The organism is Escherichia sp. WS547 (assembly GCF_046486065.1).
Classification (GTDB): domain Bacteria; phylum Pseudomonadota; class Gammaproteobacteria; order Enterobacterales; family Enterobacteriaceae; genus Escherichia; species Escherichia coli.
The window spans coordinates 115,344-230,686 of sequence record NZ_JBJQMA010000003.1 but is presented as its reverse complement, the minus strand read 5'-3'; the positions used below and the strand labels follow the sequence as shown (position 1 = coordinate 230,686).

The 115,343-nt window shown below is 51.3% G+C and carries 113 protein-coding genes, 1 tRNA gene, 1 other RNA gene, 1 pseudogene and 1 riboswitch (2 of these 117 cut by a window edge); of the genes and pseudogenes, 75 read left to right on the top strand and 41 right to left on the bottom strand.

Annotation, left to right across the window (positions count from 1 at the left end; all coding sequences use genetic code 11):
- The 6 genes from tolC to dsbI all read left to right on the top strand — a co-directional run.
- A protein-coding gene (gene tolC, locus ACJHWK_RS04805; RefSeq protein ID WP_000735289.1) for an outer membrane channel protein TolC crosses the window boundary here: on the top strand, positions 1-1,094 show its 3' portion. Its footprint begins 388 nt before the window's first position; 1,094 of the gene's 1,482 nt are visible here — the last part of the coding sequence; its start codon lies beyond the left edge, outside the window; it ends in the stop codon at positions 1,092-1,094.
- A gap of 147 nt (positions 1,095-1,241) precedes the next feature.
- Positions 1,242-1,913, top strand: coding sequence for a DUF1190 family protein (locus ACJHWK_RS04800; protein WP_000831543.1), 672 nt, complete (start codon positions 1,242-1,244; stop codon positions 1,911-1,913).
- Between the two features lie 5 nt (positions 1,914-1,918).
- On the top strand, positions 1,919-3,079 hold the full coding sequence (locus tag ACJHWK_RS04795; protein WP_000442856.1) for a glutathionylspermidine synthase family protein: 1,161 nt from the start codon (positions 1,919-1,921) through the stop codon (positions 3,077-3,079).
- 484 nt (positions 3,080-3,563) lie between these two features.
- Positions 3,564-5,360, top strand: a complete 1,797-nt coding sequence (locus ACJHWK_RS04790; protein WP_021517307.1) for an aryl-sulfate sulfotransferase — start codon at positions 3,564-3,566, stop codon at positions 5,358-5,360.
- 17 nt (positions 5,361-5,377) lie between these two features.
- Positions 5,378-6,046 (top strand): thiol:disulfide interchange protein DsbA/DsbL, encoded by a 669-nt coding sequence (locus ACJHWK_RS04785; protein ID WP_000040016.1) that lies wholly within the window; start codon positions 5,378-5,380, stop codon positions 6,044-6,046.
- 14 nt (positions 6,047-6,060) lie between these two features.
- Positions 6,061-6,732, top strand: a complete 672-nt coding sequence (gene dsbI, locus ACJHWK_RS04780) for a protein-disulfide oxidoreductase DsbI (RefSeq protein WP_000511506.1) — start codon at positions 6,061-6,063, stop codon at positions 6,730-6,732.
- Between the two features lie 45 nt (positions 6,733-6,777).
- On the opposite strand, the gene ygiD is transcribed toward dsbI, so the two are convergent.
- Complete coding sequence (ygiD, locus tag ACJHWK_RS04775) at positions 6,778-7,566, bottom strand: 4,5-DOPA dioxygenase extradiol (protein ID WP_001374603.1); 789 nt, start codon at positions 7,564-7,566, stop codon at positions 6,778-6,780.
- A gap of 142 nt (positions 7,567-7,708) precedes the next feature.
- Between ygiD and zupT the strand changes: the two genes are divergently transcribed.
- On the top strand, positions 7,709-8,482 hold the full coding sequence (gene zupT, locus ACJHWK_RS04770; protein WP_001295627.1) for a zinc transporter ZupT: 774 nt from the start codon (positions 7,709-7,711) through the stop codon (positions 8,480-8,482).
- Between the two features lie 57 nt (positions 8,483-8,539).
- Here zupT and yqiD read toward each other — a convergent pair whose 3' ends face one another.
- Positions 8,540-8,710, bottom strand: a complete 171-nt coding sequence (gene yqiD, locus ACJHWK_RS04765) for a protein YqiD (RefSeq protein ID WP_000469266.1) — start codon at positions 8,708-8,710, stop codon at positions 8,540-8,542.
- A 261-nt stretch (positions 8,711-8,971) separates the two neighbouring features.
- Complete coding sequence (gene ribB, locus ACJHWK_RS04760) at positions 8,972-9,625, bottom strand: 3,4-dihydroxy-2-butanone-4-phosphate synthase (RefSeq protein ID WP_001076997.1); 654 nt, start codon at positions 9,623-9,625, stop codon at positions 8,972-8,974.
- 103 nt (positions 9,626-9,728) lie between these two features.
- A riboswitch (FMN riboswitch) is annotated at positions 9,729-9,877 on the bottom strand.
- 121 nt (positions 9,878-9,998) lie between these two features.
- On the opposite strand from ribB, the gene ubiK reads away from it, so the two are divergent.
- Positions 9,999-10,298, top strand: a complete 300-nt coding sequence (gene ubiK / locus ACJHWK_RS04755; protein WP_170886159.1) for a ubiquinone biosynthesis accessory factor UbiK — start codon at positions 9,999-10,001, stop codon at positions 10,296-10,298.
- A gap of 34 nt (positions 10,299-10,332) precedes the next feature.
- On the opposite strand, the gene glgS is transcribed toward ubiK, so the two are convergent.
- Positions 10,333-10,533, bottom strand: coding sequence for a cell surface composition regulator GlgS (gene glgS, locus ACJHWK_RS04750; protein ID WP_001296424.1), 201 nt, complete (start codon positions 10,531-10,533; stop codon positions 10,333-10,335).
- A gap of 269 nt (positions 10,534-10,802) precedes the next feature.
- Here glgS and ACJHWK_RS04745 point away from each other — a divergent pair, with 269 nt between their 5' ends.
- From ACJHWK_RS04745 to ibsE, 4 genes are all read left to right on the top strand, one after another.
- Positions 10,803-11,432, top strand: a complete 630-nt coding sequence (locus tag ACJHWK_RS04745; protein ID WP_000599923.1) for an OB-fold-containig protein — start codon at positions 10,803-10,805, stop codon at positions 11,430-11,432.
- A 26-nt stretch (positions 11,433-11,458) separates the two neighbouring features.
- Positions 11,459-13,120: a flotillin family protein gene (locus ACJHWK_RS04740; RefSeq protein WP_001521351.1), complete on the top strand. Its 1,662-nt coding sequence runs from the start codon at positions 11,459-11,461 to the stop codon at positions 13,118-13,120.
- Between the two features lie 239 nt (positions 13,121-13,359).
- Positions 13,360-13,419, top strand: coding sequence for a type I toxin-antitoxin system Ibs family toxin (locus ACJHWK_RS04735; RefSeq protein WP_100249717.1), 60 nt, complete (start codon positions 13,360-13,362; stop codon positions 13,417-13,419).
- A 316-nt stretch (positions 13,420-13,735) separates the two neighbouring features.
- The gene (ibsE, locus tag ACJHWK_RS04730; protein ID WP_001387082.1) at positions 13,736-13,795 is read left to right on the top strand and encodes a type I toxin-antitoxin system Ibs family toxin; all 60 of its coding nucleotides are present in this window, start codon (positions 13,736-13,738) and stop codon (positions 13,793-13,795) included.
- A gap of 119 nt (positions 13,796-13,914) precedes the next feature.
- Here ibsE and hldE read toward each other — a convergent pair whose 3' ends face one another.
- The 3 genes from hldE to ygiF are packed head-to-tail and all read right to left on the bottom strand — an operon-like array spanning position 13,915 to position 19,560.
- A complete protein-coding gene (gene hldE / locus ACJHWK_RS04725) occupies positions 13,915-15,348 on the bottom strand; it encodes a bifunctional D-glycero-beta-D-manno-heptose-7-phosphate kinase/D-glycero-beta-D-manno-heptose 1-phosphate adenylyltransferase HldE (protein WP_000869178.1) in 1,434 nt (477 codons plus the stop codon).
- Between the two features lie 47 nt (positions 15,349-15,395).
- Positions 15,396-18,236 (bottom strand): bifunctional [glutamate--ammonia ligase]-adenylyl-L-tyrosine phosphorylase/[glutamate--ammonia-ligase] adenylyltransferase, encoded by a 2,841-nt coding sequence (glnE, locus tag ACJHWK_RS04720; protein ID WP_097500495.1) that lies wholly within the window; start codon positions 18,234-18,236, stop codon positions 15,396-15,398.
- Between the two features lie 22 nt (positions 18,237-18,258).
- A complete protein-coding gene (gene ygiF / locus ACJHWK_RS04715; RefSeq protein ID WP_001521353.1) occupies positions 18,259-19,560 on the bottom strand; it encodes an inorganic triphosphatase in 1,302 nt (433 codons plus the stop codon).
- A gap of 241 nt (positions 19,561-19,801) precedes the next feature.
- On the opposite strand from ygiF, the gene ACJHWK_RS04710 reads away from it, so the two are divergent.
- On the top strand, positions 19,802-20,422 hold the full coding sequence (locus ACJHWK_RS04710) for a TIGR04211 family SH3 domain-containing protein (RefSeq protein ID WP_001125331.1): 621 nt from the start codon (positions 19,802-19,804) through the stop codon (positions 20,420-20,422).
- Positions 20,423-20,485: 63 nt separating this feature from the next.
- Positions 20,486-21,724 (top strand): fused tRNA nucleotidyltransferase/2',3'-cyclic phosphodiesterase/2' nucleotidase/phosphatase Cca, encoded by a 1,239-nt coding sequence (cca, locus tag ACJHWK_RS04705; RefSeq protein ID WP_410234799.1) that lies wholly within the window; start codon positions 20,486-20,488, stop codon positions 21,722-21,724.
- Between the two features lie 80 nt (positions 21,725-21,804).
- Here cca and bacA read toward each other — a convergent pair whose 3' ends face one another.
- On the bottom strand, positions 21,805-22,626 hold the full coding sequence (bacA, locus tag ACJHWK_RS04700; protein WP_001305111.1) for an undecaprenyl-diphosphate phosphatase: 822 nt from the start codon (positions 22,624-22,626) through the stop codon (positions 21,805-21,807).
- Positions 22,627-22,716: 90 nt separating this feature from the next.
- Positions 22,717-23,085, bottom strand: coding sequence for a bifunctional dihydroneopterin aldolase/7,8-dihydroneopterin epimerase (gene folB, locus ACJHWK_RS04695; RefSeq protein ID WP_001295541.1), 369 nt, complete (start codon positions 23,083-23,085; stop codon positions 22,717-22,719).
- Between the two features lie 104 nt (positions 23,086-23,189).
- Here folB and plsY point away from each other — a divergent pair, with 104 nt between their 5' ends.
- Positions 23,190-23,807 carry a glycerol-3-phosphate 1-O-acyltransferase PlsY gene (plsY, locus tag ACJHWK_RS04690; protein ID WP_001272796.1) on the top strand — a complete coding sequence of 206 codons (618 nt, stop codon included), beginning with the start codon at positions 23,190-23,192 and terminating at the stop codon, positions 23,805-23,807.
- 12 nt (positions 23,808-23,819) lie between these two features.
- Here the strand turns inward: plsY and ttdR are convergent, their stop codons facing one another.
- Entirely contained in the window at positions 23,820-24,752 is a 933-nt protein-coding gene (gene ttdR / locus ACJHWK_RS04685) for an L-tartrate utilization transcriptional activator TtdR (protein WP_001521355.1), read from the bottom strand.
- Positions 24,753-24,958: 206 nt separating this feature from the next.
- Here ttdR and ttdA point away from each other — a divergent pair, with 206 nt between their 5' ends.
- Genes ttdA through ttdT form a run of 3 tightly spaced genes read left to right on the top strand, consistent with a single transcriptional unit; the run spans position 24,959 to position 27,984 of the window.
- Positions 24,959-25,870 carry a L(+)-tartrate dehydratase subunit alpha gene (gene ttdA, locus ACJHWK_RS04680; RefSeq protein ID WP_000986806.1) on the top strand — a complete coding sequence of 304 codons (912 nt, stop codon included), beginning with the start codon at positions 24,959-24,961 and terminating at the stop codon, positions 25,868-25,870.
- Entirely contained in the window at positions 25,867-26,472 is a 606-nt protein-coding gene (ttdB, locus tag ACJHWK_RS04675; protein WP_000722957.1) for a L(+)-tartrate dehydratase subunit beta, read from the top strand. The genes ttdA and ttdB overlap by 4 nt, the downstream gene beginning before the upstream one ends.
- A gap of 48 nt (positions 26,473-26,520) precedes the next feature.
- Positions 26,521-27,984 (top strand): L-tartrate/succinate antiporter, encoded by a 1,464-nt coding sequence (ttdT, locus tag ACJHWK_RS04670; protein ID WP_001521359.1) that lies wholly within the window; start codon positions 26,521-26,523, stop codon positions 27,982-27,984.
- A 42-nt stretch (positions 27,985-28,026) separates the two neighbouring features.
- Here ttdT and tsaD read toward each other — a convergent pair whose 3' ends face one another.
- On the bottom strand, positions 28,027-29,040 hold the full coding sequence (gene tsaD, locus ACJHWK_RS04665) for a tRNA (adenosine(37)-N6)-threonylcarbamoyltransferase complex transferase subunit TsaD (RefSeq protein WP_001521360.1): 1,014 nt from the start codon (positions 29,038-29,040) through the stop codon (positions 28,027-28,029).
- Between the two features lie 237 nt (positions 29,041-29,277).
- On the opposite strand from tsaD, the gene rpsU reads away from it, so the two are divergent.
- From rpsU to rpoD, 3 genes are all read left to right on the top strand, one after another.
- Positions 29,278-29,493, top strand: coding sequence for a 30S ribosomal protein S21 (rpsU, locus tag ACJHWK_RS04660; protein WP_001144069.1), 216 nt, complete (start codon positions 29,278-29,280; stop codon positions 29,491-29,493).
- Between the two features lie 110 nt (positions 29,494-29,603).
- Complete coding sequence (gene dnaG / locus ACJHWK_RS04655) at positions 29,604-31,349, top strand: DNA primase (RefSeq protein WP_000918837.1); 1,746 nt, start codon at positions 29,604-29,606, stop codon at positions 31,347-31,349.
- 194 nt (positions 31,350-31,543) lie between these two features.
- Positions 31,544-33,385 carry an RNA polymerase sigma factor RpoD gene (gene rpoD / locus ACJHWK_RS04650; RefSeq protein WP_000437371.1) on the top strand — a complete coding sequence of 614 codons (1,842 nt, stop codon included), beginning with the start codon at positions 31,544-31,546 and terminating at the stop codon, positions 33,383-33,385.
- 78 nt (positions 33,386-33,463) lie between these two features.
- Here the strand turns inward: rpoD and mug are convergent, their stop codons facing one another.
- Entirely contained in the window at positions 33,464-33,970 is a 507-nt protein-coding gene (gene mug / locus ACJHWK_RS04645; protein ID WP_000228937.1) for a G/U mismatch-specific DNA glycosylase, read from the bottom strand.
- A gap of 124 nt (positions 33,971-34,094) precedes the next feature.
- Here mug and ACJHWK_RS04640 point away from each other — a divergent pair.
- Positions 34,095-34,170, top strand: a tRNA-Ile gene (locus ACJHWK_RS04640).
- A gap of 53 nt (positions 34,171-34,223) precedes the next feature.
- On the opposite strand, the gene nfeF is transcribed toward ACJHWK_RS04640, so the two are convergent.
- On the bottom strand, positions 34,224-34,988 hold the full coding sequence (gene nfeF / locus ACJHWK_RS04635) for an NADPH-dependent ferric chelate reductase NfeF (RefSeq protein ID WP_170886161.1): 765 nt from the start codon (positions 34,986-34,988) through the stop codon (positions 34,224-34,226).
- 276 nt (positions 34,989-35,264) lie between these two features.
- Here nfeF and nfeR point away from each other — a divergent pair, with 276 nt between their 5' ends.
- Positions 35,265-35,888: a DNA-binding transcriptional regulator NfeR gene (nfeR, locus tag ACJHWK_RS04630; protein ID WP_000018005.1), complete on the top strand. Its 624-nt coding sequence runs from the start codon at positions 35,265-35,267 to the stop codon at positions 35,886-35,888.
- Positions 35,889-35,994: 106 nt separating this feature from the next.
- On the opposite strand, the gene aer is transcribed toward nfeR, so the two are convergent.
- Positions 35,995-37,515 carry an aerotaxis sensor receptor Aer gene (gene aer, locus ACJHWK_RS04625; RefSeq protein ID WP_000094730.1) on the bottom strand — a complete coding sequence of 507 codons (1,521 nt, stop codon included), beginning with the start codon at positions 37,513-37,515 and terminating at the stop codon, positions 35,995-35,997.
- Between the two features lie 417 nt (positions 37,516-37,932).
- Here aer and ygjG point away from each other — a divergent pair, with 417 nt between their 5' ends.
- Positions 37,933-39,312: a putrescine aminotransferase gene (gene ygjG, locus ACJHWK_RS04620; RefSeq protein WP_001309772.1), complete on the top strand. Its 1,380-nt coding sequence runs from the start codon at positions 37,933-37,935 to the stop codon at positions 39,310-39,312.
- Positions 39,313-39,353: 41 nt separating this feature from the next.
- On the opposite strand, the gene ACJHWK_RS04615 is transcribed toward ygjG, so the two are convergent.
- Positions 39,354-39,686, bottom strand: coding sequence for a tRNA-binding protein (locus tag ACJHWK_RS04615; RefSeq protein ID WP_000450588.1), 333 nt, complete (start codon positions 39,684-39,686; stop codon positions 39,354-39,356).
- Between the two features lie 218 nt (positions 39,687-39,904).
- Between ACJHWK_RS04615 and ebgR the strand changes: the two genes are divergently transcribed.
- The 7 genes and pseudogenes from ebgR to fadH all read left to right on the top strand — a co-directional run bounded on the left by ebgR (position 39,905) and on the right by fadH (position 51,922).
- Complete coding sequence (gene ebgR / locus ACJHWK_RS04610; protein ID WP_410234798.1) at positions 39,905-40,888, top strand: transcriptional regulator EbgR; 984 nt, start codon at positions 39,905-39,907, stop codon at positions 40,886-40,888.
- Positions 40,889-41,071: 183 nt separating this feature from the next.
- Positions 41,072-44,164 carry a beta-galactosidase subunit alpha gene (gene ebgA, locus ACJHWK_RS04605; protein ID WP_021523277.1) on the top strand — a complete coding sequence of 1,031 codons (3,093 nt, stop codon included), beginning with the start codon at positions 41,072-41,074 and terminating at the stop codon, positions 44,162-44,164.
- Positions 44,161-44,610 carry a beta-galactosidase subunit beta gene (locus ACJHWK_RS04600; RefSeq protein ID WP_170886163.1) on the top strand — a complete coding sequence of 150 codons (450 nt, stop codon included), beginning with the start codon at positions 44,161-44,163 and terminating at the stop codon, positions 44,608-44,610. Before ebgA ends, ACJHWK_RS04600 begins: the two co-directional genes overlap by 4 nt.
- A 62-nt stretch (positions 44,611-44,672) precedes the next feature.
- Entirely contained in the window at positions 44,673-46,106 is a 1,434-nt protein-coding gene (locus tag ACJHWK_RS04595) for an amino acid permease (RefSeq protein WP_001285446.1), read from the top strand.
- Positions 46,107-46,239: 133 nt separating this feature from the next.
- Positions 46,240-47,310 (top strand): annotated as a pseudogene (ygjJ, locus tag ACJHWK_RS04590) (protein YgjJ).
- Positions 47,311-47,326: 16 nt separating this feature from the next.
- Complete coding sequence (ygjK, locus tag ACJHWK_RS04585) at positions 47,327-49,678, top strand: alpha-glucosidase (protein ID WP_170886165.1); 2,352 nt, start codon at positions 47,327-47,329, stop codon at positions 49,676-49,678.
- A gap of 225 nt (positions 49,679-49,903) precedes the next feature.
- Positions 49,904-51,922 (top strand): NADPH-dependent 2,4-dienoyl-CoA reductase, encoded by a 2,019-nt coding sequence (gene fadH / locus ACJHWK_RS04580; protein WP_001521368.1) that lies wholly within the window; start codon positions 49,904-49,906, stop codon positions 51,920-51,922.
- A gap of 117 nt (positions 51,923-52,039) precedes the next feature.
- On the opposite strand, the gene rlmG is transcribed toward fadH, so the two are convergent.
- The gene (gene rlmG, locus ACJHWK_RS04575) at positions 52,040-53,176 is read right to left on the bottom strand and encodes a 23S rRNA (guanine(1835)-N(2))-methyltransferase RlmG (protein WP_000018671.1); all 1,137 of its coding nucleotides are present in this window, start codon (positions 53,174-53,176) and stop codon (positions 52,040-52,042) included.
- Between the two features lie 84 nt (positions 53,177-53,260).
- Here rlmG and ACJHWK_RS04570 point away from each other — a divergent pair, with 84 nt between their 5' ends.
- The 5 genes from ACJHWK_RS04570 (at position 53,261) to sstT (ending at position 58,707) form a co-directional block, all read left to right on the top strand.
- A complete protein-coding gene (locus ACJHWK_RS04570) occupies positions 53,261-53,764 on the top strand; it encodes a M48 family metallopeptidase (protein WP_001389445.1) in 504 nt (167 codons plus the stop codon).
- 76 nt (positions 53,765-53,840) lie between these two features.
- Positions 53,841-54,533 (top strand): vancomycin high temperature exclusion protein, encoded by a 693-nt coding sequence (locus ACJHWK_RS04565; protein WP_001521370.1) that lies wholly within the window; start codon positions 53,841-53,843, stop codon positions 54,531-54,533.
- 78 nt (positions 54,534-54,611) lie between these two features.
- Positions 54,612-55,598, top strand: coding sequence for a Gfo/Idh/MocA family protein (locus tag ACJHWK_RS04560; protein WP_001521371.1), 987 nt, complete (start codon positions 54,612-54,614; stop codon positions 55,596-55,598).
- Positions 55,599-55,881: 283 nt separating this feature from the next.
- A complete protein-coding gene (gene alx / locus ACJHWK_RS04555) occupies positions 55,882-56,847 on the top strand; it encodes a TerC family membrane protein Alx (protein WP_001098805.1) in 966 nt (321 codons plus the stop codon).
- A 615-nt stretch (positions 56,848-57,462) separates the two neighbouring features.
- Entirely contained in the window at positions 57,463-58,707 is a 1,245-nt protein-coding gene (sstT, locus tag ACJHWK_RS04550) for a serine/threonine transporter SstT (RefSeq protein ID WP_000211655.1), read from the top strand.
- Positions 58,708-58,711: 4 nt separating this feature from the next.
- On the opposite strand, the gene ACJHWK_RS04545 is transcribed toward sstT, so the two are convergent.
- The 3 genes from ACJHWK_RS04545 to uxaC form a co-directional block, all read right to left on the bottom strand.
- Positions 58,712-59,263: a YgjV family protein gene (locus tag ACJHWK_RS04545; protein WP_000128138.1), complete on the bottom strand. Its 552-nt coding sequence runs from the start codon at positions 59,261-59,263 to the stop codon at positions 58,712-58,714.
- 82 nt (positions 59,264-59,345) lie between these two features.
- Positions 59,346-60,833 (bottom strand): altronate dehydratase, encoded by a 1,488-nt coding sequence (uxaA, locus tag ACJHWK_RS04540; RefSeq protein ID WP_001199376.1) that lies wholly within the window; start codon positions 60,831-60,833, stop codon positions 59,346-59,348.
- Between the two features lie 14 nt (positions 60,834-60,847).
- On the bottom strand, positions 60,848-62,260 hold the full coding sequence (gene uxaC / locus ACJHWK_RS04535; RefSeq protein ID WP_000187442.1) for a glucuronate isomerase: 1,413 nt from the start codon (positions 62,258-62,260) through the stop codon (positions 60,848-60,850).
- 482 nt (positions 62,261-62,742) lie between these two features.
- Here uxaC and exuT point away from each other — a divergent pair, with 482 nt between their 5' ends.
- From exuT to ACJHWK_RS04470, 13 genes are all read left to right on the top strand, one after another.
- Positions 62,743-64,041 (top strand): hexuronate transporter ExuT, encoded by a 1,299-nt coding sequence (gene exuT, locus ACJHWK_RS04530; RefSeq protein WP_001298326.1) that lies wholly within the window; start codon positions 62,743-62,745, stop codon positions 64,039-64,041.
- A 129-nt stretch (positions 64,042-64,170) separates the two neighbouring features.
- Positions 64,171-64,947: a transcriptional regulator ExuR gene (gene exuR, locus ACJHWK_RS04525; RefSeq protein ID WP_000406487.1), complete on the top strand. Its 777-nt coding sequence runs from the start codon at positions 64,171-64,173 to the stop codon at positions 64,945-64,947.
- A gap of 239 nt (positions 64,948-65,186) precedes the next feature.
- Entirely contained in the window at positions 65,187-65,270 is an 84-nt protein-coding gene (gene yqiM / locus ACJHWK_RS04520; protein ID WP_212735802.1) for a hypothetical protein, read from the top strand.
- A 21-nt stretch (positions 65,271-65,291) separates the two neighbouring features.
- Positions 65,292-65,954, top strand: coding sequence for a DedA family general envelope maintenance protein YqjA (yqjA, locus tag ACJHWK_RS04515; RefSeq protein WP_000422149.1), 663 nt, complete (start codon positions 65,292-65,294; stop codon positions 65,952-65,954).
- A 3-nt stretch (positions 65,955-65,957) separates the two neighbouring features.
- The gene (mzrA, locus tag ACJHWK_RS04510; protein ID WP_001166760.1) at positions 65,958-66,341 is read left to right on the top strand and encodes an EnvZ/OmpR regulon moderator MzrA; all 384 of its coding nucleotides are present in this window, start codon (positions 65,958-65,960) and stop codon (positions 66,339-66,341) included.
- A gap of 146 nt (positions 66,342-66,487) precedes the next feature.
- Positions 66,488-66,856, top strand: coding sequence for a DUF1090 family protein YqjC (yqjC, locus tag ACJHWK_RS04505; RefSeq protein ID WP_001306004.1), 369 nt, complete (start codon positions 66,488-66,490; stop codon positions 66,854-66,856).
- 37 nt (positions 66,857-66,893) lie between these two features.
- Positions 66,894-67,199: a YqjD family protein gene (locus tag ACJHWK_RS04500; RefSeq protein WP_000031415.1), complete on the top strand. Its 306-nt coding sequence runs from the start codon at positions 66,894-66,896 to the stop codon at positions 67,197-67,199.
- A gap of 2 nt (positions 67,200-67,201) precedes the next feature.
- Positions 67,202-67,606 (top strand): phage holin family protein, encoded by a 405-nt coding sequence (locus ACJHWK_RS04495; protein WP_000785722.1) that lies wholly within the window; start codon positions 67,202-67,204, stop codon positions 67,604-67,606.
- On the top strand, positions 67,596-67,895 hold the full coding sequence (locus ACJHWK_RS04490; protein ID WP_000096084.1) for a YqjK-like family protein: 300 nt from the start codon (positions 67,596-67,598) through the stop codon (positions 67,893-67,895). Before ACJHWK_RS04495 ends, ACJHWK_RS04490 begins: the two co-directional genes overlap by 11 nt.
- 186 nt (positions 67,896-68,081) lie before the next feature.
- On the top strand, positions 68,082-68,474 hold the full coding sequence (locus ACJHWK_RS04485; RefSeq protein WP_000732240.1) for a DoxX family protein: 393 nt from the start codon (positions 68,082-68,084) through the stop codon (positions 68,472-68,474).
- A 69-nt stretch (positions 68,475-68,543) separates the two neighbouring features.
- The gene (yqjG, locus tag ACJHWK_RS04480; RefSeq protein ID WP_001521372.1) at positions 68,544-69,530 is read left to right on the top strand and encodes a glutathionyl-hydroquinone reductase YqjG; all 987 of its coding nucleotides are present in this window, start codon (positions 68,544-68,546) and stop codon (positions 69,528-69,530) included.
- A gap of 282 nt (positions 69,531-69,812) precedes the next feature.
- Entirely contained in the window at positions 69,813-70,178 is a 366-nt protein-coding gene (locus ACJHWK_RS04475) for a DUF805 domain-containing protein (protein ID WP_000384145.1), read from the top strand.
- A 241-nt stretch (positions 70,179-70,419) separates the two neighbouring features.
- Entirely contained in the window at positions 70,420-70,776 is a 357-nt protein-coding gene (locus tag ACJHWK_RS04470) for a DUF805 domain-containing protein (RefSeq protein WP_001198802.1), read from the top strand.
- A gap of 50 nt (positions 70,777-70,826) precedes the next feature.
- Here ACJHWK_RS04470 and yhaJ read toward each other — a convergent pair whose 3' ends face one another.
- On the bottom strand, positions 70,827-71,723 hold the full coding sequence (gene yhaJ, locus ACJHWK_RS04465) for a DNA-binding transcriptional regulator YhaJ (RefSeq protein WP_001041010.1): 897 nt from the start codon (positions 71,721-71,723) through the stop codon (positions 70,827-70,829).
- 104 nt (positions 71,724-71,827) lie between these two features.
- On the opposite strand from yhaJ, the gene ACJHWK_RS04460 reads away from it, so the two are divergent.
- Entirely contained in the window at positions 71,828-72,529 is a 702-nt protein-coding gene (locus ACJHWK_RS04460; protein WP_020233483.1) for a pirin family protein, read from the top strand.
- A gap of 22 nt (positions 72,530-72,551) precedes the next feature.
- Positions 72,552-72,716, top strand: coding sequence for a protein YhaL (yhaL, locus tag ACJHWK_RS04455; protein ID WP_001306007.1), 165 nt, complete (start codon positions 72,552-72,554; stop codon positions 72,714-72,716).
- Positions 72,717-72,848: 132 nt separating this feature from the next.
- Here yhaL and cyuA read toward each other — a convergent pair whose 3' ends face one another.
- From cyuA to tdcA, 9 genes are all read right to left on the bottom strand, one after another.
- The gene (gene cyuA, locus ACJHWK_RS04450; protein WP_000460504.1) at positions 72,849-74,159 is read right to left on the bottom strand and encodes a cysteine desulfidase; all 1,311 of its coding nucleotides are present in this window, start codon (positions 74,157-74,159) and stop codon (positions 72,849-72,851) included.
- Positions 74,160-74,186: 27 nt separating this feature from the next.
- Positions 74,187-75,518 carry a hypothetical protein gene (locus ACJHWK_RS04445; RefSeq protein WP_410234797.1) on the bottom strand — a complete coding sequence of 444 codons (1,332 nt, stop codon included), beginning with the start codon at positions 75,516-75,518 and terminating at the stop codon, positions 74,187-74,189.
- Between the two features lie 274 nt (positions 75,519-75,792).
- Positions 75,793-77,157 carry an L-serine ammonia-lyase gene (gene tdcG / locus ACJHWK_RS04440; RefSeq protein WP_000622115.1) on the bottom strand — a complete coding sequence of 455 codons (1,365 nt, stop codon included), beginning with the start codon at positions 77,155-77,157 and terminating at the stop codon, positions 75,793-75,795.
- 71 nt (positions 77,158-77,228) lie between these two features.
- On the bottom strand, positions 77,229-77,618 hold the full coding sequence (locus ACJHWK_RS04435) for an enamine/imine deaminase (RefSeq protein WP_000719990.1): 390 nt from the start codon (positions 77,616-77,618) through the stop codon (positions 77,229-77,231).
- 13 nt (positions 77,619-77,631) lie between these two features.
- On the bottom strand, positions 77,632-79,926 hold the full coding sequence (gene tdcE / locus ACJHWK_RS04430) for a 2-ketobutyrate formate-lyase/pyruvate formate-lyase (protein ID WP_000861720.1): 2,295 nt from the start codon (positions 79,924-79,926) through the stop codon (positions 77,632-77,634).
- Positions 79,927-79,959: 33 nt separating this feature from the next.
- Positions 79,960-81,168 (bottom strand): propionate kinase, encoded by a 1,209-nt coding sequence (gene tdcD, locus ACJHWK_RS04425; RefSeq protein ID WP_001297162.1) that lies wholly within the window; start codon positions 81,166-81,168, stop codon positions 79,960-79,962.
- Between the two features lie 25 nt (positions 81,169-81,193).
- A complete protein-coding gene (tdcC, locus tag ACJHWK_RS04420) occupies positions 81,194-82,525 on the bottom strand; it encodes a threonine/serine transporter TdcC (RefSeq protein WP_000107721.1) in 1,332 nt (443 codons plus the stop codon).
- 21 nt (positions 82,526-82,546) lie between these two features.
- Positions 82,547-83,536: a bifunctional threonine ammonia-lyase/L-serine ammonia-lyase TdcB gene (tdcB, locus tag ACJHWK_RS04415; RefSeq protein ID WP_000548347.1), complete on the bottom strand. Its 990-nt coding sequence runs from the start codon at positions 83,534-83,536 to the stop codon at positions 82,547-82,549.
- A 98-nt stretch (positions 83,537-83,634) separates the two neighbouring features.
- Positions 83,635-84,573 carry a transcriptional regulator TdcA gene (gene tdcA / locus ACJHWK_RS04410; RefSeq protein ID WP_000104211.1) on the bottom strand — a complete coding sequence of 313 codons (939 nt, stop codon included), beginning with the start codon at positions 84,571-84,573 and terminating at the stop codon, positions 83,635-83,637.
- 314 nt (positions 84,574-84,887) lie between these two features.
- Between tdcA and tdcR the strand changes: the two genes are divergently transcribed.
- The 3 genes from tdcR (at position 84,888) to ACJHWK_RS04395 (ending at position 87,110) form a co-directional block, all read left to right on the top strand.
- Entirely contained in the window at positions 84,888-85,106 is a 219-nt protein-coding gene (tdcR, locus tag ACJHWK_RS04405; RefSeq protein ID WP_171866797.1) for a transcriptional activator TdcR, read from the top strand.
- A 255-nt stretch (positions 85,107-85,361) separates the two neighbouring features.
- The gene (yhaB, locus tag ACJHWK_RS04400) at positions 85,362-85,901 is read left to right on the top strand and encodes a protein YhaB (RefSeq protein WP_000675749.1); all 540 of its coding nucleotides are present in this window, start codon (positions 85,362-85,364) and stop codon (positions 85,899-85,901) included.
- A 21-nt stretch (positions 85,902-85,922) separates the two neighbouring features.
- Entirely contained in the window at positions 85,923-87,110 is a 1,188-nt protein-coding gene (locus tag ACJHWK_RS04395; RefSeq protein ID WP_001521377.1) for a YhaC family protein, read from the top strand.
- A gap of 390 nt (positions 87,111-87,500) precedes the next feature.
- Here ACJHWK_RS04395 and rnpB read toward each other — a convergent pair.
- The 5 genes from rnpB to garP form a co-directional block, all read right to left on the bottom strand.
- An RNA gene (gene rnpB, locus ACJHWK_RS04390) (RNase P RNA component class A) lies at positions 87,501-87,877 on the bottom strand.
- Positions 87,878-87,909: 32 nt separating this feature from the next.
- On the bottom strand, positions 87,910-89,055 hold the full coding sequence (gene garK, locus ACJHWK_RS04385) for a glycerate 2-kinase (protein WP_001521378.1): 1,146 nt from the start codon (positions 89,053-89,055) through the stop codon (positions 87,910-87,912).
- Positions 89,056-89,151: 96 nt separating this feature from the next.
- The gene (gene garR / locus ACJHWK_RS04380) at positions 89,152-90,042 is read right to left on the bottom strand and encodes a 2-hydroxy-3-oxopropionate reductase (protein WP_170886166.1); all 891 of its coding nucleotides are present in this window, start codon (positions 90,040-90,042) and stop codon (positions 89,152-89,154) included.
- Positions 90,043-90,071: 29 nt separating this feature from the next.
- Entirely contained in the window at positions 90,072-90,842 is a 771-nt protein-coding gene (garL, locus tag ACJHWK_RS04375; RefSeq protein ID WP_001058227.1) for a 2-dehydro-3-deoxyglucarate aldolase, read from the bottom strand.
- Positions 90,843-90,857: 15 nt separating this feature from the next.
- Positions 90,858-92,192 (bottom strand): galactarate/glucarate/glycerate transporter GarP, encoded by a 1,335-nt coding sequence (gene garP / locus ACJHWK_RS04370; protein WP_000599651.1) that lies wholly within the window; start codon positions 92,190-92,192, stop codon positions 90,858-90,860.
- A 374-nt stretch (positions 92,193-92,566) separates the two neighbouring features.
- On the opposite strand from garP, the gene garD reads away from it, so the two are divergent.
- The 3 genes from garD (at position 92,567) to yhaV (ending at position 95,086) form a co-directional block, all read left to right on the top strand.
- Positions 92,567-94,138 (top strand): galactarate dehydratase, encoded by a 1,572-nt coding sequence (garD, locus tag ACJHWK_RS04365; protein WP_001273738.1) that lies wholly within the window; start codon positions 92,567-92,569, stop codon positions 94,136-94,138.
- 148 nt (positions 94,139-94,286) lie between these two features.
- On the top strand, positions 94,287-94,622 hold the full coding sequence (prlF, locus tag ACJHWK_RS04360; protein ID WP_001307405.1) for a type II toxin-antitoxin system antitoxin PrlF: 336 nt from the start codon (positions 94,287-94,289) through the stop codon (positions 94,620-94,622).
- Positions 94,622-95,086 (top strand): type II toxin-antitoxin system ribonuclease toxin YhaV, encoded by a 465-nt coding sequence (gene yhaV, locus ACJHWK_RS04355; protein WP_170886167.1) that lies wholly within the window; start codon positions 94,622-94,624, stop codon positions 95,084-95,086. Before prlF ends, yhaV begins: the two co-directional genes overlap by 1 nt.
- Positions 95,087-95,140: 54 nt before the next feature.
- Here the strand turns inward: yhaV and agaR are convergent, their stop codons facing one another.
- On the bottom strand, positions 95,141-95,950 hold the full coding sequence (gene agaR / locus ACJHWK_RS04350) for an aga operon transcriptional regulator AgaR (RefSeq protein ID WP_000072171.1): 810 nt from the start codon (positions 95,948-95,950) through the stop codon (positions 95,141-95,143).
- Between the two features lie 248 nt (positions 95,951-96,198).
- Between agaR and kbaZ the strand changes: the two genes are divergently transcribed.
- From kbaZ to ACJHWK_RS04290, 12 genes are all read left to right on the top strand, one after another.
- Positions 96,199-97,479, top strand: a complete 1,281-nt coding sequence (gene kbaZ, locus ACJHWK_RS04345; protein ID WP_410234796.1) for a tagatose-bisphosphate aldolase subunit KbaZ — start codon at positions 96,199-96,201, stop codon at positions 97,477-97,479.
- A gap of 22 nt (positions 97,480-97,501) precedes the next feature.
- On the top strand, positions 97,502-97,975 hold the full coding sequence (gene agaV / locus ACJHWK_RS04340; protein ID WP_001295547.1) for a PTS N-acetylgalactosamine transporter subunit IIB: 474 nt from the start codon (positions 97,502-97,504) through the stop codon (positions 97,973-97,975).
- A 10-nt stretch (positions 97,976-97,985) separates the two neighbouring features.
- The gene (gene agaW / locus ACJHWK_RS04335) at positions 97,986-98,765 is read left to right on the top strand and encodes a PTS N-acetylgalactosamine transporter subunit IIC (RefSeq protein WP_000406214.1); all 780 of its coding nucleotides are present in this window, start codon (positions 97,986-97,988) and stop codon (positions 98,763-98,765) included.
- Positions 98,755-99,633 carry a PTS N-acetylgalactosamine transporter subunit IID gene (gene agaE / locus ACJHWK_RS04330; RefSeq protein WP_001298314.1) on the top strand — a complete coding sequence of 293 codons (879 nt, stop codon included), beginning with the start codon at positions 98,755-98,757 and terminating at the stop codon, positions 99,631-99,633. Before agaW ends, agaE begins: the two co-directional genes overlap by 11 nt.
- Before the next feature lie 17 nt (positions 99,634-99,650).
- Positions 99,651-100,085 carry a PTS galactosamine/N-acetylgalactosamine transporter subunit IIA gene (gene agaF / locus ACJHWK_RS04325; RefSeq protein WP_000948824.1) on the top strand — a complete coding sequence of 145 codons (435 nt, stop codon included), beginning with the start codon at positions 99,651-99,653 and terminating at the stop codon, positions 100,083-100,085.
- Positions 100,082-101,215, top strand: coding sequence for an N-acetylglucosamine-6-phosphate deacetylase (nagA, locus tag ACJHWK_RS04320; RefSeq protein WP_170886168.1), 1,134 nt, complete (start codon positions 100,082-100,084; stop codon positions 101,213-101,215). Before agaF ends, nagA begins: the two co-directional genes overlap by 4 nt.
- Positions 101,216-101,565: 350 nt before the next feature.
- Positions 101,566-102,720 carry an AgaS family sugar isomerase gene (locus tag ACJHWK_RS04315; protein WP_001521384.1) on the top strand — a complete coding sequence of 385 codons (1,155 nt, stop codon included), beginning with the start codon at positions 101,566-101,568 and terminating at the stop codon, positions 102,718-102,720.
- A 12-nt stretch (positions 102,721-102,732) separates the two neighbouring features.
- Positions 102,733-103,593 (top strand): tagatose-bisphosphate aldolase subunit KbaY, encoded by an 861-nt coding sequence (kbaY, locus tag ACJHWK_RS04310; protein ID WP_000022766.1) that lies wholly within the window; start codon positions 102,733-102,735, stop codon positions 103,591-103,593.
- A gap of 166 nt (positions 103,594-103,759) precedes the next feature.
- Positions 103,760-104,236: a PTS galactosamine transporter subunit IIB gene (gene agaB, locus ACJHWK_RS04305; RefSeq protein WP_000098025.1), complete on the top strand. Its 477-nt coding sequence runs from the start codon at positions 103,760-103,762 to the stop codon at positions 104,234-104,236.
- A gap of 38 nt (positions 104,237-104,274) precedes the next feature.
- Positions 104,275-105,078 carry a PTS galactosamine transporter subunit IIC gene (gene agaC / locus ACJHWK_RS04300; protein ID WP_000544489.1) on the top strand — a complete coding sequence of 268 codons (804 nt, stop codon included), beginning with the start codon at positions 104,275-104,277 and terminating at the stop codon, positions 105,076-105,078.
- Positions 105,068-105,859 carry a PTS galactosamine transporter subunit IID gene (agaD, locus tag ACJHWK_RS04295; RefSeq protein ID WP_000534351.1) on the top strand — a complete coding sequence of 264 codons (792 nt, stop codon included), beginning with the start codon at positions 105,068-105,070 and terminating at the stop codon, positions 105,857-105,859. Before agaC ends, agaD begins: the two co-directional genes overlap by 11 nt.
- A complete protein-coding gene (locus ACJHWK_RS04290; RefSeq protein ID WP_020233273.1) occupies positions 105,860-106,627 on the top strand; it encodes a galactosamine-6-phosphate isomerase in 768 nt (255 codons plus the stop codon).
- 49 nt (positions 106,628-106,676) lie between these two features.
- Here the strand turns inward: ACJHWK_RS04290 and rsmI are convergent, their stop codons facing one another.
- Positions 106,677-107,540 carry a 16S rRNA (cytidine(1402)-2'-O)-methyltransferase gene (gene rsmI / locus ACJHWK_RS04285; RefSeq protein ID WP_000809258.1) on the bottom strand — a complete coding sequence of 288 codons (864 nt, stop codon included), beginning with the start codon at positions 107,538-107,540 and terminating at the stop codon, positions 106,677-106,679.
- Positions 107,541-107,604: 64 nt separating this feature from the next.
- On the opposite strand from rsmI, the gene lpoA reads away from it, so the two are divergent.
- Genes lpoA through dolP form a run of 4 tightly spaced genes read left to right on the top strand, consistent with a single transcriptional unit; the run spans position 107,605 to position 111,189 of the window.
- On the top strand, positions 107,605-109,641 hold the full coding sequence (gene lpoA, locus ACJHWK_RS04280) for a penicillin-binding protein activator LpoA (RefSeq protein ID WP_001521387.1): 2,037 nt from the start codon (positions 107,605-107,607) through the stop codon (positions 109,639-109,641).
- Positions 109,599-109,994, top strand: a complete 396-nt coding sequence (locus ACJHWK_RS04275; protein WP_001521388.1) for a YraN family protein — start codon at positions 109,599-109,601, stop codon at positions 109,992-109,994. The genes lpoA and ACJHWK_RS04275 overlap by 43 nt, the downstream gene beginning before the upstream one ends.
- 19 nt (positions 109,995-110,013) lie before the next feature.
- The gene (diaA, locus tag ACJHWK_RS04270; protein ID WP_001158035.1) at positions 110,014-110,604 is read left to right on the top strand and encodes a DnaA initiator-associating protein DiaA; all 591 of its coding nucleotides are present in this window, start codon (positions 110,014-110,016) and stop codon (positions 110,602-110,604) included.
- A 9-nt stretch (positions 110,605-110,613) separates the two neighbouring features.
- Entirely contained in the window at positions 110,614-111,189 is a 576-nt protein-coding gene (dolP, locus tag ACJHWK_RS04265) for a division/outer membrane stress-associated lipid-binding lipoprotein (protein WP_000646047.1), read from the top strand.
- Between the two features lie 112 nt (positions 111,190-111,301).
- Here the strand turns inward: dolP and ACJHWK_RS04260 are convergent, their stop codons facing one another.
- Entirely contained in the window at positions 111,302-112,342 is a 1,041-nt protein-coding gene (locus ACJHWK_RS04260) for a permease (protein ID WP_001521390.1), read from the bottom strand.
- 72 nt (positions 112,343-112,414) lie between these two features.
- Positions 112,415-113,050 carry an NAD(P)H-binding protein gene (locus ACJHWK_RS04255; protein ID WP_000084526.1) on the bottom strand — a complete coding sequence of 212 codons (636 nt, stop codon included), beginning with the start codon at positions 113,048-113,050 and terminating at the stop codon, positions 112,415-112,417.
- Positions 113,051-113,177: 127 nt separating this feature from the next.
- Here ACJHWK_RS04255 and yhbO point away from each other — a divergent pair, with 127 nt between their 5' ends.
- Entirely contained in the window at positions 113,178-113,696 is a 519-nt protein-coding gene (gene yhbO, locus ACJHWK_RS04250) for a protein/nucleic acid deglycase (protein ID WP_000037605.1), read from the top strand.
- Here yhbO and ACJHWK_RS04245 read toward each other — a convergent pair.
- Entirely contained in the window at positions 113,676-114,119 is a 444-nt protein-coding gene (locus ACJHWK_RS04245; RefSeq protein WP_001521391.1) for a YhbP family protein, read from the bottom strand. The genes yhbO and ACJHWK_RS04245 overlap by 21 nt on opposite strands.
- Before the next feature lie 49 nt (positions 114,120-114,168).
- Here ACJHWK_RS04245 and yhbQ point away from each other — a divergent pair, with 49 nt between their 5' ends.
- Entirely contained in the window at positions 114,169-114,471 is a 303-nt protein-coding gene (gene yhbQ, locus ACJHWK_RS04240; RefSeq protein WP_000189309.1) for a DNA damage response exodeoxyribonuclease YhbQ, read from the top strand.
- On the opposite strand, the gene ACJHWK_RS04235 is transcribed toward yhbQ, so the two are convergent.
- Both ACJHWK_RS04235 and ACJHWK_RS04230 read right to left on the bottom strand, forming a co-directional pair.
- Positions 114,458-114,961, bottom strand: a complete 504-nt coding sequence (locus ACJHWK_RS04235; protein WP_000908554.1) for a GNAT family N-acetyltransferase — start codon at positions 114,959-114,961, stop codon at positions 114,458-114,460. The two genes, yhbQ and ACJHWK_RS04235, sit on opposite strands and share 14 nt — an antisense overlap.
- Positions 114,955-115,343: the 3' portion of an SCP2 domain-containing protein gene (locus tag ACJHWK_RS04230; RefSeq protein ID WP_001306019.1), read on the bottom strand. 136 nt of this gene lie beyond the right edge of the window; 389 of the gene's 525 nt are visible here — the last part of the coding sequence; the start codon falls outside the window, past its right edge — the gene reads right to left on this strand; its stop codon occupies positions 114,955-114,957. The genes ACJHWK_RS04235 and ACJHWK_RS04230 overlap by 7 nt, the downstream gene beginning before the upstream one ends.

Sequence of the window (115,343 nt, the reverse complement as noted above, 5' to 3'; positions counted from 1 at the left end):
ACACCGCGACCGCTTATTTCAACGTGTTGAATGCTATTGACGTTCTTTCCTATACACAGGCGCAAAAAGAAGCGATCTACCGTCAATTAGATCAAACCACCCAACGTTTTAACGTGGGCCTGGTAGCGATCACTGACGTGCAGAACGCCCGCGCACAGTACGATACCGTGCTGGCGAACGAAGTGACCGCACGTAATAACCTTGATAACGCGGTAGAGCAGCTGCGCCAGATCACCGGTAACTACTATCCGGAACTGGCGGCGCTGAATGTCGAAAACTTTAAAACCGACAAACCACAGCCGGTTAACACGCTGCTGAAAGAAGCCGAAAAACGCAACCTGTCGTTGTTACAGGCGCGCTTGAGCCAGGACCTGGCACGCGAGCAAATTCGCCAGGCGCAGGATGGTCACTTACCGACTCTGGATTTAACGGCTTCTACCGGGATTTCTGACACCTCTTATAGCGGTTCGAAAACCCGTGGTGCCGCTGGTACCCAGTATGACGATAGCAATATGGGCCAGAACAAAGTTGGTCTGAGCTTCTCGCTGCCGATTTATCAGGGCGGAATGGTTAACTCGCAGGTGAAACAGGCCCAGTACAACTTTGTTGGTGCCAGTGAGCAACTGGAAAGCGCGCATCGTAGCGTCGTGCAAACCGTACGTTCCTCCTTCAACAACATTAATGCTTCTATCAGTAGCATTAACGCCTACAAACAAGCCGTAGTTTCCGCTCAAAGCTCATTAGACGCGATGGAGGCGGGTTACTCGGTCGGTACGCGTACCATTGTTGATGTGTTGGATGCGACCACCACGCTGTACAACGCCAAGCAAGAGCTGGCGAATGCGCGTTATAACTACCTGATTAATCAGCTGAATATTAAGTCAGCCTTGGGTACGTTGAACGAGCAGGATCTGCTGGCACTGAACAATGCGCTGAGCAAACCGGTTTCCACTAATCCGGAAAACGTTGCCCCGCAAACGCCGGAACAGAATGCTATTGCTGATGGTTATGCGCCTGATAGCCCGGCCCCCGTCGTTCAGCAAACATCCGCACGCACTACCACCAGTAACGGTCATAACCCTTTCCGTAACTGATGACGACGACGGGGCTTCGGCCCCGTCTAAACGTAAGGCAACGTAAAGATACGGGTTATCTGCCGCATTCTTCCCCCTTCTCGCTTCAATTTCGACCAGCCATCCTCTATTCTGATGGGTATTTACCACTGGTCCCGGAAGACAAAAATGAAACGGACAAAATCCATACGCCACGCATCGTTCCGCAAAAACTGGAGCGCACGCCATCTGACACCAGTCGCTCTCGCGGTTGCCACTGTTTTTATGCTGGCTGGCTGTGAAAAGAGTGATGAAACAGTGTCTCTCTATCAAAATGCTGACGACTGTTCAGCTGCAAACCCAGGCAAAAGCGCCGAATGTACCACCGCGTACAACAATGCGCTGAAAGAAGCCGAACGTACTGCGCCGAAATACGCCACCCGTGAAGACTGTGTTGCTGAATTTGGTGAAGGTCAGTGCCAGCAGGCACCAGCCCAGGCTGGCATGGCACCAGAAAACCAGGCGCAGGCCCAGCAATCCAGCGGGAGTTTCTGGATGCCGCTGATGGCCGGTTACATGATGGGTCGTCTGATGGGCGGCGGCGCGGGATTTGCACAGCAGCCGCTGTTCTCCTCGAAAAACCCGGCCAGCCCGGCTTACGGTAAATATACCGACGCGACGGGTAAAAACTATGGCGCAGCCCAGCCAGGCCGCACCATGACCGTACCTAAGACGGCAATGGCGCCAAAACCGGCAACCACCACCACCGTTACTCGTGGCGGTTTTGGTGAATCTGTTGCCAAACAAAGCACTATGCAGCGTAGCGCAACCGGCACCTCTTCTCGTTCAATGGGTGGCTGATACCGATGGAAAGAGTCAGTATTACCGAGCGCCCGGACTGGCGCGAAAAAGCCCACGAATACGGTTTCAATTTTCACACCATGTACGGCGAGCCGTACTGGTGTGAAGATGCTTACTACAAGTTGACCCTCGCCCAGGTTGAAAAGCTGGAAGAAGTCACCGCCGAACTGCACCAGATGTGCCTGAAAGTGGTGGAAAAAGTGATCGCCAGCGATGAGCTGATGACCAAATTCCGCATTCCAAAACACACCTGGAGTTTTGTGCGCCAGTCATGGCTGACTCACCAGCCATCGCTTTATTCGCGTCTTGATCTGGCGTGGGATGGTACTGGCGAGCCTAAACTTCTGGAAAATAACGCCGATACGCCAACGTCACTGTATGAAGCCGCATTCTTTCAGTGGATCTGGCTGGAAGATCAGCTTAACGCCGGTAACCTGCCGGAAGGCAGCGACCAGTTTAACAGTCTGCAAGAGAAGCTGATCGATCGCTTTGTCGAGCTGCGTGAACAGTATGGCTTCCAGTTGCTGCATCTCACCTGCTGTCGCGACACGGTGGAAGATCGCGGGACCATTCAGTATTTGCAGGACTGCGCGACAGAAGCTGAAATCGCTACTGAATTCCTCTACATCGACGATATCGGTTTAGGTGAAAAAGGTCAGTTCACGGATTTACAGGATCAGGTGATTTCCAACCTGTTCAAGCTGTATCCGTGGGAATTTATGTTGCGTGAGATGTTCTCCACCAAGCTGGAGGACGCAGGCGTACGCTGGCTGGAACCGGCGTGGAAGAGCATTATCTCCAACAAAGCGCTTCTGCCGCTACTGTGGGAGATGTTCCCGAATCACCCGAACCTGCTGCCCGCTTATTTTGCGGAAGATGATCATCCGCAAATGGAAAAATATGTGGTTAAACCGATCTTCTCCCGTGAAGGCGCAAACGTGTCGATCATTGAGAACGGCAAAACCATTGAAGCAGCGGAAGGTCCGTATGGCGAAGAAGGGATGATTATTCAGCAATTCCACCCGTTACCGAAATTTGGCGACAGCTATATGCTGATTGGTAGCTGGCTGGTGAACGATCAACCTGCCGGAATTGGCATTCGTGAAGACCGTGCGTTGATCACCCAGGATATGTCTCGGTTTTATCCGCATATTTTTGTTGAATAATGCAGCTTAATATTGCCCCGATAAGCGGGGCAATCTCTTATAATCCACCATTCATAATTCCCATCAATATATAAACACATACATATCCAACCTTTATTTAACATTAATACTCAATTTAATGTTAAATCGTCATATGCAAGCGATATTGTAATTAAAGTAAGTGAATACATCACAACATAACTATTTGATATTATTTAAATACTTTACTTTTATCTCACCAGATTTAAATTTAATAATTAAAAAACAATGTTGCAGGGATCACACTACACAGTATTGAACATTGTGATTGATATATTGCCCCCCTACTATCCATTAAACATAAATATTTGTTTCACCGAATAACAACATATTTAAAAGAAACACAAAAGCATTCTCACTCTTTATTGAATTAATATTTATATTCACGCAACGAATTTATTAGCACCCTCTCAACAGTCGATATTCATCATTATTATATATTTGCGTTATATAAGGAGATATATCCATGTTTGATAAATATAGAAAAACACTCGTAGCCGGAACTGTGGCGATAACCCTGGGTTTGTCAGCATCGGGGGTGATGGCTGCGGGTTTTAAACCAGCGCCGCCTGCCGGGCAGCTTGGGGCGATTATCGTCGATCCCTACGGTAATGCGCCCTTAACCGCGCTGGTTGATTTAGACAGCCATGTTATTTCTGACGTCAAAGTTACCGTCCACGGGAAGGGCGAAAAAGGCGTAGAAATCAGCTATCCCGTGGGTCAGGAATCACTGAAAACTTACGATGGTGTACCGATTTTTGGTCTTTACCAGAAATTTGCTAACAAAGTGACCGTTGAGTGGAAAGAAAACGGCAAGGCCATGAAAGATGATTACGTGGTGCAGACTTCCGCCATCGTCAACAATTACATGGATAACCGCTCCATCTCCGACCTACAGCAAACCAAAGTCGTTAAAGTCGCACCGGGTTTTGAAGATCGCCTCTATCTGGTTAATACCCACACCTTTACCGCCCAAGGTTCCGATCTCCACTGGCATGGTGAGAAAGATAAAAATGCCGGTATCCTTGATGCGGGTCCGGCAACTGGCGCACTCCCTTTTGATATCGCGCCCTTTACTTTCATCGTCGATACCGAAGGTGAATACCGCTGGTGGCTGGATCAAGACACTTTCTACGATGGTCGTGACCGCGATATCAACAAGCGTGGTTATCTGATGGGTATCCGCGAAACGCCACGCGGCACCTTTACCGCTGTACAAGGTCAGCACTGGTACGAGTTCGACATGATGGGGCAGGTGCTCGAAGATCACAAACTACCGCGCGGATTTGCTGACGCCACTCATGAGTCCATTGAGACGCCAAATGGCACGGTACTGTTGCGCGTAGGTAAGAGTAACTATCGTCGCGATGACGGCGTACACGTCACCACCATTCGTGACCATATCCTCGAAGTCGATAAATCTGGTCGCGTTGTAGATGTATGGGATCTGACGAAGATCCTCGATCCGAAACGCGATGCACTGCTCGGCGCGCTGGATGCAGGTGCAGTTTGCGTTAACGTTGACCTTGCCCATGCAGGACAACAGGCAAAACTGGAACCAGATACACCGTTCGGCGACGCTCTGGGTGTAGGGCCAGGCCGTAACTGGGCGCACGTTAATTCCATCGCTTATGACGCAAAAGATGACTCAATTATTCTCTCTTCTCGTCACCAGGGTGTTGTGAAGATTGGTCGTGATAAGCAAGTGAAATGGATCCTTGCACCCTCTAAAGGTTGGGAAAAACCGCTGGCCAGCAAGCTGCTGAAACCGGTTGATGCTAACGGTAAGCCAATTACCTGTAACGAAAATGGCCTGTGCGAAAACTCAGACTTCGACTTTACCTACACCCAGCATACCGCCTGGATTTCCAGCAAAGGAACGCTCACCATTTTTGATAATGGCGATGGTCGTCATCTGGAACAACCTGCCTTACCAACCATGAAATATTCCCGCTTTGTGGAATATAAGATTGATGAGAAGAAAGGCACCGTTCAGCAAGTGTGGGAATACGGTAAAGAACGTGGCTACGATTTCTATAGCCCAATCACCTCCATCATTGAATATCAAGCCGACCGTAACACCATGTTTGGCTTCGGTGGTTCTATTCATTTGTTCGATGTCGGGCAGCCAACCGTCGGTAAGTTGAACGAAATCGATTACAAAACCAAAGAAGTGAAAGTGGAAATCGACGTGCTGTCAGATAAACCCAATCAGACTCACTATCGTGCATTGTTAGTCCGTCCACAACAGATGTTCAAATAATTAAGAAGGGAATAAAAATGTCGAAATTAGGGATCTCATCACTATTTAAAAGCATACTGCTTACCGCAGCTTTGGCTGTTTCATTTACCGCTTCTGCATTTACCGAAGGCACGGATTACATGGTTCTGGAAAAACCTATTCCGAATGCAGACAAAACGCTGATTAAGGTATTCAGCTACGCCTGCCCGTTCTGTTACAAGTACGACAAAGCGGTTACCGGTCCGGTATCGGAAAAAGTGAAAGATATCGTTGCTTTTACTCCATTCCATCTGGAAACAAAAGGTGAATACGGCAAACAAGCAAGCGAAGTCTTTGCGGTCTTGATCAATAAAGATAAAGCAGCAGGTATTTCATTATTTGATGCTAACTCTCAGTTTAAGAAAGCCAAGTTTGCTTATTACGCGGCTTATCATGACAAAAAAGAACGCTGGTCTGATGGTAAAGATCCGGCTGCCTTTATCAAAACCGGACTGGACGCCGCAGGTATGAGTCAGGCCGATTTTGAAGCCGCGCTGAAAGAGCCTGCAGTTCAAGAAACGCTGGAAAAATGGAAAGCCTCTTATGAAGTTGCAAAAATCCAGGGCGTTCCGGCGTATGTCGTCAATGGTAAATACCTGATCTACACCAAGAGTATTAAATCTATTGACTCAATGGCAGACCTTATCCGCGAGTTAGCAAGCAAATAACAGGGAAACAGGCTATGGGTATTAAGGGAATGTGGAAAGATCTTCGCACATCACCAGTTGACACACTGGTCAGATGGCAGGAGCAACGCTTGTTGTGGTTGTTAATGGCCGTTGCGATGGGCGCGTTAATTATCCTGGCGCACTCTTTCTTCCAGATCTATCTCTACATGGCACCCTGTGAGCAATGTGTATACATTCGCTACGCCATGTTTGTGATGGTTATTGGAGGATTGGTTGCAGCGATCAATCCAAAGAACATCATCCTAAAGCTAATTGGCTGCGTGATGGCATTTTACGGCAGCATTTTGGGACTGAAGTTTTCGCTCAAACTGAACGATATCCACCATGCAGTACATAATCCGGATCCCGATTCACTGTTTGGCGTACAGGGTTGCTCTACCGATCCAACTTTTCCCTTTAACCTGCCGCTGGCACAGTGGGCACCAAATTGGTTCAAGCCTACCGGGGATTGTGGCTATGACGCACCAATCGTTCCTGATGGCGTCACACTGAGCAGCACGCAACAGTGGTTTGTGGAAATGTATCAGCAATCTGAAGGCTGGTATCTGCTACCACCATGGCATTTTATGAATATGGCTCAGGCTTGTATGCTGGCTTTTGGTATGTGTCTGGTGCTGCTGGTCATTATGAGTGGCGCATGGGCGCTTAAAATCATCAGAGGCTAACTCAGCAACACCCGAAGCCAGTCATTCTGGCTTCGGGTTCTTTTATTAACCTATCTGCACCGACAGCATACTTAAACTGCCCATTTCTATACCATCGACCGGAATGGTAATTGGCTCCTGCCCATCCCACGCACCTAACACATACAACAACGGCAGATAGTGCTCTGGCGTTGGGTTCGATAACGCGCCACCTTCATGGTCGAGATAATTCACCAGAGGATGCTGCTCTACCGGCCCTTGCCACGTCAGATTCGCTTTCACATACTCATTAAACGACGTCGCCCACGGATACGGTGAACTATCACCGTGCCACTTCACTGTGCGCAGGTTATGCACCACGTTGCCACTGGCGACCAACATTATCCCTTCATCACGCAGCGCCGCGAGTTTGCGCCCCATTTCGAAATGCCAGGCGGCAGGTTTGCTACTGTCGATACTCAACTGCACCATCGGGATATCGGCGTCAGGATACATCTTAATCAGTACGCCCCACGAGCCGTGGTCGAAGCCCCAGGCTTCTTTATCCAGCGTCACAGGGACCGGCGCTAACAGCTCAACCAGATGCTGTGCCAGCGCAGGTGAACCCGGAGCAGGATAATGCGTATCGTACAGCGCCTGCGGGAAGCCACCAAAGTCATGAATCGTGGGCGGCGTCTCCATCGCGGTCACTCCTGTTCCACGGGTAAACCAGTGAGCCGAAACCACCACTATTGCTTGCGGGCGTGGCAATGTCATCCCCAACGTCTGCCAGCTGCGGGTATACAAATTATCTTCCAGCACGTTCATCGGACTACCGTGACCTAAAAACAATGCTGGCATACGTGTTGAAGACATGATGATATCCTTAACTAAAGGTGTCATTTTGATATCCTCACAATACGCTTGTTCGGCGGAGTAAGAACCCGGATAACAATGATGATGATCATCAGTTATTTTGACGATCTGCCTGAAAGTGAAGATTTATAAGGAGTTGTCGATGTCAGTACCTCTCATTCTGACCATACTGGCGGGGGCAGCCACGTTTATTGGCGCGTTTCTCGGCGTTCTCGGGCAAAAACCCTCGAACCGCTTACTGGCGTTTTCGCTAGGATTTGCGGCGGGGATCATGTTGCTCATCTCATTAATGGAAATGCTTCCTGCCGCACTAGCAGCTGAAGGAATGTCGCCTGTGTTGGGTTATGGAATGTTTATCTTCGGTCTGCTTGGCTATTTTGGCCTGGACCGCATGTTGCCACATGCGCATCCGCAGGATTTAATGCAAAAATCGGTGCAGCCGTTGCCAAAATCGATCAAGCGCACAGCCATTCTGCTCACTCTCGGTATCAGTCTGCATAACTTCCCGGAAGGGATTGCCACCTTTGTCACGGCGAGCAGCAACCTGGAGCTGGGATTTGGTATCGCCCTGGCCGTCGCGTTGCACAATATCCCTGAAGGTCTGGCGGTTGCAGGCCCGGTTTATGCAGCAACGGGTTCTAAACGCACCGCGATTCTTTGGGCGGGGATTTCTGGACTGGCAGAAATTCTTGGTGGTGTGCTGGCGTGGTTAATCCTCGGTAGCATGATTTCCCCGGTGGTCATGGCGGCAATCATGGCGGCGGTTGCAGGAATTATGGTGGCGCTCTCGGTTGATGAATTAATGCCGCTCGCCAAAGAGATTGACCCTAATAATAACCCCAGCTATGGCGTACTATGTGGAATGTCAGTGATGGGATTCAGTTTAGTGCTGCTACAAACGGCGGGAATTGGTTAAAAGCAACATCAGAAGTTGTCCAGCGCATGGACAACTTCTGCCAGCTTCACTAACGCCTTATTCTACCTTTTCGGCTGTCTCTTCTCTCGTACTGTTTAAGTATTTGTTCCGTGCTTCAAGCAGTGCGTCTCTGTCCTGGCGAAACGCCCGACAATAACGTTTCAAATGCAGGAAATAACCCACCACAACCAGAGCAATCAATACAATCCAGTACCAGGCGATAAACATCCTTTTACCCTTAATATTTAACAATACTAAACATTTAGCGCATAAATTTCACATATCCTTTTTCGGATATATTCATATGGTCGCATAATAACGGAACAATTATATGATTTTGATCATAATGAAAAAGAATGCCTGATATTAATGAAATTTTCTCATAGAAAGAGAAGCGGAATTAACATCTTGCATAGCAGGGCAAAATAAAAACCGAAGCCAGCTACAACTTCGGTTTCTTGATTAAGACAGTAAATTAAGCAGCGATTTTCAGCTGGCTTTACGCTCATGTGCCTGACGGTATGCCACCAGGTCTTCAATAGTCACGAGCGCCATATTGTGTTTATTGGCAAACTCAATGCACTCTGGTGCACGCGCCATCGTGCCATCGTCATTAGTCAGCTCACACAGCACACCAGCCGGTTTAAAGCCTGCCAGCGTCATCAGATCAATAGTCGCTTCAGTATGGCCGCCACGCGTCAGTACACCACCAGCCTGAGCACGAAGTGGGAAAACGTGGCCCGGGCGATTCAGATCAGAAGGTTTTGCGCCATCGGCAATCGCTGCGCGAACGGTCGTAATACGGTCAGCGGCAGAAACACCGGTAGTCACACCTTCAGCTGCTTCAATGGTCACGGTAAAACCGGTGCCATAGGCGCTGGTGTTATTTTCTACCATCATTGGCAGATCGAGTTGTTTACGGCGATCTTCAGTAATGCACAGGCAAACAATACCGCTACCGTGGCGAATGGTTAGCGCCATCTGCTCAACGGTCATGGTTTCTGCCGGGAAGATCATATCGCCTTCGTTTTCACGGTCTTCATCATCAAGCACCATTACACCGCGTCCTTCACGCAGCGCAGCCAGTGCATTTTCAACACGTTCGAAAGGCGTACCAAAAGAGGAAAGTAGCGTCTGATTCATGGTAAAAAAACCTCACTAAAATTATGGTTACCAGAATCAGGGCAGTCTTAGGAGTGGCGGCATATAGCCAAAATAACGTGAGCGGGTCCATGCCCGACAGAATCGTTACTCTCTCCCATCCGGACTCTAACCGTCGGCCCCGGAATTACACCGGATCTGCTGTCCTTTGAGTTCGCACCCAAAGCGCTCGCGGGCTTTCAACTGAGTTGATTTACCGCCGGTGGGGAATTTCGCCCCGCCCTGAGAATAAGCGGATTCACTATAACGCTAATGATTAGCGGCAGCAACGCATAGCTTCACATAATTCTGGTTTATGACTTACCCTTATCGCACTACAATGGCACTCAACACCTATCAGTACAGGGAAACTACAATGATTGACCCGAAAAAAATTGAGCAAATCGCTCGCCAGGTTCACGAATCAATGCCTAAAGGAATCAGGGAGTTCGGGGAAGATGTGGAGAAAAAAATCCGCCAAACCCTACAAGCGCAGCTGACGCGTCTCGATCTGGTAAGCCGCGAAGAATTCGACGTTCAGACGCAAGTCCTGTTACGGACTCGTGAAAAACTGGCGTTACTGGAGCAGCGCATCAGTGAACTGGAAGCGCGCAATAATTCGGTAGCAGATCTTCAATCTCCTCCGGCTATCCTGCCTATTGATAAAGCAGAATAAAGCAACACAAAAACGGGCCAGACGGCCCGTAATATCAGTGTTCTAATTCAAGTTCTCTGGTTTGCATCATCTGTTGGCAATACCAGGCATAACGTGCGCAAAACCAGGTTCTATGTTCTTCATCCATGTTACCAGTAACGGCCAGAATATCGACCGGGCGACCTTCTGCGTGCATTCTGGCAAAACTACGCGCCAGGAAATCGAAATTATTTAAAGAATTAAGACTATGATCCATAAGCACATCCTCCGGTTATCGCATACCTTTTAAGGCCATATGCTTTTTCTGATTTCAGTATTCCCCAATCAGTGTAGTGCCTTTAAACATAACGTGCGTAAATATATTGTCCCCGATCACACTTTTTAGTGAAAAAATAAAAAACCATATTAAAAGACTTTCTCTTCCAGAACTTATCTAACATGTGTTATTATTAACAAAGATAAATGTAAGCAAGGAAACTATCCCAAAGTAAATATTGCGTCACTAAATGGACATTGGAGTGACATATGATTTTATTCGCCGACTATAACACCCCTTATCTTTTCGCTATTTCCTTTGTACTGTTGATCGGCCTTTTAGAAATTTTTGCGCTTATCTGCGGTCACATGATCTCCGGTGCACTTGATGCACATCTTGACCATTATGATTCCATAACCACAGGTCATATTAGCCAGGCACTTCATTATCTCAATATCGGAAGATTGCCAGCTCTCGTCGTTCTTTGCTTACTGGCTGGTTTTTTTGGTCTTATTGGCATCCTGTTGCAGCATGCCTGCCTCATGGTCTGGCAATCACCACTTTCGAACCTGTTCGTGGTTCCTGTCAGTTTACTGTTTACGATTATTGCGGTGCATTATACCGGTAAAATAGTTGCGCCCTGGATTCCACGCGACCATAGTTCAGCTATTACAGAAGAAGAATATATTGGTAGCATGGCGTTAATTACCGGTCATCAGGCCACTTCAGGTAATCCCTGCGAAGGAAAACTCACCGATCAATTTGGCCAAATACATTATTTACTACTAGAGCCTGAAGAAGGAAAAATTTTCACTAAAGGAGACAAAGTGTTAATTATTTGCCGACTTTCTGCAACGCGATATTTGGCGGAAAACAATCCCTGGCCCCAAATATTGTAATTTATTAATCAAAAGGAAATTTAATAATGGATGATATTGTTAATTCTGTGCCCTCCTGGATGTTTACCGCGATTATTTCCGTATGCATTCTGTTTATTATTGGAATTATTTTCGCCAGGCTCTATCGTCGCGCTTCGGCAGAGCAAGCTTTTGTTCGTACTGGTTTAGGTGGGCAAAAAGTGGTAATGAGCGGTGGCGCAATCGTGATGCCGATCTTTCATGAAATAATCCCCATCAATATGAATACTCTGAAGCTGGAAGTCAGCCGCTCAACCATTGATAGCCTGATTACGAAAGATCGTATGCGCGTCGATGTAGTAGTCGCTTTCTTTGTGCGGGTAAAACCTTCAGTAGAAGGGATTGCCACCGCTGCCCAAACGTTGGGGCAACGCACGCTATCACCAGAAGATTTACGTATGTTGGTTGAAGATAAATTCGTCGATGCCCTCCGTGCAACAGCTGCACAAATGACCATGCATGAGTTACAGGATACCCGCGAGAACTTCGTGCAGGGAGTACAAAATACCGTAGCTGAAGATCTGTCGAAAAACGGTCTGGAACTGGAAAGCGTTTCACTTACCAACTTTAACCAGACGTCGAAAGAACATTTCAATCCTAACAACGCCTTTGACGCCGAAGGTTTAACCAAGCTGACGCAGGAGACGGAGCGCCGTCGTCGCGAACGTAACGAAGTTGAACAGGATGTAGAAGTTGCGGTGCGTGAGAAAAACCGTGATGCGCTTTCGCGGAAGCTGGAGATTGAACAACAAGAAGCGTTTATGACGCTTGAGCAGGAGCAGCAGGTTAAAACCCGTACCGCTGAGCAGAATGCGAAAATTGCGGCTTTTGAGGCCGAGCGTCGTCGGGAAGCAGAGCAGACGCGAATTCTGGCTGAACGACAGATTCAGGAAACAGAAATCGACCGCGAACAGGCCGTCCGCTCAAGAAAAGTTGAAGCTGAACGTGAAGTTCGCATTAAAGAGATCGAACAGCAGCAGGTCACCGAAATCGCTAACCAGACGAAATCGATCGCGATTGCCGCCAAATCGGAACAGCAGTCACAAGCGGAAGCGCGTGCCAACCTTGCACTTGCAGAAGCGGTAAGCGCCCAGCAAAACGTAGAAACAACTCGCCAGACCGCAGAAGCCGATCGTGCTAAACAAGTTGCCCTAATCGCTGCCGCGCAGGATGCAGAAACCAAAGCGGTTGAACTGACCGTGCGGGCGAAAGCAGAAAAAGAAGCCGCAGAGATGCAGGCGGCGGCGATCGTTGAGTTAGCCGAAGCTACACGTAAAAAGGGTCTGGCGGAAGCAGAAGCACAACGTGCGCTGAACGACGCTATCAACGTACTTTCTGACGAGCAAACTAGCCTTAAATTCAAACTGGCGCTATTACAGTCGTTACCTGCAGTAATAGAGAAATCCGTTGAGCCGATGAAGTCTATCGACGGCATCAAGATTATTCAGGTCGATGGATTAAACCGAGGTGGTGCTGCGGGGGATGCAGCATCAGGCAGCGTTAGTGGCGGAAACCTGGCAGAACAGGCATTGTCTGCCGCACTCTCTTACCGCACACAGGCACCACTGATTGACTCCTTGCTCAATGAAATCGGTGTTTCTGGCGGCTCGCTGGCGGCATTGACTTCACCCTTAACCTCAACAACTCCCGTCGCCGAAAACGTAGAATAAATTTTCAACTATGAACATCCCTGGCCCAAAAAGCCGGGGATTTTTTATATCTGCATTCCGCAAAAAAACTGCAAATGCTCAGGTCGTTGCAGCCTTTTGCGTGACCGCTCGGGGAAGGCAAAACTGCCTCTGGGAAAGCATTGCGCGGGGTCTGACGCTCATCAACAATCGGGAAGTCAGCAAAGGGCTGAAACGGGAAAGCCCCTCCCGAGGAAGGGGCCTTACAGAAGGAAAGGGTTATGATGAAGCTCGTCATCATACTGATTGTGTTGTTACTTGTAAGTTTCGCCACTTATTAACAGCCAATCAGAGGGGGGAGAAATCCTCCCTCACCCTTGTTCCTTTACTTTAGGTTGAAAAAAAATCAGCGTCAAGAAGGTTTCATTAACACATATCCCTGGCCCAAAAAGCCGGGGATTTTTTATATCTGCGTTCCGCTAAAAGGTGCAAATGATCAGGCTGTTGCAGCGTTTTGCGTGACCACTCGGGGAAGGCAAAACTGCCTCAGGGAAAGCGTTGCGCGGGGTCCGGCGCTCATCAACAATCGGGGAGTCAGCAAGGGGCTGAAACGGGAAAGCCCCTCCCGAAGAAGGGGCCTTACAGAAGGAAAGGGTTATGATGAAGTTCGTCATCATACTGGTTGTGTTGTTACTGTTAAGTTTCCCGACTTACTAACAACTGATCAGAGGGGGGAGAAATCCTCCCTTACCCTTGTTCCTTTACTCTAGGTTGAAAAAACAACAGCGTCAATAGGCCTGCCAGGTACGAAGCGAGATCTGTGAAACGCTTTCCGGTTAGCCTTTTTTATCCTGTTGGATCTTCTTGATGATGTTGGTCGTCGAGCAACCGTCTTCAAAGTTGAGCACCAGCACTTCGCCGCCGTTGGCCCAGACTTCTTTACTCCCGGCAATCTCTTCTGGTTTATAGTCGCCACCTTTCACCAGCAGGTCTGGCAGGATCCCGGCAATTAAGCGCTGCGGCGTGTCTTCTTCAAACGACACCACCCAGTCGACCGCTTCCAGTGCGCCCAGCACAATCATACGCTGTTCGAGCGGGTTAACGGGGCGGGAATCCCCTTTCAGCCGTTTGGTGGAGGCATCGCTGTTCACAGCGACAATCAGGCGGTCACCCAGTTTGCGGGCATTTGCCAGATAGGAGACGTGCCCGGCGTGCAGGATGTCGAAGACGCCGTTGGTCATCACCACTTTTTCACCGCGTTTACGCGCCGCCGCTACAGCAAGCTTAAGTTCCTCTTCGGTCATCACACCAAAGCCGGTATCTGCACGTCCACGTACTGCATTTTCCAGCTCGATCGGCGAAACCGTGGATGTCCCCAGTTTGCCGACCACCACGCCTGCCGCCGCATTGGCAAAGAAGCAGGCTTCTTCCAGCGAATTACCCGCAGCCAGCGTTGCCGCCAGGACGCCAATCACCGTGTCGCCCGCACCGGTAACGTCATATACTTCCTGCGCCTGAGTTGGCATATGCAGCGGTGCTTTACCCGGTTGCAGCAGCGACATACCCTGTTCGGAACGGGTCACCAACAGAGCCGAGAGTTCGTAATCGGCAATCAGTTTCATGCCGCGCTCAACAATCTCTTCTTCGGTCTTACATTTACCGACAACAGCTTCAAATTCCGAGAGATTCGGCGTCAGCAGCGTAGCGCCGCGGTAGCGCTCAAAATCGGTACCTTTTGGATCAATCAGCACCGGAACGCCCGCTTTACGCGCCAGTTGGATCATCTGCTGCACGCTTGCCAGCGCACCTTTCGCGTAGTCAGAGAGCACCAGCGCGCCAATCGAACTCAGCGCCTGATTAATCCGCTCGTGCAGCGGCTGCGGATCAACCCCTTCGAAACCTTCTTCAAAATCCAGACGGATCAGCTGTTGGTTGCGGGAAAGTACCCGTAATTTGGTGATGGTCGGATGCGTCGGTACAGAAACGAAGTCGCATTTGACGTTGACGTCGGCCAGAGATTTACTCAGCGCGCGCGCCGCATCGTCAATGCCCGTCAACCCGACCAGGCGTGCATTAGCACCGAGAGAAGCGATATTCATCGCCACGTTAGCCGCGCCGCCCGGACGTTCTTCGATGGTATTTACTTTAACCACGGGCACCGGCGCTTCCGGCGAGATACGGCTGGTGGGACCGTACCAGTAACGATCCAGCATCACATCACCAACCACCATCACTCCTGCACGTTCAAACTCTGGCAGCGTTACTTTCATTCCTGTCTCCTGAGAGATTCAAAATTTGCGCGCGATAATACCATACTTCATTCTTCCACCAGCCACTTCTGCCAGCTTGCCCGCACCAGTTCACGCTCTGCGGTGAAGCAATCCTCCGGCACATGGCCCGGCAATTCCTGTAATGCCAGATGATGAAGTTCATCGCGCAGCGTAGTGTAAGCACGGGTCAGCGCCATCGCTTCCTGCTCTTCCATAATGTCGTTTTGCGCCAGCAGCTCCAGAATACGCACGTTGTCTGACCAGCGCGTTAACTTCGGTTTTTCATGAGCGTAGCGCAACACCAGATATTGAGTAATAAATTCGATATCGGTAATTCCGCCTTCATCGGCTTTGATATCAAAGCGATCGCGATGTTTATTGCCGAGATGAGCGCGCATTTTCTCGCGCATTTCCCGCACTTCCGTTTGCAGAGTTTTACCTTCACGCGGCAGCGTCATAATCTCGCGACGCACCGCGTCAAAGTGCGCGGTGAGCTGCGGATCGCCGTACACTACACGCGCACGCACCAGCGCCTGATGTTCCCACGTCCAGGCCTCGTTTTTCTGATAATCGGCAAATGCTTCTGCGGATGTCACCAGCATTCCCGCCGCCCCGGACGGACGCAGTCGAGCATCCACTTCATACAAAATGCCGGAAGAGGTTCGCGTACTGAACAGATGCATAATGCGTTGCGCCAGACGCAGATAAAACTGTCGCCCGTCGATTTCCCGCTCGCCGTCAGTCATCGCATCCATTGGGCAATCATGGAGGAAGATCAGGTCAAGATCGGAACTGTAGCCTAACTCCCAGCCGCCCAGCTTGCCGTAGCCGACTACCGCAAAACCACGGCCTTCGCGTTCGTTCAGGTGATTTGGCTTACCGTAGCGGGCAACCATTTGAACCCACGCCTGCTGAACGACGGCATCTATCATAGCCTCCGCCAGCCAGGTTAAGTGATCGCTCACTTTCATTACCGGTAGCGTACCGGCGATATCCGCTGCCGCAATACGTAACAGTTGCGCCTGTTTGAACTGACGCAGCGCCTCAAGCTGTTGTTCTTCGTCATCTTCCGGCACACGCAGCAAATACTGGCGCAGTTCATCACGGTAGGCATCCGTCGCCGTCGGTTGGTAGAGAGTGTTTGGATCGAGCAGTTCGTCCAGCAATAATGGATAACGCGCCAGTTGGCTGGCAATCATCGGCGATGCGGCACACAGAGAAATCAAATGCTTAAGCGCCGCGGGGAATTCACTGAGCAATTCTAAATAGGTGGTGCGGGTAACAATCCCCACCAGCAAGGCGGTAATGCGCGACAGCGTGACAACAGCGTCTTCACGCGCACAGACATCACTTAGCAGATGCGGCATCAGATGGTCGAGCACCTGACGCCCGCGCGGCCCGATGGTACGCTTATCCAGCTCTTTGCGAAAATCGGCAATCAGCGTCAGCACCTGTTTGCAATCATCTTCGCTAAGATGCGCCAGCACTGGCGTAGTGTCATCTTCCTGCAACGCATCCTGCCACAGCTCACGCCACTGTTCCGACAGCGACTCTTCCTGAGTTTCGCTTTCGTCGTCGCCAATCAATTCATTAAACACCCGGCGCACATTGGTCATATGTGCGGTCAGCGCCCCAGTCAGTTGCTGCCAGTCAGCAAAGTCCATCGCCCACGCCAGCCGCGCACGGTTAAGCTCATCAGAAGGAAGCGTCTGGGTTTGTTCGTCGTTAATGCTTTGCAGCAGGTTTTCCAGACGCCGCAGGAACAGATACGCCACTCGCAATTGTTCAGCATCGTTTTCAGAAAGCAGATGCAGCTCGGCAATAGCGCTGAGCGTTGGTAGTAAAGAGCGCGATTGCAGCGACGGCTCGCGCCCGCCGCGAATAAGCTGGAATACCTGGACGATAAATTCAATTTCACGAATGCCACCCGCGCCAAGTTTGATGTTGTCGGTCAAACCGCGCCGACGCACTTCACGGGCAATCATCCCTTTCATGTTGCGCAGCGACTGAATCACGCTGAAATCGATGTAACGACGGAAAACAAACGGGCGCAGCATCGCACGCAACTCGTTAGCATAGACGCCTTCGCTATCGCCCATAATCCGCGCCTTGACCATCGCGTAACGCTCCCAGTCGCGCCCCTGCTCCTGGTAATAATCTTCCAGTGCCGCAAAGCTCAGCACCAGCGGGCCACTTTCGCCAAACGGACGCAGTCGCATATCCACGCGATAGACGAAGCCATCCTGCGTTGGTTGATCCAGCACTTTAATCAGCCGCTGCCCCATGCGGGTAAAAAACTGGGCGTTATCCAGTTCCCGGCGTCCGCCCTGCGTACAACCATGTTCCGGCCAGGCAAAAATCAGATCAATATCTGATGAGAAATTCAGCTCCCCACCGCCCAGCTTACCCATGCCTAAAATCAGCAGCGGTTGCGCTTCGCCCTGCGCATTGCACGGCGTTCCCCATTCGCGGCAGCAGGCGTCATACAGCCAGTCACGCGCCGCAACAATCAGCGTCTCCGCCAGATGGCTGAGCTGCTGCAAAATGCTCTCTTCAGTAACCAATGCCAGCGTTTGCGCCCAGGCGATGCGCACCATAATGCGCCGCCGGAATAGCCGCAGCTCGCGCATTAACCCGGCTTCGTCACTCACATTACTGAGCGCCTCCTGCCACCATGCAGAGTAATGCTGCCATTCGTCGGCCTGCGGCGGTTGGCTTTCCAGTTCCGTCAGCCACTCTGGATGCGCAATCACGCTGTCCTGCACAAAATCACTGAAAGTAAGTACTGACTTCGCCTGTGCGCTAAGTGATTCCTCGGCTAAAGGCTCTGGCAGCCGCTCAACAACGGTCTGCCAGTACTGCTGTAACGGTGAAGAGAGCGGCTTCATAAGCGATTTTATCCTTGCCTGATTAACGTTTTCCGCTGTGCAACCAGAACGGTTCCTGATTGTTTGCCTCATTACGGAAATGTTCAATTTCGATGCGTTGCCCGGTAGCAATAGCGTGACGCAGCCCCTGCCAGTTCTCCAGCCAGGCTTGCGCGACGACAGGATCGTAGTAACCCGCCAGCAACAGGATTGAGTCAATATCACGCGTCAGGCGTGGCAACTGGTCACGGTAGCGATCGCCCAACGGCTGGCAGAAAACGCTCTTCAGTTCAGCGGCATGGCGGGAAAGATGGATATCGGCAAAGCGTTTGAAGGAATCGCTGATTTTGCTCTGCGCTTTGGCATCTAAAAACGGCTGCCAGGCTTTGCTTACCAGCCATTCGGTCAACGCCAGCTTCGCCATTGCCGTTTCGGTAGAGTAGACCGCCGTCACGGCAGACACCGCAGAAGCAATGGTCGCCTCGCATTGAGTCAGCAGATCACGTAAGTGAGTGCTCGCTTTACGCGGCACAATGCCACCGAACAACATCAGCGTATGACGGACCAGGCCAATGGCTGCCAGCACCTGCTCTTTCGCCGCATCATTGCCGCGTACCCATAGTTCTTCATGATACTGCCATTGCGCTAACGCCAGCTCGAGCGCCGCTTCCAGCCCCTGTTCCACATCAGCTTTTGCCGCAACATGCAAAATGGTGGTCGGTTTGATTTCACGCGCCGGATTGCCCTGCGCCAGATGATAGCCACGCGCCGCTTTGCTCAGGCTGCCCTGGCGTAATCCGGTTTGCGATACCAGTTGGTTCGCCAGTTTCAGCACCGCGCGCGTGTCGCCGCTAAGCAGTTCCAGTTCCAGCTCGCAGATAGGCTCAGCAAATTCCCCCGCTTTCACTTCCCCCTGGTCGAGAGCGATTTCAATTTGGCTACCATCGACCTCTACCAGCCACTTTTCGCGATAAAAATCGGTGCTAAACAGCGGCTGCACGCGGGAAGCGAGATCGGTAGGCAATTCGCCGTTCGGCCAGACTTCCGTCGGTAACTGCGCCAGGTCGAGCGTCGGTTCGCTCAACGCCACGTTATATTCCGGGCGCTGGTGTAAGCCGCCTGTCACTCTTCCTGCAACTTTCATGGTCATCTCATAGCGACCGTTTTCGCCACGAATACGCAAGCCCATGTCGTGCCCACGCAGCCAGTTATCCGGCGTTTCGTAGTAAATATTCAACAACTGCACGGGGTCATGGTGCTCGCCGCCCAGCGTATTGAGATGGTCACGCAACGCCTCAACGGCACTGTGATTAACAATAAACTTTAATTCGATTTCCTGAGCCATGGCCTTTACTTATCGGTTATGTCACATAAGTGACGATGAACGGCGAACTTAATGCGATCTTTTTTGTCAGTAGATAGTATTTTGCGCCAAATTGCCATGCAACGGGCAATTTGACGGGCGTAAAAGTTTGAAGCAGTGGCAAGACCTGACACAGAGGATTCCGATTGATGTCGAATGCTTTGCGTAGCGACACTGATGCCACTACTATCGTTCCACTTTCCATGACAATAACGACAGCCTGATGCCAAAATTACGCCTGATCGGATTAACTTTACTCGCACTTAGCGCCACTGCCGTCTCACACGCTGAAGAAACGCGCTATGTTTCCGACGAACTGAATACCTGGGTCCGTAGCGGTCCGGGAGATCATTATCGCCTCGTGGGCACGGTTAATGCCGGCGAGGAAGTGACCTTATTACAAACTGACGCCAACACCAATTATGCCCAGGTGAAAGACAGCTCTGGCCGTACCGCCTGGATCCCGTTGAAACAACTTAGCACTGAGCCAAGCCTGCGCTCCCGTGTGCCAGATCTGGAAAATCAGGTCAAAACCCTGACCGATAAACTCACCAATATCGATAACACCTGGAATCAGCGCACCGCAGAAATGCAGCAAAAAGTGGCGCAGAGCGACAGCGTGATCAACGGGTTAAAAGAAGAAAATCAGAAACTGAAAAACGAGCTGATTGTCGCGCAGAAAAAGGTCGATGCCGCCAGCGTACAGCTGGATGACAAACAGCGCACCATCATCATGCAATGGTTTATGTATGGCGGCGGCGTGCTGGGGCTTGGCTTGCTGCTCGGTCTGGTACTGCCGCACCTGATCCCAAGCCGCAAACGCAAAGATCGCTGGATGAACTAAATCGCCTTCTTCGTTGCACTGTCTTATTATTAGGAATTGTGTATTTGACGAAGGGATGATGGCGTGAAGATTTATCTGGTCGGTGGTGCTGTTCGGGATGCATTGTTAAGGCTACCGGTCAAAGACAGAGATTGGGTGGTGGTCGGCAGTACGCCACAGGAGATGCTCGACGCGGGCTACCAGCAGGTAGGCCGCGATTTTCCTGTTTTTCTGCATCCGCAAACGCATGAAGAGTATGCGCTGGCACGTACTGAACGGAAATCCGGTTCCGGTTACACCGGTTTTACCTGCTATGCCGCACCGGATGTCACGCTGGAAGATGATCTTAAGCGTCGCGATCTGACCATTAATGCGCTGGCCCAGGACGATAACGGCGAGATTATCGACCCGTACAACGGTCTGGGCGATCTGCAAAATCGTCTGTTGCGCCATGTTTCCCCCGCTTTTGGCGAAGATCCGTTACGCGTATTGCGCGTGGCGCGTTTTGCTGCGCGTTATGCCCACCTCGGTTTTCGTATTGCCGATGAAACTCTGGCACTGATGCGCGAGATGACCCATGCGGGTGAACTGGAACACCTGACGCCTGAACGGGTATGGAAAGAGACGGAAAGCGCCCTCACCACCCGCAATCCCCAGGTGTTCTTCCAGGTACTGCGCGATTGTGGTGCACTACGCGTTTTATTCCCGGAAATTGACGCCCTGTTTGGCGTTCCGGCCCCTGCCAGGTGGCATCCGGAAATCGACACCGGTATTCACACCTTAATGACGCTCTCAATGGCGGCGATGCTAAGTCCGCAGGTCGATGTCCGTTTCGCAACTTTATGCCACGATCTCGGTAAAGGACTGACGCCACCAGAACTTTGGCCGCGTCATCATGGTCATGGCCCGGCGGGTGTTAAGTTAGTGGAACAACTCTGTCAGCGTCTGCGCGTGCCAAATGAAATTCGCGATTTAGCCAGACTGGTGGCTGAGTTTCACGATCTCATCCACACCTTCCCAATGCTGAACCCAAAAACCATCGTCAAATTGTTTGATTCCATCGACGCCTGGCGTAAACCGCAGCGTGTCGAGCAACTGGCGCTGACCAGCGAGGCTGACGTGCGCGGCAGAACCGGTTTTGAATCAGCGGACTACCCGCAAGGCCGCTGGTTGCGCGAAGCCTGGGAAGTAGCACAGTCAGTGCCAACAAAAGCCGTCGTTGAAGCGGGATTTAAAGGTGTGGAGATTCGCGAGGAGCTGACCCGACGGCGGATTGCGGCGGTAGCCAGCTGGAAGGAACAACGTTGTCCAAAGCCTGATTAAGCACTTGAATTTCAATTTATTGCAAACACCGGCCAGGTCGGATAAGACGCACAAGCGTCATATCCGACACTATTCCTCAATCAAAAGAACACGACATACACCGCAGCCGCCACAATAAAGCGATAAATGGCGAACGGGATAAACGAAATGCGCTTAATCAATTGCAGGAAGGTTTTAATCGCTATCAGCGCCACCACAAAAGCGGTGATAAACCCAACGGCAAACATCGGGATATCGCCGGTTGTCAGGAAGCCCCAGCTTTTGTAGAGATCGAGCGCCGTTGCGCCCATCATCATCGGCACCGCCAGCAGGAACGAAAACTCGGAAGCAGCGTAACGGCTCACCCCCATCAGCATCCCACCTGAAATGGTCGCCCCGGAACGGGAGAAACCCGGCCACAGCGCCAGACACTGGAAACAGCCAATCATAAACGCCTGACGATAGGTCATATCATCAAGACCCGGCGCACGCGGCTCTTTCGGCTTCAGGCATTCAGCGGCAATCAGCAACAGACCGCCAACGACCAGTGCATACATCACATTTATCGGGTTAAACAATGATTTAATCGTGTCGTGGAACAACAGCCCCAGTACCACCGCCGGAATCATCCCCAGCAAAATGTGGATCAGCGTTAAACGGCCTTTGCTTTCTCCTTCGTGCTGCAACGGGCGACCAAAGTGGATGCCAATCAGGCCAAACAGACGCCGCCAGAACATCACTACTACCGCCAGAATTGATCCTAACTGGATCACGACTTCAAAGGTTTTCGCCGTGTCGCCCTCAAATCCCAACAAGTGACCGACAATAATCATATGGCCCGTGCTGGATACCGGCAGAAATTCTGTCAATCCTTCGACCACACCCAATATTGCCGCTATCAGCAGCGAGTGCATATCGCTCATCAATAAACCCCTAAATTATAAAAATGTAACGCTTGTCCGAACTACTGCAGTATGACCAGGTTATAACCGTTTGGTTTAACAGCTGTAAAATTAATTATTTTCTTTCAGATTATTGCCACGCTCAATGATGACGCCAACATTCGCCGCCCGCGCCACTGCGCCTGGCTTGCTGAGTTTGATACGCACCCACGGCGAGTTGAAGCGTGCTAACAGCAGCTCCGCCACCTCTTCCGCCACACGTTCCACCAGCGCAAAACGCGCCCCCTCGACGTGGCTGACTACCGTTTCTGCAATGTCAGCGTAACTGAGGCAATCCGCCACATCATCACTTTTCGCCGCTTTACGGTTATCCCACGCCATTTCGATATCGAACACTAACTTCTGTTCGATGGTCTGTTCCCAGTCGTAAACACCAATAGTGGTGATTACCGAAAGTTGCTCTATAAATACAATATCCATCACGTCCTGCCTGCTTTTTGGCTAACCGGATACCACTTCCGGCGAAATGTGCGTATTATCCACAGATTCATCGTTGAACACGAATTTTCAAAACGGAACAGCTTATGAGTGCAATCGCGCCTGGAATGATCCTCATCGCGTACCTCTGCGGCTCCATCTCCAGTGCCATTCTGGTTTGCCGCTTGTGTGGGCTGCCCGATCCGCGAACCAGCGGCTCCGGCAATCCAGGCGCAACCAATGTGTTACGTATCGGTGGCAAGGGAGCAGCCGTAGCAGTACTGATTTTCGACGTTCTGAAAGGAATGTTGCCTGTCTGGGGCGCGTATGAATTAGGTGTCAGCCCCTTCTGGCTAGGCTTAATTGCCATCGCCGCCTGTCTTGGACATATCTGGCCCGTTTTCTTCGGTTTTAAAGGAGGAAAAGGCGTTGCTACCGCTTTTGGTGCCATCGCACCAATTGGCTGGGATCTCACCGGAGTAATGGCGGGAACCTGGTTACTGACCGTGCTATTGAGCGGATATTCGTCGCTGGGAGCGATTGTCAGTGCACTGATTGCTCCGTTTTATGTCTGGTGGTTTAAGCCACAATTCACCTTCCCGGTTTCGATGCTCTCTTGCCTGATCCTGCTGCGTCATCATGACAACATCCAGCGTCTGTGGCGTCGTCAGGAGACAAAAATCTGGACGAAATTCAAAAGAAAGCGCGAAAAGGATCCCGAGTGATTTCTGGTGGATCTACATAATCTGATAGCCTTCGTCGGGCTTGCCCAGCCGTTGCTGGCACCATGCCGCCAGAAATTCCACGCAGACACGTAATTTCATGCTGCGATAGAGCGGCTCCCGGTAAACAGCCCAGATATTGGCGCTTTGTGCGTACTCCGGCAATACTCGCACCAGTTTGCCACTCTCCAGAAACGGTAAAACATCCCACTCAGAACGCAGCATAATTCCTTTTCCTTCCAGCGCCCATTGCAGCACAATCTCGCCGCTATTGGAGGAAAGATGCCCGCTTACCTTCACCGATTTTTTCTCCTGACCGTTCCCCAACTCCCATATTCCGTGGGTCATATCACGCTCTTTGGTCACCAGACAATCATGACGACTTAATTCCTGTAAGGATTGTGGCTGCGGATATTTTTGCAGATACTCAGGTGCTGCACATAATATTCGTTTATTTTTTGTCAAAAGATGCGCAATATAATAATCAGGAATTTCGTCATTAATACGAATATCCAGATCAATATTATCCTGCACTAAATCAATTTGCCGATCGAACAATTCAAAATGCACCTGTAACTCAGGATAATTGCGCATCAGTTCGGTAATGGCTGGCGCAATATGGCTGCGCCCAAAACCAAAACTACAGCCAATACGAATCATCCCCTCCGGGCGCGTTTTGATTTGCGTAACGTCATCGACCAGTCGCTGATATTGGGTGAGGATTTCCAGCGCATGCTCGTAACAACGTTGGCCACTTTCAGTCAGCGCCACGCCGCGAGCGGAGCGGTTCAGCAGCGTTGTTGCCAGCGTATTTTCAAGGATTTGGATCCGCTTGGTGACAAATGCAGGCGTTTGCCCAAGCGTCGCCGCTGCAGCACTAAAACTCCCGCTGTGGACGATTTCTACCAGTACCTGCAAGTCTTTGGCTAAAGGCCAGCTATTCAGCATCGTTAATTATCCGCAGTTGTGATAAGCGCAGTGTATTTCGCAAAACATTGCCATTCCCTGCTCTGGCGCAATATTCATTCTTATTTTCGCGTTGATTCACGAACTGTGAATTACATATTCACGGTGGCAAAAAATATAAAACCACATTTTTAGTGGTAGTTTGTGGCGGTGAATTTTTCCAGACAAATACATAAACTGGAGTTGCCATGATGAGCGAAAGTAATAAGCAACAGGCAGTGAATAAGTTGACGGAGATTGTCGCTAACTTTACCGCCATGATTTCTACCCGAATGCCCGATGACGTGGTGGATAAACTAAAACAGCTAAAGGATGCCGAAACGTCGTCGATGGGGAAAATCATCTACCACACGATGTTCGACAACATGCAAAAAGCAATCGACCTGAATCGTCCTGCCTGTCAGGACACCGGGGAGATTATGTTCTTCGTTAAAGTCGGTTCCCGTTTCCCGCTGCTTGGCGAGCTGCAAAGCATTCTTAAGCAAGCTGTGGAAGAAGCAACCGTCAAAGCGCCACTGCGCCACAACGCGGTGGAAATTTTTGACGAAGTGAACACCGGCAAAAATACCGGCAGCGGCGTACCGTGGGTCACCTGGGATATCGTCCCCGACGGTGACGATGCGGAAATCGAAGTTTACATGGCAGGCGGCGGCTGCACGCTACCTGGCCGCTCGAAAGTGTTAATGCCGTCAGAAGGCTACGAAGGCGTAGTGAAATTCGTCTTCGAAAATATTTCCACCCTCGCCGTAAACGCCTGTCCACCGGTACTGGTAGGCGTGGGCATCGCCACCTCGGTGGAAACCGCCGCAGTGCTCTCGCGTAAAGCCATTTTGCGCCCGATTGGCAGCCGCCACCCCAATCCGAAAGCGGCAGAGCTGGAGCTACGCCTGGAAGAAGGACTCAACCGTTTGGGGATTGGTCCACAAGGGCTGACTGGCAACAGTTCAGTGATGGGCGTACATATCGAATCTGCCGCCCGCCATCCGTCAACCATCGGCGTTGCTGTTTCTACAGGCTGCTGGGCGCATCGTCGCGGCACACTGCTGGTTCATGCCGATCTCACCTTTGAAAATCTGTCTCACACCCGGAGCGCGTTATGAAAAAGATCCTGACAACCCCGATCAAAGCTGAAGATCTGCAAGATATTCGCGTCGGCGATGTGATCTACCTGACCGGTACGCTGGTAACCTGCCGCGACGTTTGTCACCGCCGCTTGATCGAACTGAAACGTCCGATCCCTTACGATCTCAACGGCAAAGCGATTTTCCACGCTGGCCCCATCGTGCGCAAAAACGGCGACAAATGGGAGATGGTATCCGTCGGCCCGACAACCAGTATGCGTATGGAAAGTTTTGAACGTGAATTTATCGAACAGACCGGCGTGAAACTGGTGGTCGGCAAAGGCGGAATGGGGCCGCTGACCGAAGAAGGCTGTCAGAAATTCAAGGCGCTACATGTGATTTTCCCGGCAGGCTGCGCAGTACTGGCGGCAACCCAGGTGGAAGAGATTGAAGAAGTGCACTGGACAGAACTCGGGATGCCGGAGTCGCTGTGGGTCTGCCGGGTCAAAGAGTTCGGTCCGCTGATTGTCTCTATTGATACCCACGGCAACAACCTGATAGCCGAAAACAAAAAGCTGTTCGCCGAACGCCGCGATCCCATCGTGGAAGAGATTTGCGAGCACGTCCACTACATCAAATAACCCTCCCGGAGAGGCTCACCCCCTCTCCTTTTTCGCAGGCATAACACGATGAAACCTTCCACTGAATGGTGGCGATACCTTGCGCCGCTGGCGGTCATCGCCATTATTGCTCTAATTCCGGTTCCCGCAGGGCTGGAGAGTCATACCTGGCTCTACTTTGCCGTTTTTACTGGCGTGATCGTTGGACTGATCCTCGAACCCGTGCCGGGGGCCGTGGTGGCGATGGTGGGTATCTCCATTATCGCCATTCTCTCGCCGTGGCTGCTGTTTAGCCCGGAGCAGCTCGCCCAACCAGGTTTTAAGTTCACCGCCAAATCCCTCTCGTGGGCGGTTTCTGGTTTTTCTAATTCGGTTATCTGGCTGATTTTCGCCGCCTTTATGTTTGGCACAGGCTATGAAAAAACCGGGCTTGGACGCCGCATTGCGCTGATTCTGGTGAAAAAGATGGGGCATCGTACGCTGTTTCTCGGCTATGCGGTGATGTTCTCCGAGCTGATCCTGGCACCTGTAACACCGTCCAACTCGGCGCGCGGTGCGGGGATTATCTATCCCATCATCCGTAACCTGCCACCGCTCTATCAATCACAACCAAACGACAGCAGTTCGCGCAGCATTGGCTCGTACATCATGTGGATGGGGATTGTTGCCGACTGCGTGACCAGCGCCATTTTCCTGACGGCGATGGCACCTAACTTGCTGTTAATTGGCCTGATGAAAAGCGCATCTCACGCCACACTGAGTTGGGGCGACTGGTTCCTCGGGATGTTGCCGCTCAGTATTTTACTGGTTCTGCTGGTTCCCTGGCTGGCTTACGTGCTGTACCCGCCGGTACTGAAGTCTGGTGATCAGGTGCCGCGCTGGGCAGAGACGGAACTGCAGGCAATGGGCCCGCTCTGTTCGCGTGAAAAACGGATGCTGGGGCTGATGGTAGGCGCGCTGGTGCTGTGGATTTTCGGCGGTGATTATATCGATGCCGCGATGGTCGGTTACAGCGTGGTGGCGCTGATGCTGCTTCTGCGCATTATCAGTTGGGACGACATTGTCAGTAATAAAGCGGCGTGGAACGTTTTCTTCTGGCTGGCCTCGCTTATCACCCTCGCTACCGGACTCAACAACACCGGTTTTATTAGCTGGTTTGGCAAACTGTTAGCAGGCAGCTTAAACGGTTATTCGCCAACGATGGTGATGGTGGCGTTGATTGTGGTCTTTTATCTGCTGCGCTACTTCTTTGCCAGCGCCACGGCGTATACCTCCGCTCTCGCGCCGATGATGATTGCCGCCGCGCTGGCGATGCCGGAAATCCCGCTTCCCGTGTTCTGCCTGATGGTTGGCGCGGCAATTGGTCTGGGGAGCATTCTTACGCCATACGCCACCGGACCCAGTCCGATTTACTACGGTAGTGGTTATCTGCCAACGGTGGATTACTGGCGACTGGGGGCAATTTTTGGGCTGATATTCCTCGTGTTGCTGGTGATTACCGGCTTACTGTGGATGCCCATGGTGTTGCTTTAAGTGAGGACGGTGCCGGAAGTGACTCTCCGGCACCTAATAGTTTTACGCGGCCGGTAACTCTGCCAGCGGCCAGCGCGGACGCACGCTAACGCCAAGATCCGCCGTCGCGCCTGCTTTAAACCGCACCATTCCGGCATAGGCGATCATCGCGCCGTTATCAGTACAAAATTCCGGACGCGCGTAGAACACTTCGCCACGGCGTTTTTTCATCATTTCAGCCAGCTTCGCCCGTAACGTGCGGTTAGCACTCACGCCACCTGCCATTACCAGTCGCTTAAAGCCCATCTGATCCAGCGCTCGCTTACACTTAATCATCAACGTATCGACCACCGCATCTTCAAAGGCGCGGGCGATATCAGCACGCGTCTGGTCGTCGGTGCCGTTATCACGAATGGTATTTGCCGCGAAGGTTTTCAGACCAGAAAAGCTGAAATCCAGCCCCGGACGGTCGGTCATCGGGCGCGGGAAGACAAAGCGCCCGGCAGTACCCTGAGCCGCCATTTTCGACAGTAATGGCCCGCCAGGATAATCCAGCCCCAGCAGCTTCGCGGTTTTATCAAACGCTTCACCAGCCGCATCATCGATAGACTCGCCGAGCAGCTCGTACTGACCAATGCCAGTCACGCTGATTAACTGCGTATGACCGCCGGAAACCAGCAGCGCGACAAACGGAAATTCCGGTGGGTTATCTTCCAGCATCGGCGCTAACAGATGCCCTTCCATATGGTGTACCGGGATCGCCGGAACGTCCCAGGCAAACGCCAGAGAACGCCCCACGGTCGCGCCAACCAGCAGCGCGCCGACTAATCCAGGGCCTGCGGTATAGGCCACAGCATCAATGTCTTTTGCCGTTAAACCTGACTCCTTTAGCGCCGCCTGGATCAACGGTACGGTTTTACGCACGTGATCGCGGGAGGCCAGTTCAGGCACGACGCCGCCGTAGTCAGCGTGCAATTTCACCTGACTATACAATTGGTTGGCTAACAAACCTTTTTCATCGTCGTAAATGGCGATGCCGGTTTCATCGCAGGAAGTTTCAATACCCAGTACACGCATGACTTGTTTTACCTCGCTTTATTACCGCGCAGTGTAGGACCAATGCGGGTTGATGTAAAACTTTGTTCGCCCCTGGAGAAAGCCTCGTGTATACTCCTCACCCTTATAAAAGTCCCTTTCAAAAAAGGCCGCGGTGCTTTACAAAGCAGCAGCAATTGCAGTAAAATTCCGCACCATTTTGAAATAAGCTGGCGTTGATGCCAGCGGCAAACCGAATTAATCAAAGGTGAGAGGCACATGCCGGTAATTAAAGTACGTGAAAACGAGCCGTTCGACGTAGCTCTGCGTCGCTTCAAGCGTTCCTGCGAAAAAGCAGGTGTTCTGGCGGAAGTTCGTCGTCGTGAGTTCTATGAAAAACCGACTACCGAACGTAAGCGCGCTAAAGCTTCTGCAGTGAAACGTCACGCGAAGAAACTGGCTCGCGAAAACGCACGCCGCACTCGTCTGTACTAATTCCCCGAGAGCGTTGCTCTCCGATCAGACCGAGTTGTAGTTGTAAGGCCGTGCTTCCGAAAGGAATGCGCGGCTTATTTTCGTTTATGAATTGCTAAAAATCGGGGCCTATGGCTGGACGAATCCCACGCGTATTCATTAATGATCTGCTGGCACGCACTGACATCGTCGATCTGATCGATGCCCGTGTGAAGCTGAAAAAGCAGGGCAAGAATTTCCACGCGTGTTGTCCATTCCACAACGAGAAAACCCCGTCATTCACCGTTAACGGTGAGAAACAGTTTTACCACTGCTTTGGATGTGGCGCGCACGGCAACGCGATCGACTTCCTGATGAACTACGACAAGCTTGAGTTCGTCGAAACGGTCGAAGAGCTGGCGGCAATGCACAATCTTGAAGTGCCATTTGAAGCAGGTAGCGGCCCCAGCCAGATCGAGCGCCATCAACGGCAAACGCTTTATCAGTTGATGGACGGTCTGAATACGTTTTACCAACAATCTTTACAGCAACCTGTTGCCACGTCTGCGCGCCAGTATCTGGAAAAACGCGGATTAAGCCACGAGGTTATCGCCCGCTTTGCGATTGGTTTTGCGCCCCCCGGCTGGGACAACGTCCTGAAGCGGTTTGGCGGCAATCCAGAAAATCGCCAGTCATTGATTGATGCGGGCATGTTGGTCACTAACGATCAGGGGCGCAGTTACGACCGTTTCCGCGAGCGGGTGATGTTCCCCATTCGTGATAAACGCGGTCGGGTGATTGGTTTTGGTGGACGCGTGCTGGGCAACGATACCCCCAAATACCTGAACTCGCCGGAAACGGACATTTTCCATAAAGGCCGCCAGCTTTACGGTCTTTATGAAGCGCAGCAGGATAACGCTGAACCCAATCGTCTGCTTGTGGTCGAAGGCTATATGGACGTGGTGGCGCTGGCGCAATACGGCATTAATTACGCCGTTGCGTCGTTAGGTACGTCAACCACCGCCGATCACATACAACTGTTGTTCCGCGCGACCAACAATGTCATTTGCTGTTATGACGGCGACCGTGCAGGCCGCGATGCCGCCTGGCGAGCGCTGGAAACGGCGCTGCCTTACATGACAGACGGTCGTCAGCTACGCTTTATGTTTTTGCCTGATGGCGAAGACCCTGACACGCTGGTACGAAAAGAAGGTAAACAAGCGTTTGAAGCGCGGATGGAGCAGGCGATGCCGCTCTCCGCATTTCTGTTTAACAGCCTGATGCCGCAAGTTGATCTGAGTACCCCTGACGGGCGCGCACGTTTGAGTACGCTGGCACTGCCATTGATATCGCAAGTGCCGGGCGAAACGCTGCGAATATATCTTCGTCAGGAATTAGGCAACAAATTAGGCATACTTGATGACAGCCAGCTTGAACGATTAATGCCAAAAGCGGCAGAGAGCGGCGTTTCTCGCCCTGTTCCGCAGCTAAAACGCACGACCATGCGTATACTTATAGGGTTGCTGGTGCAAAATCCAGAATTAGCGACGTTGGTCCCGCCGCTTGAGAATCTGGATGAAAATAAGCTCCCTGGACTTGGCTTATTCAGAGAACTGGTCAACACTTGTCTCTCTCAGCCAGGTCTGACCACCGGGCAACTTTTAGAGCACTATCGTGGTACAAATAATGCTGCCACCCTTGAAAAACTGTCGATGTGGGACGATATAGCAGATAAGAATATTGCTGAGCAAACCTTCACCGACTCACTCAACCATATGTTTGATTCGCTGCTTGAACTGCGCCAGGAAGAGTTAATCGCTCGTGAGCGCACGCATGGTTTAAGCAACGAAGAACGCCTGGAGCTCTGGACATTAAACCAGGAGCTGGCGAAAAAGTGATTTAACGGCTTAAGTGCCGAAGAGCGATCGGGAAGCCCCCGACAGCCGCACTGAGAGGCAGCGGCAAATATATAAGTACGCCCTCGTAATTATCGTTGGCGGTAAACAACCGTTGGATTTCAGCGTTAACGGCTGAAGGACATCGGGTCAATCGCCCAACACCAACCTCATGAAATAAGTGTGGATACCGTCTTATGGAGCAAAACCCGCAGTCACAGCTGAAACTTCTTGTCACCCGTGGTAAGGAGCAAGGCTATCTGACCTATGCCGAGGTCAATGACCATCTGCCGGAAGATATCGTCGATTCAGATCAGATCGAAGACATCATCCAAATGATCAACGACATGGGCATTCAGGTGATGGAAGAAGCACCGGATGCCGATGATCTGATGCTGGCTGAAAACACCGCGGACGAAGATGCTGCCGAAGCCGCCGCGCAGGTGCTTTCCAGCGTGGAATCTGAAATCGGGCGCACGACTGACCCGGTACGCATGTACATGCGTGAAATGGGCACCGTTGAACTGTTGACCCGCGAAGGCGAAATTGACATCGCTAAGCGTATTGAAGACGGGATCAACCAGGTTCAATGCTCCGTTGCTGAATATCCGGAAGCGATCACCTATCTGCTGGAACAGTACGATCGTGTTGAAGCAGAAGAAGCGCGTCTGTCCGATCTGATCACCGGCTTTGTTGACCCGAACGCAGAAGAAGATCTGGCACCTACCGCCACTCACGTCGGTTCTGAGCTTTCCCAGGAAGATCTGGACGATGACGAAGATGAAGACGAAGAAGATGGCGATGACGACAGCGCCGATGATGACAACAGCATCGACCCGGAACTGGCTCGTGAAAAATTTGCGGAACTGCGCGCTCAGTACGTTGTAACGCGTGACACCATCAAAGCGAAAGGTCGCAGTCACGCTGCCGCTCAGGAAGAGATCCTGAAACTGTCTGAAGTATTCAAACAGTTCCGCCTGGTGCCGAAGCAGTTTGACTACCTGGTCAACAGCATGCGCGTCATGATGGACCGCGTTCGTACGCAAGAACGTCTGATCATGAAGCTCTGTGTTGAGCAGTGCAAAATGCCGAAGAAAAACTTCATTACCCTGTTTACCGGCAACGAAACCAGCGATACCTGGTTCAACGCGGCAATTGCGATGAACAAGCCGTGGTCGGAAAAACTGCACGATGTCTCTGAAGAAGTGCATCGCGCCCTGCAGAAACTGCAGCAGATTGAAGAAGAAACCGGCCTGACCATCGAGCAGGTTAAAGATATCAACCGTCGTATGTCCATCGGTGAAGCAAAAGCCCGCCGTGCGAAGAAAGAGATGGTTGAAGCGAACTTACGTCTGGTTATTTCTATCGCCAAGAAATACACCAACCGTGGCTTGCAGTTCCTTGACCTGATTCAGGAAGGTAACATCGGCCTGATGAAAGCGGTTGATAAATTCGAATACCGCCGTGGTTACAAGTTCTCCACCTACGCAACCTGGTGGATCCGTCAGGCGATCACCCGTTCTATCGCGGATCAGGCGCGCACCATCCGTATTCCGGTGCATATGATTGAGACTATCAACAAACTCAACCGTATTTCTCGCCAGATGCTGCAAGAGATGGGCCGTGAACCGACGCCGGAAGAACTGGCTGAACGTATGCTGATGCCGGAAGACAAGATCCGCAAAGTGCTGAAGATCGCCAAAGAGCCAATCTCCATGGAAACGCCGATCGGTGATGATGAAGATTCGCATCTGGGGGATTTCATCGAGGATACCACCCTCGAGCTGCCGCTGGATTCTGCGACCACCGAAAGCCTGCGTGCGGCAACGCACGACGTGCTGGCTGGCCTGACCGCGCGTGAAGCAAAAGTTCTGCGTATGCGTTTCGGTATCGATATGAACACCGACCACACGCTGGAAGAAGTGGGTAAACAGTTCGACGTTACCCGCGAACGTATCCGTCAGATCGAAGCGAAGGCGCTGCGCAAACTGCGTCACCCGAGCCGTTCTGAAGTGCTGCGTAGCTTCCTGGACGATTAATCGGTAGGCCGGATCAGGCGTTACGCCGCACCCGGCACTAGGCCCTCTGCACAAACGCCACCTTTTCGGTGGCGTTTTTTATCGCCCACGCACTACCAGCGCCTGGTCCAGCTCGCGATACGCTTCAACCAGTTTCTCCAGTGAAACGCGACTTAAACCACTGGGATTTGGCAGCACCCAAATCTGCGTCGAACCAATGGTGAGCGTTTGTTTCCCCCACTGTGCACCGCGCTGGCTGAATCCCTGTTCATATGCTTGTTTGCCCAGAATCGCCAACGCCTGCGGCTGATAATCTTCAATTTTTTCAATCAGCTTACGCCCGCCTGCGTGTAGCTCCTGCTTTGAAACTTCATTGGCTTGCACCGTTGGACGGTCTACCAGTTTGGTGACGCCACAACGATAATCCAGCAGATGCTGTGCCTCCTGCGGCTTCAACTGACGGTCGGTAAACCCGGCCTGATATATCACCTTCCAGAAGCGATTTGCCGGATGAGCAAAGGGAAAACCAGTCCCGGCGGATGAAAGCCCAGGGTTGATACCGCAAAACACGACCCGTAACCCTGGAGCCAAAATATCCTCAACCATATTTACTCCTTTCTAACATCACCAGGAAAAGTATAACGGATTGAAAATACATTGTTTATAAAAACAGCAGGCGCGCGGTAATGGCTGGATTGCGACACGGAGTTACTTTATAATCCGCTACCATGGCCCCTTAGCTCAGTGGTTAGAGCAGGCGACTCATAATCGCTTGGTCGCTGGTTCAAGTCCAGCAGGGGCCACCAGATATAGCAAAGGCTGACGAGAAATCGTCAGCCTTTTTCTTTTTATATATCAGTTACTTTGCGTGCCAGTAAGCCGCTGCACGTACCCGCTGTGGGTCATACTGTTCCGCTTCAAAGCGGCGGCTTAAATTCTTAACGACTTTGCCTTCGCCGGTTATCCAGATGAAGTAATCATCGGCAGGGATTTGCATCTGCGCCAGACGCGCATCTACCGCCTGCTCATCATGCGCCAGCCATTCGATATTAAAACCATCAAGGTGCGCGAGATAATCCTGGCAGGCGTGATCCCGCACGCTAACCAGTGCGCTAACTTGCGGTTTAACAGCAAGTTTGCTCAACGTTTCCAGGCGGCGGCGCAGTGCGGGCATTCCGGATTCATCGCAGACATACAGCTGATACGCGTAATCCTCTGGCACCACCAGCGAACCGCGCGGACCTGCCACCGTGAGTTTATCGCCCGGTTGCGCCTGCATTGCCCAGCTGCTGGCGACGCCACCGTCGTGAATAAAGAAATCAATCGCCAGTTCATGGCGTAGTTCGTCATACAGCGGCGTATAGTCACGCGACGGTGGGCGTGGTCCTTCCGGCCAGATGATGCCCTCTTCCGTTACCGTTGGCGGCACAAAGTGAGCATCAGATTGAGGAAAGAAGAGTTTGCTGTGATCGTCAAAGCCGCGCGATGTAAAACCGTCCAGCGCCTCGCCGCCAAGGACAATGCGCTGAAAACCGGCGCTAATACGCTCAGCGCGTAGCACAGTCAATTCACGGAAGCGCAGATCATTGCGAACGCGCTGCGGGTAGCGGGGGGAGTTATTCATTGTTATCGCCTTCGTGATAGTAATCAGATATATCTAAATAAATTTCGCAAATGATAATGATTGTTAATCATGATAAATGCAAGCGATTTGTAGAACTGATATATCTGAAGTATGAGAAGACATTCAGCGTCGTAGCAAGGCTGCCGGATGCGGCGTGAACGAATTATCCGGCCTGGATGTGAGGTGTATTCACGTTTAAAAATCATTTTTATACTTGCAAAAGCGCTCATATCAGATATAAATTAGATATATCTAATTAAGCAAAAGGAGGCTGATATGAGCCATCATCACGAAGGGTGTTGTAAACATGAAGGCCAGCCACGCCATGAAGGCTGCTGCAAAGGTGAGAAGTCAGAACATGAGCACTGCGGACACGGTCACCAGCATGAACACGGTCAATGCTGCGGTGGTCGCCACGGTCGCGGCGGCGGTCGTCGGCAGCGTTTCTTTGGTCACGGTGAATTGCGTCTGGTGATTCTGGATATTCTCTCGCGCGATGACAGCCACGGTTACGAATTGATTAAAGCGATTGAGAATCTAACCCAGGGGAATTACACCCCAAGCCCGGGCGTCATCTACCCAACGCTGGATTTTCTGCAGGAGCAGTCGCTGATTACCATCCGCGAAGAGGAAGGTGGTAAGAAGCAGATTGCACTGACCGAACAGGGCGCGCAGTGGCTGGAAGAAAACCGCGAACAGGTGGAGATGATCGAAGAACGCATCAAAGCGCGTTGCGTTGGTGCTGCACTCCGCCAGAACCCGCAAATGAAGCGGGCGCTGGATAATTTTAAAGCGGTGCTGGATTTACGCGTCAACCAGAGCGATATCACTGATGCGCAGATAAAAAAGATCATTGCGGTGATCGACCGCGCCGCTTTTGATATTACGCAACTGGATTAATCACCGATTGCCGGATGCGGCGTACCCTACACACCCCGTAGGCCTGATAAGATGCGCCAGCATCGCATCAGGCATCGTGTATCAAACACCGGATCCGGCATATCGATTAATGCAGCACCGTCACCGCGTCTTCCAGTCGGCTGGCGCGGTGTTTTACCATCGCCGACACCTGCGCACTCTCTTCCACCAGCTCGGCATTTTTCTGGGTGATGAGGTTAAGCTCATCCACTGCACGGGTCAGGCTGGAAAGCCCATCGGCCTGTTCCAGCGTTGAATGGCTAATCTGGGCGATCAATTGGGTGACGTTTTTCACCTGTGCCACAATATCTTCCATCGTCCGTCCGGCTGCATGTACCTGCTGCGAACCGGATTGCACCTTATCAGCACTGGCATCAATCAGCTTGCGAATATCGTTGGCAGCATTGGCGCTGCGGCTGGCTAAATGACGCACTTCCCCTGCCACCACTGCAAAACCTTTGCCTTGTTCGCCGGCTCGTGCCGCTTCCACCGCCGCATTCAGGGCCAGAATATTGGTCTGAAACGCAATATCGTTAATCAGCGAAGTAATGGTGCCAATGCGCTGGGTACTGTCGGCGATATCGTCCATTGTCTTGATCACCGTGGTCATCGCCTCCCCGCCCTGCACTGCCGCATTACTGGCAGTGATAGAAAGTTTATCGGCAGCCGACGCCGTGGCAGAGTTCTGTTTCACCGACGCCGCCATTTGGTTCATGGTCGCCACCGTTTGCTGAACGTTATCAACTGTCTGCTGGGTATGTTCGTTCAGTTCATCGGTGCCTTTCGCCAGCGTCTCACTGCCATTTCTGACACTGGACACCTGGCTTGAGACATCGTTAATTAGCCAACGGCACATCAGGCCAAGCTGCCCTACCGCGCGTAATGTCAGCCCCAGCTCATCGCTGCGATTCAGATGCTCAACACTATTACGCTCTCCGGTCGCCACCTTCAGTGCCTGACGGGCGACATTTTCTATCGGGCGGACAATCTGCCATTCAAAACAGGCGCTTGCCAACAATACCACTAACGCACAGAGGATATACGTCACCACTGGGGCAGCAACAAACCAAAGCATGACCGCCAGCAAGATAAACATCAGGGTCATCACGCCACGCGCCCGCCAGCGAAGCGGTAATGAAGGCAGTTTACCCAGCCAGCCTTTACGCACCACCAGGCCTTTATGAATACGCTTACTGGTACGTCCGGCGTTCAACGCTTTGTACAGCGGCTCTACCGCCGCGATCTCTTCATCCGTCGCCCGGGTGCGAATCGACATATAGCCACTGATTTTTCCCTCGCGCACCATCGGTACCGCATTGGCCCGCACCCAATAATGGTCGCCATTTTTGCGGCGATTTTTCACGATGCCGCTCCAGGGCTCCCCTTTTTTCAGGGTGAACCACATATCCGCAAACGCCGCTTTTGGCATATCCGGGTGACGCACCATGTTGTGCGGTTGACCTTGTAACTCTTGCAAGGTATAGCCGCTCACCTGCACAAAAGTGTCATTAGCATGAGTGATATAGCTTTGCAGATCGGTAGTGGACATCAGAGTGGTATCGTCCGCCAGCGGGGTATTTTGCTGGGTGACATACGGATGAGAAGACATGTTCGCGTCCTGTGCAGGTTATATGGTTGTTAACTTCTTGTCAGAGTTTATGTCGGCCCCGCTGCGGTTATCTTTAACTGATTAATTTGATTTAGATCGCAATTTGCGATTAAAGCATAAATCTAATCCCTTGATTTAAAATACTTTCACTCTGTTACTATACGAAAACGTTAATTATCTTGCCCAAAAATCAGGCAGTTGTTGCCCTGAAAGTGTGCATTTGCGCAGCAATCGCCAAATCCATACCCGACAAAAACCGTGCAAAATAACAACAGATGTTAACAAATAGCATTAAATATTGCGCAAATGATAACCACATTTGTGTTTATCCCGATTTTCGCGATCGCAGCCGGAGTGGCGCAATCCCTGCAATACTTAAATCGGTATCATGTGATACGCGAGCCTCCGGAGCATATTTTGAACAGGTTACCTTCGAGCGCATCGGCTTTAGCGTGCAGCGCCCACGCCCTGAATCTCATTGAGAAGCGAACACTAGATCATGAGGAGATGAAAGCACTTAACCGGGAGGTGATTGAATACTTCAAAGAGCATGTCAATCCGGGGTTTTTAGAGTATCGCAAATCTGTTACCGCCGGCGGGGATTACGGAGCCGTAGAGTGGCAAGCGGGAGGTTTAAATACGCTTGTCGACACCCAGGGACAGGAGTTTATCGACTGCCTTGGAGGTTTTGGAATTTTCAACGTGGGGCACCGTAATCCAGTTGTGGTTTCCGCCGTACAGAATCAACTTGCGAAACAACCGCTGCACAGCCAGGAGCTGCTCGATCCGTTACGGGCGATGCTGGCGAAAACCCTTGCGGCGCTAACGCCCGGTAAACTGAAATACAGCTTCTTCTGTAATAGCGGCACCGAGTCCGTTGAAGCAGCGCTGAAGCTGGCGAAGGCTTATCAGTCACCGCGCGGCAAGTTTACTTTTATTGCCACCAGCGGCGCGTTCCACGGTAAATCACTTGGCGCGCTGTCGGCCACGGCGAAATCGACCTTCCGCAAACCATTTATGCCGCTGCTGCCAGGGTTCCGTCATGTACCGTTTGGCAATATCGAAGCCATGCGCACGGCCCTTAGCGAGTGCAAAAAAACCGGTGATGATGTGGCTGCAGTGATCCTCGAACCGATTCAGGGTGAAGGTGGCGTAATTCTGCCGCCGCCGGGCTATCTCACCGCCGTGCGTAAGCTGTGCGATGAGTTCGGCGCACTGATGATCCTCGATGAAGTACAAACCGGTATGGGGCGCACGGGCAAGATGTTCGCCTGCGAACATGAGAACGTACAGCCGGACATCCTGTGCCTGGCAAAAGCCCTCGGCGGCGGCGTGATGCCGATTGGCGCAACCATCGCTACTGAAGAGGTGTTCTCAGTCCTGTTCGACAACCCGTTCCTGCATACCACCACCTTTGGCGGCAACCCGCTGGCCTGTGCGGCGGCGCTGGCGACCATCAATGTGTTGCTGGAACAAAACTTACCGGCTCAGGCTGAACAAAAAGGCGATATGTTGCTGGACGGTTTCCGTCAACTGGCGCGGGAATATCCCGATCTGGTACAGGAAGCGCGTGGTAAAGGGATGTTAATGGCGATTGAGTTTGTTGATAACGAAATCGGCTATAACTTTGCCAGCGAGATGTTCCGCCAGCGCGTTCTGGTGGCCGGAACGCTCAATAACGCCAAAACGATCCGCATTGAACCGCCACTGACACTGACCATTGAACAGTGTGAACTGGTGATCAAAGCGGCGCGTAAGGCGCTGGCGGCCATGCGAGTAAGTGTCGAAGAAGCGTAATATCAAATCGGATGGCGATTCGACGTCGCCATCCGATTGTTTTATACGATACGAACGCCCGCAGGCATCATCCGCTCCGGCGTTAACAACACGCTTTCACTGCCGTCATCGGTTTCCGCACACAACAGCATGCATTCCGACGTTTCACCACGCATTTTCGCTTTTTGCAGATTGCATAAGACCACCACCGTTTTCCCCATCAGCTCTTCTTCGCTGTAGTACGGCACCAGGCTAGTCACGGTTTGCAGTGTTTTTTCCCCCACATCAACCTGTACGATGTACAGCTTGTCGGCGTTTTCATGGCGTTTCACTTCCACAATCTTTCCGACGCGCATTTCCAGACGTGCAAAATCAGCGTAAGCCACGGTTTCCATTGTTTCCTCCCTTCGGGTAAAATTTTACTAAACTATAGCAAAAGTTTTTCTCAATCCTGTAGGCTAAAAATGGAGAATGCAGGCGTGATCACATTCGTGAGCCGCTGTGTTACCGTTACAGCGTCAAAGAAACGCGCTTTATTTACTGAAAACAGGTGACCCGATAAGCACTTCCTCTACAATGGGGGCGCACATCAGGGAAAGTAAAAAAGGTAAACATGGCAACACTAAAAGACATCGCAATCGAAGCTGGCGTATCCCTGGCGACAGTATCCAGGGTCTTAAATGACGATCCAACATTGAATGTGAAAGAAGAGACGAAACATCGCATTCTCGAGATCGCCGAAAAGCTGGAGTACAAGACCAGTAGTGCCCGTAAACTCCAGACAGGTGCAGTCAACCAACACCATATTCTGGCTATCTACAGCTACCAACAGGAGCTGGAGATCAACGATCCTTACTATCTGGCGATCCGCCACGGCATTGAAACTCAGTGCGAAAAGCTGGCGATCGAACTGACCAACTGTTATGAACACAGCGGATTACCAGACATTAAAAACGTCACCGGTATTTTAATTGTCGGCAAACCCACGCCCGCCCTGCGCGCCGCCGCCTGTGCGTTGACCGACAATATCTGTTTTATCGACTTTCACGAACCCGGCAGCGGTTACGATGCGGTGGATATCGATCTGGCACGCATCAGTAAAGAAATCATCGACTTCTATATCAACCAGGGCGTTAATCGCATTGGTTTTATTGGCGGTGAAGATGAGCCTGGCAAGGCGGATATTCGTGAGGTCGCCTTTGCGGAATCTGGCCGACTGAAACAAGTGGTACGCGAAGAGGATATCTGGCGCGGAGGCTTTTCCAGTTCGTCGGGCTATGAACTGGCAAAACAAATGTTGGCGCGGGAAGACTATCCGAAGGCACTGTTTGTTGCTTCCGATTCCATTGCTATCGGCGTACTGCGGGCGATTCATGAACGTGGCCTGAACATCCCACAGGATATTTCGCTTATCAGCGTTAATGATATCCCCACCGCGCGATTTACCTTTCCGCCGCTCTCCACCGTGCGCATCCATTCCGAAATGATGGGAAGCCAGGGCGTTAACCTAGTGTATGAAAAAGCCCGCGATGGTCGCGCGCTGCCGCTGTTAGTCTTCGTTCCCAGCAAATTAAAACTGCGCGGCACGACCCGTTAAATCCCCTTACACACTGTCCGGCAATCGTTTTTGCCGGACAGTGCTGCCGTTTATTTTCGTGATCCAGTTAAAGTAAATGCATTTACCTGCTACTTTTTAGTAAAAATTTTACTAAACTCCCCAGCAATTACACAAACTACCATCACCATGAATGGTTCCGATTTCTCTCTACCGGGAGGCCCTATGAATCGCTGGGAAAACATTCAGCTCACCCACGAAAACCGACTTGCGCCGCGTGCGTACTTTTTTTCATATGATTCTGTTGCGCAAGCGCGTACCTTTGCCCGTGAAACCAGCAGCCTGTTTCTGCCCTTAAGCGGTCAGTGGAATTTCCACTTTTTTGACCATCCGCTGCAAGTGCCAGAAGCCTTCACCTCTGAGTTAATGGCTGACTGGGGGCATATTACCGTCCCCGCCATGTGGCAAATGGAAGGTCACGGCAAACTGCAATATACCGACGAAGGTTTTCCGTTCCCCATCGATGTGCCGTTTGTCCCCAGCGATAACCCAACCGGTGCCTATCAACGTATTTTCACCCTCAGCGACGGCTGGCAGGGTAAACAGACGCTGATCAAATTTGACGGCGTCGAAACCTATTTTGAAGTCTACGTTAACGGTCAGTATGTGGGGTTCAGCAAGGGCAGTCGCCTGACCGCAGAGTTTGACATCAGCGCGATGGTTAAAACTGGCGACAACCTGTTGTGTGTGCGCGTGATGCAGTGGGCGGATTCCACCTACGTGGAAGACCAGGATATGTGGTGGTCGGCGGGGATTTTCCGCGATGTTTATCTGGTCGGAAAACAACTCACGCATATTAACGATTTCACCGTTCGTACCGACTTTGACGAAGCCTATTGCGATGCCACGCTTTCCTGCGAAGTGGTGCTGGAAAATCTCGCCGCCTCCCCTGTCGTCACAACGCTGGAATATACCCTGTTTGATGGCGAACGCGTGGTGCACAGTAGCGCCATTGATCATTTGGCAATTGAAAAACTGACCAGCGCCAGCTTTGCTTTTACTGTCGAACAGCCGCAGCAATGGTCAGCAGAATCCCCTTATCTTTACCATTTGGTCATGACGCTGAAAGACGCCGACGGCAACGTTCTGGAAGTGGTGCCACAACGCGTTGGCTTCCGTGATATCAAAGTGCGCGACGGTCTGTTCTGGATCAATAACCGTTATGTGATGCTGCACGGCGTCAACCGTCACGACAACGATCATCGCAAAGGCCGCGCCGTTGGAATGGATCGCGTCGAGAAAGATCTCCAGTTGATGAAGCAGCACAACATCAACTCCGTGCGTACCGCTCACTACCCGAACGATCCGCGTTTTTACGAACTGTGTGATATCTACGGCCTGTTTGTGATGGCGGAAACCGACGTCGAATCGCACGGCTTTGCTAACGTCGGCGATATCAGCCGTATTACCGACGATCCGCAGTGGGAAAAAGTCTACGTCGAGCGCATTGTTCGCCATATTCACGCGCAGAAAAACCATCCTTCGATCATCATCTGGTCGCTGGGCAATGAATCCGGCTATGGCTGTAACATCCGCGCGATGTACCATGCGGCGAAGGCGCTGGATGACACGCGACTGGTGCATTACGAAGAAGATCGCGATGCTGAAGTGGTCGATATTATTTCCACCATGTACACCCGCGTGCCGCTGATGAATGAGTTTGGTGAATACCCGCATCCGAAGCCGCGCATCATCTGTGAATATGCTCATGCGATGGGGAACGGACCGGGCGGGCTGACGGAGTACCAGAACGTCTTCTATAAGCACGATTGCATTCAGGGACATTATGTCTGGGAATGGTGCGACCACGGGATCCAGGCGCAGGATGACAACGGCAATGTCTGGTATAAATTCGGCGGCGACTACGGCGACTATCCCAACAACTATAACTTCTGTCTTGATGGTTTGATCTATTCCGATCAGACGCCGGGACCGGGCCTGAAAGAGTACAAACAGGTTATCGCGCCAGTAAAAATCCACGCGCTGGATCTGACTCGCGGCGAGCTGAAAGTCGAAAATAAACTGTGGTTTACCACGCTTGATGACTACACCCTGCACGCAGAGGTGCGCGCCGAAGGTGAAACGCTCGCGACGCAGCAGATTAAACTGCGCGACGTTGCGCCGAATAGCGAAGCCCCCTTACAGATCACGCTGCCGCAGCTGGACGCCCGCGAAGCGTTCCTCAACATTACGGTGACCAAAGATTCCCGCACCCGCTACAGCGAAGCCGGGCATTCTATCGCCACTTATCAGTTCCCGCTGAAGGAAAACACCGCGCAGCCAGTGCCTTTCGCACCAAATAATGCGCGTCCGCTGACGCTGGAAGACGATCGTTTGAGCTGCACCGTTCGCGGCTACAACTTCGCGATCACCTTCTCAAAAATGAGTGGCAAACCGACATCCTGGCAGGTAAATGGCGAGTCGCTGCTGACCCGCGAGCCAAAGATCAACTTCTTCAAGCCGATGATCGACAACCACAAGCAGGAGTACGAAGGGCTGTGGCAACCGAATCATTTGCAGATCATGCAGGAACATCTGCGCGACTTTGCCGTAGAACAGAGCGATGGTGAAGTGTTGATCATCAGCCGCACGGTTATTGCCCCGCCGGTGTTTGATTTCGGGATGCGCTGCACCTACATCTGGCGCATCGCTGCCGATGGCCAGGTTAACGTGGCGCTTTCCGGCGAGCGTTACGGCGACTATCCGCACATCATTCCGTGCATCGGTTTCACTATGGGGATTAACGGCGAATACGATCAGGTGGCGTATTACGGTCGTGGACCGGGCGAAAACTACGCCGACAGCCAGCAGGCTAACATCATCGATATCTGGCGCAGCACCGTCGATGCCATGTTCGAGAACTATCCCTTCCCGCAGAACAACGGCAACCGTCAGCATGTCCGCTGGACGGCACTGACTAACCGCCACGGCAACGGTCTGCTGGTGGTTCCGCAGCGCCCAATTAACTTCAGTGCCTGGCACTACACCCAGGAAAACATCCACGCTGCCCAGCACTGTAACGAGTTGCAGCGCAGTGATGACATCACCCTGAATCTCGACCACCAGCTGCTTGGCCTCGGCTCCAACTCCTGGGGCAGCGAGGTGCTGGACTCCTGGCGCGTCTGGTTCCGTGACTTCAGCTACGGCTTTACGTTGCTGCCGGTTTCTGGCGGAGAAGCTACCGCGCAAAGCCTGGCGTCGTATGAGTTCGGCGCAGGGTTCTTTTCCACGAATTTGCACAGCGAGAATAAGCAATGAGGATCATCGATAACTTAGAACAGTTCCGCCAGATTTACGCCTCTGGCAAGAAGTGGCAACGCTGCGTTGAAGCGATTGAAAATATCGACAACATTCAGCCTAGCGTCGCCCACTCCATCGGTGATTCATTGACCTACCGTGTGGAAAATGACTCCGCGACCGATGCGCTATTTACCGGACATCGACGCTATTTTGAAGTGCATTACTACCTGCAAGGGCAGCAAAAAATTGAATATGCGACGAAAGAGACATTACAGGTAGTGGAATATTATCGTGATGAAACTGACCGTGAATATTTAAAAGGCTGCGGAGAAACCGTTGAGGTCCACGAAGGGCAAATCGTTATTTGCGATATCCATGAAGCGTATCGGTTTATCTGCAATAACGCGGTCAAAAAAGTGGTTCTCAAAGTCACCATCGAAGATGGTTATTTCCATAACAAATAACAACTACGGCGGCAAAAGGAGTTTGCCGCCACCGCTACCCTACACATTTTCGGAGATGTGTTATGTCTGATACCAAACGTAATACAATCGGCAAATTCGGCTTACTCTCGCTGACTTTTGCCGCAGTTTACAGCTTTAACAACGTTATCAATAATAATATTGAGCTTGGACTGGCCTCGGCACCGATGTTTTTCCTCGCGACGATTTTTTATTTTATTCCCTTCTGTCTGATCATCGCAGAATTTGTTTCGTTAAATAAAAACTCAGAAGCTGGTGTCTACGCGTGGGTAAAAAGTTCGCTGGGCGGACGTTGGGCATTTATTACTGCCTATACCTATTGGTTCGTAAACCTGTTCTTTTTCACCTCGCTGTTGCCGCGCGTTATTGCTTATGCTTCGTATGCCTTCCTCGGCTACGAATATATTATGACACCGGTTGCCACCACCATTATCAGTATGGTGCTGTTCGCCTTCTCCACATGGGTTTCCACCAACGGGGCGAAAATGCTGGGGCCAATCACCTCCGTCACTTCAACGCTGATGCTGCTGTTAACGCTCTCCTACATTTTACTGGCAGGCACGGCGCTGGTTGGCGGCGTACAGCCTGCCGATCCGATCACCGTTGACGCGATGATCCCGAACTTCAACTGGGCGTTCCTCGGCGTGACCACCTGGATCTTTATGGCCGCAGGTGGCGCGGAGTCCGTCGCTGTGTACGTTAACGACGTCAAAGGCGGTTCGAAATCGTTCGTTAAAGTGATCATCCTCGCCGGGATTTTTATCGGCGTACTGTATTCCGTCTCCTCGGTGCTGATTAACGTCTTCGTCAGCAGCAAAGAGTTGAAATTTACTGGCGGATCGGTGCAGGTATTCCACGGTATGGCGGCGTATTTTGGTCTGCCGGAAGCGTTGATGAATCGCTTTGTCGGTCTGGTGTCCTTTACCGCGATGTTCGGTTCCCTGCTGATGTGGACCGCAACGCCGGTGAAAATTTTCTTCTCCGAAATCCCGGAAGGCATCTTTGGTAAGAAAACCGTCGAACTGAACGAAAACGGCGTTCCGGCGCGCGCAGCGTGGATCCAGTTCCTGATCGTCATCCCGCTGATGATTATCCCGATGCTCGGTTCCAATACCGTGCAGGATCTGATGAATACCATTATTAATATGACCGCCGCAGCGTCCATGCTTCCGCCGTTATTCATCATGCTGGCTTACCTGAATTTACGCGCCAAATTAGATCACCTGCCACGCGATTTCCGTATGGGCTCCCGCCGCACCGGTATTATCGTTGTTTCAATGCTGATTGCGATATTTGCCGTAGGGTTTGTCGCTTCGACATTCCCGACTGGCGCGAATATTCTGACCATCATTTTTTATAACGTCGGCGGTATTGTTATCTTCCTCGGCTTTGCGTGGTGGAAATACAGTAAATATATAAAGGGATTAACGGCTGAAGAGCGCCATATTGAAGCGACGCCAGCCAGCAATGTTGATTAAGCAGACTAATAAAAAATGAGCAGGCATTTTCCCTCTTCCTGGATGAGGAGAGGGAAAATAGTTTCTGCCTTTATATTTTTATAATTACAACGATAAAAGGCTGTATTTTTTCTTTAGCTCATGGATTAACACAATGAAATTAATCACTGCACCATGCAGAGCATTACTTGCTCTGCCGTTTTGCTACGCCTTTTCTGCGGCAGGAGAAGAAGTACGTCCGGCAGAACATGACGACACAAAAACGCCCGCCATTACCTCGATGTCTTCTCCTTCATTTCGTTTTTACGGCGAATTAGGGGTTGGTGGATATATGGATTTAGAGGGTGAGAATAAACATAAATACAGCGACGGCACCTATATTGAAGGTGGCCTGGAGATGAAGTACGGATCCTAGTTCGGCCTGATTTACGGCGAAGGCTGGACCGTGCAGGCCGACCACGACGGCAATGCCTGGGTTCCAGACCATAGCTGGGGTGGTTTCGAGGGCGGAATTAACCGTTTCTATGGCGGTTATCGTACCAATGATGGCACCGAAATCATGCTCAGTCTGCGTCAGGATTCCTCACTGGATGACCTGCAATGGTGGGGCGATTTCACCCCCGATCTGGGCTACGTCATTCCCAATACCCGCGACATTATGACCGCGCTGAAGGTGCAGAACTTAAGCGGCAACTTTCGTTATAGCGTTACCGCCACACCTGCCGGACATCATGACGAAAGCAAAGCCTGGCTACATTTTGGCAAGTACGATCGCTACGACGACAAATACACCTATCCGGCAATGATGAACGGTTACATCCAGTATGACCTTGCCGAAGGCATCACCTGGATGAACGGTCTGGAAATCACCGACGGCACAGGACAGCTCTATCTCACGGGCCTGCTTACTCCTAACTTTGCCGCTCGCGCCTGGCACCATACTGGACGCGCCGACGGGCTGGACGTACCGGGAAGTGAAAGCGGGATGATGGTGAGCGCCATGTATGAAGCGTTAAAGGGCGTTTATCTCTCCACCGCTTACACCTACGCCAAACATCGCCCTGACCACGCTGACGATGAAACCACCTCTTTCATGCAGTTTGGTATCTGGTACGAATACGGCGGCGGACGTTTCGCAACGGCTTTTGATAGCCGCTTCTACATGAAAAATGCCTCTCACGATCCCAGCGACCAAATCTTCCTGATGCAATATTTTTACTGGTAATAAGGACTGTAATCTCATGAAAATAAAAACTATTTTAACGCCAGTAACCTGCGCTCTGCTGATAAGTTTTTCCGCCCATGCCGCTGACGCCGACAATTATAAAAACGTGATTAACCGTACTGGCGCGCCGCAGTACATGAAGGATTACGATTACGACGATCACCAGCGTTTTAATCCGTTTTTCGATCTCGGAGCCTGGCATGGTCATCTGTTGCCAGACGGCCCGAATACCATGGGCGGTTTTCCAGGCGTTGCGCTGCTGACGGAAGAATACATCAACTTTATGGCCAGCAATTTCGACCGCCTGACCGTCTGGCAGGACGGCAAGAAAGTCGACTTCACGCTGGAGGCATACAGTATTCCCGGCGCGCTGGTGCAAAAACTGACAGCAAAAGATGTGCAGGTCGAAATGACTCTTCGCTTCGCCACGCCGCGCATGTCACTACTGGAAACCAAAATCACCAGCAATAAACCGCTGGATCTGGTGTGGGACGGTGAACTGCTGGAAAAACTGGAAGCGAAAGAAGGGAAACCGCTTTCCGATAAAACCATTGCTGGCGAGTACCCTGACTATCAGCGCAAAATCAGCGCCACCCGTGATGGCCTGAAAGTCACCTTTGGCAAAGTGCGCGCCACCTGGGATCTGCTGACCTCCGGTGAATCAGAATATCAGGTGCATAAATCCCTGCCGGTGCAGACTGAAATCAACGGTAATCGCTTTACCAGTAAGGCGCATATCAACGGTTCGACGACGCTCTACACCACCTATTCCCATCTGCTGACCGCTCAGGAAGTTAGCAAAGAGCAAATGCAGATCCGCGATATTCTGGCGCGTCCGGCGTTTTATCTCACCGCCTCGCAGCAACGCTGGGAAGAGTATCTGAAGAAAGGGTTAACCAATCCGGATGCGACGCCGGAACAGACGCGCGTCGCGGTGAAAGCGATCGAAACGCTCAACGGTAACTGGCGCTCACCGGGCGGTGCGGTGAAATATAACACCGTCACGCCGTCGGTGACTGGGCGCTGGTTCTCCGGCAATCAGACCTGGCCGTGGGATACCTGGAAGCAGGCGTTTGCGATGGCGCATTTCAATCCGGACATCGCCAAAGAGAATATCCGCGCGGTCTTCTCCTGGCAGATCCAGCCCGGCGACCGCGTGCGTCCGCAGGATGTGGGCTTTGTTCCCGACCTGATAGCGTGGAACCTTAGCCCCGAGCGTGGCGGCGATGGCGGCAACTGGAACGAACGTAATACCAAACCCAGCCTTGCCGCCTGGTCGGTGATGGAAGTGTACAACGTCACCCAGGATAAAGCCTGGTTGGCAGAGATGTACCCGAAGCTGGTGGCCTATCACGACTGGTGGTTACGTAACCGCGATCACAACGGCAACGGCGTGCCGGAATATGGCGCGACCCGCGACAAAGCCCACAACACCGAGAGCGGCGAGATGCTGTTTACGGTGAAAAAAGGCGACAAAGAAGAGACGCAGTCTGGGCTGAACAACTACGCCCGTGTGGTGGAGAAAGGCCAGTACGACAGTCTGGAAATTCCGGCACAGGTTGCTGCGTCGTGGGAATCAGGTCGTGATGACGCCGCCGTCTTTGGGTTTATCGACAAAGAACAGCTGGATAAATATGTCGCTAATGGCGGCAAACGTAGCGACTGGACGGTGAAATTCGCCGAAAACCGCAGTCAGGACGGAACGTTGCTGGGCTACTCGCTATTGCAGGAGTCGGTGGATCAGGCCAGCTATATGTACAGCGATAACCATTATCTGGCGGAGATGGCAACCATACTCGGTAAGCCGGAAGAGGCCCAACGCTATCGCCAGTTGGCACAGCAGCTCGCGGACTACATCAACACCTGTATGTTCGACCCGACTACACAATTCTACTATGACGTGCGCATTGAAGATAAACCACTGGCGAACGGCTGCGCGGGCAAACCGATTGTCGAGCGCGGTAAAGGGCCAGAAGGCTGGTCACCGCTGTTTAACGGTGCAGCAACGCAGGCCAACGCCGACGCGGTGGTGAAGGTGATGCTCGATCCTAAAGAGTTCAACACCTTTGTTCCGCTGGGAACGGCGGCGTTAACCAATCCGGCCTTTGGCGCAGATATTTACTGGCGCGGGCGCGTGTGGGTGGATCAGTTCTGGTTTGGTCTGAAAGGGATGGAGCGTTACGGTTATCGCGATGATGCCCTGAAGCTGGCGGATACGTTCTTCCAGCACGCCAAAGGATTAACCGCCGATGGTCCGATTCAGGAGAATTACAACCCGCTCACTGGCGCGCAGCAAGGAGCACCCAATTTCTCCTGGAGTGCCGCGCATTTGTATATGTTGTATAACGATTTTTTCCGTAAGCAGTAATTTGCAATGGCTGGCGGATGCGGCGTAAACGCCTTATCCGCCCTACATGTGCAATCCCCCAGGCCGGATAAAACGCGGCAAGCGTTGCATCCGGCGTTACCACCGGGCGTATTCTTTTTGAATCCCATCACAAACCCCGCACTCCCCTTTTCCCTTTTCTCCGGCGACGGCTAAATTAGAACTCATCCGACCACATAACAATTATTTTACATACTGGACAATTTTATGAGCTACCCGTCGCTGTTCGCCCCGCTGGATTTAGGCTTCACCACGTTAAAAAACCGAGTACTGATGGGTTCAATGCACACGGGACTGGAGGAATACCCGGACGGCGCTGAACGGCTGGCAGCGTTTTACGCGGAACGCGCCCGTCATGGCGTGGCGTTGATTGTCAGCGGCGGTATTGCACCAGATTTAACAGGCGTTGGCATGGAAGGCGGCGCAATGCTCAATGACGCAAGCCAGATCCCGCACCATCGCACCATAACCGAAGCCGTACATCAGGAAGGCGGCAAAATCGCCCTGCAAATTTTGCATACCGGGCGCTACAGCTACCAACCGCATCTGGTCGCTCCTTCCGCATTGCAGGCTCCCATCAACCGTTTCGTGCCCCATGAGTTAAGCCATGAAGAGATCCTGCAACTGATCGACAATTTCGCCCGCTGCGCGCAACTGGCGCGGGAGGCCGGATACGATGGCGTAGAGGTGATGGGTTCCGAAGGGTATTTGATCAACGAATTTCTGACCCTGCGCACTAACCAGCGTAACGACCAGTGGGGCGGCGATTACCCTAACCGGATGCGCTTTGCAGTTGAAGTGGTGCGAGCAGTGCGCGAACGCGTCGGCAATGACTTCATTATTATCTACCGTCTGTCGATGCTCGACCTGGTCGAAGGCGGCGGTACTTTTGCCGAAACGGTAGAACTGGCGCAGGCCATCGAAGCGGCGGGCGCAACCATTATTAATACTGGCATTGGCTGGCATGAAGCGCGTATTCCGACCATCGCCACGCCCGTGCCGCGCGGCGCATTTAGCTGGGTCACGCGCAAACTGAAAGGCCACGTCTCGCTACCGCTGGTGACCACCAACCGGATTAACGATCCGCAGGTTGCCGACGACATTCTCTCGCGCGGTGATGCCGATATGGTATCGATGGCGCGACCGTTTCTTGCTGATGCGGAACTGCTGTCAAAAGCGCAATCGGGGCGAGCCGATGAGATCAACACCTGTATTGGCTGCAATCAAGCCTGCCTCGATCAGATCTTCGTTGGCAAAGTCACCTCGTGCCTGGTGAATCCTCGCGCCTGCCACGAAACCAAAATGCCGATCCTTCCCGCCGTGCAGAAAAAAAATCTGGCGGTGGTCGGCGCTGGTCCGGCTGGGCTGGCGTTTGCCATTAACGCGGCGGCACGTGGTCATCAGGTAACGTTGTTTGATGCTCACAGTGAGATCGGCGGTCAGTTTAATATCGCCAAACAGATCCCTGGCAAAGAGGAGTTTTACGAAACGCTGCGCTATTACCGCCGGATGATCGAAGTAACAGGCGTGACGCTGAAACTCAATCACACCGTGACGGCGGATCAGTTACAGTCGTTCGATGAAACGATCCTCGCTAGCGGGATCGTACCGCGCATTCCACCTATCGACGGAATCGATCATCCGAAGGTGTTGAGTTATCTCGACGTACTGCGCGACAAAGCGCCTGTGGGCAAAAAGGTAGCAATCATCGGTTGTGGCGGGATTGGTTTTGATACGGCGATGTTTTTAAGTCAGCCGGGTGAGTCCACCAGCAAGAACATTGCCGAGTTCTGTAATGAGTGGGGGATCGACAGCAGCCTGCAACAGGCTGGTGGCTTAAGCCCGCAGGGAATGCAGATCCCGCGTAGCCCACGGCAGATTGTGATGCTCCAGCGCAAAGCCAGCAAACCGGGACAGGGGTTAGGCAAAACCACCGGCTGGATCCATCGCACCACCCTGCTCTCGCGCGGCGTGAAAATGATCCCAGGCGTAAGTTATCAGAAGATCGACGATGACGGGCTGCATGTGGTGATCAACGGCGAAACGCAGGTATTAGCAGTGGACAATGTGGTGATCTGCGCAGGGCAAGAGCCAAACCGCGCGCTGGCGCAACCGCTGATTGATAGCGGGAAAACTGTGCATTTAATTGGCGGCTGCGATGTAGCTATGGAGCTGGACGCACGACGGGCAATTGCCCAGGGAACACGGCTGGCGCTGGAGATTTAAATCGTGCATTGAAGTGCCGGATGCGACGCTTGCCGCGTCTTATCCGACCTGGGGGTAATGTGCTGAACGTATGCCAGATAAGGCGTTTACGCCTTATCTGGCAGGTAGCTGCCAATCTTACCGACGACGCCCCAGCTTCACTGCTTTCAGCACCACAAATTTATTATTCGTGGCGATGGTGGTGCAGTTGCCGAAAATCTTCTTCAGTTTATGGAAGTAATCCAGGTGACGGTTGGCAACGATATACAGCTCGCCGTTGATTTTCAGACAGCGGCGGGCGTGGTGGAACATCTCCCAGGCGACGTTATCGGTCAGCGCATGTTGCTGATGAAACGGCGGGTTGCAGAGCACAGCATTAAAGCGGAAAGGCTCCACGCCGGAGAGCGCGTTGTTGATCATAAACTCGCAGCGATCCAACGCCTCTGGCATGTTGGTTTCAACGTTCAAACGGCTGGAAGCAACCGCCATCGGCGATTCATCGACAAACACCACTTTCGCCTGCGGGTTTTTATCAAGCAGCGTCAGACCAATAACGCCATTACCACAACCGAGATCGACAATCTCACCTTCGAGATTCTCTGGCAGATGCTGCATAAAGAAGCGCGCGCCAATATCCAGCCCGGTGCGGGAGAAGACATTCGCATGGTTGTGGATAGTCCAGTCAGTACCTTCCAGTTTCCAGCTAACGGTCTGCGGCGCATCGGCCAGCGGCGGCTCGTTGAAAGTACAGTTAATTAAGCGTGCCTTCTTCCATGCCAGCGTGGTGGTGGTCGGGCCGAGCACTTTTTCGAACAGTTCCAGCGTGGAAGTGTGGATGTCACGGGCTTTGGCACCGGCAATAATACGTGTATCCGGCGTGACCACTTTGCGCAGCGCACGCAGTTGTTGTTCCAGCAACGCCAGTGTTTTCGGTACTTTGATCAGTACCACGCCCGGCTGTTGCGGGTAGTCAGCGGTGCTGTCGAGAAACTTCACGCTCGATTCATCAATCCCGTTGAGGCGTAAATTCTCGCGCGTCGCCAGTTCGCTGATGTATGAGTCGCCAATGCTGTAAGGCTTATGTTCCGCCAGTGCACAACTTAACGCACCAAAGGCATCATTCAGGATCAACACCGGGCCGCGGATTTCTGTGTCGTCCAACTGTTGCAGCAAATATTCATCCGCCGCTTCCCACGCCTGTAGCGGGTTAACGTCATCCGTCGCCGGAAAACGTTGTAGTGTCAGTGAACGGAAACCGTTGTCTAAGTGGCTCATCGGCCCTCCTGAATGATAAAATTTCGACGTTGCCCCTGAAAAGGGTGCGTGAGTATACCCTTTTTCTCTTTTTCGTGGGCGGTTATGAGCAATCTTACTTATCTTCAGGGTTATCCCGACCAGCTACTTTCCCAGGTGCGAACGCTGATTAACGAACAGCGTCTGGGCGATGTGCTGGCAAAACGCTATCCGGGAACACACGACTACGCCACCGATAAAGCCCTCTGGCAATATACCCAGGATCTGAAAAATCAGTTTCTGCGCAATGCCCCGCCGATCACTAAAGTGATGTATGACAATAAGATCCATGTGCTGAAAAACGCGCTCGGGTTACATACCGCTATTTCGCGTGTGCAGGGCGGTAAGCTGAAAGCAAAGGCGGAGATCCGCGTCGCTACCGTGTTTCGCAACGCGCCGGAACCGTTTTTGCGCATGATCGTGGTGCACGAGTTGGCGCACCTGAAGGAGAAAGAGCATAACAAAGCGTTCTATCAATTGTGCTGTCATATGGAGCCGCAGTACCACCAGCTTGAATTCGACACTCGTCTGTGGCTAACGCAGTTGTCACTTGGGCAGGACAAAATCTGAAAATGATGTCAGGCGTTATCTTTTCTTCCTTTAGCGCCTAAAATCGACCTCCCCCCTTTCGTTAAGGATAACGACCATGCTGCGCGCCTTTGCCCGCCTTCTTCTCCGTATTTGTTTTTCTCGCCGGACTCTTAAGATTGGCTGTTTATTGTTGCTTACAGCAGGAGCGACCCTTTTTATTGCCGATCGCGTTATGGTCAACACCAGCAAGCAGCTGACCTGGAGCGATGTCAACGCAGTTCCGGCGCGTAACGTGGGTTTATTGCTGGGGGCGAGGCCGGGTAATCGCTACTTTACCCGACGTATTGATACCGCAGCAGCGTTGTACCACGCCGGAAAAGTGAAATGGCTACTGGTAAGTGGCGATAACGGACGTAAAAATTACGATGAAGCCTCAGGTATGCAGCAGGCTTTGATCGCTAAAGGCGTACCGGCGAAAGTGATCTTCTGCGACTATGCCGGATTCTCAACGCTGGATTCGGTAGTGCGTGCCAAAAAGGTGTTTGGGGAAAACCATATCACCATTATTTCGCAAGAATTTCATAACCAACGCGCCATCTGGCTGGCAAAACAGTACGGCATCGACGCTATCGGCTTTAACGCGCCAGACCTCAATATGAAGCACGGTTTTTATACTCAGTTACGGGAGAAACTCGCCAGAGTCAGCGCGGTGATTGACGCAAAAATCCTCCATCGCCAGCCGAAATATCTCGGGCCATCGGTCATGATTGGGCCGTTTAGTGAGCATGGCTGTCCGGCGAAAGAATAATGCGTATCTGCGCACGTCGAAGATGAAAAAGGCGTGCTACATTGACGACAGAATCCCTTTATGGAGTATCCACGCGTTATGATACGTTTCGCTGTGATTGGTACGAACTGGATCACTCGCCAGTTCGTCGAGGCCGCCCATGAGAGCGGTAAATACAAGTTAACCGCCGTATATTCCCGCAGCCTTGAACAGGCCCAGCACTTTGCCAATGATTTTTCTGTCGAGCATCTGTTTACGTCGCTGGAAGCGATGGCGGAAAGCGATGCCATTGACGCGGTGTATATTGCCAGCCCGAATGCCCTGCACTTTTCCCAGACACAACTTTTCCTTAGCCACAAAATTCATGTGATTTGCGAGAAGCCGCTGGCATCGAATCTGGCGGAAGTGGATGCCGCCATTGCCTGTGCGCGGGAAAATCAGGTGGTGCTGTTTGAGGCATTTAAAACGGCCTACCTGCCGAACTTTCATCTGTTACGCCAGGCACTGCCGAAAGTCGGCAAACTGCGTAAAGTCTTTTTCAACTATTGCCAGTATTCCTCGCGGTATCAACGTTACCTGGACGGTGAGAATCCCAACACCTTTAATCCAGCATTCTCTAACGGTTCGATTATGGATATCGGCTTTTACTGCCTGGCGTCGGCGGTAGCGTTATTTGGTGAACCGAAAAGCGTGCAGGCAACCGCCAGTTTGTTGGCAAGCGGCGTAGATGCCCACGGCGTGGTGGTGATGGATTACGGTGATTTCAGCGTCACCTTGCAGCACTCAAAAGTGAGTGATTCTGTCCTGGCAAGCGAGATTCAGGGCGAAGCAGGATCGCTGGTGATTGAAAAACTGTCTGAATGCCAGAAAGTCTGCTTTGTGCCGCGTGGCAGCCAGATGCAGGATCTCACCCAGCCGCAGCATATTAATACCATGCTCTACGAAGCAGAGCTGTTTGCTGAACTGGTGGATGAGCATCTGGTGGATCATCCAGGGCTGACGGTCAGTCGCATCACCGCCAAACTGCTGACCGAGATCCGCCGCCAGACTGGGGTGATTTTTCCAGCAGATAGCGTAAAACTATAATTGCCAAAGTAAAACAGTGTAAAAGGTATGTAACAGACCATTGACTGGCTGAATGGTCTGTCATACTTTGTTACCTGCAAAGGGGAGTAACTTCATTGCCGGTCGATCGTCATTACGATGTGTGAAAAACCACATCCGGTCACCGGGCAACCCGAAAGGAATACGCAGACGTATTCCTTTTTTGTTGTAAGTGAGACCTTGCCGGAAGGCGAGGTCTATGCATAAAAAGCAGCGGCTGACGTCTTCCGACGTTGGCCGTTTTTTTTATGTGTAAGGAACTTCTATGAATACTGTCGGCACGCCGTTGCTATGGGGCGGATTCGCTGTTGTTGTCGCCATTATGCTGGCTATCGACCTGTTGTTGCAGGGGCGTCGTGGGGCACATGCCATGACCATGAAACAGGCTGCGGCCTGGTCGCTGGTCTGGGTGACGCTGTCGTTACTGTTTAACGCCGCTTTCTGGTGGTATCTGGTGCAAACCGAAGGTCGCGCCGTTGCCGATCCACAGGCACTGGCCTTTCTCACGGGTTATCTGATTGAGAAATCGCTGGCGGTCGATAACGTCTTTGTCTGGCTGATGTTGTTCAGCTATTTCTCTGTTCCGGCGGCATTACAACGCCGCGTGCTGGTGTATGGCGTGCTCGGGGCGATTGTTCTGCGTACCATCATGATCTTCACTGGCAGCTGGCTGATTTCGCAGTTCGACTGGATCCTGTATATCTTCGGTGCCTTCCTGCTGTTTACCGGCGTGAAGATGGCGCTGGCCCATGAAGATGAATCAGGCATTGGCGACAAGCCGCTGGTGCGCTGGCTGCGCGGTCATTTGCGTATGACCGACACCATCGACAACGAGCATTTCTTTGTGCGTAAAAATGGCTTGCTGTATGCCACGCCGCTGATGCTGGTGCTGATTCTGGTGGAATTGAGCGACGTGATTTTCGCCGTGGATAGCATTCCGGCTATCTTCGCCGTGACCACTGACCCGTTCATTGTGCTGACCTCAAACCTGTTTGCGATCCTCGGCCTGCGTGCGATGTATTTCCTGCTGGCGGGCGTAGCAGAACGTTTCTCGATGCTCAAATATGGCCTGGCGGTGATTCTGGTGTTTATCGGTATCAAGATGCTGATTGTCGACTTCTACCATATTCCAATCGCCGTCTCGCTGGGCGTGGTGTTTGGCATTCTGGTGATGACGTTTATTATCAACGCCTGGGTGAATTATCGGCATGATAAGCAGCGGGGAGAATGATTCGCTGTATATTAAGCCATTACTAGAGATAACTCATTCCAGACAAAGGTGAGCTATTAATTATGTAATCGGCTTATAGCTCTTTACAAAAAGACCGCACGGGTGTTGGTGGCGTCAAAATCGCCGAAGCGTTCCCTGGAGGCCGGGGCGACGCGCATGGATGCGCGGCGAGGGCGCATCTTACAGGGACGTTCCCTTGCGCCCGACCCGGTAGCCGCAAGGGATAAGCTGAGGGAACCGCGCAGCGGCGATTTTGTTCGCCAGAGCCTGGGGGTGCAGGGGGCGGCGGCGATTGGCCGCCCCCTGCGCGCTCCCTGCGGCATTGACTTTATATGGCATAGCACATTAAAGGAGCGCAACCGTTCTCATATTCCAAATAGTTTTGCCCATATGTTATCTAATCAGCCTTAGTAGCCAGTCCTTCCCTCTGTTTATGTCAAATAAATGTAACCATTAAGTTGCAAAATATGACCTCTCTTTAAAATCCAGCATTTTTCGCTTCCCGAAGCTGTAACTTTCCTTATACTCGACCTTGCAAACACTTTGTTACATCCTGAAAGATGCGTCGACAGAACGCACCAGGGATGTGCGACAACACAATGAAAGGATCGAAAAATGACTACGCAACGTTCACCGGGGCTATTCCGGCGTCTGGCTCATGGCAGCCTGGTAAAACAAATCCTGGTCGGCCTTGTTCTGGGGATTCTTCTGGCATGGATCTCAAAACCCGCGGCGGAAGCTGTTGGTCTGTTAGGTACTTTGTTCGTCGGCGCACTGAAAGCCGTTGCCCCCATCCTGGTGTTGATGCTGGTAATGGCGTCTATTGCTAACCACCAGCACGGGCAGAAAACCAATATCCGTCCTATTTTGTTCCTCTATCTACTGGGCACCTTCTCTGCTGCTCTGGCCGCAGTAGTCTTCAGCTTTGCCTTCCCTTCTACCCTGCACTTGTCCAGTAGCGCGGGTGATATTTCGCCGCCGTCAGGCATTGTCGAAGTGATGCGCGGGCTGGTAATGAGCATGGTTTCCAACCCCATCGACGCGCTGCTGAAAGGTAACTACATCGGGATTCTGGTGTGGGCAATTGGCCTCGGTTTCGCACTGCGTCACGGTAACGAGACCACCAAAAACCTGGTCAACGATATGTCGAATGCCGTCACCTTTATGGTGAAACTGGTCATTCGCTTCGCACCGATCGGTATTTTTGGTCTGGTTTCTTCTACCCTGGCAACCACCGGTTTCTCCACACTGTGGGGCTACGCGCAACTGCTGGTCGTGCTGGTTGGCTGTATGTTACTGGTGGCGCTGGTGGTTAACCCATTGCTGGTGTGGTGGAAAATTCGTCGTAACCCGTTCCCGCTGGTGCTGCTGTGCCTGCGTGAAAGCGGTGTGTATGCCTTCTTCACCCGCAGCTCTGCAGCGAACATTCCGGTGAATATGGCGCTGTGTGAAAAGCTGAATCTGGATCGCGATACCTATTCCGTTTCTATTCCGCTGGGTGCCACCATCAATATGGCGGGCGCAGCAATCACCATTACCGTGTTGACGCTGGCTGCAGTTAATACGCTGGGTATTCCGGTCGATCTGCCCACAGCGCTGCTGTTGAGCGTTGTGGCTTCTCTGTGTGCCTGTGGCGCATCCGGCGTGGCGGGGGGTTCTCTGCTGCTGATCCCGCTGGCCTGTAATATGTTCGGTATTTCGAACGATATCGCCATGCAGGTGGTTGCCGTCGGCTTTATCATCGGCGTATTGCAGGACTCTTGCGAAACCGCGCTGAACTCTTCAACTGACGTGCTGTTCACTGCGGCAGCTTGCCAGGCGGAAGACGATCGTCTGGCAAATAGCGCCCTGCGTAATTAATTGTTTAACCCCTTTCGTCTACGGCGGAAGGGGTTTTCTCTACTTTAAACGGATCAATCCCCCTTTTCTGCATCCGCCAGAAACGAATGATATTCAGGCCATTCATAAGCAGAAAACTCCCCTCAATCATCGTGCCGCCTATCGACCCCGCCCAGAAGTTGTGAATCACCCAGCAACACGTTGAAAACCACATCACGCAGCGCATGGTCAGCCCTTTACAGCGAAACAGCGCCCAGGTACTGACAATCGTGCCGATAACCGGCAATAGTTCGACAGGATGATGGAACTTCGCGAGGCCAATTCCGCCAGTCAGCACAATAAAAATCGCCATTACCCATAAGCTGCGCGTGCGTAAGGTAATCAATGTACGAATGGCATTAAGGATGGCACTGGCACCAGCGGGATAGGTGCCCAGAAGAAAAAAATGTACGCCAATAACGGCGCTATAGACCGAAAGCTGCTTTTTGAAGCGACGTTCGTCACGATTGAAAAATGTTGTGATACCAATCAGAAAGGCGATGACACCCACGCCCTGGGCCAGCCAATACGCGGTCATGATAAATCCTTAGCAGGTATGGAAAAGCAAACGGCGCTTCACATTATGAAACGCCGTTTTTTATTAACAACTCATTTCGACTTTATAGCGTTACGCCGCTTTTGAAGATCGCCAGTTCGCGGAAGTCGTTACGCTCGTTACAGGTTTGCTTACCGTTGGCAAACTCAACGATGGTATCGATGAATTCTTCCAGCAACTGCGGCATCGCTTTACCGTGGATCAACTGACCCGCGTCAAAGTCGATCCAGTGTTTTTTCTTCGCCGCCAGTTCGCTGTTGGTGGCGATTTTCACCGTCGGTACAAAGCCGCCGTATGGCGTGCCGCGACCAGTACTGAACAGCACCATATGGCAGCCCGCACCCGCCAGGGCGCTGGTCGCTACGGCATCGTTACCTGGCGCACTTAACAAGTTCAGCCCCGGCGTTTTCAGACGCTCGCCGTAACGCAGCACGTCAACCACGACACTGGAACCGGCTTTCTGGGTACAGCCAAGTGATTTGTCTTCCAGCGTGGTGATACCACCCGCTTTGTTCCCCGGTGATGGGTTTTCGTAAATCGGCTGGTCATGGGCAATAAAGTACTGCTTGAAGTCATTGACCATGGTGACCAGTTTTTCAAACGTTGCTTCGTCACGACAATGGTCCATCAGCAACTGCTCTGCGCCAAACATCTCCGGCACTTCGGTCAGTACGGTAGTACCGCCGTTAGCAATCACGTAGTCAGAGAAACGCCCCAGCATCGGGTTAGCAGTAATACCAGAAAGACCGTCAGAACCACCGCACTCCAGACCAAACTTCAGTTCGCTGAGTTTGCCTGGCTCGCGCTTGTCGTTGCGCATCACGTTATACAGCTGATGCAGATGCTCGATCCCGGCTTCGATCTCATCATCCTGCTGTTGGCAGATCATGAAATGAACGCGTTCAGGATCGATATCGCCCAGCGTTTCACGGAATGCGGCAACCTGGTTGTTTTCACAACCCAGGCCAATCACCAGCACTGCGCCCGCGTTCGGGTGGCGCACCATATTTTGCAGCATGGTGCGGGTATTGATGTGATCGTCGCCCAGCTGCGAGCAGCCGTAGGTGTGGCTGAAGAGGAATACGCCGTCAGTACCTTCGGCGTTGTTGGTCTCTTTCAGGAAACGGTTCTGGATCTGCCGCGCGATGCCGTTAACACAGCCCACGGTTGGCAGGATCCAGAGCTCATTGCGCACCCCGACATCGCCGTTAGCGCGACGATAGATCTGCACTTCACGATCTGCCGCTTGCGCAGGCAGATCCTGAAAATCAGGTTGATAGCGATACTGATCCAAATCGCTCAGATTCGTGCGCGTATTGTGGGCGTGGACGTGTTCCCCCGCCGCAATATCCGCCAATGCATAACCAATCGGCAGGCCATATTTGATGACGTTGGCCCCTTTTGCGATATCCGTTAACGCAAATTTATGTCCACGAGCAACATCCTGGCGCAGCGTAACAGTCTGGTTATCGACACTGACTTCTGTGCCTTCAGCCAAATCCGCTAAAGCGACCGCGACGTTATCCAGCGCATGGATCTTGATGTATTGCATATCAACCCCAGACCTTAGTTCAGTTCAATGGCGAAGTAGTCACGCGCATTGTTAAAGCAAATATTTTTCACCATCTCGCCCAGCAGGTTGATATCCGCCGGTGCTTCGCCCGCTTCCACCCAGCGACCGATCATCTGGCACAGAATGCGGCGGAAGTATTCGTGACGGGTGTATGACAGGAAGCTACGGCTGTCAGTCAGCATACCGACAAAGCGGCTCAACAGACCGAGCTGCGCCAGTTGGGTCATCTGACGTTCCATACCGTCTTTCTGATCGTTAAACCACCAGCCGGAACCGAACTGCATTTTGCCCGGCATACCTTCGCCCTGGAAGTTACCGATCATGGTGCCCAGCACTTCGTTATCGCGCGGGTTCAGGCAGTAGAGAATGGTTTTCGGTAGCAGGTTTTCTTCGTTCTGCTTGCTCAGCAGCTTAGACAGCTCTTCCGCCATCGGACGGTCGTTGATGGAGTCAAAGCCGACATCCGGCCCCAGCAGTTTAAACTGACGCAGGTTGTTATTACGCAGTGCGCCAATGTGGTACTGCTGTACCCAGCCGCGACGTGCATATTCGGCACCAAGGAACACCAGCACCGCAGTTTTGAACTGTGCCACTTCGTGCTCGCTCAGGGTTTCGCCAGCCAGACGACGCGCCAGAATGCTGTCCAGTTCCGCTTCGTTCGCTTCAGCAAACATCACCACATCCAGCGCGTGGTCAGACACTTTACAGCCGTGAGCGGCGAAGTGATCCAGACGTTTGGTCAGGGCAGTTTGCAGATCAGCAAAGCGGCGGATGTCGGTATCGGAAACTTCGCCCAGCTTCGCCATGTAGTCGTTAAAGGTCGCCTGTTCGATGTTGAAGGCTTTATCAGGACGCCAGCTCGGCAGCACTTTGATGGTGAAAGAGCCGTCTTTGGCGATCTCTGCGTGATGCTCCAGAGAATCGATCGGGTCATCGGTCGTGCCGACCATTTTCACGTTCATCTGCTGCATGATGCCGCGCGCGGAGAAGTTATCCTGCGCCAACAGTTCGTTACATTCGTTCCAGATTTCATCGGCAGTTGACGGAGAAAGCAATTTGCCAGTGATACCGAATGGACGACGCAGTTCAAGATGCGTCCAGTGGTATAACGGGTTGCCGATAGTGTGCGGAACAGTCGCCGCCCAGGCGTCAAATTTTTCACGGTCAGACGCATCACCGGTACACAGACGCTCGGCCACACCGTTGGTACGCATAGCACGCCATTTGTAGTGATCGCCTTTCAGCCAGATGTCATACAGGTTTTTAAAACGATAGTCTTCCGCAATCTGCTGCGGCGGCAAATGGCAATGGTAATCGAAAATCGGCTGGTCTTTTGCGTAGTCGTGATACAGACGGCGGGCAAATTCGGTATCTAACAGGAAATCTTCAGTCATAAACGGAGTCATTTTCGTCTTCCTCTCAACGAGTGAGCTAGCTTGCTTATGGTGCGATGCTGACAAAGTTATCACACCAATTTCCAGAGTCCGAAGATATTTTCGTGAGATAGATCAATAAACGTAGTTAAAAAAATTACTCTCAAAGTGGTAAATCTCGCTGCAGGCCGCGCCAGTACTGGCCTCGCTGTCGTCAGGTAATGTCCCTACAAATATTCCCACATTTGTGATGGCTCTCACCTTTTAAAGTTGTATGACAAGTTATCTTTCTGCCGTCGCAAATCATAAGTCGACGGAATGCAAATTGCCGATTCATTCATTTGTTAGATGAATCGGGTTAACCGGTACGGAAGCCGAATTAGCACGAAACTTTCATGGCAACGTTCGGGGCGTGCCGGTTTTTTTTCGGTTACCCGGTCGTAACTAACATCTTCAGCCTCTGGCGGGATGATGGCCGCGCTTCCTGCGGATATAACAAAACGATGAGGTTTTACATGCGTAAAATTAAAGGGTTACGTTGGTATATGATCGCACTGGTGACGCTCGGCACCGTGCTTGGTTACCTGACGCGTAACACTGTGGCGGCAGCTGCGCCAACTCTGATGGAAGAGTTAAACATCTCCACCCAACAGTATTCCTATATCATCGCAGCCTATTCTGCTGCTTATACGGTCATGCAACCGGTAGCAGGTTATGTACTGGATGTGCTGGGTACGAAAATCGGTTATGCAATGTTTGCTGTGCTGTGGGCCGTGTTCTGTGGTGCAACCGCGCTGGCAGGTAGCTGGGGCGGCCTGGCTGTTGCTCGTGGTGCGGTCGGTGCCGCGGAAGCAGCGATGATCCCGGCGGGTCTGAAAGCCAGCTCCGAATGGTTCCCGGCGAAAGAGCGTTCCATCGCGGTAGGTTACTTTAACGTAGGTTCTTCTATTGGTGCGATGATTGCACCGCCGCTGGTGGTATGGGCAATCGTAATGCACAGCTGGCAGATGGCATTTATCATCTCCGGCGCGTTGAGCTTTATCTGGGCAATGGCATGGCTGATTTTCTATAAACATCCGCGCGACCAGAAGCATCTGACCGATGAAGAACGCGACTACATTATTAATGGTCAGGAAGCCCAGCACCAGGTTGACACAGCGAAGAAAATGTCCGTTGGTCAGATCCTGCGTAACCGTCAGTTCTGGGGTATCGCGCTGCCGCGCTTCCTGGCAGAACCGGCATGGGGTACTTTTAACGCGTGGATCCCGCTGTTCATGTTTAAAGTTTACGGCTTTAACCTGAAAGAGATCGCGATGTTTGCCTGGATGCCGATGCTATTTGCTGACCTCGGTTGTATCCTCGGTGGTTACCTGCCGCCGCTGTTCCAGCGTTGGTTTGGTGTGAACCTGATCGTTTCCCGTAAGATGGTCGTAACGCTGGGTGCTGTGCTGATGATTGGCCCGGGTATGATCGGTCTGTTCACCAACCCGTATGTCGCGATTATGCTGCTGTGTATCGGTGGTTTTGCTCACCAGGCACTGTCTGGCGCGCTGATTACGCTCTCTTCTGACGTGTTCGGTCGTAACGAAGTGGCGACGGCGAACGGTTTAACCGGGATGTCCGCATGGCTGGCAAGTACGCTGTTTGCACTGGTAGTCGGTGCACTGGCTGACACCATCGGCTTCAGCCCGCTGTTCGCAGTTCTGGCAGTGTTCGACCTGTTAGGTGCACTGGTTATCTGGACCGTGTTGCAGAACAAACCGGCGATTGAGGTGGCGCAGGAATCACATAACGATCCCGCACCGCAACATTAAGGCTTCGTGTAAGTTTTAGTTTCCCTTCAAAGCCGCCTTCTCAGGCGGCTTTTTCATCACTGTGAGTAGAGCTAAACTCGCAAAAGTGGTATAACAAATATAGTCTGCCGTATCATGCCTGGAGCGCATATGGAAATCACTGAACCACGCCGTTTGTATCAACAACTTGCCGCTGATCTGAAAGAGCGCATCGAACAGGGCGTCTATCTGGTGGGTGATAAACTGCCTGCTGAGCGCTTTATTGCCGATGAAAAAAACGTCAGCCGCACCGTGGTTCGTGAAGCCATCATCATGCTGGAAGTTGAAGGCTATGTCGAAGTGCGTAAAGGTTCAGGTATTCATGTGGTTTCCAACCAGCCGCGCCATCAGCAGGCGGCTGACAATAATATGGAATTCGCCAATTACGGTCCGTTTGAGTTGCTTCAGGCTCGCCAGCTCATCGAAAGTAATATTGCCGAATTCGCGGCAACTCAGGTAACGAAACAGGACATCATGAAACTGATGGCCATCCAGGAGCAGGCGCGCGGCGAACAATGCTTCCGTGATTCCGAGTGGGATTTGCAGTTCCACATTCAGGTAGCCCTGGCGACGCAGAACTCCGCCCTGGCGGCTATCGTTGAAAAAATGTGGACCCAGCGTAGTCATAACCCGTACTGGAAAAAACTGCACGAACACATTGATGCCCGTACCGTCGATAACTGGTGTGATGACCACGATCAAATCCTCAAGGCGCTGATTCGCAAAGATCCTCATGCTGCTAAGCTGGCAATGTGGCAGCATCTGGAAAACACCAAAATCATGTTATTTAACGAAACCAGCGACGATTTCGAGTTCAATGCCGACCGCTATCTGTTCGCAGAAAACCCGGTTGTGCATCTCGATACGGCCACCAGCGGCAGCAAATGAAATTTCCATCCGACAGGCGCTGCAATGCGCCTGTTTGCTTCGTCGGTAAGCGAAAAGTATAAAGTGTCAGCCTGTGTAAATCCTCTCGCCACCCTCCCCTGCAATCAGCAAAATCAGACTCTACGGACATGTAATTTTGATAACGAACAACGTTGACCTTTGTTACAATTAGATTCAATTTGAATTTATGCTTTTGAATGCTTTCTTATCTCACGATTTAACAGGGAATAGTTCAGGCTGTGTTGATGTATCAAACCCGCAAAACATACCAAAACAGCAATAACATTGCGGTAGTGCATCTTTTAAAACCAGCGTGGCGTTAACCGATTCACCAGGAATAATGAATGGAACTTTTGACCCAATTGCTGCAAGCCCTGTGGGCGCAGGATTTTGAAACCCTGGCCAATCCGTCGATGATTGGCATGTTGTATTTTGTCTTGTTTGTAATTTTGTTCCTTGAAAACGGCTTGCTTCCGGCGGCCTTTTTACCGGGCGACAGTTTACTGGTGTTGGTCGGCGTATTGATTGCGAAAGGCGCGATGGGCTATCCGCAAACGATTCTGCTGCTGACCGTTGCCGCCAGCCTCGGTTGCTGGGTCAGCTATATTCAGGGGCGATGGCTGGGCAATACCCGCACAGTACAAAACTGGCTATCTCATTTACCCGCGCATTATCATCAACGCGCACACCATCTTTTTCATAAACACGGTTTATCGGCGCTGTTAATTGGTCGCTTTATTGCATTTGTCAGAACACTACTGCCGACGATTGCCGGATTATCAGGGCTGAATAACGCGCGCTTTCAGTTCTTCAACTGGATGAGCGGTCTGCTGTGGGTATTGATCCTGACAACTCTGGGTTACATGCTCGGCAAAACGCCGGTATTTTTAAAGTACGAGGACCAGCTGATGTCATGCCTGATGCTGCTCCCGGTGGTGCTGCTGGTGTTTGGCCTGGCAGGTTCTCTGGTCGTGTTATGGAAAAAGAAATATGGAAATCGGGGGTAAGGGATGCAAATACCTCGCATGTCGCTTCGCCAGCTAGCCTGGTCCGGCGCTGTTTTACTTCTGGTCGGCACACTGTTGCTGGCCTGGTCCGCGGTTCGCCAGCAAGAGTCTACGCTGGCGATTCGTGCCGTTCATCAAGGGACAACGATGCCAGACGGTTTTTCAATCTGGCATCACCTTGACGCTCACGGCATTCCTTTCAAAAGTATCACCCCCAAAAATGACACTCTGTTAATTACCTTTGACTCCAGCGACCAGAGTGCCGCCGCAAAAGCGGTCCTCGACAGAACATTGCCCCATGGCTACATCATCGCGCAGCAGGACAATAATAGTCAGGCTATGCAGTGGCTGACCCGGTTGCGGGATAACTCTCATCGCTTCGGATAACTTCCTGTTATCCGAAACATATCACTGACTTTGGTGATTTCACCGTAACTGTCTATGATTAATGAGGCGGTGGTTAACACTACCGCTTCGTTGTCTGGACAATCGTTCCTTTGTAATAGGTCCGAATCACAATGGAAGGTTCAAGAATGAAATACCGCATCGCTTTAGCTGTTTCTCTCTTTGCTCTTAGTGCCGGTAGTTATGCCACTACCCTGTGTCAGGAAAAGGAGCAAAATATCCTTAAGGAGATCAGCTATGCCGAAAAACACCAAAACCAGAATCGTATTGACGGTCTGAATAAAGCCCTGAGTGAAGTCCGGGCCAACTGTTCAGATAGCCAGCTGCGTGCCGATCATCAGAAGAAAATCGCAAAGCAGAAAGATGAGGTGGCGGAACGCCAGCAAGATTTAACCGAGGCGAAGCAAAAAGGCGATGCCGATAAGATTGCCAAACGCGAACGGAAACTGGCAGAAGCGCAGGAAGAGCTGAAAAAGCTGGAAGCGCGCGACTACTAACTCACAATAGTCACTACTTACTCACCTGGAGAAAACTATGTCGAAAGAACACACTACGGAACATCTGCGTGCTGAGTTGAAATCCCTTTCCGATACGCTGGAAGAGGTGCTTAGCTCATCTGGCGAGAAGTCGAAAGAAGAGTTGAGTAAGATTCGTAGCAAAGCGGAGCAGGCACTGAAACAGAGCCGTTATCGCCTGGGTGAAACCGGTGATGCCATCGCCAAACAAACCCGTGTCGCGGCGGCGCGTGCCGATGAGTATGTGCGTGAAAATCCATGGACGGGCGTGGGCATTGGCGCTGCAATCGGTGTAGTGCTCGGCGTTCTGCTATCGCGTCGTTAATTATGGCGGACACTCATCACGCGCAAGGGCCCGGTAAAAGCGTTCTGGGCATCGGGCAGCGAATTGTTTCCATCATGGTTGAAATGGTGGAAACACGTCTGCGGCTGGCGGTGGTGGAGCTGGAAGAGGAAAAAGCGAATCTCTTTCAACTTTTACTGATGCTGGGCCTGACGATGCTTTTCGCTGCATTTGGTCTTATGAGCCTGATGGTGCTGATTATTTGGGCGGTTGATCCGCAATATCGCCTGAATGCGATGATTGCCACCACCGTGGTGTTGCTGCTACTGGCACTGATTGGCGGTATCTGGACGTTACGTAAATCGCGTAAATCCACCTTGCTGCGCCATACACGCCATGAGCTGGCAAACGATCGGCAGCTGCTCGAGGAGGAGTCCCGTGAGCAGTAAAGTCGAACGTGAACGACGTAAGGCGCAACTGCTTAGCCAGATCCAGCAACAACGGCTGGATCTTTCTGCCAGTCGTCGTGAATGGCTGGAGGCAACAGGCGCTTACGATCGTCGCTGGAATATGCTGCTAAGTCTGCGCTCCTGGGCGCTGGTTGGCAGTAGCGTGATGGCGATCTGGACGATTCGCCATCCTAATATGCTGGTCCGCTGGGCCAGACGCGGTTTTGGCTTATGGAGCGCCTGGCGTCTGGTTAAAACGACCCTCAAGCAGCAACAGCTTCGCGGTTAATAACCTCTCTGGCCGGAGCCATTCCGGCCTTATCCCTCAAATTTTTTGAAGATTTTTGACAGTTTTCCTTGCTAACAATCATCATTCACCACGTTTATGATTCTCTCCATCGACAGCAACGACGCTAATACCGCGCCCTTGCACAAAAAAACAATCAGCAGCCTGAGTGGCGCAGTGGAGAGTATGATGAAAAAATTAGAAGATGTTGGTGTACTGGTAGCGCGCATTTTAATGCCGATTCTGTTTATTACCGCAGGCTGGGGAAAAATTACTGGCTACGCGGGTACCCAACAATATATGGAAGCGATGGGTGTCCCAGGCTTTATGCTGCCGCTGGTGATTCTGCTTGAGTTTGGTGGTGGTCTGGCAATCCTGTTCGGTTTCCTGACTCGCACCACAGCCCTGTTTACTGCGGGCTTTACGCTGCTGACGGCATTTTTATTTCACAGCAACTTTGCTGAAGGCGTCAACTCGCTGATGTTCATGAAAAACCTGACAATTTCTGGCGGATTCCTGCTGCTGGCAATTACCGGTCCGGGCGCGTATAGCATCGACCGCCTGCTGAATAAAAAGTGGTAAGCACGCGCTATACTTAACGATAAAAAACGAGGAGGAAGCTCCTCGTTTTTGCTATTGGAGGAGAGAAATATGGGTCAACTGATTGACGGCGTCTGGCATGACACCTGGTACGATACCAAATCTACCGGCGGTAAATTTCAACGTTCAGCTTCCGCATTTCGTAACTGGCTCACTGCCGATGGCGCGCCAGGCCCCACTGGCACAGGCGGTTTTATCGCAGAGAAAGATCGTTATCATCTCTATGTTTCACTCGCCTGCCCGTGGGCGCACCGCACGCTGATCATGCGTAAACTCAAAGGACTGGAACCGTTTATTTCCGTTTCCGTAGTGAACCCGCTGATGCTGGAAAACGGCTGGACCTTTGATGACAGTTTTCCGGGTGCAACCGGCGATACACTCTATCAACATGAATTTCTGTATCAGCTTTATCTCCACGCCGATCCACACTACAGCGGACGAGTTACTGTTCCCGTACTCTGGGACAAAAAGAACCACACCATCGTCAGCAACGAATCAGCGGAAATCATCCGCATGTTCAATACCGCGTTTGATGCGCTGGGCGCGAAAGCGGGTGATTACTACCCACCAGCCCTGCAAACGAAAATTGACGAACTTAACGGCTGGATTTATGACACCGTTAACAATGGCGTGTATAAAGCCGGTTTTGCCACCAGCCAGCAAGCCTACGACGAGGCGGTAGTGAAAGTGTTTGAATCGCTGGCGCGACTGGAGCAGATTTTAGGCCAGCATCGTTACCTGACCGGCAACCAGCTAACCGAAGCCGATATTCGCCTGTGGACCACGCTGGTGCGTTTTGATCCGGTGTATGTCACCCACTTCAAGTGTGATAAGCACCGCATCAGCGATTACCTGAATCTGTATGGCTTCCTGCGCGATATCTACCAGATGCCGGGGATCGCCGAAACAGTCAATTTCGATCACATCCGTAATCACTACTTCCGCAGCCATAAGACCATCAACCCTACGGGGATTATTTCAATTGGTCCGTGGCAGGATCTCGATGAACCGCATGGTCGAGATGTTCGCTTCGGTTAAAAAAAGGCACCTTACGAGGTGCCTCTGATAATTAGCTAAGTGCATGTTGTTCATGTCGGATGCGGCGTGAACGCCTTATTAAACCCACAAAACGTTTATATTCAATATGTTACAATGACCGCGTAGGCCAGATAAGCGTAGCGCATCTGGCGATTTTGCGCTTGCCCTTATCCTTCACAGCGCCTTATTAATTCATCGCGATAATATTTACTGCCATTTCATTCACGTCTATTCTTAATTTGCTGCTTTAAAAACAAGTGATTGAGCAAAATTGAGGCAAAAATGGACTGGTATCTGAAAGTACTAAAAAATTATGTCGGTTTCCGGGGTCGTGCGCGGCGCAAAGAGTACTGGATGTTTATTCTGGTCAACATCATCTTTACGTTCGTGCTGGGGCTACTGGATAAAATGTTAGGCTGGCAACGTGCCGGTGGCGAAGGCATCCTGACGACAATCTACGGTATTCTGGTGTTTTTACCATGGTGGGCAGTTCAGTTCCGCCGCCTGCACGACACCGACCGCTCGGCGTGGTGGGCACTGCTATTCTTAATCCCGTTTATCGGCTGGCTTATTATCATCGTCTTTAACTGCCAGGCGGGTACGCCAGGCGAAAACCGCTTTGGACCTGATCCAAAACTGGAACCTTAAAACAAATCTACTCGCCGGATGTCTGACTCATCCGGCTTTTATCATTATGTTGATGAATGAATAATTTACTAATGTTTATTTAAAATATTTCAATGTCGTTATATAAATTACATATAAAAAATAACCATGTATTTATCTTAAATATCAAAATCTTTATAACATCCGAAAAAGAAAGATACGAATAGCATTTACACAATACCCGGAATAAACTTTCGTCACTTTTAATTAAAGGGATGTTTTTATGCAGTGGTATTTATCCGTATTAAAAAATTATGTTGGTTTCTCTGGTCGCGCACGTCGTAAAGAGTACTGGATGTTTACTCTGATTAACGCCATCGTCGGCGCTATTATCAATGTCATTCAATTGATTTTAGGTTTAGAGTTTCCGTTCCTTTCTCTCATTTACCTGGCAGCAACAATCATTCCGGTCATTGCTCTGTGCGTTCGTCGTCTGCATGATACTGACCGTTCAGGTGCGTGGGCGCTTCTCTATCTGGTACCGATCATTGGCTGGTTAGTTCTGTTTGTATTTGCCTGTTTAGAGGGCAATTCTGGCAGCAATCGTTACGGAAACGATCCGAAGTTTGGTTCAAATTAATCTTAAAATTGGGGCGATATTTCGCCCCTTTTTATTAACAATAACAAATATTATTTTCCGCTAAAAAGTTTGGGAATTTCCCGCAGACACCAGGATTTCGCTTCCCCCATACTGTCACGACGCCAGGCCATAATAATATCGATCTCGCTAGTCGATTCTGGGCTGACGACACGCAACCGCCCTTCCGCGATATCTTTTTCGACCATCGGATACGGCATCGTCGCCACGCCAAGCCCCGCCAGTAATGCCTGACGTTTATCTTCAATCGTGCTCACCGTTAAACGCGGCTGTTTGTCCAGTAGCTGTACGGTCAATACCGGGCGCTCACGAGCGGTATCCGCCACCGCAATTCCACGATATTTCACGCGCGTCACTTCAGATAACGGTTCCGGCTCCTGATGAATCGGGTGATCAGGCGCGGCAACGTAGACGTTCATTAACGTATAGAGCTTGCGCGAGTTGATCTCCGACGAGGAACGAAAATGCATATCCGGCGCGATAACGATATCCGCCCGCCCCTGCTCCAGTCGTTCCCACGCCCCCGCCAGCACTTCGGTGATGATTGCCAGTTGGGTATTGGCTTTTGCCGCCAGTTTGTCAATTAACGGGAAAAAGGCAGGTGTCGGTACCAGCGCTTCGGTCACAATGGTGAGATGCGTTTCCCAACCGCGCGCGAGAGCTTCCGCATCGGTAGTCAGTTTATCTGCGGCTTCCAGCAAAACGCGCCCTCGCTCCAGCAACATCCTCCCGACATTGGTGAATTTGGTGCGATGGCCCGAGCGGTCAAACAGCACCACATCAAGCTCTTCTTCCAGTTTTTGCATGGTGTAGCTAAGTGCGGAAGGCACGCGTCCCAGCTCATCCGCCGCCGCCGCAAAACTGCCCCGGCGATCGATCGCATCCATAACCCGTAGTGCTTCCAGCGTTAATGCCCTTTCTTTGGCCATTTCGTTCTCATTCAGGAAATTTGAACATACCGGGCAGAATATCTGGCTAACAATGTAGCGTCCAGCCCCTTACCATAAAAGGAAGTAAAGAGAGGTCAAGAATTATGATTACTACCCGAACTGCCAGGCAGTGTGGACAAGCAGACTACGGATGGTTGCAGGCCCGGTATACTTTTTCCTTTGGACACTACTTCGACCCGAAATTGTTAGGCTATGCCTCCCTGCGCGTGCTTAACCAGGAAGTGCTGGCCCCAGGTGCCGCCTTTCAGCCGCGAACCTATCCCAAAGTCGATATTTTAAATGTGATTCTGGATGGAGAAGCTGAGTATCGCGACAGCGAAGGCAATCATGTTCAGACCAGCACTGGTGAGGTGTTGCTGCTCTCTACCCAGCCGGGTGTCAGCTATAGCGAACACAATCTCAGCAAAGACAAACCGTTAACGCGAATGCAGCTTTGGCTGGATGCCTGCCCACAACGAGAGAATCCGCTGATTCAAAAACTGGCGCTTAATATGAGCAAGCAGCAATTAATCGCCTCGCCAGAAGGTGGGATGGGAAGCCTGCAATTGCGCCAGCAAGTGTGGCTGCACCATATCGTGCTCGACAAAGGCGAAAGTGCGAATTTCCAGTTGCATGGGCCACGCGCGTATTTGCAATCGATTCACGGGAAATTTCATGCGCTTACGCATTATGAAGAGAAAGCGGCGCTGACCTGCGGTGATGGGGCGTTTATTCGTGACGAGGCTAACATTACGCTGGTTGCCGATTCCCCACTGCGCGCTTTGCTGATAGATTTGCCTGTCTAGTTGTTTTTACAGGGAGATGATGATGAGTAAAAAATCGGCCAAAAAGCGTCAGCCAGTGAAGCCCGTGGTGGCGAAAGAACCTGCTCGCACCGCCAATAATTTTGGCTATGAAGAGATGTTGAGCGAGCTGGAAGCCATCGTCGCGGATGCTGAAACGCGTTTAGCCGAGGATGAAGCTACCGCGTAAAGACAGGTGCCGGATGCGGCGTAAACGCCTTATCCGGCCTACAAAACCCAACAACATCAACAAATTGTGCAATTCGTAGGCCGGATAAGATGCGCCAGCATCGCATCCGGCACGATACCCAAAACCTGGCGTTTATCTGGCCTTGCTCGCCATAATCTCGATAATCTGCCGATCCGTTTGCTGCATCGAATGGCTTGCTAACGCACACAGGTTGGCAATCGACTGCTCAACATCATGCGCCACAATCCCTTCATTGCCGGTCACTGCGGTATCATCCAGCGCCATTAACACCGCTTTCCACGCAGCCGAAGCACTGGTCGAAACCTTCATCGCGCAGCTGTTCGACGCTCCATCGCAAATCATGCCGCTGACATCGCCGATCATACTGCTGATCGCCATCGAAATGGTTTCATAACGCCCATCCACCAGCCATGCCATCCCGGCGGCGGCCCCCATTGCTGCGGTCGTTGCGGCACAAAGCGCAGACAAACGCGGTAACTGGTTATGGATGTAAATCGCGCTCAAATGCGAAAGCATCAGCGCACGCGCCAGCCGTTCATCATCGGCCCCGAAGTGTTCTGCTACCACCACCACAGGCATTGTTGCAGTGATCCCCTGGTTACCCGAGCCTGAATTACTCATCGCCGGAAGCGTAGCACCGCCCATACGCGCATCGGATGCCGCGCTGGTACGAATCACAATGGATGAAGAGAGATCTTTCGCCAGCAAACCGCGCGCGCACTGTTTTTCCAGCGTCGCACCAATATGCAGCCCCCAGTTACCGCTCAAACCTTCCTGCGATAACGCACAATTTAACTTCGCAGAATCGAGAATAAAGCGGATCGCCGCAAACGGGACTTCATTGACGAACTTCAGGATCTCAGCCAGCGTCGTCCTGGAAAGCACCGTCAGCGGCGACTCTTGCTCGCCCTCTGTCACACACGCCTGCTGGGTAAACACCACACCATTGTGCGTCTCAATATGCACAATGTTGGTATGCCCGCCGACAATGGTGACACACGCCCACTTCTCACCGTTCCAGACTTTGGCGCGTGAGAAGAGGATTTCATCGCAAGGTTCCTGGATCTTAACTGAGACTTTCCCCGCCGCCAGCAGTGCTTTGGCATCGGCAATTGCCTGCGCAGTTGCATCTTTCAGCACTTCCAGCCCGGCGTTAGCATTTCCACCTAACGCTCCCAGCGCCGCCGCAATCGGCAGCCCCACCATTCCCGTGCCGGGAACGGTGACGCCCAGACCGTTCTTCATCAGATTTGGCGAAACCCAGGCTTCTACACGTTCAACCGGACCTTCCAGTTCTGCCGCAGCAACCGCCGCCGCCAGCGCCAGTGAAATCGGTTCAGTACACCCCAGCGCCGGTTTTACCTCCTCCTGAACGGCGAGGATGTAACGCTGCCATAACGGATTTAAAGTCGAATCAAACATATTAAAAACCTTAAAATTTCAGGTAAATCAAGAAAATGCCAGGAACGGAGAAACACAAAGCAACAAACCAGTGACGATAATCAGGTACAGAGACATCCCTTTGTATTTGTGCAATGCCGGTACTTTGTAAACCAGCCACGCCGGGATCAGGCACCCTACCATGCCGAAAATCGGGCTACAGATAGAGGTGAAGCTCAACACCGGGGCGTTCAGTACGATGGCGCTCCAGGCCAGCAAAATGGCGAAAATCATGATGCCGCGCTGAACGAGATTTTCGTTAATCTTCTCGGCAGGTATCTTGCGACGCAGGATGTTCATTACGATCCCTTGCGTTGCTTCGCGAAAGCCTAAATAGACGCCAAAGAATGCAGTCATGACAGCAAAGATATTGAGAATGACGCTGACCACTTTCACCCACGCTGCGCCGTCACCGCTAATAAACTGTGCGGCAATCGCCAACGCGGAAATATTCTGCTCGTAGGCTTTTACCGCTTCGTCATGTCCCATCGCCAGCGTGAACGACACGGCGTAGAAAAAGACGGTGACAAACAAAATGCCAAACGCGATATTCATTGCCCGCAATGCTTTATGCCGCGCCACTTCAATTGATTTTTCCCGCGAGCGATAAGAGATCACCATCGGGCTTAACGTCTGGATAAACAGAATCGACGTCAGGGTAAACGGCAGCGTAATAATGGCGTTTTTCACCAGCAGCCCCAGCGGCGGTAGCGAACCGACGTTATACAGATGCCACATTCCCACCATCGACACGCCCAGCGCCGCGACCACCAGCAGCTTGGTCAGCACCATGCCGGTCGAAATTTTAAATAACAATTTCTCGCCGCGTGAGGAGATCGCCACCAGAATGCAAATCAGTACCAGACCATAAAAGGGACTGTCTGACAGCAACCCTTCCGTCACGCCGAAGGTATGCAGGTAGGAAGCACTATCGTTGGTGATGGCGGTGGAATAGACGAACATCCAAATCACCAGCATTACGAAATAGAGCGCACCTAACAGGATGCCCCAGTTTTTACCTAAATAACCGCTAATGACACTCGGGTAATCTTTACATTCTGGTGATTCTGCCAGCGTATTAATAAACAATCGCTGAAACAGATACATTGCCGGGTAACCAATCACCGATGAGAGCAAAAATACCCACAATCCCATCAAACCGACCTGCTCCGGGAGAAAAACAATCCCCGCGCCAATCGCCATCCCGATACTCATAATCACCCAGCCGGTGTCAGTACTGTCGAATTTGATCGCTTCTCGCCACTCGCTCTCACTCATTCCAGCACGACCCGCCGGGGTCGAAGCGTCTGCAATGACGCCTTTATTCGATGCAATTTCCATAATTTCTCGCTCAATATTTTGTAGGGCTTATTATTTTTTTCCGAGCCGCATCAAGGCGATATGCGGTCTACGTTTTTGCAGGCGAGTTATTAGAATAAAGAAATGATACGCGCGAGGTCAGAGAAAATCTTCACAATCAAGACTTTGAAATAACGGAGATGGATAAGAATTTTCTACTAAATTAATCACAAGAGAATATTCATTCTCTATTTGCGGCAGATCACAAAAAAAAGGTGCACATTTGTGCACCCAAGGATGAAAGCTGACAGTAATGTCAGCCGCAGACCACTTTAATGGCCAGTCCTCCGCGTGATGTTTCGCGGTATTTATCGTTCATATCTTTGCCGGTTTCATACATCGTCTCGATCACTTTATCGAGTGAAACACGTGGTGCCGAGGTGCGGCGCATCGCCATCCGTGCGGCATTTACTGCTTTCACGGCATTAATGGCATTACGTTCAATGCACGGGATTTGTACCTGTCCGGCAACCGGATCGCAGGTCAGCCCAAGGTTATGCTCCATCGCGATTTCCGCCGCATTGCATACCTGCGCCGGACTGCCGCCCAGTAGTTCAGTTAACCCTGCCGCCGCCATTGAACAGGCCACGCCAATCTCCCCCTGACAGCCGACTTCCGCGCCAGAGATGGAGGCGTTCATTTTATACAGCGCGCCAATAGCTCCCGCGGCCAGAAAATAGCGGGCAATTGACCGCTCGTTTACCGGACGACGGAACTTATCGTAATAAGCCAGCACTGCCGGAATAATGCCGCACGCACCGTTAGTCGGTGCCGTTACCACACGCCCGCCAGCTGCGTTTTCTTCACTAACCGCCAGCGCGTACATATTGATCCAGTCGATGACATTCATCGGATCGTTAGAGATGTTATCGCTGGAAACCAGCTGACGACGCAGCGCTACGGCACGACGCGGCACATTGAGCGGACCAGGCAGCACGCCTTCAGTGTTCATCCCGCGTTCAATACCGTCATGCATCACTTGCCAGATACGGGCAAACCCTGCGTCAATTTCCGCTTTGCTGCGCAGCGCCAGCTCGTTGTGCATCATCAGACCAGATATAGACAGGCCGTTGTAATCACACATTTTCAGCAGTTCACCTGCTGAGTGGAAATCGTAAGGTACGGACGTTTCGACATCGTGCGACAGGCCGAAGTGTTCTTCTTCGACAATAAACCCGCCGCCGACAGAGTAATAGGTTTTACTTAATAGCGCTTCCTGTCCCTTCCAGGCAGTGATCCGCATTCCGTTCTCATGGCGAGGCAACATTTCGGGATGGAAGATAATGTTCTTTGCTACAGGAAAATCAACAATATGCGCACCAGATGCCACTGGCAGCCGCCCGCTGCGCGTTACTAACTCTATAAATGCAGGGATCTCATCAATGACAACATCCTGCGGACTGTTTCCTGCCAGTCCCATGATGATGGCGACATCCGTGGCATGGCCTTTGCCCGTCAGTGACAACGACCCGTACAGATCGACCACAATATGGCTCGTCGCGGTTAATAAGCCGCTACTTTCCAGCCGATCAATAAAACTTTTTCCGGCATTCATTGGCCCCACGGTATGCGAACTGGAGGGACCAATCCCAATTTTGAAAATATCGAATGCACTAATCATATCCACACCCTCGGATTGCCGTTCAGTGAAGTGGAGCGGAACGACCTTGCGACCGTCCCGCTCACGAGGCTTTACGCACTACGTACTGCGATGGCTTCAATTTCCAGCTTCACATCTTTCGGCAAACGCGCGACCTGTACACAGCTCCGGGTCGGGTAGGTCGCCTGATGCTCATCGAAGAACTGCTTATAGACTTCGTTGATGGTGGCAAAATCATTCAGATCGGTGATGAACACGGTCATCTTGATGATATCGCCCACGCTCAGCCCGGCAGCAACCACGATCGCTTTGACGTTTTCGAGGCTTAAACGCGCCTGATCTTGCACATCAGCCGGGATCTCACCGGTCTGTGGGCAAACCGGAATTTGCCCGGAGGTGAAGACCATGCTGCCTAAATCAACGCCCTGAACATAAGGGCCGATTGCGCCTGGGGCACGTTGCGTTTCGATAATCTTTTTCATACATCCTCCGGCGTCAGAGCGCCTGGGTAAAAGTACGTGAAATAACATCCTGTTGCTGTTCACGGGTCAGTGCGTTGAAGCGCACGGCGTAGCCAGAGACACGGATTGTCAGGTTAGGATATTTTTCCGGGTGCTCGATGGCATCCAGCAGCATTTCCCTATTCATTACGTTGACGTTGAGGTGTTGACCGCCTTCGACATCCGCTTCGTGGTGGAAATACCCATCCAGCAGGCCGACAAGGTTGGTTTTACGTACTGGATCTTCTTTGCCCAGCGCCGCAGGCACGATCGAGAAGGTGTACGAGATCCCGTCTTTGGCGTAGGTGAACGGCAGTTTCGCCACCGACGTCAGCGAGGCTACCGCACCTTTGCGGTCACGACCGTGCATCGGGTTAGCGCCCGGCGCGAACGGTGTTCCGGCGCGACGACCGTCCGGCGTATTACCGGTTTTCTGGCCGTACACCACGTTAGAAGTGATAGTCAGAATCGACTGGGTAGGGACGGCGTTGCGATAGGTTGGCAGCGCTTTAATTTTCTTCATAAAGCGTTCAACCAGATCGCAGGCAATGCTGTCTACGCGCTCGTCGTTGTTACCGTACTGCGGATATTCGCCGTCGATTTCAAAGTCCACCGCCAGGCCGTTTTCGTCACGGATTGGTTTCACGCGGGCATATTTGATGGCAGACAGGGAGTCCGTCGCCACCGACAGGCCCGCGATGCCGCATGCCATAGTGCGATAGACATCACGATCGTGCAGCGCCATCAGCGAAGCTTCGTAGCTGTACTTGTCGTGCATGTAGTGAATGATATTCAGCGCACTGATGTACTGCACCGCCAGCCAGTCCATGAAGTGATCGAGACTGTCCATCACTTTGTCGTAATCCAGCACGTCGTCCATCAGCGGTGCCGTTTTCGGACCGACCTGAATCTTCAGCTTCTCATCCACCCCGCCGTTAATTGCGTACAGCAGCGTTTTCGCCAGGTTAGCGCGTGCACCAAAGAACTGCATTTGCTTACCAATCACCATTGGGCTGACGCAGCAGGCAATCGCGTAATCGTCGCTGTTGAAGTCAGTACGCATCAGATCGTCGTTTTCATACTGCAAGGAAGAGGTGACGATCGACACCTGCGCGGCATATTTTTTGAAGGCAATCGGTAATTCTTCCGACCAAAGAATGGTCAGGTTAGGTTCCGGTGCCGGCCCCATAGTGTGCAGGGTGTGCAAATAGCGGAAGGAGTTTTTGGTCACCAGCGTACGACCGTCCAGCCCCATCCCGCCGATCACTTCCGTCGCCCAGATTGGGTCGCCGGAGAACAGCGAATCAAATTCCGGTGTACGCAGGAAGCGTACCATACGGATCTTCATGATGAAGTGATCGATCAGTTCCTGTGCCTGCTGCTCATTGAGTACGCCAGCTTTAAAGTCGCGCTCAATGTAGATATCGAGGAACGATGCCGTGCGCCCCAGCGACATCGCGCCGCCATTTTGCGATTTCACTGCCGCCAGATAAGCGAAGTAGAGCCACTGCACCGCTTCCTGCGCATTCTGCGCCGGGCGAGAGATATCAAAGCCATATTTCGCCGCCATTTCCTGAATCTGCAACAGCGCATGACGATGCTCTGCCAGCTCCTCACGCAGACGGATAGTGGCTTCCAGATCCTCGCCTTTTTCCAGACGGGACTGGAGATCGGCAAATTGCAGTTCGCGTTCACGTACCAGATAACGAATGCCATACAGCGCCACGCGGCGGTAGTCACCAATAATGCGCCCACGGCCATAACCATCTGGCAAACCGGTCAGTACGCCAGATTTACGGCAGCGCAGCATATCCGGTGAGTAAACATCAAATACGCCCTGATTATGGGTTTTACGCAGATCGGTAAACAGATATTCAAATTCACTGTCCATTTCACGGCCATAGGCGTGGAATGAACTTTTAATCATATTAATGCCACCGAACGGATGCAGCGCACGCTTTAATGGCGCATCCGTTTGCAGGCCCACTATTTTTTCCAGCGGCTGGTTAATATATCCCGCATCATGAGCGGTAATGGTGGTAGCAATATTAGTATCGAAATCAACCGGCGCGTGGGTTGCGTTTTCGATACGAATGCCTTCCATCACCTTTTCCCACAATTCCGTGGTGGCTGGCGTCGCTTCGGCGAGAAAAGATTCATCACCTTCATACGGTGTATAGTTATGTTGAATAAAATCGCGGACATTAATTTCGTTTTTCCAGTCCGTACCTTTAAAGCCAAGCCATGCGTCGGCGTACAGCTTATCGCTGGTATCAATATCTACCTTCATGAAAAATAATCTCTCTACAATACTTCAACTAAATTATGCAAATTCTGCGGGCGCGTTCACTTTGCCTAAATGAATGGCATCCAAAGCAATCATTTTTTCTTCGTTGGTTGGGATAACGGCGCAAATGACACGCGCATTTTCACTGGAAACAATTCGCTCTCCACAGGAGTTAGAGCGATTATTCATTTCTGTATCAATCTCTACGCCTAATACAGCCAAATGTTCCATGACCAGACGACGAATTAAACTTGAATTTTCTCCTATTCCGCCGGTGAATATAATTCCATCCAGGCGACGTAATGAGGCTGCGTGTCCGGCAATATGACGGGCAATTCGGTGAACAAAGGTTTTAATTGCCAGTTGCGCGCGTTCGTGACCTTCATGCCAGGCTTTTTCCAGAACACGTAAATCCGAAGAAAGACCGGAAATACCTAATAATCCCGACTCTTTATTCACTACGCGTTCCAGGTCACCCAGGCTCTGGTTGGTTTGGCTGGCGACCCAGGACATCGCCCCGAAGTCGACATCACCACTGCGGGTACCCATCATCAAGCCTTCCAGCGGCGTCATTCCCATTGAGGTATCAACACTCTGACCGTTGCGAACTGCGCAGATTGACGCGCCATTGCCAAGATGCGCCACAACCAGGCCGGAGTCATCTTCCGCCAGATTCAGCAAAGAATGCGCGCGCTGGGAAACATAGCGGTGCGACGTGCCGTGGAAACCATAACGGCGTACACCTAACTCTTCATAATATTTCCACGGCAGGCCGTATAAATAAGCTTCCGGAGCCATCGTCTGGTGGAAACTGGTATCAAATACCGCTACCTGAGTTACGCCAGGAAATAATTGCTGCGCCGATTCAATACCACTTAAATTGGCGTAATTATGCAGGGGTGCCAGTGGAGAAACGCGACGGATATTATCAATGACTTCATCGGTAATAATGGCGGACTCGGTAAAAATACTGCCGCCGTGAGCGATGCGGTGGCCAATTAAGGCCACACTGTCATTTAAATTCCGTTTTTCCAGTTCAAATGCAATTGCCTTCAATGCACCTTCGTAGCTGTGGTGAGCCAGCGGTGCTGGCTCTCCCCCATTTACGGATAAGAATGCATTTTCCGAGTTAATACCGTCGGCAATACCTGACATTAATACTTCACAGTCGCTAGCATCGAGCACGGAGAACTTAATCGAAGACGAACCACAGTTAATAACCAAAACAACCGGAAATTCATTCATCTCTTTTCTCATCCTGAGTTACGGATTAAAACAGTTTGTATACGATGTTCAGGATGGTCAGCAGACCAATCACGGTAACAAACACGTTATCCAGACGACCACGGTATTTCGCCAGAGACGGCGCTTTACGAATGGCATACATCGGCAACAGGCACAGCAGTGATGCGATAATCGGTGCGCCCATGGCTTCAATCAGGTCGAGGATGTTCGGGTTGGCGTAGGCAACAACCCAGGTGGAGCCCATGATGAAGATCATGCTGAGGGTATTCAGTTTACCCAGCGACACTTTGGTTTTGTCACCTTTATAACCGAACTTCAGAATCAGGCCATTCAAGCCTTCCAGCGTCCCCAGATAGTGACCGAAGAAAGATTTGAAGATAGCCACGAGTGCGATGATGGAAGCCGCATATTCCAGTGTAATCGCGAACGTTGTTTTGGTACCGGTCATGGACGCAAAGTGGTTAGCCAGATAAGAAAGCACTGGAATATTCTGCGCTTTGGCTTCCGCCATGTTGGCCGGAGACAGCGTAAACAGGCAGCTAAAGGCAAAGAACATCACCACTGCAACCATCAGCATGCTGGCACGAGAAATGATTTGGGAGCATTTACGTTCGGTGAAGTCGCGCCCGAAGTCTTTCTCATACTCTTCACGTTTAGAAACCACGAAGGAAGAGACGATTGGCGAGAAGTTAAAGGAGAAAACCATGATGGAAATCCCCAGCCAGACAGTGATCAGGATACCGTCATGACCGGTTAACGACAGCGAACCGAGGTCAACCTGGTCGATAACTGCAGAGTTCCAGTAAGGGATCAGCGACAGAGAAATCAGCACCAGGCTGGCGATAAACGGCCATACCAGGTAGCTCATCACTTTAACCATCAGATCCTTACCAAACCAGATGACGAAAGCCATCAGCAGCAACAGGAACAGCGCCACAAAGCCGCGATTCAGCGGTGCAAAGCCGAGCTGGTTTTCCCAGAACGTCATAAAGGTATTGGTAATAGTAACGCCATAAATCCACAGCAGTGGGCAAATCGCGAAGAAGTACAGGAACGTGATAACCACGCCGCCTGTTTTACCAAAATGCTCTTCCACCGTTTCCGTAATGTTGCCGGAAGGGTTAGAGCCAGAAAGACACAGACGCGCCAGCGCCCGGTGGCAATAAAATGCGATGGGGTATGCTAATACCAACATCAGAAGAATCGGGATCAGTCCGCCAAAACCTGCGCGGATAGGGAAGAACAGCACCCCGGCGCCGATTGCCGTACCAAACAAGCCTAACGTCCATGTGGTATCTGATTTACGCCAGGACGATTGTTTTGTCTGGCTGGATACAATGCTATCTGAAGTACTCATATCCTATCCTCAACGAATTAATTAAGCGTCAACGAAACCGGTGATTTGAGAGACGCGAGAAAGATCGATATTGCCGCCGGAAATAATACTGACGGTTTTTCTGTTTTGAATATATTGGTCTAATTTACCGCTTAATAATGCAGCACATGCCAGAGCGCCTGCGCCTTCGGTGACGACTTTATTGCGCTGAATTAAGGCAATCATACTGTTTCTGATTTCATCTTCGCTGACCAGCACGATGTCATCGACTAATTCACGAACGATTTCGTAAGTTAAATTACCCGGGCGGGAGACATCACAACCATCCGCCAGGGTGCCGGTAGTTCGGTGCGTGGTTATTTCTCCGGAGTGGAAAGAAGCCGCCATGCCGTGAACGTTTTCTGACTGTACGCCAATAACACGAATGGTCGGGTTAATAGATTTTATTGCCACCGCAATACCAGCAATTAAACCGCCACCACCAATTGGCACAATCACATTATCGACATCATAGAGATCTTCCATAATTTCCAGACCAATCGTTCCCTGGCCAGCAATCACTTTCGGATCATCATAAGGTGGGATAAAAATACGGCCTTCCATTTCGACAATTTCGCTCACTTTAGCGATAGTGTCGTTGAAGTTATCACCATGCAGAACGACTTCTGCAGAGTAGTCGCACGTTGCCGCTACTTTGGATTTCGGCGCGCCTTTTGGCATCACCACTTTACCGTCGATACCCAGCATCGCGCAGGAGAGCGAAACCCCTTGCGCATGGTTGCCCGCAGAGCAGGCCACTACACCTTTACGTTTTTCCGCATCGGTCAGTGAACTTAATTTATTAAATGCGCCACGAATTTTAAATGAACCGGTACGCTGCATGTTTTCGAATTTGAGGAATATTTCACCTTTGCAACGTTCACTAAAATAGTTGGAGCGAGGCATGCCTGTTTTATAAATTCGCCCAGCCAGTCGTTGTTTTGCTTCAATGATGTCATCAATAGCAACCGGGAGATCGTATGTAATATGCATTATAAAACCTCTTAGCCTGAATTAAATATGTAGGTAACCGTAACCGACACCTGCAAAACAGACAGGTGGATTATTTATGTTTAAATAAAAACAAATAACTAACCAACTTCAATTAATTGCCTTCGTCTACACCCATTATAAGATGAATACTCTTTGGCTAATTCCACCAAAACCGATGCTGCTTTTTTAATACGATAATTTTTCGACCATACCGCGGCATATTGTGCCACAGGTAATGTTTCTTCAACCGGAATAGTAATAAATTGATTTGAACCAAAAGGTGATGTCATATCACAAGGAATTACAGTTAAGAAATCAGCATTGAGAACAAGATTATAAATTGTCACGACTGAGTCGGTTTTAACGATGTTTTCAATACTGATGCCATTTCTTTGTAACGTAGTAAGTAGCTCGCTGTAGTACCCCATATTGGTTTGTGGCAACACCCACTGTTCGTTCTTCAACGACTCCAGCGTGGTGGTACCGGTGCATGTTCGGGACTTACTGGCTACCAGCACAAACTCGGACTCGAACAGCGGCTCAACATGTAAATCCTGAAGCTTCATTTCTGCGCTTAACGTACCAATCGCAAAATCCAGTCGACCGTCGCGGATTGCCGGTAAGAACGAAGACAGTTGCGCTTCATACATAGAAACCTGCGCTTTCGGGAACACCTCTTTGAACTTGTTGATCATCCCTGACATAAAAGTAAAACCAATCAATGAAGGAAAACCAAATGAGACTTCCACCACCGCCTCAGAAGACATACCGCTTATCTCATTAACCATATTTTTCATTTCACGGGTAATGGATTCGGAACGGGAGAGTAACAATTGACCGGCAGGTGTTAATGTTACACCGGTATTTTTCCGCACCACTAATTCCACGCCAAAATAATCTTCAATATCGTTAATGATTTTACTGACGGCCGGTTGAGTTAACCCTAATTCTTTTGCAGCCGAGCCGATAGAGCCACTTCTAATGACTTCCTGAAAGACTACCAGGTGCTGCGTTTTCGGAAGAAGAATAGTGCTCATAACGACCTACGTTAATTACCTCATTGACGGCATGAAGTGTATCAAAATGAAATGAACAGGATATGTGCGACCACTCACAAATTAACTTTCAATACTTTTCAGGGTATCGTTATTCCAATTAAATATCTTTATATATCAATAAGTTAAAGCATAAAAATCAGCATAAACCCTGATTTTTGTCAAAAAAAATGACGGGGATAACCATATTTTATGGCGATAACATTATTCGTTATGTGGTTAATACAAAAAAGGGGCTGAGACCATATTTCAAGCAATTACCGGATAATTACCAGGCAAATTTTGAGTTAAATTTAATGAGCAAGTTCTCAAATTTTATTATAAATAAATCATTTTCAGCGATAAATAATGCGGCACGTCACATTTTTTCACGCTATTTGTTGGAGAACAAACATTTATTTTATCAATATTTTAAAATTTCGAATACAGGTATTGATCATCTCGAACAATTGATTAACGTCAACTTTTTCTCTTCTGACAGGACGTCATTTTGTGAATGCAATCGTTTTCCATAAATTCTTCTCCCCTCATAGGTGACGAATAGCATTTTGTGTTGAGGATCACAAAACGAATAATTGCTGGTCGCCGCGATAAGGTCAGCCAAAGACAACAAGGGGAATTTTCACAGAGCTTTTGATCGGCGTAGGCCACAGAATGTTGCTTCGTTTACTGTAATGCCGGGTAAATGAGCGTTTTTTGATAGTGCGAAAGTGCCGTGCGAGGAAAATAAGCATCTATTATTGTTTGTCATGATGACAAGGCAGGCATCAATGAAAGGCTTCCCAATTGCACATATTTTTCACCCTTCAATCCCGCCAATGCACGCAGTGGTTAACAATCACAACAGAAATATTGATTATTGGACGGTAAAAAGAAAGTTTGCAGAAATTGTCTCCACCAATGACGTTAATAAAATATACAGTATAAGTAATGAACTGCGGAGAGTATTATCTGCAATTACTGCATTGAACTTCTATCAAGGCGATGTTCCTTCTGTCATGATTCGAATCCAACCGGAAAATATGAGTCCATTCATCATAGATATTTCTACAGGAGAACATGACGATTATATCATACAAACATTAGATGTAGGCACTTTTGCACCTTTTGGCGAACAATGTACTTGCTCAGCCGTCAATAAAAAAGAGCTGGAGTGTATTAAGGAGACGATTTCTAAGTATTGTGCAAAATTCACCCGAAAAGAAGCCATCTTAACCCCCCCTACGTACTTTAATAAAACCGCCATTCCTTCAGATTGTTGGCAAATTCTCTTTTTTTCACCCGATCATTTTAATAATGATTTTTATTGATTATTTATGAAGGATAAAATAATGTCCCCTGTTTCATCAATTGGTAATGATATTAGTAGTGATTTAGCCCGTCGAAAAATGAATGACCTTCCTGAAAGCCCCATAGGAAATAACCTCGAAGCACTAGCACCAGGCATAGAAAAACTAAAACAGACCTCTATTGAAATGGTCACTTTACTTAACGCGTTACAACCAGGTGGGAAATGCATTATCACTGGTGATTTTCAAAAAGAATTAGCGTACTTACAAAATGTAATTCTTTATAATGACTCCTCTCTTCGTATGGATTTTTTTGGTTATAACGCCCGAATTATTCAACGATCAGACAATACCTGTGAACTTACAATTAATGAACCGTTAAAAAACCAGGAAATATCCACAGGCAATATCAATGTTAATTGCCCATTGAAAGACATTTACAATGAAATCAGGAGGTTGAACGTAATCTTTAGTTGTGGGACTGGAGGTATAGTTGATCTATCCTCTCTGGACTTACGGAATGTCGATTTAGAACTTTATGATTTTACAGATAAACATATGGCCAATACAATTTTAAATCCTTTTAAATTGGATGACACAGATTTTACTAATGCCAACATGTTTCAGGTAAATTTCGTTAGTTCAAAACAAAACGCCACAATCTCATGGGATTATTTACTAAAAATAACGCCTGTTATAACAAGCATTAACGATATGTATTCTGAAGAAAAAATTAAGCTTGTCGAAAGTTGTTTAAATGCGCTTGGAGATATTACCGAAGAACAATTAAAAATTATGAGACTTGCAATTATAGAATCTATACCAAGAGCAACTCTAACAGATGAATTAGAAAATGAATTAACAAAAGAAATATATAAAAGCTCATCGAAAATTAACAATTACTTGAGCAGAATTAAATTACCAGAGATGAAAGCATTCTCATTAGAAAAAATAGATTATTACATCGATATAATCATTAAAGATTATGAAAGCGTCAAAGAAAATGCTTATCTAATCGTTCCAAAAATTAATTACAATACAGATTTAAACATAGAGGACTCTAGCTCAGAGGAATTCCTTCCAGATAATACAATCGAGAAAGACGAAAATTCTCCAGACAATTGCTTTGAAGTCGTAAAATATAATACATATGAAGCTTATAACTCAGAGAAGCAATATTATACCAGAGAGGACTATACGTATGATTACGACCTTTTAAATGCAATATAGACTTAATAACTTCTTACAAAGTCTATTATTAATACCGTAGATATTCATCTTACCCTGTGCACCAAAAGCAAAAACTTATCGACGCGGGTTTGAAACTGATTGCAACCGCAAAAATGCCTGATGCGCTACGCTTATCAGGCCTACGCCATCTCTGCAATATATTGAATTTGCGTGCTTTTGTAGGCAGGATAAGGCGTTCACGCCGCATCCGGCATGAATAAAGCGCACTCAACAATCTGAAACCCGCCAGTTTACGCTGCCGGGTTTTCGTTAAAAGAGGTGAAACTGACCAATAAGCCGCTTTCTTTTGAGTATAGTGTCGTGGACAGTCATTCATCTTTCTGCCCCTCCAAAAGCAAAAACCCGCCGAAGCGGGTTTTTACGTAAATCAGGTGAAACTGACCGATAAGCCGGGTTCTGTCGTGGACAGTCATTCATCTAGGCCAGCAATCGCTCACTGGCTCAAGCAGCCTACCCGGGTTCAGTACGGGCCGTACCTTATGAACCCCTATTTGGCCTTGCTCCGGGTGGAGTTTACCGTGCCACGGACTGTTACCAGCCGCGCGGTGCGCTCTTACCGCACCCTTTCACCCTTACCTGATCCCGCTTGCGCGGGCCATCGGCGGTTTGCTCTCTGTTGCACTGGTCGTGGGTTTCCCCCCCAGGCGTTACCTGGCACCCTGCCCTATGGAGCCCGGACTTTCCTCCCCTCCGCCCGTCTCCCCCGAAGAGGACGACGACGAAGCGGCGACTGTCTGGTCAGCTTCGGCGCGCAGTATAGAGGGTTTGCGCGCCCTTGTCACCCCGCGTTGCGCATTCCAATCGCCAGTGTCGCGGCGATATTACGTGAAGCACGGTAAATATTGTCATAAGCCCCGCGGAATGCTTCGTCCAACGTACCAATACTGGTCAATACGCTGAAGACCGCATCAATGCCATGCTGATGTACAACGCCAACATCATTGGTCAGGCTACCCGCAATGCCAATCACCGGTTTATTGTACTTTTTCGCCACGTTTGCGACGCCAATCGGAACCTTGCCGTGTATACTCTGGCTGTCAATACGCCCTTCACCGGTGATCACTAGCGTACAATCGTGAATATGTTCCTCCAGATTCAGCGCCGTAGTGACGATTTCAATACCACTTTTCAGTTCCGCACCAAGAAACGCCATTAGCGCCGCGCCCATACCACCCGCAGCTCCTGCGCCGGGGACATCTTTCACATCAACATGCAGCGCTTTTTTAATGACATCGGCATAGTGAGAGAGGTTATTGTCCAGCTCAACAATCATCGCTTCACTGGCTCCCTTTTGTGGGCCAAAGATGCGCGATGCACCGTTATCGCCCACCAGCGGATTGGTGACATCACAAGCGACGCGAATGACGCAATCTTTTAAGCGCGGATCGAGGCCGGAAATATCAATATCATTCAGAGTATTAAGACTACCGCCGCCAAAACCAATTTCATTGCCGTTGGCGTCGCATAATTTCGCCCCCAGCGCCTGTACCATGCCTGCACCGCCATCATTTGTAGCGCTACCGCCAATGCCGATAATAATGTTTGTCGCGCCGCTCTCCAGCGCCTGCAGGATTAACTCGCCTGTGCCGCGTGAAGTGGTCACGAGTGGATCGCGTTTTTCCGCAGGTACCAGCTCCAGCCCACTGGCCGCCGCCATTTCAATAAACGCGGTTTTGCCATCGCCGGAGATCCCCCAACTGGCATTCACCTTCTCGCCCAGCGGCCCTGTAACCCAGGCGTGACGTTCGGAACCCTGGGTGGCTGCAATCATCGCTTCCACCGTTCCTTCGCCACCGTCGGCAACCGGAACAGAAACGTACTGTGCATCAGGAAAAATTTCCCGAAATCCTTTTTCTATCGCCTGCGCAACCTCGCTGGCAGATAAACTTTCTTTATAAGAGTCTGGGGCGATTACGATTTTCATACCTATGCCTGTTACCACATGACGCCGGAGGGCGTTTCTCTTATTCGGCCTGGATTCCAAGCCCGGATTGCAATACGCCATCCGGGCACGACGTCATTAACGAGTAACTTCGACTTTCGCCAGTTTTTCGTAGTAGCACGCCAGGGCGCTATGATCTGCCGTTCCTAAACCATCTGCTCGCACTGCCTGCATCATCTCCATAACCGCAGCTGTGAGCGGCAGTTGCGCGCCGACGCCGTGGGAAGTATCCAGCGCATTTTCCAGATCCTTAATATGCAGATCAATACGGAAGCCCGGCTTGAAGTTGCGGTCCATCACCATCGGCGCTTTGGCATCCAGCACGGTACTGCCCGCCAGTCCACCGCGAATTGCCTGATACACCAAATCCGGGTTAACGCCCGCTTTGGTTGCCAGCGTTAACGCTTCTGACATCGCGGCAATATTCAGCGCCACAATGACCTGATTTGCCAGTTTGGTGACGTTACCTGCACCGATTTCCCCGGTATGCACCACGGAACCCGCCATCGCTTTCATCAAATCATAGTATTTGTCGAAAATAGCCTTGTCGCCGCCCACCATCACTGACAGCGTACCGTCGATAGCTTTCGGTTCACCGCCGCTCACCGGAGCATCCAGCATATCAATGCCTTTCGCTTTCAGCGCTTCGCTGATTTCACGGCTTGCCAGCGGTGCGATAGAACTCATATCGATCAATACCGTACCTGGCTTCGCGCCTTCAATAATGCCATTCTCACCCAGCGCCACCTCTTTCACATGAGGGGAGTTTGGTAGCATGGTTATGATGACGTCGCACTGTTCAGCGATCGCTTTAGCCGTAGAGGCTGTTTCTGCACCTGCAGCAATCACGTCAGCAATAGCTTCTGGGTTACGGTCAGCAACCACCAGCGAGTAACCTGCTTTCAGAAGGTTTTTACTCATTGGTTTACCCATAATCCCCAGGCCAATAAAACCAACTTTCATAGTCATATCAATCATCTCTCTTGTTGCGGTGGTGGTTATTTTTTAAAGGTATCAGCCAGTTTCTGAGTGGCAGAGCGGAAGACGCCGAGATCGCTGCCGACAGCCACAAACGTCGCACCCCATTCCAGATAACGACGCGCATCGGCTTCGACCGGTGCGAGGATACCGCTGGGTTTGCCGTGCGCACTGGCACGGTTAAAAATATGCTGAATTGCTTTTTGTACATCCGGGTGCGAGGCATTGCCGAGATGGCCTAATGCCGCAGCCAGATCGCTGGGGCCGACGAAGATACCGTCTACGCCTTCGGTAGCGGCAATGGCATCGACGTTATCTACGCCCTGCTGACTTTCTATCTGGACCAGAATGGTGATGTTCTTGTTCGACTGAGCGAAATAATCCGCCACGGTGCCAAACATATTGGCGCGGTGAGAAACGGAGACGCCGCGAATGCCTTCCGGTGGGTAACGGGTTGATGCCACCGCCTGCTCTGCTTCCTCTTTTGTTTCTACAAAAGGAATCAGGAAGTTATAGAAACCGATATCCAGAAGACGCTTAATAATTACCGGCTCGTTGGTCGGCACTCGCACTACTGGCGCGCTGGCGCTGCCTTTCAGGGCCATTAACTGCGGAATAAACGTGGAGATATCGTTTGGCGCATGTTCGCCATCCAGCACCAGCCAGTCAAACCCAGCCAAACCAAGAACTTCAGTGCTAATCGGGTTAGAGAGTGCTGACCAGCAACCAATTTGTACCTGTTTCGCAGCCAGTGCGGCTTTGAATTTATTCGGGAAAACATCGTTATTCATCGCTTATACCTTTGCTTATTTCTGCAATTCCATACGTTTAATGTCGCCAACTACAAAGAGGTAGCAGACCATCGCCATCAGCGCTGAACATCCCACGAAAACCAGTGCTGCATTGAAGGAGTGCAGTTCACTTACCAGATAGCCAATCACCAGTGGAGTGACAATGGAGGCAACATTGCCAAAGACGTTAAAGACGCCGCCGCAGAGGCCAACAATCTCTTTCGGCGCGGTGTCAGAAATTACCGGCCAGCCCAGCGCACCAAATCCTTTGCCAAAGAAAGCCAGCGCCATCAGCATGACCACCAGCGTGGTGTTGTTGGTGTAGTTACATAAGATGATGGTGGAAGCCAGCAACATTCCCAGCACAATCGGTAGCTTACGTGCCAGGGTCAGGGACAAACCGCGTTTGATCAGATAATCCGAGAAGACACCTCCCAGCACGCCGCCCGCAAAGCCACACAGTGCCGGAATCGAGGCGACCAGACCCACTTTCAGAATCGACATGCCTTTTTCCTGCACCAGATAAATTGGGAACCAGGTGAGGAAAAACCAGGTGATGGTGTTGATAAAATATTGTCCGAAAAATACGCCCAGCATCATGCGGTTAGAGAGCAATTGCTTGATGTAATGCAGTTTGGGACCGCTTGCTGCCGCACTGCCCGGCTTTTTATGGTCCATATCGACCACCGCGCCATTTTCTGAGATAAACTTCAGCTCTTCCGCAGACATACGTGGGTGATCTGTCGGGTTATGAATCAACTTGATCCACAGCGCCGTCAGCACAAAACCAATTACCCCCATAACGGTAAAGACGTGCTCCCAGCCCCAGGCGAAAGTCAGCCAGCCAAGCAGCGGCGAAAAGAGCGCCAGCGAGAAATATTGCGCCGAGTTAAAGATGGCGGAGGCAGTACCACGTTCTTTCGTCGGGAACCAGGCGGCGACAATACGGGCGTTCGCCGGGAATGATGGCGCTTCCGAGAACCCCAGCATAAAGCGCATAAAGAACATGGAGATCCCTGCCCAGGCCAACGGGAACATATCAACAAAGCCTTGCAGGAAGGTGAACAGCGACCAGAAAAAGAGGCTGTAGGTGTAAACTTTTTTCGAGCCAAACTTATCAAGCAACCAGCCGCCGGGGATTTGCATCAGCAGGTAGGCCCAGCCAAAAGCGGAGAAGATGTAACCCATCGAAACCGCACTTAACTGCAACTCTTTTGCCACTTCGGTACCAGCAATAGACAGCGTTGCACGATCGGCGTAGTTAACGGCGGTAACAATAAAAATAATCAGTAATATTAAATAGCGGGTATGCACGCCTTTCTTTTTTACGTCAACGGTGTCTAGAATCATTTTATTTACCTCGGGTACTTATGCTGATTTTTATTATTATGGGGAAGGTGTTATTTATGAGTTTTATTTATGCCGTTACGGCAATGAACTCGGGAATTAGTATAAGCAGCGCGAGAATAATAATCATTGTGCAAATGCTAATTTAATTAATACTATTTAAATATTATTTTGAGCATATGCACATAAGGTTGCGCGCTAAAGCACAGATTTGCGCTTTACCTTACCGTGCGGCACTGCAATCCCTGAAATGATTGACATTGATCACATTTCTGCGTTTAAACTCCTGACATTCTTATTTCACCCAATGAAGTCATTTATTTTTAAATGAGACCAGGTCCTCATTTTAATAACCCCTGGCTGGAGAATATTGCACAATGGCCAACATCGAAATCAGACAAGAAACGCCAACTGCGTTTTATATAAAAGTTCACGACACAGATAATGTGGCAATTATTGTTAATGATAATGGCCTGAAAGCAGGAACGCGTTTTCCGGATGGGCTGGAATTAATTGAACATATTCCCCAGGGGCATAAAGTCGCATTGCTGGACATTCCGGCTAATGGTGAAATTATTCGTTATGGCGAAGTGATTGGTTACGCCGTGCGCGCAATCCCACGCGGAAGCTGGATCGACGAATCAATGGTTGTACTACCGGAAGCGCCGCCGTTACACACGCTGCCACTGGCAACCAAAGTCCCGGCCCCCTTACCGCCACTGGAAGGATACACCTTTGAGGGCTATCGCAATGCCGATGGCAGCGTGGGCACCAAAAACCTGCTCGGCATCACCACCAGCGTCCACTGTGTGGCAGGCGTGGTGGACTATGTAGTAAAAATCATTGAACGCGATCTGCTACCGAAATACCCGAACGTCGATGGCGTGGTGGGGCTGAATCATTTGTACGGCTGTGGCGTGGCGATTAATGCACCGGCGGCAGTGGTGCCTATTCGTACCATCCACAATATTTCGCTGAACCCTAACTTTGGCGGCGAAGTAATGGTGATTGGTCTGGGTTGTGAAAAGTTGCAGCCTGAGCGCCTGCTGACTGGAACGGATGATGTGCAAGCTATTCCAGTAGAAAGCGCCAGCATTGTCAGTTTGCAGGATGAAAAGCATGTCGGCTTTCAGTCCATGGTCGAGGATATTTTGCAGGTCGCCGAACGCCATTTGCACAAACTGAATCAACGGCAGCGAGAAACCTGTCCGGCTTCAGAACTGGTTGTCGGCATGCAGTGCGGCGGCAGCGATGCGTTTTCTGGCGTAACGGCAAACCCGGCGGTTGGGTATGCGTCTGATCTACTGGTGCGCTGCGGCGCAACGGTGATGTTTTCAGAAGTCACGGAAGTGCGTGACGCGATCCATCTGCTGACACCACGCGCAGTGAACGAAGAGGTCGGCAAACGGCTGCTGGAGGAGATGGAGTGGTACGATAACTATCTCAATATGGGAAAAACCGACCGCAGCGCCAACCCTTCGCCGGGCAACAAGAAAGGCGGTCTGGCAAACGTGGTGGAGAAAGCGCTCGGCTCCATTGCTAAATCGGGTAAAAGTGCAATTGTTGAAGTGCTGTCGCCCGGTCAACGCCCGACTAAACGCGGATTAATTTACGCCGCGACGCCAGCCAGCGATTTTGTCTGTGGCACGCAACAGGTGGCTTCAGGGATTACCGTGCAAGTGTTTACGACCGGTCGCGGTACGCCGTACGGCCTGATGGCGGTACCCGTCATTAAAATGGCGACCCGCACCGAGCTGGCGAACCGCTGGTTTGATTTAATGGATATTAATGCGGGCACCATCGCTACCGGCGAAGAAACTATTGAAGAGGTGGGCTGGAAGTTGTTCCACTTTATTCTCGACGTCGCCAGCGGGAAGAAGAAAACCTTCTCAGATCAATGGGGACTGCATAACCAGCTGGCGGTGTTTAACCCAGCACCGGTGACCTGATTTCTTTTGGAACGTCCCTCGCAAAACATGGCCTTAGTGCCATGTTTTTATTGTTTAAAGTCCCCACGTCCATTAATAATGCATTTGCATTACCTTAGTTCAAGCTTATAATTTGAGCAGAAAACAGGCTGTAAAAGGACAGTGAATCATGCCCGCTAATGCTCGCTCTCACGCTGTACTGACCACTGAATCAAAGGTCACGATACGCGGACAAACAACTATCCCCGCGCCAGTGCGTGAGGCCTTAAAACTGAAGCCAGGCCAGGACAGCATTCATTACGAAATTCTGCCTGGTGGGCAAGTATTTATGTGCCGACTGGGAGATGAACAGGAGGATCATACTATGAATGCATTTTTGCGTTTTCTGGATGCAGATATCCAGAACAACCCGCAAAAAACTCGTCCATTCAACATTCAACAAGGAAAGAAACTTGTCGCTGGCATGGACGTCAACATTGATGATGAGATTGGCGACGACGAATAATGGATTTTCCACAAAGGGTTAATGGTTGGGCGCTATATGCTCATCCCTGTTTTCAGGAAACCTACGACGCTTTAGTTGCCGAAGTCGAGACATTAAAGGGAAAAGATCCTGAAAATTATCAGAGAAAAGCCGCCACAAAGTTATTGGCGGTAGTCCATGAAGTGATTGAGGAGCATATCACGGTCAATCCATCATCACCGGCATTCCGTCATGGCAAGTCGTTAGGCTCTGGGAAAAATAAAGACTGGTCACGGGTAAAATTTGGTGCTGGTCGTTATCGTCTCTTCTTTCGTTATAGTGAAAAAGAGAAAGTCATCATTCTGGGATGGATGAACGATGAAAACACTCTGCGCACCTACGGTAAAAAAACAGATGCCTATACCGTATTCAGCAAAATGTTAAAAAGAGGACATCCTCCTGCCGACTGGGAAACCCTCACCCGAGAGACAGAAGAACCCCATTGATGGTGTTCACAATGCCCGCCGAACGCATTCGTGTTGACCAGCGGGCACCCTTTCTCACTCCCCGACCAGAATCACTTCAACCCCAGCCTTTCGCAGCCCTTCCAGGCTATCCGCAGGAATGCCTTCATCAACAATGATCATGTCGATACGTTGAGTATCAATGATCTTATGTAAACTGGAACGATTGAATTTACTGGAATCGGTGACCACGATGATCCGTTCCGCAACTTCGCACATCCGGCGGTTTAAACGGGCTTCATCTTCATTATGCGTACTGACGCCGCGCTCCAGATCGATCGCATCTACGCCAAGAAACAGCATATCGAAGTGGTAATTTTGCAGCGATTGTTCAGCCTGATCGCCGTAAAAAGATTGCGACTGACGGCGCAAATGCCCGCCGGTCATCAGCAGCTCAACGCCTTCCGCTTCCAGCAACGCATTAGCCACGTTCATACCGTTGGTCATCGCAATTACGTCAGTGTGCTTGCGCATCAGACGAGCAATCTCAAAAGTGGTGGTCCCGGAATCGAGGATCACCCGATGACCTGGCTGAATCAACTCAACGGCAGCTTTCGCAACGCTGCGTTTCATCGCGGTGTTCAGCGCGCTTTTATCTTCCACTGATGGCTCGACTGACGGCGTGGTGCTATCGCAGATCAACGCGCCGCCATAGGCACGCACAGCGATCCCCTGCTTTTCCAGAAACGCCAGATCGTTGCGGATCGTCACAGTAGATACGCCATACAATGCCGACAGATCGTTAACCTGCACACTCCCTTGCTGTCGCAGACGCTGAATGATCTGTTCTCGTCGCTCGCTGGTGCCTGTCATTCGCTTCTCACCTGAAGCGTCGGTATTACTCATAGTAAGTCCTTTCGTAAAACTTTCGTTTCATTTCGTTTTGCCTATTAACGCCTTTCTATTAAGCAAATGCAAGCCCACCTTACCCATTGGCGCAAGCTACTCTCGTTTCAGTGGCTTTCATTATGTTTCTTTTGTGAATCAGATCAGAAAACTATTATCTTTCGTTTTATTTTTATCTCACCATGGCGCAGTATCAACTGAAACAAAACGAAAGATTAATATCGCAGTAATCTGAACTGGAGAGGAAAGTGAAACATCTGACAGAAATGGTGAGACAGCACAAAGAGGGCAAAACAAATGGGATTTATGCCGTTTGTTCCGCACATCCGCTGGTGCTGGAAGCTGCAATCCGCTACGCCAGTGCAAACCAAACGCCGTTACCGATTGAAGCAACCTCCAATCAGGTAGACCAGTTCGGCGGTTATACCGGAATGACGCCCGCCGATTTTCGCGGCTTTGTTTGTCAGCTCGCCGACTCGTTGAATTTCCCACAGGATGCGTTGATTCTGGGTGGCGACCATCTGGGTCCAAACCGCTGGCAAAGCCTGCCTGCCGCTCAGGCAATGGCCAATGCCGATGATTTGATTAAAAGCTACGTGGCGGCAGGATTCAAAAAAATTCACCTTGATTGCAGCATGTCCTGTCAGGACGATCCAATTCCCTTAACTGATGACATCGTGGCTGAACGCGCCGCACGTCTGGCGAAAGTGGCGGAAGAAACCTGTCTTGAACACTTTGGCGAAGCCGATCTGGAGTATGTCATTGGTACCGAAGTACCGGTACCTGGCGGCGCGCATGAAACCTTAAGCGAGCTGGCGGTCACCACGCCGGATGCCGCCCGCGCCACGCTGGAAGCCCATCGTCACGCCTTTGAAAAGCAAGGTTTGAATGCCATCTGGTCACGCATCATTGCCCTGGTGGTTCAACCCGGCGTCGAATTCGATCACACCAACGTTATTGATTATCAGCCCGCCAAAGCGAGCGCCTTAAGCCAGATGGTCGAAAACTACGAAACGCTGATTTTCGAAGCGCACTCTACCGATTATCAAACGCCGCAATCGCTGCGCCAGCTGGTGATTGACCACTTTGCCATTCTGAAAGTTGGCCCGGCGCTGACCTTCGCCCTGCGTGAAGCTCTGTTCTCTCTGGCGGCGATTGAAGAAGAACTGGTACCAGCGAAAGCCTGTTCCGGTCTGCGTCAGGTGCTGGAAAACGTGATGCTCGACCGCCCGGAATACTGGCAAAGCCACTACCACGGTGACGGCAACGCACGTCGCCTGGCGCGTGGTTATAGCTACTCGGATCGCGTGCGCTATTACTGGCCGGACAGCCAGATTGATGACGCTTTCGCTCATCTGGTTCGTAATCTGGCGGATTCACCAATTCCGCTACCGCTCATCAGCCAGTATCTGCCGCTGCAATACGTGAAAGTTCGCTCCGGCAAGCTGCAACCGACGCCACGGGAACTCATTATCAACCATATTCAGGACATCCTGGCGCAGTACCACACAGCCTGTGAAGGCCAATAAGCAAAACAAAGAGGAACACGCTATGCCAAATATTGTTTTAAGCCGGATTGATGAACGCTTGATTCACGGTCAGGTCGGCGTTCAGTGGGTCGGATTTGCGGGGGCAAATCTGGTGCTGGTAGCCAACGATGAGGTTGCCGAAGATCCGGTACAACAAAACCTGATGGAAATGGTACTGGCAGAAGGGATCGCCGTACGTTTCTGGACGCTGCAAAAAGTCATCGACAACATTCATCGCGCCGCCGATCGACAGAAAATCCTGCTGGTTTGTAAAACACCTGCCGATTTCCTGACGCTGGTGAAAGGTGGCGTTCCGGTGAATCGCATTAACGTTGGCAATATGCACTACGCCAATGGCAAGCAACAAATCGCCAAAACGGTTTCTGTGGATGCGGGCGATATCGCAGCATTTAACGACCTGAAAGCCGCTGGGGTGGAATGCTTCGTTCAGGGCGTCCCGACAGAGCCTGCTGTGGACCTCTTTAAATTACTTTGAGGGATTCATCATGGAAATCAGTCTGTTGCAGGCATTCGCGTTGGGCATTATCGCCTTTATCGCTGGCCTGGATATGTTTAACGGCTTAACCCATATGCACCGCCCGGTGGTCCTCGGCCCATTGGTCGGGCTGGTACTTGGCGATCTGCATACCGGTATTTTAACCGGCGGTACGCTGGAACTGGTGTGGATGGGGCTGGCCCCGCTGGCAGGCGCACAACCGCCTAACGTGATTATCGGTACTATCGTCGGCACGGCGTTTGCCATTACTACTGGCGTGAAACCCGATGTCGCGGTCGGTGTCGCCGTACCTTTCGCTGTCGCAGTACAGATGGGGATTACCTTCCTGTTCTCGGTGATGTCTGGCGTGATGTCCCGCTGCGACCGGATGGCGGAGAACGCCGATACACGCGGCATTGAACGCGTGAACTATCTGGCATTGCTGGCACTCGGCACTTTCTATTTTCTCTGCGCTTTCCTGCCTATCTACTTCGGCGCAGAACATGCCAAAACCATCATTGATGTCCTGCCGCAACGATTAATCGACGGCCTCGGCGTCGCGGGCGGCATCATGCCAGCAATCGGTTTTGCCGTGCTGCTGAAAATCATGATGAAAAACGTCTACATCCCCTACTTCATCCTGGGCTTTGTTGCCGCAGCCTGGCTCAAGTTACCTGTGCTGGCTATTGCTGCCGCCGCGCTGGCGATGGCGCTGATCGACCTGCTGCGTAAATCTCCTGAACCGACTCAACCTGCGGCACAGAAAGAGGAATTTGAAGATGGCATCTAATCAAACCACCCTGCCGAACGTCAGTGAAAACGAAGAAACACTGCTGACTGGCGTCAATGAAAACGTGTATGAAGATCAGAGCATTGGCGCGGAGCTGACGAAAAAAGATATCAACCGCGTCGCCTGGCGTTCCATGCTGTTACAAGCGTCTTTTAACTACGAACGTATGCAGGCTTCTGGCTGGTTGTACGGTCTGCTGCCTGCTCTGAAAAAGATCCACACTAATAAACGCGACCTGGCGCGCGCCATGAAAGGGCATATGGGTTTCTTCAATACCCATCCGTTTCTGGTGACGTTTGTTATCGGCATTATCCTTGCGATGGAGCGTTCTAAGCAGGACGTTAACAGTATTCAGAGCACCAAAATTGCCGTCGGTGCGCCGCTCGGCGGGATTGGCGATGCGATGTTCTGGCTAACGCTACTGCCGATTTGTGGCGGGATAGGCGCAAGCCTCGCGCTACAAGGCTCTATTCTTGGCGCTGTCGTCTTTATTGTGCTGTTCAACGTGGTGCACCTGGGGCTGCGTTTTGGTCTGGCGCATTATGCTTACCGCATGGGCGTGGCGGCGATTCCACTCATTAAAGCAAATACCAAAAAAGTCGGCCATGCGGCATCTATCGTTGGGATGACGGTAATCGGCGCGCTGGTGGCAACCTATGTTCGTTTAAGCACCACGCTGGAAATCACCGCGGGCGACGCAGTGGTTAAGTTACAGGCTGATGTTATCGACAAACTGATGCCAGCCTTCTTACCGCTGGTCTACACCCTGACCATGTTCTGGCTGGTACGCCGCGGCTGGAGTCCGCTGCGCCTGATTGCGATTACCGTGGTTCTCGGCATCGTCGGTAAATTCTGCCATTTCCTTTAAATACAATGAGGTATTAGATGTTAAGTATTATTTTGACAGGGCATGGCGGATTTGCCAGCGGCATGGAAAAAGCAATGAAGCAAATCCTCGGCGAGCAATCGCAGTTTATTGCCATCGATTTTCCCGAAACCTCAAGCACCGCGCTGCTTACATCGCAGCTTGAAGAGGCCATCGCCCAACTCGATTGTGAAGACGGCATTGTTTTTCTGACGGATTTGCTGGGCGGCACGCCGTTTCGCGTAGCTTCAACGCTGGCGATGCAAAAACCGGGCTGTGAAGTGATCACCGGCACCAATTTGCAACTGCTACTGGAGATGGTGCTGGAGCGCGAAGGGTTAAGCGGTGAAGAGTTCCGTGTGCAGGCGCTGGAGTGTGGACATCGTGGGCTGACCAGTCTGGTGGACGAGTTAGGCCGCTGCCATGAAGAATGTCCGGTCGAGGAAGGAATATGACACACGTTCTGCGCGCCAGAAGGCTGCTGACTGAAGAGGGATGGCTCGATGACCATCAGTTGCGTATTGCTGACGGTGTAATCGCAGCAATCGAACCGATTCCAGTGGGCGTGACTGAACGCGATGCGGAACTGCTCTGCCCCGCTTACATCGACACCCATGTACATGGTGGTGCGGGCGTTGATGTAATGGATGACGCGCCGGATGTGCTCGACAAGCTGGCAATGCACAAAGCACGCGAAGGTGTCGGCAGTTGGTTACCGACCACCGTAACCGCGCCGCTTAATACCATTCATGCGACGCTGAAACGTATTGCTCAACGTTGCCAACGCGGCGGACCTGGTGCGCAAGTGCTGGGGAGTTATCTCGAAGGACCGTACTTCACGCCGCAGAATAAAGGCGCGCATCCGCCGGAGCTGTTTCGCGAGCTGGAAATTGCCGAGCTGGATCAATTGATTGCCGTTTCTCAGCACACCTTGCGCGTGGTAGCGCTGGCACCGGAAAAAGAAGGGGCATTGCAGGCCATCCGCCATCTTAAACAGCAAAACGTACGGGTGATGCTGGGGCATAGCGCGGCGACCTGGCAACAAACCCGTGCCGCGTTTGACGCTGGTGCCGACGGCCTGGTGCATTGCTATAACGGGATGACAGGTTTACATCACCGCGAACCGGGAATGGTTGGCGCGGGATTAACGGACAAGCGCGCCTGGCTGGAACTGATAGCCGATGGTCATCATGTGCATCCGGCGGCGATGTCGCTGTGTTGTTGCTGTGCGAAAGAGAGAATCGTGCTGATCACCGACGCGATGCAGGCAGCCGGGATGCCGGATGGTCGCTATACGTTATGTGGCGAAGAAGTGCAGATGCACGGTGGCGTTGTCCGTACCGCGTCCGGTGGACTGGCGGGCAGTACGCTGTCTGTTGATGCGGCAGTGCGCAATATGGTCGAGTTGACGGACGTAACGCCTGCGGAAGCCATCCATATGGCGTCGCTGCATCCGGCGCGTATGCTGGGTGTTGATGATGTTCTGGGATCGCTTAAACCGGGCAAACGCGCCAGCGTCGTTGCGCTGGATAGCGGGCTGCATGTGCAACAAATCTGGATTCAGGGTCAATTAGCTTCGTTTTGATGGTTTGCTCCTTTATTGGGCCTTCACTTCCCCCGTAAGGCCTTTCTTTTTCTTTCTTTTTGATCTGTGCAGCGGTGTCGGATGCGACGCTGACGCGTCTTATGCGACCTACGGTACGCCGCATCCGGCAATCGGTGCACATAGCAACGTCATCATGCAATTCTTTAATCTTCCCTTGTCTTTTCTTTCAACGATCACAAATTTCGTTTTATTTCTTTTTTCTCCATTGAACTTTCAGTTTCTTTTCTATAGATTTTAATCAACGAAAGACATCACCAAATGAAATGAAACGAAAGGTAAGCGAAAGCGACAACGCCCGACGTCAAGTTCATCAGACTAAGGATTGAGTTATGCCAGAAAATTACACCCCTGCTGCTGCCGCAACCGGTACATGGACTGAAGAAGAGATCCGCCATCAGCCTCGCGCATGGATCCGTTCACTCACCAACATCGACGCGCTACGTTCCGCGCTCAATAACTTCCTTGAACCGTTACTGCGCAAAGAGAATCTGCGGGTAATCCTGACCGGAGCCGGAACCTCGGCATTTATCGGTGACATCATCGCGCCGTGGCTCGCCAGCCATACCGATAAAAACTTCAGCGCCGTACCGACCACCGATCTGGTCACCAATCCGATGGACTACCTGAATCCAGCTCATCCACTGCTGTTGATCTCCTTCGGTCGATCCGGCAACAGCCCGGAAAGCGTCGCCGCCGTGGAACTGGCAAATCAATTTGTACCCGAGTGCTATCACCTGCCGATCACCTGCAACGAAGCGGGCGCTCTTTACCAAAACGCGATCAACAGCGACAACGCGTTTGCCCTGCTGATGCCCGCAGAAACGCACGATCGCGGCTTTGCGATGACCAGCAGCATTACCACCATGATGGCCAGCTGCCTCGCGGTTTTCGCACCTGAGACGATCAACAGCCAGAGCTTCCGCGACGTGGCGGATCGTTGCCAGGCGATCCTGACCTCACTGGGCGATTTCAGCGAAGGTGTGTTTGGTTACGCACCGTGGAAACGGATCGTTTATCTCGGCAGCGGTGGCTTACAGGGCGCAGCACGCGAGTCGGCGCTGAAAGTACTGGAACTGACGGCGGGTAAACTGGCGGCCTTTTATGATTCCCCGACCGGATTCCGTCATGGCCCGAAATCGCTGGTCGATAACGAAACGCTGGTGGTGGTATTTGTCTCCAGCCACCCTTACACCCGCCAGTATGATCTTGATCTGCTGGCTGAACTTCGTCGTGACAACCAGGCAATGCGCGTAATCGCTATCGCCGCGGAAAGCAACGACGTTATTACCGCCGGTCCACATATCATCCTGCCGCCGTCACGTCACTTTATCGACGTTGAGCAGGCATTTTGCTTCCTGATGTACGCCCAGACGTTTGCACTGATGCAGTCGCTGCACATGGGCAATACGCCGGATACCCCATCAGCCAGTGGCACCGTTAACCGCGTGGTGCAAGGCGTAATCATTCATCCGTGGCAGGCATAAGAGGATCGCATTATGAGCATTATCTCCACCAAATATCTGTTACAGGACGCCCAGGCCAATGGCTACGCGGTGCCTGCCTTTAACATTCATAACGCCGAGACGATCCAGGCGATCCTCGAAGTGTGCAGTGAAATGCGATCGCCGGTGATCCTCGCCGGAACGCCGGGGACCTTTAAACATATCGCGCTGGAAGAGATCTACGCCCTGTGTAGCGCCTATTCCACAACCTACAACATGCCACTGGCGCTGCATCTCGACCACCACGAATCGCTGGATGATATTCGCCGTAAAGTCCACGCAGGCGTGCGCAGTGCGATGATCGACGGCAGCCACTTCCCGTTTGCCGAGAACGTAAAGCTGGTGAAATCGGTTGTCGACTTCTGCCACTCACAGGATTGCAGCGTGGAAGCAGAACTGGGCCGCCTGGGCGGTGTTGAAGATGACATGAGCGTTGACGCCGAAAGTGCATTCCTGACCGATCCACAAGAAGCTAAACGCTTTGTCGAACTGACTGGCGTCGACAGCCTGGCGGTAGCGATTGGTACGGCGCACGGCTTATACAGCAAAACGCCGAAGATTGATTTCCAGCGGCTGGCGGAAATTCGTGAAGTGGTGGATGTTCCTCTGGTGCTGCATGGTGCCAGCGATGTCCCGGATGAATTTGTCCGTCGCACTATTGAACTTGGCGTCACAAAAGTGAACGTTGCCACAGAATTAAAAATAGCCTTCGCTGGCGCGGTTAAAGCCTGGTTTGCGGAAAATCCGCAGGGTAATGATCCTCGTTATTATATGCGCGTCGGTATGGATGCGATGAAAGAAGTTGTCAGAAATAAAATTAATGTCTGTGGTTCAGCGAATCGAATTTCAGCATAATCATTAGTTTTTTATGATTTATCCCAATGTACTTCCCGATTAATATCGGGGAGTGCCTTAATGGTAAAGGAGATAACTAAACCTTAATAAATACATCAGTACAATACCGCAACAATAATATATTTAAAAAGATTATATTATTCAACTTTATGGTGAGGATTACACAATGAGCAGTCCAAATATTCTCTTAACCCGTATTGATAACCGTCTGGTTCACGGTCAGGTTGGCGTGACCTGGACATCCACCATCGGTGCGAATCTGCTGGTAGTCGTGGATGATGTTGTCGCTAACGATGATATTCAACAGAAATTAATGGGTATTACCGCAGAAACCTACGGCTTTGGCATTCGTTTCTTTACTATCGAAAAAACCATTAACGTCATCGGCAAAGCTGCACCGCATCAGAAGATCTTCCTGATTTGCCGCACGCCACAAACGGTACGTAAATTGGTAGAAGGTGGCATTGACCTGAAAGATGTCAACGTCGGCAATATGCATTTCTCGGAAGGGAAAAAGCAAATCAGCAGTAAAGTTTATGTCGATGACCAGGATCTCACGGACTTACGTTTTATTAAACAACGTGGCGTGAATGTTTTCATTCAGGACGTCCCTGGCGATCAAAAAGAACAAATCCCTGACTAAATCTAAAATCGCCTTAATATTGGTTTGAGGTAATAAAAATGCATGAAATAACCCTACTTCAGGGATTATCCCTGGCGGCGTTAGTTTTCGTTCTGGGGATTGATTTTTGGCTGGAAGCCTTATTTTTATTCCGCCCGATAATCGTTTGTACCCTAACTGGCGCTATTCTCGGTGATATTCAGACTGGCTTAATTACCGGTGGTCTGACAGAGTTGGCTTTCGCCGGATTAACCCCTGCAGGTGGTGTTCAGCCGCCCAACCCGATTATGGCGGGTCTGATGACCACTGTCATTGCATGGTCTACGGGCGTTGATGCCAAAACGGCAATTGGTCTTGGCCTGCCGTTTAGTTTGTTAATGCAGTACGTCATTCTGTTCTTCTATTCCGCTTTCTCATTATTTATGACCAAAGCCGATAAATGCGCAAAAGAGGCGGATACGGCAGCGTTTTCCCGACTTAACTGGACAACGATGCTCATCGTCGCTTCAGCGTATGCGGTGATTGCTTTCCTCTGTACTTACCTGGCACAGGGGGCGATGCAGGCGCTGGTGAAAGCGATGCCCGCCTGGCTGACCCACGGCTTTGAAGTGGCTGGCGGTATTCTGCCTGCCGTTGGTTTTGGCTTGCTGCTGCGCGTGATGTTCAAAGCGCAATATATCCCTTACCTGATCGCCGGTTTCCTGTTTGTTTGCTACATCCAGGTCAGCAACCTGTTGCCGGTTGCCGTACTGGGCGCAGGCTTTGCGGTGTATGAGTTTTTCAATGCGAAATCCCGGCAGCAAGCGCAACCGCAGCCCGTTGCCAGTAAAAATGAAGAAGAGGACTACAGCAATGGGATCTGAAATCAGTAAAAAAGATATCACCCGTCTGGGCTTTCGTTCGTCACTGCTGCAAGCGAGCTTTAATTACGAAAGGATGCAGGCGGGCGGTTTTACCTGGGCGATGTTGCCGATCCTGAAAAAGATTTATAAGGACGACAAACCGGGCCTAAGCGCGGCGATGAAAGATAACCTCGAATTTATTAATACCCACCCGAATCTGGTCGGATTCCTGATGGGGTTATTAATTTCGATGGAAGAAAAAGGAGAAAACCGCGACACCATTAAAGGCCTCAAAGTAGCACTGTTTGGCCCAATCGCCGGGATTGGCGATGCGATTTTCTGGTTTACCTTATTGCCGATTATGGCGGGAATTTGCTCATCATTTGCCAGCCAGGGAAACTTGCTGGGGCCGATTCTATTTTTCGCCGTTTACCTGCTTATCTTTTTCCTGCGCGTCGGCTGGACCCACGTCGGTTATTCAGTCGGCGTGAAGGCGATCGATAAAGTGCGAGAGAACTCGCAGATGATTGCTCGCTCGGCAACCATCCTCGGGATCACGGTAATCGGCGGGCTGATCGCTTCGTATGTGCATATTAACGTGGTGACATCGTTTGCCATCGACAGTACCCACAGCGTCGCGCTGCAACAGGATTTCTTCGATAAAGTCTTCCCGAACATTTTACCGATGGCCTACACCCTGCTGATGTATTACTTTCTGCGGGTGAAAAAAGCGCATCCGGTGCTGTTAATCGGCGTGACTTTTGTGCTCTCTATTGTTTGTTCCGCATTCGGCATTTTGTAAATGGAACGAGGCACTGCGTCTGGTGGTGCCTCTTTACTTAAGGAATTTCATCCTGTGCAAACCCTTCAGCAAGTTGAAAACTATATGGCGTTAAGTGAACGTGCCAGCGAATATTTATTGGCCGTGATCCGTAGCAAACCGGATGCCGTGATTTGCCTGGCGACCGGAGCCACGCCATTACTGACGTATCATTATCTGGTAGAAAAAATCCACCAGCAGCAGGTTGATGTCAGCCAGCTCACCTTCGTGAAGCTCGACGAATGGGTGGATCTGCCATTAACTATGCCTGGTACCTGCGAAACTTTCCTGCAACAGCATATCGTGCAGCCGCTGGGGCTGCGTGAAGACCAGCTCATCAGCTTTCGCTCCGAAGAGATAAATGAGACAGAGTGCGAACGGGTAACGCACCTGATTGCGCGCAAAGGCGGTCTGGATTTATGCGTTCTCGGGTTGGGGAAAAACGGTCATCTTGGGCTGAACGAACCGGGAGAAAGCCTGCAACCGGCCTGCCATATCAGTCAACTTGATGCCAGAACACAGCAACATGAGATGTTAAAAACCGCGGGCCGTCCCGTGACTCGTGGGATCACCTTAGGCCTGAAGGATATTCTCAATGCCCGCGAAGTTTTGTTACTGGTGACTGGCGAAGGAAAGCAGGATGCGACAGAACGTTTTCTCACGGCTAAAGTCTCTACCGCTATCCCGGCTTCATTTTTATGGCTGCATAACTATTTCACATGCATGATTGATGAGATGTGTCGTCGTTAACTCGCCTGCTACAGGCGTTGCAACGCTATTCCTGCTGCGACGCCTGTAATCACTCTCCCTGCTGCTCCAGTGCATACTTATACAGCGCATTTTTCTTCACGCCGTGAATTTCTGCTGCCAGCGCCGCCGCTTTTTTCAGCGGCAGTTCTGCCTGTAGCAGCGCCAGCGTGCGCAGGGCATCAGCAGGCAGGTCATCTTCCTGCGCTTTATGGCCTTCGACAATCAGCACCATTTCGCCTTTGCGACGGTTTTCATCTTCTTTGACCCACGCCAGCAGCTCGCCAACGGGCGCGCCGTGAATGGTTTCCCAGGTTTTGGTCAGCTCACGCGCCAGAACGACGTAGCGGGATTCGCCTAATACCGCAACGATATCTTCCAGGCTATCTAACAGACGGTGGGTAGATTCATAAAAAATCAGCGTGCGCGGCTCCGCTTCAATGGCTTTTAGCGCATCACGGCGGCCTTTTGATTTGGCAGGTAAAAAGCCTTCATAACAAAAACGATCGGATGGTAAACCCGCGGCGCTTAACGCAGTGATAGCAGCACACGGCCCGGGTAGCGGCACCACGCGAATCCCCGCTTCACGGCAGGTACGCACCAGATGGTAGCCAGGATCGTTAATTAGCGGCGTTCCGGCATCGGAAACCAGCGCAATGTTTTGCCCCTCTTGCAGCTTCGCCAGCAGCGTTTCGGCTTTTTGTTGTTCGTTATGGTCGTGCAGCGCAAACAACCGAGCATTAATCCCAAAATGTTGCAGCAATAAACCGGTGTGACGCGTATCCTCGGCGGCAATCAGATCAACGGCCTGTAATACCTCCAACGCACGCTGGGTGATATCCGCCAGATTGCCGATTGGCGTCGGTACAATGTAAAGCTGGCCCTGAGAATTATCCGCCGATTGGTGTTGTTTCATTGTGTCGTCCGTATTGCCGATTTAATATTGAGCATTGCGTAAAAAAAATATCACTGGATACATTATGGTACCCTCAACATTTTCTCGTTTGAAAGCCGCGCGTTGTCTGCCTGTTGTTCTGGCAGCCCTGATTTTCGCCGGTTGTGGCACCCATACTCCCGATCAGTCCACTGCTTATATGCAGGGCACGGCGCAGGCTGATTCTGCCTTTTACCTGCAACAGATGCAGCAAAGTTCTGATGATACCAGGATCAACTGGCAATTACTCGCCATTCGTGCACTGGTGAAAGAAGACAAAACCGGGCAGGCGGTTGAGTTGTTTAACCAACTACCGCAAGAACTGAACGATTCTCAGCGTCGCGAGAAAACACTGCTGGCGGCAGAGATTAAACTGGCGCAGAAAGATTTTGCTGGCGCGCAAAACTTGCTGGCGAAAATCACACCTGCAGATTTAGAACAAAACCAGCAAGCGCGTTACTGGCAGGCAAAAATCGATGCCAGCCAGGGGCGTCCTTCCATTGATTTACTGCGCGCGTTAATTGCTCAGGAACCGCTGCTCGGCGCGAAAGAAAAACAGCAGAATATTGACGCCACCTGGCAGACGCTCTCCTCCATGACTCAGGAACAGGCGAATACGCTGGTGATCAACGCCGACGAAAATATTCTGCAAGGCTGGCTGGATCTGCAGCGCGTCTGGTTTGATAACCGTAACGATCCCGACATGATGAAAGCCGGGATCGCCGACTGGCAGAAACGTTATCCGAACAACCCGGGCGCGAAAATTCTGCCAACGCAGTTGGTTAACGTAAAAGCGTTTAAACCAGCCTCGACCAACAAAATCGCCCTGCTGTTGCCGCTGAATGGCCAGGCAGCGGTATTTGGTCGCACTATTCAGCAAGGCTTTGAAGCGGCGAAAAATATCGGCACTCAGCCAGTGGCGGCTCAGGTAGCTGCCGCACCTGCCGCAGACGTAGCAGAACAACCTCAGCCGCAAACCGTGGATGGCGTTGCCAGCCCGGCACAAGCCTCGGTTAGCGATCTGACCGGTGAACAACCTGCGGCCCAGCCGGTGCCTGTAAGCGCCCCGGCGGCAACCACCGCAGCGGTAAGCGCACCCGCGAATCCATCCGCAGAGCTGAAAATCTACGATACATCATCACAACCACTTAGCCAGATCTTAAGCCAGGTTCAACAGGATGGCGCGAGTATTGTGGTCGGTCCGTTGCTGAAAAATAACGTTGAAGAGTTGCTGAAGAGCAACACCCCGCTGAACGTGCTGGCACTGAACCAGCCGGAGAACATCGAAAACCGCGTCAATATTTGTTACTTCGCGCTTTCACCGGAAGACGAAGCGCGCGATGCAGCGCGTCATATTCGTGACCAGGGTAAACAAGCGCCGCTGGTGCTGATCCCACGCAGTTCATTGGGCGATCGCGTAGCCAATGCGTTTGCGCAAGAGTGGCAGAAACTGGGTGGCGGCACCGTTCTGCAACAAAAATTTGGTTCCACCAGCGAATTACGCGCGGGTGTTAACGGCGGTTCTGGTATTGCTTTAACGGGTAGCCCGATTACTCCCAGAGCGACAACCGACTCCGGCATGACGACCAACAATCCAACGCTGCAAACCACGCCAACCGATGACCAGTTCACCAATAATGGCGGTCGTGTCGATGCGGTGTACATTGTGGCAACGCCGGGTGAAATCGCTTTTATCAAACCGATGATCGCCATGCGTAACGGTAGCCAGAGCGGTGCAACGCTGTACGCCAGTTCCCGCAGCGCACAAGGCACCGCAGGCCCGGATTTCCGTCTGGAGATGGAAGGCTTGCAGTACAGCGAAATCCCGATGCTGGCAGGCGGTAATCTGCCGTTAATGCAGCAGGCGCTCAGCGCGGTGAACAACGATTATTCGCTGGCTCGCATGTATGCGATGGGCGTCGATGCCTGGTCGTTGGCAAATCATTTCTCACAAATGCGCCAGGTTCAGGGTTTTGAAATCAACGGTAATACCGGAAGTCTGACGGCTAACCCGGATTGCGTGATTAACAGGAAGTTATCATGGCTACAGTACCAACAAGGTCAAGTAGTCCCCGCCAGTTAACCACCAAACAGACCGGCGATGCGTGGGAAGCACAAGCGCGTCGCTGGCTGGAAGGCAAAGGACTGCGGTTTATCGCCGCTAACGTGAACGAGCGTGGCGGCGAGATCGATCTGATAATGCGTGAAGGCCGGACCACCGTTTTTGTCGAGGTGCGTTACCGCCGCTCTGCGCTTTATGGCGGCGCGGCAGCCAGTGTGACCCGCAGCAAACAACACAAATTATTACAGACTGCCCGCTTGTGGCTCGCGCGTCATAATGGGAGTTTTGATACTGTGGATTGCCGGTTCGATGTGGTAGCCTTCACCGGGAATGAGGTTGAGTGGATTAAGGATGCCTTTAATGACCACTCATAATTAAGGTTTAAGGATTAGCGTGCAAGAAAGAATTAAAGCTTGCTTCACTGAAAGCATTCAAACTCAAATTGCGGCGGCAGAGGCGCTTCCGGATGCCATCTCGCGTGCAGCCATGACGCTGGTTCAGTCTCTGCTCAATGGCAACAAAATCCTCTGTTGTGGTAATGGAACTTCCGCTGCCAATGCACAGCATTTTGCTGCCAGCATGATCAACCGTTTCGAAACGGAGCGGCCCAGCTTACCTGCCATTGCACTAAATACTGATAATGTTGTCTTAACGGCGATTGCCAACGATCGCTTACATGATGAAGTGTATGCAAAACAGGTGCGGGCGCTGGGTCATGCGGGAGATGTATTGTTAGCCATTTCCACCCGTGGCAACAGCCGCGATATTGTAAAAGCGGTAGAAGCTGCCGTTACGCGTGATATGACCATTGTGGCATTAACCGGCTATGACGGCGGTGAACTTGCAGGTTTGTTAGGGCCACAGGATGTGGAGATCCGCATTCCTTCGCATCGTAGTGCTCGCATTCAGGAAATGCATATGCTGACGGTAAATTGCCTGTGCGATCTGATCGATAACACGCTTTTCCCTCACCAGGATGTTTAAGGAGAATACATGAAGGCATTATCGCCAATCGCAGTCCTTCTTTCCGCGCTGCTGTTGCAAGGTTGTGTTGCCGCTGCCGTAGTGGGTACCGCTGCTGTAGGTACCAAAGCCGCAACTGACCCACGCAGTGTCGGCACCCAGGTGGACGATGGTACCCTGGAAGTGCGCGTAAACAGCGCATTGTCGAAAGACGAACAGATTAAGAAAGAAGCGCGCATTAATGTAACGGCCTATCAGGGCAAAGTGCTGCTGGTTGGGCAGTCACCAAACGCTGAACTTTCGGCTCGCGCCAAACAGATTGCTATGGGCGTAGACGGTGCCAACGAAGTGTATAACGAGATTCGTCAGGGCCAGCCGATTGGTCTGGGCGAAGCGTCTAACGATACGTGGATCACCACCAAAGTGCGTTCGCAGCTCTTAACCAGCGACCTGGTGAAATCGTCCAACGTGAAAGTGACCACCGAAAACGGTGAAGTGTTCCTGATGGGGCTGGTGACTGAACGTGAAGCGAAAGCGGCGGCAGATATTGCCAGCCGGGTAAGCGGCGTGAAGCGGGTAACCACAGCGTTTACGTTTATTAAATAGCAGCCCTTGTAATGCCTGATGCGACGCTTGCCGCGTCTTATCAGGCCTACAACGATGCAAACTGTAGGTCGAATAACGCGTTTACGCCGCATCCGACATGTTTTCCCTCAAATCAAACCAACAGCGCCAGCCCGCCGACAATCACACCTGACACTGCCACCATCGCCCCCGTCAGCCATAAGGCTTTCGCCGGGAACGCTTTACGCAACATAATCAGTGACGGCAAACTCACCGCCGGGAGCGTCATCAACAATGCCAGCGCCGGAGCGATTCCCATGCCTGCCAGCATCATCGTTTGTACAATTGGAATTTCTGCTGCCGTGGGAATGACAAACAAGCATCCCGCTACCGCCATCGCAATCACCCACATCAGGCTGTTATCGACAGCACCATCAGCATGGGGGAATAACCAGACGCGAGCGGCACCCAACACCAGTACTGCAAGGATGTAAACCGGGATCGTACTCCAGAAAAGCGTCCATAGCGCCCTGCCCCAGCGGCTAAAAAATCCGCCCTGCGCTTCCGGTATGTCAATTTCGACCGGTGCCTGCGTTTGCGGTGTTTCACGCACCCATTTTTGCACCAGCGTCGCAATCAGCAACACCATCACCAGCCCCGCCACCAGACGAATCGCCGCAAACCCCCAGCCGAGGACAAACCCCATAAACACCAGCGTCGCCGGGTTTAACAACGGATTCCCCATCCAGAATGCCAGCGCACCGCCCATCGATACCTGTTGGCGACGCATTCCCGCCGCGACCGGAGCCGCACAGCAGGTACACATCATACCCGGCAGCGAAAACAGCGTTCCCAGCAGCGTGCCGCGAAAGCGCGATTGCCCAAGCGTACGCAGCAACCAGTCACGCGGGATCAGCACCTGAATCAACGAACCGAGGATCACCCCCAGCACCGCCGCTTTCCATACCGCGAGGAAATAGATCATCGCGTAATCCAACGCCGCCTGCCACGGATTAGCATCCGCCTGCGCAAGGATAGATTTACCGATACTGTGGGTTTCGGCAGCAGTAAACGCTTTGCCGTAGTAAGGTTGCCATTTCACATACCAGAGACCAGCAATGACAACGAGAAAGAAAAGCGCGGGTTTCCACCACTGAATGGGCGTTGCCGCCTGAGATGAAGACTGACCAGTCATAGCATTCCCCAGGAATAAGATATGATAATTGAGCGCGTGAATATTACGCTCGCTATCAATTCTTGGGAATAATTATTCAGCTCTTTTGCGTAATTCTGAAGAGCTTAAAATCGTCACACCTTCATGCTCAGGCCGCATCGCCTCTGCCAGCATGACCCGCGCCACGTCTCTCGCATCAATGGATTTCCAGTTACCGGGTAACAAACGGAATAGAGGCGCAAAAAGCGTTTCGTTCATCCGCTGTTTGCTACGATCGCCCAGTAACATCGACGGGCGAGCAATGGTCAATTTCGGCCAGTTCTGGGCGATTAATGCTTCTTCCATCTCCCCTTTGACGCGGTTATAGAAAAACGGCGAGTGGGCATTAGCACCCATAGCACTGACCACCAGCATATGCTGCGCACCGAGCCGCCGCCCGGTTAATGCGGTATCCACCACCAGCGTGTAATCGGCATGAATAAACGCCTCTTTACTCCCCGCTTCTCGCCGCGTGGTGCCGAGACAACAAAACACAATGTCGATGGGATCGGTGACCTGCGCCAGCGCGTCAGTCAGTTGCGGATCATGGGGATTAAACACCCCGGGCATATCGCCCAACGGACGTCGCGTCGGCGCGGCTATGGCGTTAACTTTCGGTTCGTTAATCAACATCCGCAGCAGGTGACCGCCCACCAGCCCCGTTGCGCCTGTAATCAGTACCTGACTCATCTTCGCTCCTTTACAGAATTGTCTGCCTTGCGCTCCACGGCTCATGCACCAGGCTTAATAGACCATGAGGTAATTATCCCCGATTGTGGGAAATTCGCCTCATCCAATGCAACATCGCGGAGGAAGCATGAGTAAGAAAATTGCCGTTTTAATCACTGATGAATTTGAGGATTCAGAATTTACTTCACCCGCAGACGAGTTCCGTAAAGCCGGACACGAAGTGATTACCATTGAAAAACAAGCGGGTAAAACGGTGAAAGGCAAAAAAGGAGAAGCCAGCGTGGCCATCGATAAATCCATCGATGAAGTGACGCCCGCAGAGTTCGATGCCCTGCTGCTACCGGGCGGTCATTCACCAGATTATCTGCGTGGCGACAACCGTTTTGTCACCTTCACCCGCGATTTTGTGAACAGTGGCAAACCTGTTTTCGCCATCTGTCACGGTCCCCAGTTGCTGATCAGCGCCGATGTGATCCGTGGTCGTAAGCTGACCGCCGTTAAACCAATCATTATTGATGTTAAAAACGCGGGCGCGGAATTTTACGATCAGGAAGTGGTGGTCGATAAAGATCAGCTGGTTACCAGCCGCACACCGGACGATCTGCCAGCGTTTAACCGCGAGGCATTACGCCTGCTCGGTTCCTGAGTTACGTAGCCAGATCATTTTTTTACCAAAGCCCAGCGTGTTGTCGGTGAATTTGATTTCATCAAGCCGGATTTCCCACACCGGGGCCGACAGCATTCTGGCAACCGGAAAGCGACGATTGTACGCCTGGCGTGCGAGGTCGCTTTCCTCACCTTCAAGCCTGCGGATCTCGCCTTTAAATTGCATGCCGCGAATTAACGCTACCGTTTTCGGCTGACCGTTTACCGTTCCGGCAACTGCCGCCTGCGGCCCACTCATCTGCGCGTGGCGCGTTTTTTCTTCCGTCAAAATGTAGAAGGCGACTTTCTGCGCATCAAAAAGATAAAAGGCATTAGCGCACCAGAGTTCCCCTTCCTGCTGCACACACCAGGTGACAACATGTTGTTTTGCCAGCCAACGGCTGATGGCGGTGAGTGTTTCCATAGCTGTTCTCTTTTATACTGTGGCCTGACCTTAACATGCGACGCAGACGATGACACCCTGGTTTCTTTACTTGATCCGTACCGCCGACAATAAGCTTTATACCGGGATCACCACAGATGTCGAACGCCGCTATCAGCAGCACCAAAGCGGCAAAGGGGCGAAAGCACTGCGCGGGAAAGGAGAACTAACGCTGGCGTTTTCCGCGCCAGTGGGCGATCGTTCACTGGCACTACGGGCGGAATATCGCGTTAAGAAACTGACCAAACGGCAAAAAGAGCGTCTGGTAGCGGAAGGCGCAGGGTTTGCAGAGCTGTTGAGCAGCCTGCAAACCCCGGAGATTAAAAGCGATTGAAGTGCTCGTGATACTCAACCAGACCGGTTACGCCGTTCAGCGCGTCATCCGCTAAACGATGTACCTGGAAGGCGCTTTCAGTGCCCGGCCAGCGGCAACGCAGATCGTGATGCGCCGCCAGCTCAAAGCCGAAACGACTGTACAGCGCCGGATCGCCCAGCGTCACCACTGCGGCATAGCCGAACTCATTAAGCGAATCGAGTCCTTCATAGACCAGTTGGCGTGCCAGCCCCTGTCCACGGTATTTTTCATCAACCGCCAACGGTGCCATGCCGACCCATTGCAGGTCTTCGCCCTGCACATCAACCGGACTAAATGCCACATAGCCAATGACCTGACCTTCGTCATCTGTCGCCACCAGCCCCAGCGTCAGAAAGCCATCTTCACGCAGATCGTGAACCAGCTTCGCTTCCGCATCACTTTCGAATGAACGACGCAGCAGGGCATCAATACCCGGCGCATCAATGGGAATTTCTACTCGAATTAGCATGGTTCACCTACCGATGTCTGTTTGGTTTCAGGCGCGGTTTTCATTCCCGCCTCAACAAAATCCGCCAGTTGCAGCAGCATCATGCGTAAGGCTTTCGGCATTTGCTCCAGTTCAATGGCGTCCATCAGGTTTTTCACATACAGCCCCAGCTCCGTATCGCCTTCAATCGCCAGCCGACGCTGGAAGAAGAGCGTATCCGGATCTTGTTTACGCGCCGCAATCATCAGCAGATCGCTGGCGTCGGCACTAAAACTCACATCAGCTTGCGCGTTCTGGCTAACGACCAGTTTGCCATTCACCACCGAGGTAAACCATTGCAGGTCAATATCACGCACATGAATACTTAACCAGCGGCCTTCAAGAAACTCCAGCTCGCCATCAT

Coding starts and splice junctions, on each gene's coding strand:
- ACJHWK_RS04485 (WP_000732240.1), top strand. CDS start 68,082: ATGAAAAAATTAGAAGATGTTGGTGTACTGGTAGCGCGCATTTTAATG.
- ACJHWK_RS04710 (WP_001125331.1), top strand. CDS start 19,802: ATGCCAAAATTACGCCTGATCGGATTAACTTTACTCGCACTTAGCGCC.
- agaV (WP_001295547.1), top strand. CDS start 97,502: ATGCCAAATATTGTTTTAAGCCGGATTGATGAACGCTTGATTCACGGT.
- dsbI (WP_000511506.1), top strand. CDS start 6,061: ATGGGTATTAAGGGAATGTGGAAAGATCTTCGCACATCACCAGTTGAC.
- agaF (WP_000948824.1), top strand. CDS start 99,651: ATGTTAAGTATTATTTTGACAGGGCATGGCGGATTTGCCAGCGGCATG.
- dolP (WP_000646047.1), top strand. CDS start 110,614: ATGAAGGCATTATCGCCAATCGCAGTCCTTCTTTCCGCGCTGCTGTTG.
- tdcC (WP_000107721.1), bottom strand. CDS start 82,525: ATGAGTACTTCAGATAGCATTGTATCCAGCCAGACAAAACAATCGTCC.
- agaE (WP_001298314.1), top strand. CDS start 98,755: ATGGCATCTAATCAAACCACCCTGCCGAACGTCAGTGAAAACGAAGAA.
- glnE (WP_097500495.1), bottom strand. CDS start 18,236: ATGAAGCCGCTCTCTTCACCGTTACAGCAGTACTGGCAGACCGTTGTT.
- agaB (WP_000098025.1), top strand. CDS start 103,760: ATGAGCAGTCCAAATATTCTCTTAACCCGTATTGATAACCGTCTGGTT.
- yhaB (WP_000675749.1), top strand. CDS start 85,362: ATGAAAGGCTTCCCAATTGCACATATTTTTCACCCTTCAATCCCGCCA.
- ubiK (WP_170886159.1), top strand. CDS start 9,999: ATGATTGACCCGAAAAAAATTGAGCAAATCGCTCGCCAGGTTCACGAA.
- ACJHWK_RS04615 (WP_000450588.1), bottom strand. CDS start 39,686: ATGGAAACCGTGGCTTACGCTGATTTTGCACGTCTGGAAATGCGCGTC.
- ACJHWK_RS04315 (WP_001521384.1), top strand. CDS start 101,566: ATGCCAGAAAATTACACCCCTGCTGCTGCCGCAACCGGTACATGGACT.
- mug (WP_000228937.1), bottom strand. CDS start 33,970: ATGGTTGAGGATATTTTGGCTCCAGGGTTACGGGTCGTGTTTTGCGGT.
- ACJHWK_RS04495 (WP_000785722.1), top strand. CDS start 67,202: ATGGCGGACACTCATCACGCGCAAGGGCCCGGTAAAAGCGTTCTGGGC.
- rlmG (WP_000018671.1), bottom strand. CDS start 53,176: ATGAGCCACTTAGACAACGGTTTCCGTTCACTGACACTACAACGTTTT.
- garL (WP_001058227.1), bottom strand. CDS start 90,842: ATGAATAACGATGTTTTCCCGAATAAATTCAAAGCCGCACTGGCTGCG.
- rpoD (WP_000437371.1), top strand. CDS start 31,544: ATGGAGCAAAACCCGCAGTCACAGCTGAAACTTCTTGTCACCCGTGGT.
- uxaC (WP_000187442.1), bottom strand. CDS start 62,260: ATGACTCCGTTTATGACTGAAGATTTCCTGTTAGATACCGAATTTGCC.
- ACJHWK_RS04740 (WP_001521351.1), top strand. CDS start 11,459: ATGGATGATATTGTTAATTCTGTGCCCTCCTGGATGTTTACCGCGATT.
- yhaV (WP_170886167.1), top strand. CDS start 94,622: ATGGATTTTCCACAAAGGGTTAATGGTTGGGCGCTATATGCTCATCCC.
- tsaD (WP_001521360.1), bottom strand. CDS start 29,040: ATGCGTGTACTGGGTATTGAAACTTCCTGCGATGAAACCGGCATCGCC.
- aer (WP_000094730.1), bottom strand. CDS start 37,515: ATGTCTTCTCATCCGTATGTCACCCAGCAAAATACCCCGCTGGCGGAC.
- yhaJ (WP_001041010.1), bottom strand. CDS start 71,723: ATGGCCAAAGAAAGGGCATTAACGCTGGAAGCACTACGGGTTATGGAT.
- dnaG (WP_000918837.1), top strand. CDS start 29,604: ATGGCTGGACGAATCCCACGCGTATTCATTAATGATCTGCTGGCACGC.
- ribB (WP_001076997.1), bottom strand. CDS start 9,625: ATGAATCAGACGCTACTTTCCTCTTTTGGTACGCCTTTCGAACGTGTT.
- tdcE (WP_000861720.1), bottom strand. CDS start 79,926: ATGAAGGTAGATATTGATACCAGCGATAAGCTGTACGCCGACGCATGG.
- garD (WP_001273738.1), top strand. CDS start 92,567: ATGGCCAACATCGAAATCAGACAAGAAACGCCAACTGCGTTTTATATA.
- rpsU (WP_001144069.1), top strand. CDS start 29,278: ATGCCGGTAATTAAAGTACGTGAAAACGAGCCGTTCGACGTAGCTCTG.
- sstT (WP_000211655.1), top strand. CDS start 57,463: ATGACTACGCAACGTTCACCGGGGCTATTCCGGCGTCTGGCTCATGGC.
- exuR (WP_000406487.1), top strand. CDS start 64,171: ATGGAAATCACTGAACCACGCCGTTTGTATCAACAACTTGCCGCTGAT.
- nfeR (WP_000018005.1), top strand. CDS start 35,265: ATGAGCCATCATCACGAAGGGTGTTGTAAACATGAAGGCCAGCCACGC.
- ACJHWK_RS04255 (WP_000084526.1), bottom strand. CDS start 113,050: ATGAGTCAGGTACTGATTACAGGCGCAACGGGGCTGGTGGGCGGTCAC.
- cyuA (WP_000460504.1), bottom strand. CDS start 74,159: ATGTTTGATTCGACTTTAAATCCGTTATGGCAGCGTTACATCCTCGCC.
- ACJHWK_RS04560 (WP_001521371.1), top strand. CDS start 54,612: ATGATACGTTTCGCTGTGATTGGTACGAACTGGATCACTCGCCAGTTC.
- agaR (WP_000072171.1), bottom strand. CDS start 95,950: ATGAGTAATACCGACGCTTCAGGTGAGAAGCGAATGACAGGCACCAGC.
- yqjC (WP_001306004.1), top strand. CDS start 66,488: ATGAAATACCGCATCGCTTTAGCTGTTTCTCTCTTTGCTCTTAGTGCC.
- ACJHWK_RS04795 (WP_000442856.1), top strand. CDS start 1,919: ATGGAAAGAGTCAGTATTACCGAGCGCCCGGACTGGCGCGAAAAAGCC.
- prlF (WP_001307405.1), top strand. CDS start 94,287: ATGCCCGCTAATGCTCGCTCTCACGCTGTACTGACCACTGAATCAAAG.
- yhbO (WP_000037605.1), top strand. CDS start 113,178: ATGAGTAAGAAAATTGCCGTTTTAATCACTGATGAATTTGAGGATTCA.
- ACJHWK_RS04545 (WP_000128138.1), bottom strand. CDS start 59,263: ATGACCGCGTATTGGCTGGCCCAGGGCGTGGGTGTCATCGCCTTTCTG.
- ACJHWK_RS04395 (WP_001521377.1), top strand. CDS start 85,923: ATGTCCCCTGTTTCATCAATTGGTAATGATATTAGTAGTGATTTAGCC.
- ACJHWK_RS04475 (WP_000384145.1), top strand. CDS start 69,813: ATGGACTGGTATCTGAAAGTACTAAAAAATTATGTCGGTTTCCGGGGT.
- ACJHWK_RS04260 (WP_001521390.1), bottom strand. CDS start 112,342: ATGACTGGTCAGTCTTCATCTCAGGCGGCAACGCCCATTCAGTGGTGG.
- yhaL (WP_001306007.1), top strand. CDS start 72,552: ATGAGTAAAAAATCGGCCAAAAAGCGTCAGCCAGTGAAGCCCGTGGTG.
- ACJHWK_RS04790 (WP_021517307.1), top strand. CDS start 3,564: ATGTTTGATAAATATAGAAAAACACTCGTAGCCGGAACTGTGGCGATA.
- garP (WP_000599651.1), bottom strand. CDS start 92,192: ATGATTCTAGACACCGTTGACGTAAAAAAGAAAGGCGTGCATACCCGC.
- ttdA (WP_000986806.1), top strand. CDS start 24,959: ATGATGAGCGAAAGTAATAAGCAACAGGCAGTGAATAAGTTGACGGAG.
- yqjA (WP_000422149.1), top strand. CDS start 65,292: ATGGAACTTTTGACCCAATTGCTGCAAGCCCTGTGGGCGCAGGATTTT.
- mzrA (WP_001166760.1), top strand. CDS start 65,958: ATGCAAATACCTCGCATGTCGCTTCGCCAGCTAGCCTGGTCCGGCGCT.
- ACJHWK_RS04245 (WP_001521391.1), bottom strand. CDS start 114,119: ATGGAAACACTCACCGCCATCAGCCGTTGGCTGGCAAAACAACATGTT.
- agaD (WP_000534351.1), top strand. CDS start 105,068: ATGGGATCTGAAATCAGTAAAAAAGATATCACCCGTCTGGGCTTTCGT.
- yqjG (WP_001521372.1), top strand. CDS start 68,544: ATGGGTCAACTGATTGACGGCGTCTGGCATGACACCTGGTACGATACC.
- uxaA (WP_001199376.1), bottom strand. CDS start 60,833: ATGCAATACATCAAGATCCATGCGCTGGATAACGTCGCGGTCGCTTTA.
- tdcA (WP_000104211.1), bottom strand. CDS start 84,573: ATGAGCACTATTCTTCTTCCGAAAACGCAGCACCTGGTAGTCTTTCAG.
- ACJHWK_RS04275 (WP_001521388.1), top strand. CDS start 109,599: ATGGCTACAGTACCAACAAGGTCAAGTAGTCCCCGCCAGTTAACCACC.
- alx (WP_001098805.1), top strand. CDS start 55,882: ATGAATACTGTCGGCACGCCGTTGCTATGGGGCGGATTCGCTGTTGTT.
- tdcR (WP_171866797.1), top strand. CDS start 84,888: ATGAGCAAGTTCTCAAATTTTATTATAAATAAATCATTTTCAGCGATA.
- yhbQ (WP_000189309.1), top strand. CDS start 114,169: ATGACACCCTGGTTTCTTTACTTGATCCGTACCGCCGACAATAAGCTT.
- ygiD (WP_001374603.1), bottom strand. CDS start 7,566: ATGTCTTCAACACGTATGCCAGCATTGTTTTTAGGTCACGGTAGTCCG.
- kbaY (WP_000022766.1), top strand. CDS start 102,733: ATGAGCATTATCTCCACCAAATATCTGTTACAGGACGCCCAGGCCAAT.
- garK (WP_001521378.1), bottom strand. CDS start 89,055: ATGAAAATCGTAATCGCCCCAGACTCTTATAAAGAAAGTTTATCTGCC.
- nfeF (WP_170886161.1), bottom strand. CDS start 34,988: ATGAATAACTCCCCCCGCTACCCGCAGCGCGTTCGCAATGATCTGCGC.
- ACJHWK_RS04565 (WP_001521370.1), top strand. CDS start 53,841: ATGCTGCGCGCCTTTGCCCGCCTTCTTCTCCGTATTTGTTTTTCTCGC.
- ACJHWK_RS04745 (WP_000599923.1), top strand. CDS start 10,803: ATGATTTTATTCGCCGACTATAACACCCCTTATCTTTTCGCTATTTCC.
- ACJHWK_RS04435 (WP_000719990.1), bottom strand. CDS start 77,618: ATGAAAAAGATTATCGAAACGCAACGTGCCCCAGGCGCAATCGGCCCT.
- ACJHWK_RS04470 (WP_001198802.1), top strand. CDS start 70,420: ATGCAGTGGTATTTATCCGTATTAAAAAATTATGTTGGTTTCTCTGGT.
- ACJHWK_RS04570 (WP_001389445.1), top strand. CDS start 53,261: ATGAGCAATCTTACTTATCTTCAGGGTTATCCCGACCAGCTACTTTCC.
- hldE (WP_000869178.1), bottom strand. CDS start 15,348: ATGAAAGTAACGCTGCCAGAGTTTGAACGTGCAGGAGTGATGGTGGTT.
- tdcG (WP_000622115.1), bottom strand. CDS start 77,157: ATGATTAGTGCATTCGATATTTTCAAAATTGGGATTGGTCCCTCCAGT.
- ACJHWK_RS04235 (WP_000908554.1), bottom strand. CDS start 114,961: ATGCTAATTCGAGTAGAAATTCCCATTGATGCGCCGGGTATTGATGCC.
- plsY (WP_001272796.1), top strand. CDS start 23,190: ATGAGTGCAATCGCGCCTGGAATGATCCTCATCGCGTACCTCTGCGGC.
- lpoA (WP_001521387.1), top strand. CDS start 107,605: ATGGTACCCTCAACATTTTCTCGTTTGAAAGCCGCGCGTTGTCTGCCT.
- ACJHWK_RS04500 (WP_000031415.1), top strand. CDS start 66,894: ATGTCGAAAGAACACACTACGGAACATCTGCGTGCTGAGTTGAAATCC.
- agaC (WP_000544489.1), top strand. CDS start 104,275: ATGCATGAAATAACCCTACTTCAGGGATTATCCCTGGCGGCGTTAGTT.
- garR (WP_170886166.1), bottom strand. CDS start 90,042: ATGACTATGAAAGTTGGTTTTATTGGCCTGGGGATTATGGGTAAACCA.
- exuT (WP_001298326.1), top strand. CDS start 62,743: ATGCGTAAAATTAAAGGGTTACGTTGGTATATGATCGCACTGGTGACG.
- bacA (WP_001305111.1), bottom strand. CDS start 22,626: ATGAGCGATATGCACTCGCTGCTGATAGCGGCAATATTGGGTGTGGTC.
- ttdR (WP_001521355.1), bottom strand. CDS start 24,752: ATGCTGAATAGCTGGCCTTTAGCCAAAGACTTGCAGGTACTGGTAGAA.
- folB (WP_001295541.1), bottom strand. CDS start 23,085: ATGGATATTGTATTTATAGAGCAACTTTCGGTAATCACCACTATTGGT.
- agaW (WP_000406214.1), top strand. CDS start 97,986: ATGGAAATCAGTCTGTTGCAGGCATTCGCGTTGGGCATTATCGCCTTT.
- ACJHWK_RS04600 (WP_170886163.1), top strand. CDS start 44,161: ATGAGGATCATCGATAACTTAGAACAGTTCCGCCAGATTTACGCCTCT.
- ygjK (WP_170886165.1), top strand. CDS start 47,327: ATGAAAATAAAAACTATTTTAACGCCAGTAACCTGCGCTCTGCTGATA.
- fadH (WP_001521368.1), top strand. CDS start 49,904: ATGAGCTACCCGTCGCTGTTCGCCCCGCTGGATTTAGGCTTCACCACG.
- glgS (WP_001296424.1), bottom strand. CDS start 10,533: ATGGATCATAGTCTTAATTCTTTAAATAATTTCGATTTCCTGGCGCGT.
- ttdT (WP_001521359.1), top strand. CDS start 26,521: ATGAAACCTTCCACTGAATGGTGGCGATACCTTGCGCCGCTGGCGGTC.
- ACJHWK_RS04800 (WP_000831543.1), top strand. CDS start 1,242: ATGAAACGGACAAAATCCATACGCCACGCATCGTTCCGCAAAAACTGG.
- ACJHWK_RS04595 (WP_001285446.1), top strand. CDS start 44,673: ATGTCTGATACCAAACGTAATACAATCGGCAAATTCGGCTTACTCTCG.
- ebgR (WP_410234798.1), top strand. CDS start 39,905: ATGGCAACACTAAAAGACATCGCAATCGAAGCTGGCGTATCCCTGGCG.
- rsmI (WP_000809258.1), bottom strand. CDS start 107,540: ATGAAACAACACCAATCGGCGGATAATTCTCAGGGCCAGCTTTACATT.
- nagA (WP_170886168.1), top strand. CDS start 100,082: ATGACACACGTTCTGCGCGCCAGAAGGCTGCTGACTGAAGAGGGATGG.
- ACJHWK_RS04290 (WP_020233273.1), top strand. CDS start 105,860: ATGGAACGAGGCACTGCGTCTGGTGGTGCCTCTTTACTTAAGGAATTT.
- tdcB (WP_000548347.1), bottom strand. CDS start 83,536: ATGCATATTACATACGATCTCCCGGTTGCTATTGATGACATCATTGAA.
- ACJHWK_RS04460 (WP_020233483.1), top strand. CDS start 71,828: ATGATTACTACCCGAACTGCCAGGCAGTGTGGACAAGCAGACTACGGA.
- ebgA (WP_021523277.1), top strand. CDS start 41,072: ATGAATCGCTGGGAAAACATTCAGCTCACCCACGAAAACCGACTTGCG.
- ttdB (WP_000722957.1), top strand. CDS start 25,867: ATGAAAAAGATCCTGACAACCCCGATCAAAGCTGAAGATCTGCAAGAT.
- ACJHWK_RS04445 (WP_410234797.1), bottom strand. CDS start 75,518: ATGGAAATTGCATCGAATAAAGGCGTCATTGCAGACGCTTCGACCCCG.
- ACJHWK_RS04785 (WP_000040016.1), top strand. CDS start 5,378: ATGTCGAAATTAGGGATCTCATCACTATTTAAAAGCATACTGCTTACC.
- tdcD (WP_001297162.1), bottom strand. CDS start 81,168: ATGAATGAATTTCCGGTTGTTTTGGTTATTAACTGTGGTTCGTCTTCG.
- yqiD (WP_000469266.1), bottom strand. CDS start 8,710: ATGTTTATCGCCTGGTACTGGATTGTATTGATTGCTCTGGTTGTGGTG.
- zupT (WP_001295627.1), top strand. CDS start 7,709: ATGTCAGTACCTCTCATTCTGACCATACTGGCGGGGGCAGCCACGTTT.
- ygiF (WP_001521353.1), bottom strand. CDS start 19,560: ATGGCTCAGGAAATCGAATTAAAGTTTATTGTTAATCACAGTGCCGTT.